At 71.2% G+C, this 115343-nt stretch carries 101 protein-coding genes, 2 tRNA genes and 2 pseudogenes (2 of these 105 running past the window's edge); 78 read left to right on the top strand and 27 right to left on the bottom strand.

The genetic code is table 11. The features are described from left to right. From ACZ7OO_RS13480 to obgE, 6 genes are all read left to right on the top strand, one after another. A protein-coding gene (locus tag ACZ7OO_RS13480; RefSeq protein WP_471504462.1) for a hypothetical protein crosses the window boundary here: on the top strand, nt 1-515 show its 3' portion. The gene continues 331 nt to the left of window position 1, outside the view; 515 of the gene's 846 nt are visible here — the last part of the coding sequence; its start codon lies off the left edge, out of view; it ends in the stop codon at nt 513-515. A gap of 116 nt (nt 516-631) precedes the next feature. Then, nucleotides 632-1396, top strand: a complete 765-nt coding sequence (locus ACZ7OO_RS13475; protein ID WP_471504460.1) for a TIGR03936 family radical SAM-associated protein — start codon at nt 632-634, stop codon at nt 1394-1396. A gap of 276 nt (nt 1397-1672) precedes the next feature. After that, complete coding sequence (locus ACZ7OO_RS13470) at nt 1673-5755, top strand: Rne/Rng family ribonuclease (protein WP_471504458.1); 4083 nt, start codon at nt 1673-1675, stop codon at nt 5753-5755. Nucleotides 5756-5989: 234 nt separating this feature from the next. After that, nucleotides 5990-6310, top strand: coding sequence for a 50S ribosomal protein L21 (rplU, locus tag ACZ7OO_RS13465; protein WP_030217740.1), 321 nt, complete (start codon nt 5990-5992; stop codon nt 6308-6310). 14 nt (nt 6311-6324) lie between these two features. After that, entirely contained in the window at nt 6325-6579 is a 255-nt protein-coding gene (rpmA, locus tag ACZ7OO_RS13460) for a 50S ribosomal protein L27 (protein WP_020940020.1), read from the top strand. A 161-nt stretch (nt 6580-6740) separates the two neighbouring features. Further along, nucleotides 6741-8183: a GTPase ObgE gene (gene obgE, locus ACZ7OO_RS13455; RefSeq protein WP_471504456.1), complete on the top strand. Its 1443-nt coding sequence runs from the start codon at nt 6741-6743 to the stop codon at nt 8181-8183. Between the two features lie 48 nt (nt 8184-8231). On the opposite strand, the gene ACZ7OO_RS13450 is transcribed toward obgE, so the two are convergent. Further along, entirely contained in the window at nt 8232-8372 is a 141-nt protein-coding gene (locus ACZ7OO_RS13450; RefSeq protein WP_471504454.1) for a hypothetical protein, read from the bottom strand. A 72-nt stretch (nt 8373-8444) separates the two neighbouring features. On the opposite strand from ACZ7OO_RS13450, the gene ACZ7OO_RS13445 reads away from it, so the two are divergent. The 5 genes from ACZ7OO_RS13445 (at nt 8445) to ACZ7OO_RS13425 (ending at nt 15810) form a co-directional block, all read left to right on the top strand. Beyond that, entirely contained in the window at nt 8445-8771 is a 327-nt protein-coding gene (locus ACZ7OO_RS13445) for a hypothetical protein (protein WP_471504943.1), read from the top strand. 114 nt (nt 8772-8885) lie between these two features. Then, nucleotides 8886-10118 (top strand): hypothetical protein, encoded by a 1233-nt coding sequence (locus ACZ7OO_RS13440; RefSeq protein ID WP_471504452.1) that lies wholly within the window; start codon nt 8886-8888, stop codon nt 10116-10118. Between the two features lie 339 nt (nt 10119-10457). After that, the gene (locus ACZ7OO_RS13435) at nt 10458-11957 is read left to right on the top strand and encodes a D-ribitol-5-phosphate cytidylyltransferase (RefSeq protein WP_471504450.1); all 1500 of its coding nucleotides are present in this window, start codon (nt 10458-10460) and stop codon (nt 11955-11957) included. Nucleotides 11958-12156: 199 nt separating this feature from the next. Continuing rightward, the gene (locus ACZ7OO_RS13430) at nt 12157-14265 is read left to right on the top strand and encodes a hypothetical protein (RefSeq protein ID WP_471504924.1); all 2109 of its coding nucleotides are present in this window, start codon (nt 12157-12159) and stop codon (nt 14263-14265) included. Nucleotides 14266-14649: 384 nt separating this feature from the next. Continuing rightward, nucleotides 14650-15810: a glycosyltransferase family 2 protein gene (locus ACZ7OO_RS13425; protein WP_471504923.1), complete on the top strand. Its 1161-nt coding sequence runs from the start codon at nt 14650-14652 to the stop codon at nt 15808-15810. A 40-nt stretch (nt 15811-15850) separates the two neighbouring features. On the opposite strand, the gene ACZ7OO_RS13420 is transcribed toward ACZ7OO_RS13425, so the two are convergent. Beyond that, nucleotides 15851-17245, bottom strand: a complete 1395-nt coding sequence (locus ACZ7OO_RS13420) for a polysaccharide pyruvyl transferase family protein (protein ID WP_471504449.1) — start codon at nt 17243-17245, stop codon at nt 15851-15853. 257 nt (nt 17246-17502) lie between these two features. Here ACZ7OO_RS13420 and proB point away from each other — a divergent pair, with 257 nt between their 5' ends. From proB to ACZ7OO_RS13395, 5 genes are all read left to right on the top strand, one after another. Continuing rightward, nucleotides 17503-18609 (top strand): glutamate 5-kinase, encoded by a 1107-nt coding sequence (gene proB / locus ACZ7OO_RS13415; protein ID WP_471504921.1) that lies wholly within the window; start codon nt 17503-17505, stop codon nt 18607-18609. Nucleotides 18610-18735: 126 nt separating this feature from the next. Continuing rightward, nucleotides 18736-19164, top strand: coding sequence for a hypothetical protein (locus ACZ7OO_RS13410; protein ID WP_046733220.1), 429 nt, complete (start codon nt 18736-18738; stop codon nt 19162-19164). An 86-nt stretch (nt 19165-19250) separates the two neighbouring features. Beyond that, nucleotides 19251-20537 carry a glutamate-5-semialdehyde dehydrogenase gene (locus tag ACZ7OO_RS13405; RefSeq protein ID WP_471504447.1) on the top strand — a complete coding sequence of 429 codons (1287 nt, stop codon included), beginning with the start codon at nt 19251-19253 and terminating at the stop codon, nt 20535-20537. Nucleotides 20538-20687: 150 nt separating this feature from the next. Next, complete coding sequence (locus tag ACZ7OO_RS13400; protein ID WP_471504445.1) at nt 20688-21278, top strand: SCO2584 family spore wall biosynthesis protein; 591 nt, start codon at nt 20688-20690, stop codon at nt 21276-21278. 89 nt (nt 21279-21367) lie between these two features. Then, on the top strand, nt 21368-22438 hold the full coding sequence (locus ACZ7OO_RS13395; RefSeq protein WP_471504443.1) for an SCO2583 family membrane protein: 1071 nt from the start codon (nt 21368-21370) through the stop codon (nt 22436-22438). Between the two features lie 10 nt (nt 22439-22448). Here ACZ7OO_RS13395 and ACZ7OO_RS13390 read toward each other — a convergent pair whose 3' ends face one another. Continuing rightward, complete coding sequence (locus ACZ7OO_RS13390; RefSeq protein WP_471504441.1) at nt 22449-23603, bottom strand: M48 family metallopeptidase; 1155 nt, start codon at nt 23601-23603, stop codon at nt 22449-22451. 100 nt (nt 23604-23703) lie between these two features. Here ACZ7OO_RS13390 and ACZ7OO_RS13385 point away from each other — a divergent pair, with 100 nt between their 5' ends. The 7 genes from ACZ7OO_RS13385 (at nt 23704) to ACZ7OO_RS13355 (ending at nt 28116) form a co-directional block, all read left to right on the top strand. Further along, complete coding sequence (locus ACZ7OO_RS13385) at nt 23704-23865, top strand: hypothetical protein (RefSeq protein ID WP_352220513.1); 162 nt, start codon at nt 23704-23706, stop codon at nt 23863-23865. 167 nt (nt 23866-24032) lie between these two features. Next, complete coding sequence (locus tag ACZ7OO_RS13380) at nt 24033-24200, top strand: hypothetical protein (RefSeq protein WP_352220786.1); 168 nt, start codon at nt 24033-24035, stop codon at nt 24198-24200. Between the two features lie 69 nt (nt 24201-24269). Next, the gene (gene nadD / locus ACZ7OO_RS13375; protein WP_471504439.1) at nt 24270-24962 is read left to right on the top strand and encodes a nicotinate-nucleotide adenylyltransferase; all 693 of its coding nucleotides are present in this window, start codon (nt 24270-24272) and stop codon (nt 24960-24962) included. Nucleotides 24963-24978: 16 nt separating this feature from the next. After that, entirely contained in the window at nt 24979-26694 is a 1716-nt protein-coding gene (locus ACZ7OO_RS13370; protein ID WP_471504438.1) for an LCP family protein, read from the top strand. A 104-nt stretch (nt 26695-26798) separates the two neighbouring features. After that, the gene (gene rsfS / locus ACZ7OO_RS13365) at nt 26799-27239 is read left to right on the top strand and encodes a ribosome silencing factor (protein ID WP_471504436.1); all 441 of its coding nucleotides are present in this window, start codon (nt 26799-26801) and stop codon (nt 27237-27239) included. Then, nucleotides 27239-27907: a histidine phosphatase family protein gene (locus ACZ7OO_RS13360; RefSeq protein WP_471504434.1), complete on the top strand. Its 669-nt coding sequence runs from the start codon at nt 27239-27241 to the stop codon at nt 27905-27907. The genes rsfS and ACZ7OO_RS13360 overlap by 1 nt, the downstream gene beginning before the upstream one ends. Before the next feature lie 136 nt (nt 27908-28043). Beyond that, nucleotides 28044-28116 (top strand) — tRNA-Ala (locus ACZ7OO_RS13355). 60 nt (nt 28117-28176) lie between these two features. On the opposite strand, the gene ACZ7OO_RS13350 is transcribed toward ACZ7OO_RS13355, so the two are convergent. Further along, the gene (locus ACZ7OO_RS13350; RefSeq protein ID WP_471504920.1) at nt 28177-29088 is read right to left on the bottom strand and encodes a helix-turn-helix transcriptional regulator; all 912 of its coding nucleotides are present in this window, start codon (nt 29086-29088) and stop codon (nt 28177-28179) included. A gap of 123 nt (nt 29089-29211) precedes the next feature. Between ACZ7OO_RS13350 and ACZ7OO_RS13345 the strand changes: the two genes are divergently transcribed. From ACZ7OO_RS13345 to ACZ7OO_RS13335, 3 genes are all read left to right on the top strand, one after another. After that, on the top strand, nt 29212-30681 hold the full coding sequence (locus tag ACZ7OO_RS13345; protein WP_471504432.1) for an MFS transporter: 1470 nt from the start codon (nt 29212-29214) through the stop codon (nt 30679-30681). Between the two features lie 69 nt (nt 30682-30750). Continuing rightward, on the top strand, nt 30751-30924 hold the full coding sequence (locus ACZ7OO_RS13340; protein WP_107408581.1) for a hypothetical protein: 174 nt from the start codon (nt 30751-30753) through the stop codon (nt 30922-30924). A 3-nt stretch (nt 30925-30927) separates the two neighbouring features. After that, nucleotides 30928-31161, top strand: coding sequence for a hypothetical protein (locus tag ACZ7OO_RS13335; protein ID WP_006136074.1), 234 nt, complete (start codon nt 30928-30930; stop codon nt 31159-31161). Here the strand turns inward: ACZ7OO_RS13335 and ACZ7OO_RS13330 are convergent. Further along, a complete protein-coding gene (locus ACZ7OO_RS13330) occupies nt 31140-32351 on the bottom strand; it encodes a glycosyltransferase 87 family protein (RefSeq protein WP_471504431.1) in 1212 nt (403 codons plus the stop codon). The genes ACZ7OO_RS13335 and ACZ7OO_RS13330 overlap by 22 nt on opposite strands. A gap of 113 nt (nt 32352-32464) precedes the next feature. On the opposite strand from ACZ7OO_RS13330, the gene ACZ7OO_RS13325 reads away from it, so the two are divergent. Continuing rightward, nucleotides 32465-32537 (top strand) — tRNA-Ala (locus ACZ7OO_RS13325). Nucleotides 32538-32727: 190 nt separating this feature from the next. On the opposite strand, the gene ACZ7OO_RS13320 is transcribed toward ACZ7OO_RS13325, so the two are convergent. Next, on the bottom strand, nt 32728-34338 hold the full coding sequence (locus ACZ7OO_RS13320) for an NADH-ubiquinone oxidoreductase-F iron-sulfur binding region domain-containing protein (RefSeq protein WP_351691257.1): 1611 nt from the start codon (nt 34336-34338) through the stop codon (nt 32728-32730). After that, a complete protein-coding gene (locus ACZ7OO_RS13315; RefSeq protein WP_471504429.1) occupies nt 34335-35627 on the bottom strand; it encodes a cytochrome b/b6 domain-containing protein in 1293 nt (430 codons plus the stop codon). Before ACZ7OO_RS13315 ends, ACZ7OO_RS13320 begins: the two co-directional genes overlap by 4 nt. A 426-nt stretch (nt 35628-36053) precedes the next feature. On the opposite strand from ACZ7OO_RS13315, the gene leuS reads away from it, so the two are divergent. From leuS to holA, 9 genes and pseudogenes are all read left to right on the top strand, one after another. Further along, entirely contained in the window at nt 36054-38933 is a 2880-nt protein-coding gene (gene leuS / locus ACZ7OO_RS13310) for a leucine--tRNA ligase (protein ID WP_471504428.1), read from the top strand. 160 nt (nt 38934-39093) lie between these two features. After that, nucleotides 39094-39822: a hypothetical protein gene (locus ACZ7OO_RS13305; RefSeq protein ID WP_471504426.1), complete on the top strand. Its 729-nt coding sequence runs from the start codon at nt 39094-39096 to the stop codon at nt 39820-39822. A 72-nt stretch (nt 39823-39894) separates the two neighbouring features. Then, a complete protein-coding gene (locus ACZ7OO_RS13300; RefSeq protein WP_471504424.1) occupies nt 39895-40740 on the top strand; it encodes a DegV family protein in 846 nt (281 codons plus the stop codon). A gap of 131 nt (nt 40741-40871) precedes the next feature. Beyond that, nucleotides 40872-42014 carry a ComEA family DNA-binding protein gene (locus ACZ7OO_RS13295; protein ID WP_471504423.1) on the top strand — a complete coding sequence of 381 codons (1143 nt, stop codon included), beginning with the start codon at nt 40872-40874 and terminating at the stop codon, nt 42012-42014. Further along, complete coding sequence (locus ACZ7OO_RS13290) at nt 42011-44584, top strand: ComEC/Rec2 family competence protein (protein ID WP_471504421.1); 2574 nt, start codon at nt 42011-42013, stop codon at nt 44582-44584. The genes ACZ7OO_RS13295 and ACZ7OO_RS13290 overlap by 4 nt, the downstream gene beginning before the upstream one ends. Nucleotides 44585-44588: 4 nt before the next feature. After that, entirely contained in the window at nt 44589-45443 is an 855-nt protein-coding gene (locus ACZ7OO_RS13285) for an arylamine N-acetyltransferase family protein (protein WP_471504419.1), read from the top strand. Between the two features lie 62 nt (nt 45444-45505). Beyond that, a pseudogene (locus ACZ7OO_RS13280) lies at nt 45506-46129 on the top strand (YceI family protein); the annotation flags it as partial. Nucleotides 46130-46180: 51 nt separating this feature from the next. Further along, nucleotides 46181-46426 carry a hypothetical protein gene (locus tag ACZ7OO_RS13275; protein WP_471504417.1) on the top strand — a complete coding sequence of 82 codons (246 nt, stop codon included), beginning with the start codon at nt 46181-46183 and terminating at the stop codon, nt 46424-46426. A gap of 114 nt (nt 46427-46540) precedes the next feature. Continuing rightward, complete coding sequence (gene holA, locus ACZ7OO_RS13270) at nt 46541-47530, top strand: DNA polymerase III subunit delta (protein WP_471504415.1); 990 nt, start codon at nt 46541-46543, stop codon at nt 47528-47530. A gap of 224 nt (nt 47531-47754) precedes the next feature. Here the strand turns inward: holA and rpsT are convergent, their stop codons facing one another. Beyond that, nucleotides 47755-48021, bottom strand: a complete 267-nt coding sequence (gene rpsT / locus ACZ7OO_RS13265; RefSeq protein ID WP_133041041.1) for a 30S ribosomal protein S20 — start codon at nt 48019-48021, stop codon at nt 47755-47757. Nucleotides 48022-48242: 221 nt separating this feature from the next. Here rpsT and lepA point away from each other — a divergent pair, with 221 nt between their 5' ends. Both lepA and ACZ7OO_RS13255 read left to right on the top strand, forming a co-directional pair. Then, nucleotides 48243-50117: a translation elongation factor 4 gene (gene lepA / locus ACZ7OO_RS13260; RefSeq protein ID WP_471504413.1), complete on the top strand. Its 1875-nt coding sequence runs from the start codon at nt 48243-48245 to the stop codon at nt 50115-50117. A 273-nt stretch (nt 50118-50390) separates the two neighbouring features. Then, nucleotides 50391-52265: an AMP-dependent synthetase/ligase gene (locus ACZ7OO_RS13255; protein ID WP_471504411.1), complete on the top strand. Its 1875-nt coding sequence runs from the start codon at nt 50391-50393 to the stop codon at nt 52263-52265. Nucleotides 52266-52374: 109 nt separating this feature from the next. Here ACZ7OO_RS13255 and ACZ7OO_RS13250 read toward each other — a convergent pair. Further along, nucleotides 52375-52983 (bottom strand): annotated as a pseudogene (locus ACZ7OO_RS13250) (HAMP domain-containing protein); the annotation flags it as partial. 102 nt (nt 52984-53085) lie between these two features. Between ACZ7OO_RS13250 and ACZ7OO_RS13245 the strand changes: the two are divergent. Further along, a complete protein-coding gene (locus ACZ7OO_RS13245) occupies nt 53086-55053 on the top strand; it encodes a SpoIIE family protein phosphatase (protein ID WP_471504409.1) in 1968 nt (655 codons plus the stop codon). A 40-nt stretch (nt 55054-55093) separates the two neighbouring features. Then, nucleotides 55094-56326, top strand: a complete 1233-nt coding sequence (gene hemW, locus ACZ7OO_RS13240) for a radical SAM family heme chaperone HemW (RefSeq protein ID WP_471504408.1) — start codon at nt 55094-55096, stop codon at nt 56324-56326. Nucleotides 56327-56409: 83 nt separating this feature from the next. Here the strand turns inward: hemW and ACZ7OO_RS13235 are convergent, their stop codons facing one another. Further along, nucleotides 56410-57216 (bottom strand): DUF3097 domain-containing protein, encoded by an 807-nt coding sequence (locus ACZ7OO_RS13235; RefSeq protein ID WP_471504406.1) that lies wholly within the window; start codon nt 57214-57216, stop codon nt 56410-56412. A gap of 34 nt (nt 57217-57250) precedes the next feature. Continuing rightward, nucleotides 57251-57973: an MBL fold metallo-hydrolase gene (locus ACZ7OO_RS13230; RefSeq protein WP_471504405.1), complete on the bottom strand. Its 723-nt coding sequence runs from the start codon at nt 57971-57973 to the stop codon at nt 57251-57253. Between the two features lie 163 nt (nt 57974-58136). Between ACZ7OO_RS13230 and hrcA the strand changes: the two genes are divergently transcribed. From hrcA to ACZ7OO_RS13180, 10 genes are all read left to right on the top strand, one after another. After that, the gene (hrcA, locus tag ACZ7OO_RS13225; protein ID WP_471504403.1) at nt 58137-59153 is read left to right on the top strand and encodes a heat-inducible transcriptional repressor HrcA; all 1017 of its coding nucleotides are present in this window, start codon (nt 58137-58139) and stop codon (nt 59151-59153) included. Further along, on the top strand, nt 59154-60290 hold the full coding sequence (dnaJ, locus tag ACZ7OO_RS13220; RefSeq protein WP_471504401.1) for a molecular chaperone DnaJ: 1137 nt from the start codon (nt 59154-59156) through the stop codon (nt 60288-60290). It abuts the gene before it with no gap. Nucleotides 60291-60396: 106 nt separating this feature from the next. After that, nucleotides 60397-61569 carry a nitronate monooxygenase gene (locus tag ACZ7OO_RS13215; protein WP_471504400.1) on the top strand — a complete coding sequence of 391 codons (1173 nt, stop codon included), beginning with the start codon at nt 60397-60399 and terminating at the stop codon, nt 61567-61569. Continuing rightward, entirely contained in the window at nt 61566-62324 is a 759-nt protein-coding gene (locus ACZ7OO_RS13210; RefSeq protein WP_471504399.1) for a 16S rRNA (uracil(1498)-N(3))-methyltransferase, read from the top strand. The genes ACZ7OO_RS13215 and ACZ7OO_RS13210 overlap by 4 nt, the downstream gene beginning before the upstream one ends. A 29-nt stretch (nt 62325-62353) precedes the next feature. Beyond that, nucleotides 62354-62746, top strand: a complete 393-nt coding sequence (locus ACZ7OO_RS13205; RefSeq protein ID WP_471504397.1) for a VOC family protein — start codon at nt 62354-62356, stop codon at nt 62744-62746. Between the two features lie 174 nt (nt 62747-62920). Then, nucleotides 62921-63436, top strand: a complete 516-nt coding sequence (locus tag ACZ7OO_RS13200) for a hypothetical protein (protein WP_471504918.1) — start codon at nt 62921-62923, stop codon at nt 63434-63436. A gap of 46 nt (nt 63437-63482) precedes the next feature. Further along, the gene (locus ACZ7OO_RS13195) at nt 63483-66716 is read left to right on the top strand and encodes a S41 family peptidase (protein ID WP_471504396.1); all 3234 of its coding nucleotides are present in this window, start codon (nt 63483-63485) and stop codon (nt 66714-66716) included. A gap of 80 nt (nt 66717-66796) precedes the next feature. Continuing rightward, nucleotides 66797-67150, top strand: a complete 354-nt coding sequence (locus ACZ7OO_RS13190) for a histidine triad nucleotide-binding protein (protein ID WP_352218852.1) — start codon at nt 66797-66799, stop codon at nt 67148-67150. Nucleotides 67151-67156: 6 nt separating this feature from the next. Next, complete coding sequence (locus ACZ7OO_RS13185) at nt 67157-68062, top strand: ribonuclease Z (protein WP_471504395.1); 906 nt, start codon at nt 67157-67159, stop codon at nt 68060-68062. 20 nt (nt 68063-68082) lie between these two features. Continuing rightward, nucleotides 68083-69075: an adenosine deaminase gene (locus ACZ7OO_RS13180; protein ID WP_471504393.1), complete on the top strand. Its 993-nt coding sequence runs from the start codon at nt 68083-68085 to the stop codon at nt 69073-69075. 8 nt (nt 69076-69083) lie between these two features. On the opposite strand, the gene ACZ7OO_RS13175 is transcribed toward ACZ7OO_RS13180, so the two are convergent. Both ACZ7OO_RS13175 and ACZ7OO_RS13170 read right to left on the bottom strand, forming a co-directional pair. After that, the gene (locus tag ACZ7OO_RS13175) at nt 69084-70301 is read right to left on the bottom strand and encodes an MFS transporter (RefSeq protein ID WP_471504392.1); all 1218 of its coding nucleotides are present in this window, start codon (nt 70299-70301) and stop codon (nt 69084-69086) included. A 306-nt stretch (nt 70302-70607) separates the two neighbouring features. Further along, on the bottom strand, nt 70608-71384 hold the full coding sequence (locus ACZ7OO_RS13170) for an IclR family transcriptional regulator (protein ID WP_471504391.1): 777 nt from the start codon (nt 71382-71384) through the stop codon (nt 70608-70610). A 108-nt stretch (nt 71385-71492) separates the two neighbouring features. Here ACZ7OO_RS13170 and ACZ7OO_RS13165 point away from each other — a divergent pair, with 108 nt between their 5' ends. The 3 genes from ACZ7OO_RS13165 to ACZ7OO_RS13155 all read left to right on the top strand — a co-directional run bounded on the left by ACZ7OO_RS13165 (nt 71493) and on the right by ACZ7OO_RS13155 (nt 74992). Next, the gene (locus tag ACZ7OO_RS13165) at nt 71493-72434 is read left to right on the top strand and encodes a 5-dehydro-4-deoxyglucarate dehydratase (RefSeq protein ID WP_471504389.1); all 942 of its coding nucleotides are present in this window, start codon (nt 71493-71495) and stop codon (nt 72432-72434) included. Then, nucleotides 72431-73720: a glucarate dehydratase family protein gene (locus tag ACZ7OO_RS13160; RefSeq protein WP_471504388.1), complete on the top strand. Its 1290-nt coding sequence runs from the start codon at nt 72431-72433 to the stop codon at nt 73718-73720. Before ACZ7OO_RS13165 ends, ACZ7OO_RS13160 begins: the two co-directional genes overlap by 4 nt. 96 nt (nt 73721-73816) lie before the next feature. Next, the gene (locus ACZ7OO_RS13155) at nt 73817-74992 is read left to right on the top strand and encodes a carbohydrate kinase family protein (protein ID WP_471504386.1); all 1176 of its coding nucleotides are present in this window, start codon (nt 73817-73819) and stop codon (nt 74990-74992) included. 244 nt (nt 74993-75236) lie between these two features. Here the strand turns inward: ACZ7OO_RS13155 and ACZ7OO_RS13150 are convergent, their stop codons facing one another. Beyond that, the gene (locus ACZ7OO_RS13150; RefSeq protein ID WP_471504385.1) at nt 75237-75926 is read right to left on the bottom strand and encodes an FAD binding domain-containing protein; all 690 of its coding nucleotides are present in this window, start codon (nt 75924-75926) and stop codon (nt 75237-75239) included. 251 nt (nt 75927-76177) lie between these two features. Here ACZ7OO_RS13150 and ACZ7OO_RS13145 point away from each other — a divergent pair, with 251 nt between their 5' ends. From ACZ7OO_RS13145 to ACZ7OO_RS13110, 8 genes are all read left to right on the top strand, one after another. After that, complete coding sequence (locus ACZ7OO_RS13145) at nt 76178-77245, top strand: PhoH family protein (RefSeq protein WP_471504383.1); 1068 nt, start codon at nt 76178-76180, stop codon at nt 77243-77245. Nucleotides 77246-77259: 14 nt separating this feature from the next. Beyond that, nucleotides 77260-77757 (top strand): rRNA maturation RNase YbeY, encoded by a 498-nt coding sequence (gene ybeY, locus ACZ7OO_RS13140; protein WP_351691360.1) that lies wholly within the window; start codon nt 77260-77262, stop codon nt 77755-77757. 18 nt (nt 77758-77775) lie between these two features. Continuing rightward, nucleotides 77776-79077, top strand: a complete 1302-nt coding sequence (locus ACZ7OO_RS13135; protein ID WP_471504382.1) for a hemolysin family protein — start codon at nt 77776-77778, stop codon at nt 79075-79077. Beyond that, entirely contained in the window at nt 79074-79433 is a 360-nt protein-coding gene (locus ACZ7OO_RS13130; RefSeq protein ID WP_471504380.1) for an MmcQ/YjbR family DNA-binding protein, read from the top strand. The genes ACZ7OO_RS13135 and ACZ7OO_RS13130 overlap by 4 nt, the downstream gene beginning before the upstream one ends. A gap of 482 nt (nt 79434-79915) precedes the next feature. Next, nucleotides 79916-80266, top strand: coding sequence for a cytidine deaminase (locus ACZ7OO_RS13125; RefSeq protein WP_471504379.1), 351 nt, complete (start codon nt 79916-79918; stop codon nt 80264-80266). 572 nt (nt 80267-80838) lie between these two features. Next, nucleotides 80839-81306, top strand: coding sequence for a hypothetical protein (locus ACZ7OO_RS13120; RefSeq protein WP_471504378.1), 468 nt, complete (start codon nt 80839-80841; stop codon nt 81304-81306). Nucleotides 81307-81460: 154 nt separating this feature from the next. Beyond that, nucleotides 81461-82795: a beta-xylosidase gene (locus tag ACZ7OO_RS13115; protein WP_471504376.1), complete on the top strand. Its 1335-nt coding sequence runs from the start codon at nt 81461-81463 to the stop codon at nt 82793-82795. A 110-nt stretch (nt 82796-82905) separates the two neighbouring features. Beyond that, nucleotides 82906-83964 carry a DUF916 domain-containing protein gene (locus tag ACZ7OO_RS13110; protein WP_471504374.1) on the top strand — a complete coding sequence of 353 codons (1059 nt, stop codon included), beginning with the start codon at nt 82906-82908 and terminating at the stop codon, nt 83962-83964. Here ACZ7OO_RS13110 and ACZ7OO_RS13105 read toward each other — a convergent pair. Then, a complete protein-coding gene (locus ACZ7OO_RS13105; RefSeq protein WP_471504372.1) occupies nt 83858-84196 on the bottom strand; it encodes a P-II family nitrogen regulator in 339 nt (112 codons plus the stop codon). The genes ACZ7OO_RS13110 and ACZ7OO_RS13105 overlap by 107 nt on opposite strands. Beyond that, a complete protein-coding gene (locus ACZ7OO_RS13100) occupies nt 84193-85503 on the bottom strand; it encodes an ammonium transporter (protein WP_471504371.1) in 1311 nt (436 codons plus the stop codon). The genes ACZ7OO_RS13105 and ACZ7OO_RS13100 overlap by 4 nt, the downstream gene beginning before the upstream one ends. Before the next feature lie 151 nt (nt 85504-85654). Here ACZ7OO_RS13100 and era point away from each other — a divergent pair, with 151 nt between their 5' ends. Further along, nucleotides 85655-86614: a GTPase Era gene (era, locus tag ACZ7OO_RS13095; protein WP_471504369.1), complete on the top strand. Its 960-nt coding sequence runs from the start codon at nt 85655-85657 to the stop codon at nt 86612-86614. Between the two features lie 168 nt (nt 86615-86782). Here the strand turns inward: era and ACZ7OO_RS13090 are convergent, their stop codons facing one another. Further along, a complete protein-coding gene (locus ACZ7OO_RS13090; RefSeq protein WP_471504367.1) occupies nt 86783-87631 on the bottom strand; it encodes a helix-turn-helix transcriptional regulator in 849 nt (282 codons plus the stop codon). 130 nt (nt 87632-87761) lie between these two features. Between ACZ7OO_RS13090 and ACZ7OO_RS13085 the strand changes: the two genes are divergently transcribed. Beyond that, complete coding sequence (locus ACZ7OO_RS13085) at nt 87762-88619, top strand: NAD-dependent epimerase/dehydratase family protein (RefSeq protein WP_471504365.1); 858 nt, start codon at nt 87762-87764, stop codon at nt 88617-88619. Between the two features lie 13 nt (nt 88620-88632). Here the strand turns inward: ACZ7OO_RS13085 and ACZ7OO_RS13080 are convergent, their stop codons facing one another. The 4 genes from ACZ7OO_RS13080 to ACZ7OO_RS13065 all read right to left on the bottom strand — a co-directional run bounded on the left by ACZ7OO_RS13080 (nt 88633) and on the right by ACZ7OO_RS13065 (nt 92644). After that, complete coding sequence (locus ACZ7OO_RS13080) at nt 88633-89886, bottom strand: MFS transporter (RefSeq protein WP_471504364.1); 1254 nt, start codon at nt 89884-89886, stop codon at nt 88633-88635. After that, nucleotides 89883-91223, bottom strand: coding sequence for a GH1 family beta-glucosidase (locus ACZ7OO_RS13075; protein ID WP_471504363.1), 1341 nt, complete (start codon nt 91221-91223; stop codon nt 89883-89885). The genes ACZ7OO_RS13080 and ACZ7OO_RS13075 overlap by 4 nt, the downstream gene beginning before the upstream one ends. A 71-nt stretch (nt 91224-91294) precedes the next feature. Continuing rightward, complete coding sequence (locus tag ACZ7OO_RS13070) at nt 91295-91561, bottom strand: protealysin inhibitor emfourin (protein ID WP_471504361.1); 267 nt, start codon at nt 91559-91561, stop codon at nt 91295-91297. 21 nt (nt 91562-91582) lie between these two features. Next, complete coding sequence (locus ACZ7OO_RS13065; protein ID WP_471504360.1) at nt 91583-92644, bottom strand: M4 family metallopeptidase; 1062 nt, start codon at nt 92642-92644, stop codon at nt 91583-91585. A 373-nt stretch (nt 92645-93017) separates the two neighbouring features. Between ACZ7OO_RS13065 and leuA the strand changes: the two genes are divergently transcribed. From leuA to ACZ7OO_RS13005, 12 genes are all read left to right on the top strand, one after another. Then, on the top strand, nt 93018-94739 hold the full coding sequence (gene leuA / locus ACZ7OO_RS13060; RefSeq protein WP_471504358.1) for a 2-isopropylmalate synthase: 1722 nt from the start codon (nt 93018-93020) through the stop codon (nt 94737-94739). 185 nt (nt 94740-94924) lie between these two features. After that, the gene (locus ACZ7OO_RS13055) at nt 94925-95620 is read left to right on the top strand and encodes a TerB family tellurite resistance protein (protein WP_471504356.1); all 696 of its coding nucleotides are present in this window, start codon (nt 94925-94927) and stop codon (nt 95618-95620) included. A 291-nt stretch (nt 95621-95911) separates the two neighbouring features. Then, the gene (locus ACZ7OO_RS13050; RefSeq protein WP_471504916.1) at nt 95912-97093 is read left to right on the top strand and encodes a sialidase family protein; all 1182 of its coding nucleotides are present in this window, start codon (nt 95912-95914) and stop codon (nt 97091-97093) included. A 272-nt stretch (nt 97094-97365) separates the two neighbouring features. Then, on the top strand, nt 97366-98961 hold the full coding sequence (locus tag ACZ7OO_RS13045) for an ABC transporter substrate-binding protein (RefSeq protein ID WP_471504355.1): 1596 nt from the start codon (nt 97366-97368) through the stop codon (nt 98959-98961). 4 nt (nt 98962-98965) lie between these two features. Continuing rightward, nucleotides 98966-99925, top strand: coding sequence for an ABC transporter permease (locus ACZ7OO_RS13040; RefSeq protein WP_471504353.1), 960 nt, complete (start codon nt 98966-98968; stop codon nt 99923-99925). After that, entirely contained in the window at nt 99922-101967 is a 2046-nt protein-coding gene (locus ACZ7OO_RS13035) for a dipeptide/oligopeptide/nickel ABC transporter permease/ATP-binding protein (protein WP_471504351.1), read from the top strand. The genes ACZ7OO_RS13040 and ACZ7OO_RS13035 overlap by 4 nt, the downstream gene beginning before the upstream one ends. Beyond that, nucleotides 101964-102962: an oligopeptide/dipeptide ABC transporter ATP-binding protein gene (locus ACZ7OO_RS13030; RefSeq protein WP_471504350.1), complete on the top strand. Its 999-nt coding sequence runs from the start codon at nt 101964-101966 to the stop codon at nt 102960-102962. The genes ACZ7OO_RS13035 and ACZ7OO_RS13030 overlap by 4 nt, the downstream gene beginning before the upstream one ends. Next, on the top strand, nt 102962-103888 hold the full coding sequence (locus tag ACZ7OO_RS13025) for a dihydrodipicolinate synthase family protein (RefSeq protein WP_471504349.1): 927 nt from the start codon (nt 102962-102964) through the stop codon (nt 103886-103888). Before ACZ7OO_RS13030 ends, ACZ7OO_RS13025 begins: the two co-directional genes overlap by 1 nt. 497 nt (nt 103889-104385) lie before the next feature. Then, complete coding sequence (locus tag ACZ7OO_RS13020) at nt 104386-104610, top strand: hypothetical protein (protein ID WP_352218895.1); 225 nt, start codon at nt 104386-104388, stop codon at nt 104608-104610. Nucleotides 104611-104659: 49 nt separating this feature from the next. Beyond that, nucleotides 104660-105409, top strand: a complete 750-nt coding sequence (gene recO, locus ACZ7OO_RS13015; RefSeq protein WP_352218820.1) for a DNA repair protein RecO — start codon at nt 104660-104662, stop codon at nt 105407-105409. Nucleotides 105410-105425: 16 nt separating this feature from the next. Beyond that, entirely contained in the window at nt 105426-106265 is an 840-nt protein-coding gene (locus tag ACZ7OO_RS13010) for an isoprenyl transferase (protein WP_471504347.1), read from the top strand. A gap of 729 nt (nt 106266-106994) precedes the next feature. Next, nucleotides 106995-107534, top strand: a complete 540-nt coding sequence (locus ACZ7OO_RS13005; protein WP_471504345.1) for a YcxB family protein — start codon at nt 106995-106997, stop codon at nt 107532-107534. Nucleotide 107535: 1 nt separating this feature from the next. On the opposite strand, the gene ACZ7OO_RS13000 is transcribed toward ACZ7OO_RS13005, so the two are convergent. The 4 genes from ACZ7OO_RS13000 to ACZ7OO_RS12985 all read right to left on the bottom strand — a co-directional run bounded on the left by ACZ7OO_RS13000 (nt 107536) and on the right by ACZ7OO_RS12985 (nt 110654). Next, nucleotides 107536-107958, bottom strand: coding sequence for a Fur family transcriptional regulator (locus ACZ7OO_RS13000; protein ID WP_352218816.1), 423 nt, complete (start codon nt 107956-107958; stop codon nt 107536-107538). 61 nt (nt 107959-108019) lie between these two features. Then, a complete protein-coding gene (locus ACZ7OO_RS12995) occupies nt 108020-108922 on the bottom strand; it encodes a metal ABC transporter permease (RefSeq protein ID WP_471504343.1) in 903 nt (300 codons plus the stop codon). Further along, entirely contained in the window at nt 108922-109686 is a 765-nt protein-coding gene (locus tag ACZ7OO_RS12990; protein ID WP_471504342.1) for a metal ABC transporter ATP-binding protein, read from the bottom strand. The genes ACZ7OO_RS12995 and ACZ7OO_RS12990 overlap by 1 nt, the downstream gene beginning before the upstream one ends. Nucleotides 109687-109697: 11 nt before the next feature. Further along, nucleotides 109698-110654: a metal ABC transporter substrate-binding protein gene (locus tag ACZ7OO_RS12985; protein WP_471504340.1), complete on the bottom strand. Its 957-nt coding sequence runs from the start codon at nt 110652-110654 to the stop codon at nt 109698-109700. A gap of 162 nt (nt 110655-110816) precedes the next feature. Here ACZ7OO_RS12985 and ACZ7OO_RS12980 point away from each other — a divergent pair, with 162 nt between their 5' ends. Further along, nucleotides 110817-112199: a glycine--tRNA ligase gene (locus ACZ7OO_RS12980; RefSeq protein WP_471504338.1), complete on the top strand. Its 1383-nt coding sequence runs from the start codon at nt 110817-110819 to the stop codon at nt 112197-112199. Between the two features lie 95 nt (nt 112200-112294). Here the strand turns inward: ACZ7OO_RS12980 and ACZ7OO_RS12975 are convergent, their stop codons facing one another. Next, nucleotides 112295-113341: a chitinase gene (locus ACZ7OO_RS12975; RefSeq protein WP_471504915.1), complete on the bottom strand. Its 1047-nt coding sequence runs from the start codon at nt 113339-113341 to the stop codon at nt 112295-112297. 162 nt (nt 113342-113503) lie between these two features. On the opposite strand from ACZ7OO_RS12975, the gene ACZ7OO_RS12970 reads away from it, so the two are divergent. Further along, nucleotides 113504-114514 carry an aldo/keto reductase gene (locus tag ACZ7OO_RS12970; RefSeq protein ID WP_471504336.1) on the top strand — a complete coding sequence of 337 codons (1011 nt, stop codon included), beginning with the start codon at nt 113504-113506 and terminating at the stop codon, nt 114512-114514. 26 nt (nt 114515-114540) lie between these two features. After that, complete coding sequence (locus ACZ7OO_RS12965; protein WP_471504334.1) at nt 114541-115137, top strand: TetR/AcrR family transcriptional regulator; 597 nt, start codon at nt 114541-114543, stop codon at nt 115135-115137. On the opposite strand, the gene ACZ7OO_RS12960 is transcribed toward ACZ7OO_RS12965, so the two are convergent. Beyond that, nucleotides 115124-115343 carry the 3' portion of a hypothetical protein gene (locus ACZ7OO_RS12960; RefSeq protein WP_471504333.1) on the bottom strand. 212 nt of this gene lie beyond the right edge of the window, so the window shows 220 of its 432 coding nt (coding positions 213-432); its start codon lies off the right edge, out of view; the stop codon is at nt 115124-115126. The two genes, ACZ7OO_RS12965 and ACZ7OO_RS12960, sit on opposite strands and share 14 nt — an antisense overlap.

Genomic DNA, 115343 nt, shown 5'->3' with positions numbered 1-115343 from the left:
CGCGCGTGCTCACCCCGATCGGCCATGCGGTGGTGTGGCTCCTGACGCCCGTCGCCCAAGCCGTCGCCTGGGTGTTCGAGCAGCTCCTCGGCGCCCTGTACTGGATCGCGCGCGTGCTCCTCGTCCTGCCCGCCGTCGCCCTGTGGCGCTGGGCCCTCACCCCGGTCGGCCATGTCCTCGGCATCGTCCTGAAGGAGATCCGGGACGCCCTCGGTCACGCCTGGCGGGCCGCCGGACACGTCGCACGCGCCGCCGGACGGGTTCTGGGAACCCTCTTCCGGTGGATCTTCCTGGAACCGGTGCGCCGGCTCTACCGGACCGTTCTCACCCCGGTCGGACACGTCGTACGCGACCTCGTGCTGCACCCCGCCGCGCAGGTCGCACGTGCCGCCGGACGGGCCGTCCGCCAGGCCCGCGCCGACCTGCGCCGCGCCCTGTTCGGCGAGCCGGGCCGGCCGGCGGCCGTGGACCGCCGGGAACCCGTAGGCCGCGACACACGTACTCTTGATGGATAGAAGTACACAGCAGCACGGCCCCCGCGGTACGGCTGCTGCTCTCACGAGACGAGAATCGCGAAGGACTGACGACACTGGGCAAGCGACAGCCCGAAGGCCCGCCGCCCGCACCGGCGGTGCAGCGCATCCGACTGCGCTACACCAAGCGCGGCCGCCTCCGGTTCACCAGCCACCGTGACTTCCAGCGCGCCTTCGAGCGTGCGCTGCGCCGCGCCGAGGTGCCGATGGCCTACTCGGCGGGGTTCACCCCGCACCCGAAGGTGTCGTACGCCAATGCCGCACCCACCGGCACGGGCAGCGAGGCCGAGTATCTGGAGATCGCGCTCACCGCGGCCCGCGACCCGGAGCGACTGCGCGTCCTCCTCGACGAGTCCCTGCCCACCGGGCTCGACATCGTCGACGCGGTCGAGGCACGGACGTCCGGACTGGCCGACCGGCTCACCGCCTCCGTGTGGGAGCTGCGGCTGGCCGGCCTGGACCCGGCGGAGGCCGCACAGGCCGTCGCCGCGTTCAACTCGGCCGAGGCCGTCGAGGTCCAGCGCATGACCAAGAACGGCGTACGGACCTTCGACGCCCGCCCCGCGGTCGTACAACTTGAAACGCACAATGAAACGGCTGATAGGCCGAGCGACCAGCCCTGTGCGATACTGCGGCTGGTTGTTCGGCACGTGACGCCTGCCGTACGACCCGACGACGTCCTGTCCGGTCTCCGCGCCGTGGCCGACCTGGCGCCGCCGGTCCCCGCAGCGGTGACCAGGCTGGCGCAGGGGCTGCTCGATGAAGAGACCGGCACGGTGACCGACCCGCTCGCGCCCGACCGCGAGGCAGTGGAGGCCCTCTCGAAGGCCGTACCCGCTGCCGCCGCGACGGCGTCGGCGTAAGGAAGGTCCCGCGAAGGACGTACGTCGCAGCGCCGCCCTCGTACTCGGGAGCCACCTGGGTCGGGCAGCGCACCGACCAGAAGACTTTCGCCAGGCCGTCCGCGACAAGGCGTACGGAACCGGCGAGACAGGACACAGAGAGCTCCTGTGCGGCGTCCGCGCCCCACACGGCGGCACCGCGCATCGCGCGAGCCGTGGACGTCACCGGCGGTCGCTCGAACCGAACGACGCCGGACCAGGCGCGGCGCCCGGGAGCCTGACGGGAGAACCGCCCGCATGCTCGAACCGACCGAGCCCACCGAGGGCTCCGAACTGAACACCCCCAGCGACACCCTGCCGCCGCGCAGGCGTCGCCGTGCCGCGTCCCGCCCCGCGGGACCGCCCGCCGCGACCGAGGCGAGCGAGGCCGTGGCCGAGGTCACCACGCCGGCCATACCGGCCGCCGAGTCGTTCTCGGAGCCCGCAGAGGCTGCCGAGGAGACGGACACGGAAGAGGCCGCGGAGGCCGTGCCCGCAGCGCGTACCCGCCGCCGGGCGACCCGCCGGGCCTCGGCACCCGCCGGTTCCCCGACGGGAGCCGAGGCCGCCGACACCGCCGAGACCGTCCTTCCCGTGACCGCCGCCGAGCCCGCCGAGGCCACGCCCGCGGCCGAGGCCGTCGAGACCGCCGCACAGAGCGACGAGGAGGCCGCACCGCGCCGCACGCGCCGGCGTGCCACGCGACGCGTCTCCACGCCCACCGAGGCGGCCGAGAAGGAAGAGGCCGTCGAGACCTCCGCGGCCACCGAGGCCCCTGAGGTCTCCGAAGCTGCTCCGGTTTCCGAGGCCGCCGCAACCGATGAAGAGACCGTGCCCGCGGCGCGTACCCGCCGTCGGGCGACCCGCCGCGCGTCGGCGCCCGCCGGTAACCCGGTGACGGCCGAGACCGTCGCTCAGACCACCGAAGCCGTGGAAACCGCCGAGGCCGTCAAGGCCGTCGACGAGAGCGGTGAGGCCCCCCCCGCCCCCGAGGCGGAGCCCAGCGCGCCCGCGCCGCGCACCCGGCGCCGTGCCACCCGTCGGGTCGCCGCACCCGCCGGCGCGCCCGAGGCCGCCGCCGAAGCCCCCGCCGCGGCTCAGCCGCAGGCCGCCGAGGTCCCGGCCGTCACCTCCGCCACCGAGGCCCCCGCCGCCGAGGAGCCGCAGACCGAGGCACCGCGGCGCCGGCGCCGGGTCGTGCGACAGGCCGCCATCGGGTTCTCCGAGCCCGCCGCCGCGGCCACGCCCGCCGAGGAGGAGTCGCAGCGCCGCCCCGCCCGGCCCGCCGTGGCCGTGTTCCAGGCGCCCGTGTTCACCGAGCCGAAGTTCCAGACCCCGGAGCGCGCCGCCGCCGAAGCCGCCGCCGTGGCCGCCGGAGCGGAGGAGCCCGAGGAACTCGCCCCGTACCAGCCGGAGCAGGCCGAGCAGGCCGAGACCGGTTCGCGCCGCCGGCGCCGCCGCCGGGGTGCCGCCGAGGAGACCCCGGCCGCCGCACCCGCCGCCGAGGACGAGACCGAGGAGCCGGAGGAGCCCGCCGAGGACATCGAGGACGCCGCCGACGGAGACGGTGAGGACGAGGCCGAGGAAGCCGGTTCCCGCCGCCGTCGCCGCCGCGGTGGCCGTCGCCGCCGCCGCGGTGACGCCGGCGACGGCGAGGGCGCTGACGCCGACAGCGACGAGCTGGCCGCGGAGCAGGCCGAGCAGGACGCCGAGGACACCGCCGAACAGGAGGAAGAGGACGACGAGGACGCCCACGACGAGGCCGGCGGCTCCTCCAGCAGCCGTCGTCGCCGTCGCCGCCGGCGTCGCGCCGGGGACACCTCCGTCGACACCGAGCCCGGCGAGAACGACCCGGAGCGCACGGTCGTCAAGGTCCGCGAGCCCCGCAAGCCGTCCGAGCCGTCCGACGAGGTGCAGTCCATCAAGGGCTCCACACGTCTGGAAGCCAAGAAGCAGCGCCGCCGCGAAGGCCGCGAGCAGGGCCGCAGGCGCGTCCCGATCATCACCGAGGCCGAGTTCCTCGCCCGCCGCGAGGCCGTCGAGCGGGTGATGGTCGTACGCCAGTACGGCGACCGCACCCAGATCGGCGTCCTGGAGGACGGCGTGCTCGTCGAGCACTACGTCAACAAGGAGCAGGCCACCTCGTACGTCGGCAACGTCTACCTGGGCAAGGTCCAGAACGTGCTGCCCTCGATGGAGGCCGCCTTCATCGACATCGGCAAGGGCCGCAACGCCGTCCTGTACGCCGGTGAGGTCAACTTCGAGGCGCTCGGCATGGCCAACGGGCCCCGCCGGATCGAGGCCGCCCTGAAGTCCGGCCAGTCCGTCCTCGTCCAGGTGACGAAGGACCCGATCGGACACAAGGGCGCCCGTCTGACCAGCCAGGTCTCCCTCCCGGGCCGCTACCTCGTGTACGTCCCCGAGGGCTCGATGACCGGCATCAGCCGCAAGCTGCCCGACACCGAGCGGGCCCGGCTGAAGACCATCCTCAAGAAGATCGTCCCCGAGGACGCGGGCGTCATCGTGCGCACCGCCGCCGAGGGCGCGAGCGAGGACGAGCTGCGCCGCGACGTCGAACGGCTCCAGGCGCAGTGGGAGGAGATCCAGAAGAAGTCGAAGAACGGCGGCAGCTCGAACGCGCCGACGCTGCTGTACGGCGAGCCGGACATGACCGTCCGGGTCGTCCGCGACATCTTCAACGAGGACTTCTCCAAGGTCGTCGTCAGCGGTGACGAGGCCTGGGAGACCGTCCACGGCTACGTCTCGCACGTCGCCCCCGACCTCGCGGGCCGGCTGTCGAGGTGGACCTCCGAGGTCGACGTCTTCGCCACCTACCGGATCGACGAGCAGCTCGCCAAGGCCCTGGACCGCAAGGTCTGGCTGCCCAGCGGCGGTTCGCTGGTCATCGACCGGACCGAGGCGATGGTCGTCATCGACGTCAACACCGGCAAGTTCACCGGCCAGGGCGGCAACCTCGAGGAGACGGTCACCAGGAACAACCTGGAGGCGGCCGAGGAGATCGTCCGCCAGCTGCGGCTGCGCGACCTCGGCGGCATCATCGTCATCGACTTCATCGACATGGTCCTGGAGTCCAACCGCGACCTGGTGCTGCGCCGCCTGCTCGAATGCCTCGGACGTGACCGTACGAAGCACCAGGTGGCCGAGGTGACCTCGCTGGGGCTCGTCCAGATGACCCGCAAGCGGGTCGGGCAGGGCCTGCTGGAGTCCTTCTCCGAGACCTGCGTGCACTGCAACGGCCGTGGCGTCATCGTCCACATGGAGCAGCCCAGCTCCGGCGGCGGTGGCGGCGGCAAGCGCAAGAAGCGCGGGCGCGGCGGCGACGGACACGAGCACGACCACGACGTGCACGAGACCCACGCGGCCGTGGCCGACGGGGCCGTCGAGCACGCCGAGGCCGTCCAGGCCGTCGAGACGGCGGCGGAGGTCGCGGCCGAGGCCGCCGGGCCCATCGCGCTGCCCGCCCCCGAGTTCACGCCGGACGAGGAGCTGTACAGCAGCGTCGCGGAGGCGGAGGCCGCGGCCGGCCGCGGCCGTACCCGCCGCCGGGCGAGCCGCCGGGCCTCGGCTCCGGCCGGGGCGCCCAGGGAGCGCGCGGGCCGCAACCGGGCCGCCGAGGCCGAGACGCCGAACGCCCAGGCCGTACCGGCCGCCGTGGAGGCCGGGCGTGAGGTGCTGCCGGAGCCGGCCGCCGAGGCGCACGCCGAGCCGGTCGCCGTGGAGGACCCGGTCGTCCAGGAGGCCCCCGAGGCTCCGGCCGCCGAGGAGACCGCGTCCAAGGGCCGTACCCGTCGCCGTGCCACCCGGAAGGTGTCGGCGCCCGCCGGTTCCCCGGCAGGGGCCGAGACGGCCGTGGTGACCGTCGTCGCCGAGACCGCCCCGGCGGCCGGACCGGTGGCGGAGCCGGTGATGGAGACGGCGGAGGAGCCCGAGGCGGCCGCGTCCGCCGAGAGCGCCGCCCCGGCCCGGCCGCGCCGCCGCGCGGTGCGCAAGGCCACCGCGCCGACCGCGTCGGAGGAGGCCGCCGTCGTGGTCGTACCGTCGGCGGAGGCCGCCGAGCAGCCGCGGACGCCGGTCACCGGTGAGGCTGCCGAGGCCGCCGGTGAGGGCGTCGAGGAGGCCGCTCCGGCCAAGAAGACGGCCCGTAAGACGGCTGCCAAGAAGACCGCCGCGAAGAAGACGGCCGCGAAGAAGACCGCGGCCAAGAAGACGACGGCGAAGAAGACGACGGCCAAGAAGGCGGCCAAGACCGCCAAGACGGCCGCCGCCAAGTCGACGGCGAAGAAGACCAGCACGGTCACCACCGCCTCCGACGAGGGCTGACGCCCGGGTGTGGGGCCTGTCCGGAGTGACCGGCCCCACATCTCCCGGGGCCCGGTTTGACCCCCTCGGCCACCGCCCCGTAACCTTGACCGTCGGCGTGTCCATGAATATGAGGACGTGCCACATCCCCGTAAACCTCTTCCTCCGGAGCACACGGTGTTCCGGAGAGGCCGCCCGCGTGACGGACGGCTGGACTGCGGGGGTGCCGTTCCCGAGCGAGAGAGTGAGATCCGCGTGTACGCCATCGTGCGCAGCGGTGGTCGCCAGCACAAGGTTGCTGTCGGCGACATCGTTGAGGTTGACAAGATTTCCACTGCCAAGGTTGGCGACACGGTCGAGCTCTCGACCCTGCTCGTTGTCGACGGCGAGGCCGTGACCAGCGACCCGTGGGTGCTGGCCGGCATCAAGGTCCAGGCCGAGGTCGTGGACCACCACAAGGGCCAGAAGATCGACATTCTGCGCTACAAGAACAAGACCGGTTACCGGCGTCGCCAGGGCCACCGCCAGCAGTACACGGCGATCAAGGTCACTGAGATCCCCGCGGCTGCGAAGTAAGGGACTGAGGAGAGATGGCACACAAGAAGGGCGCATCGTCCACCCGTAACGGTCGTGACTCCAACGCTCAGCGCCTCGGCGTGAAGCGCTTCGGCGGTCAGGTCGTCAACGCGGGCGAGATCCTGGTCCGCCAGCGCGGCACCCACTTCCACCCCGGTGCCGGCGTCGGCCGTGGCGGCGACGACACGCTGTTCGCGCTGCAGCCGGGTGCGGTGGAGTTCGGTACCCACCGTGGCCGCAAGGTCGTGAACATCGTTCCGGTCGCCTGAGTCCCAAGTCTCGGAGTCTTCAGGTCTTCTGAAGGTTTTATGACTGCACGGCTCAACCGAACGTTTCGCGAGGCGGACCTCACTTCCCGATCGGGAAGGCGGGTCCGCCTTTCGCGTGTTGACATAGGTATCACCCCGTAAGTAACTGGAGGCACCCCACCATGACCACCTTCGTGGACCGCGTCGAGCTGCACGTCGCCGCGGGTAACGGAGGCCACGGCTGTGCCTCCGTTCACCGGGAGAAGTTCAAGCCGCTCGGCGGCCCCGACGGCGGCAACGGCGGCCGGGGCGGCGACGTCATCCTGACCGTCGACCAGTCCGTGACGACTCTCCTCGACTACCACCACTCCCCGCACCGCAAGGCCACCAACGGCAAGCCCGGTGAGGGCGGCAACCGGGCCGGCAAGGACGGACAGGACCTCGTCCTGCCGGTGCCCGACGGCACCGTGGTGCTCGACAAGGCGGGCAACGTCCTCGCCGACCTCGTCGGCCACGGCACCTCGTACATCGCCGCCCAGGGCGGCCGCGGCGGCCTCGGCAACGCGGCCCTCGCCAGCGCCCGCCGCAAGGCCCCCGGCTTCGCCCTGCTCGGCGAGCCCGGAGACCTCCAGGACATCGTCCTGGAGCTGAAGACCGTCGCCGACGTGGCCCTGGTCGGCTACCCCAGCGCCGGCAAGTCCTCGCTGATCTCCGTGCTGTCGGCCGCCAAGCCGAAGATCGCCGACTACCCGTTCACCACCCTCGTTCCCAACCTCGGCGTGGTGACGGCCGGTTCGACCGTCTACACCATCGCCGACGTCCCCGGACTCATCCCCGGCGCCAGCCAGGGCAGGGGCCTCGGCCTGGAGTTCCTGCGGCACGTCGAGCGGTGCAGCGTCCTCGTCCACGTCCTGGACACCGCCACCCTGGAGTCCGAACGCGACCCCGTCTCCGACCTCGACGTCATCGAGGAGGAGCTCAAGCAGTACGGCGGCCTCGACAACCGGCCCCGGATCGTCGTCCTCAACAAGACCGACGTCCCCGACGGCAAGGACCTCGCCGACATGGTCCGCCCCGACCTGGAGGCCCGCGGCTACCGCGTCTTCGAGGTGTCGGCGGTCGCCCACCTCGGCCTGCGTGAGCTGTCGTTCGCGCTCGGCGAGCTGGTCGCCCAGGCCCGCGCCGCCAAGCCCAAGGAGGAGGCGACCCGGATCGTCATCCGGCCCAAGGCCGTGGACGACGCCGGCTTCACCGTCACCCTGGAGGACGACGGCCTCTACCGGGTGCGCGGCGAGAAGCCCGAACGCTGGGTCCGCCAGACCGACTTCACCAACGACGAGGCCGTCGGCTACCTCGCCGACCGCCTCAACCGCCTCGGCGTGGAAGAGGCGTTGATGAAGGCCGGTGCCCGCAGCGGCGACGGCGTCGCCATCGGCCCCGAGGACAACGCCGTCGTCTTCGACTGGGAGCCGTCCATGATGTCCGGTGCCGAGATGCTCGGCCGCCGCGGCGAGGACCACCGCTTCGAGGAACAGCGCCCCGCCGTACAGCGCCGCCGCGACCGCCAGGCGGAGCGCGACGAGTCGCTGCGGGAGTACGGCGACTTCGACCCGTTCGAGGAGTGACGGGGCAGGGGCCTGCGGTACCGCGGAGGCCTGCGGTACCGCGGGTTCTCAGGCCGTCACGGCCGGCTTGAGGACCTCCTCGCACCACTGCCGGAACGCCGTCGGCGTCGTCGGCTCGGCGGTGCGCGGCTCGGCGTTGTCCAGGCCCCTGTTCTTCGCCTCGAACATGTCGACCATTCCCTGTGCCATCCCTCGGTCATCCCGAAGCCGGTCATGCGCTCCTTGAACGCCGCGCCGGTGACCTGCCGGTAGCCGACCTCGGTGCCCAGCACCTCGGAGGCGATCCGGGCCATGTCGTTCGGCGACAGATCCTCGGGACCGAGACAGGCGACCTCGCCGGACCTCGTCCAGGTGCCGTCGAGCAGCAGTCGTACGGCGGTCGCCGCGATGTCCCGGGCAGCCACGGCCGGAGCCTTCAGATCCGGGTCGGCCATCATGAAGAACAGGCCCTGCTCCTTCGACATCCGCCGCGACGGCATCGACGCACGTGTGCGGGTCGTCGACACCGTCGTCAAGCCGCAGGCCACCACGAGCACCTTCGCCACCCTGCGCGTCGAGGCGGACCGACCGGGCGTACAGGTCGTCTGACGAGCGAACCGGACGCGCCGACAGCCAAGTCCGTGTAGCGGGGGCCTGGGACTCATCTGTGTCCCAGGCTTCTCTCAGGTGAACCTAAGGTAAACGTCTTACCTTTCGTTAACCATGGAGACGGACTGCACGAGAGGCGAGGCCCCGGTGAACAACGCCCCGATAGGTTCCATGGGCCCCATCGGTCCCCTTGCCGCACTGCCCGCCGGCACCCGCCTGCTGCACATCGGCCCCCACAAGACCGGCACCACGGCCATCCAGGGCGCACTCTTCGCCGCGAAGGACAGGCTGCCCGAGCACGGCGTGGAGTTCCCGGCGAGCACCCGGCACCCCATGGAGGCCGCCCTCGCCGCCTGCGCCCGGCCCGCCATGATGGGCGACACTGCGCCCACCGAGAAGCACTGGACGCGGCTGCTCAAGCAGGTGGAGGCCACCGGATCCCGGACCTCGGTGATCAGCAGCGAGTTCTTCGCCGACGCCCCCGACGACGAGACTGTCGCCCGCATCGTCGAGCAGCTCGGCGGCGACCGCGTCCATGTCCTCGTCACCCTGCGCCCGATCGCCCGGATCATGCCCTCGCAGTGGCAGCAGTACGTGCAGAACGGGCTGCGCATGGGGTACGAGGACTGGCTGGACCACATGCTCCGCAAGGGCCCCTATGAGAAGCCCAACCCCAGCTTCTGGCGCCGGCACCGGCACGACCGGCTGGTCGAACGCTGGATCGGCGCGGTGGGCTCCGACCGGATCACCGTCGTCGTGGTCGACGACCGGGACCGCGACAGCCTGATGCGCACCTTCGAAACGCTGCTCGGACTGCCCGAGAACCTGCTCCGGCCCGTCCCGGACACGGTGAACCGCTCCCTCACCCTCGCCGAGACCGAAATGCTGCGAAAGCTCAACGTGGAATTCCGCGGCAACGGACTGCCCGACGAGCTCTATTCCAAGCTCGTCCGCAACGGCGCCGTCATGCATATGAAGAACACGTGCAGTCCCACCGCCGAGGACGTGAAGATCTCCACCCCCGACTGGGCCGTCGAGGCCGCCGGCCGCATCGGCGCCGAGATGGTGGAACGCATCGGCACCATGGGCGTCCGCGTCATCGGCGACCCGTCACTGCTCTCCGCCATACCCGAGCAACGTGAACCGGCCGGCGGTCCGGCCGCCGGCGAGCCCCGCATCGCACCGGAGGTCGCCGCCCAGGCACTGTACGGCGCACTCGCCGCGGCGGCCGCGGTACCGGTCCGCCACACCGCCGAGGTGAAGGCCCGCACGGTGCACCAGACGTCGTCGAAGGAACTGGTACGGGTGCTGGGGCACCGGTGTCTGAAGAAGCTGCGGCGGCTGTGAGCGGGTCAGAAGCTGCGGCGGCGGGGAGCGGGTCCTGCGAGTGGACGGCTTGGCTGTGCTAAGTCGTCCTGGCCGCATGGCTTTGCTCTGCCGAGACGTGCCGAGCGTCACGCACAGCAATCGGAATGCCCTGTGTAGTTACTCACAGCAAATTCACGGAACTTGCCCGGACGTCCGACGGGCGACGCCCATCACCAGCGATGCAAGGTGCCGTCGTCGGCGATGCAAGGTGAATGAAAGGTTGCGGGCACGTATGCAGTGGGCGGCACTCACCTTGCACTGCGGTTACCGGAAGTGGGACCATTTCCTGGTTCCCTGATGCCCCAAGGTAGGTCACCTGTGTCCCAGCACATAGCCAAGCCCCGAACCACCGCAGTCATCCTGGCCGGTGGCACCGGTCAGCGGGTGGGTCTGTCGATCCCCAAGCAGTTGCTGAAGATCGCCGGCAAGGCAGTCATCGAGCACACCCTGACCACCTTCGAGAAGGCCGACTCGATCGACGACGTCATCGTCCTGATGGCGCCGGGCTATGTCGCGGACATCGAGAAGATCGTCGCCAAGGCCGGGTTCACAAAGGTCAAGAAGATCATCGAGGGCGGCAACACACGGAACGAGACCACCGAGCGCGCCATCGAGGCGCTCGGCGAGGGCCTGGCCGAGGGCGAGGACCTCAACGTCCTCTTCCACGACGCCGTACGCCCCCTGCTGTCACGGCGCGTCATCGACGACTGCGTGGCAGCGCTGGAGCGCTACCAGGCCGTCGACGTCGCCATCCCGTCCGCCGACACCATCATCGTGACGCGGACACACGGCGAGGACGGCGAGTTCATCACCGAGATCCCGGACCGCTCCCGGCTGCGCCGCGGCCAGACCCCGCAGGCGTTCAAGCTGTCCACGATCAAGCGGGCCTACGAAGTCGCCGACGGCGACCCCAACTTCCAGGCCACCGACGACTGCACCGTCGTGCTCAAGTACCTGCCGGACGTGCCGATCCACGTCGTCGCCGGCGACGAGTACAACATGAAGGTCACTCAGCCCGTCGACGTCTTCATCGCCGACAAGCTCTTCCAGCTCGGCTCCACGGCCGCGCCCGAGCAGAAGGACGAGGACGCCTACCGCGAGCTGCTCACCGGCAAGACCGCGGTGATCTTCGGCGGTTCCTACGGCATCGGCAAGGACATCGCCGAACTCGCCGAGTCCTACGGCGCGAACGTCTACGCGCTGGGCCGCTCCACCACCGGCACCCACGTCGAGAACCCGGAGGAGGTCGACGACGCGCTCTCCAAGGCGTACGCCGAGACCGGCCGGATCGACTACGTCGTCAACACGGCGGGCGTGCTGCGCATCGGCAAACTCGCCGAGACCGACAACGCCACCATCGAGGAGGCGCTGAAGGTCAACTACCTGGCCCCGGTGCAGATCGCCCGCTCCAGCTACAAATACCTCGCCGAGACCAAGGGCCAGCTGCTGCTCTACACCTCCAGCAGCTACACCCGCGGCCGCGCCGAGTACAGCCTCTACTCCTCCACCAAGGCCGCCATGGTGAACCTCACCCAGGCCCTGTCCGACGAGTGGGCCGGCGACGCGATCCGCGTCAACTGCGTCAACCCCGAGCGCACCGCCACCCCGATGCGTACCAAGGCGTTCGGCCAGGAGCCGACGGGCTCGCTGCTCTCCTCCGAGGCCGTCGCCCGCACCTCGCTCGACGTGCTGCTGTCCGAACTCACCGGCCATGTCATCGACGTCCGCCAGCAGGACCCGACGGCGGCCGCCGGCCTGGCCGACGGCTTCGAGCAGGCGCTGGCCAGTGTCCTGGACCGACAGGACGGCGTGGCATAATCGACGTCCATTAGACATCTGTAATTCAGGCCTCTGTGGCTGCGCGTTCGCGGAGCAATCACAGGGGCCTGAACCGTAAAAATCCCCGCTCGACAACCTCTCAGATCGACAACCTCCCAGATTGTCCGCAAGGTCAAATTCAGGCCTTTTTGTCAGCAAAAGGTTCTCCGTGATATCCACCGCTATTCGCGTCGCCCGGGTGGGCAGCGCGGCCGAGCTGGCCGCGGCGGCACTCATGATGCTGGGCTTCCCCGTGCTCATGGTCGCCGCGCTCGTCCCGAGCGTTTACGCCTTCGCGGCCGCGGCCGCCGTCACGTACCTGGCGGACCACTACCTGCACCGCAAGGGCAGCTACCTCGTCAACCGCCTGAGCAAGGTCCGGGCCGGCCTGTCGATCCGCTTCCTGATCCGGCAGCTGCTGCTGATCCTGCTGCTGGCCCGGATGTCACTCTCGAACGACCTGGTCTTCTACGGTGCGATCGCCTGCTTCATCGCCTTCTACGGCCTGCAGGCCCCGCACGGCGCACTGGTCACCCTGATCCGCAATCGCCGCAGGATGCCGGTCGCCACCCGCAACGTCGACCTGAAGTCCCGCATCCGCATCCCGGACGCCCCGCCGCGCGGCCTGCTCGACCGCTCCGCCGAGAAGATGCTCCACCTTGACCTCACGGCCGTCGTCGGCCTGCTGGTCTCGGCGATGACGGACAACGCCGTCGCCGGTTCCGTCGGCATCGGGATCACCCTCGCCCTGGGCAGCCTGTACGTGCTGGTGCTGATGCCGTACGTACGCGGCCGCAAGATCCCGCCGGACCACGACACCGCGCTGGCCGCCGTCGACGACTGGCTGGGCCGGTACAAGCCCGAGACCGTCCTGTACTTCTCCGGTTCCAAGGACTCCGCCTACCAGGTCAACATGTGGCTGGAGACCATGGAACAGCTGGAGTCCCGCCCGCTGGTCCTGCTGCGCGAGCGGGTCATCCTGCAGAACCTCGCCCCGACCACGGTCCCCGTCATCTGCGTGCCCGGCGGTGTGCACCTGATGAACCTGGACCTCTCCACGGTCCGCGTCGCCCTCTACGCGGCCAACGTCGGCAAGAACATCCACCTGCTGCGCGTCCCCACCATGAAGCACGTCTTCATCGGCCACGGCGACAGCGACAAGCTCGCCAGCGTCAACCCGTTCAGCAAGGCCTACGACGAGGTGTGGACCGCCGGCCGCGCGGGCCGCGACCGCTACGCCCTTGCCGACGTCGGTGTCCGCGACGAGGACATCGTCGAGGTCGGCCGCCCGCAGCTGGCCCCCATCCAGAGCCGGCCGGACCTTCCCGCCGGCCCTCGCGACAGGGCCGCCGCCGATGGACGCTGTCCCACCGTCCTCTACGCGCCCACCTGGGAGGGCTGGGACGGCAACCCCGGCAACACCTCCCTCGTACTCGCCGGCGAGAACATCGTGAAGAAGCTGGTCAAGGCCGACCCGCCGGTCCGCGTCCTCTACAAGCCGCACCCCTTCACCGGCACCGTCAGCGCCGCTGCGGCCGCCGCCCACCGGCGCGTCACCGCCCTCGTCGAGAAGGCCGCCGCCCAGCGAGCCGCCGACGCCCGCTTCACCACCGACACGGCCGCCCAGGCGGCGGCGCGGGCCGAGCTGACCCGTATCGAGACCCGCCTGGCCGAGCTGACCGGCACCGGCGACGAGAAGCGCGACGAGGCCGAGGCCAGCCGGGACGACGTCGTCGACCTGAAGAAGTACGAGGAGATCGCCCGGCTGCGCGCCGAGTGGAACGACGCCCACTGGCGTTCTTTCCCCGACCACGAGCACCGGGTCATCACCGGCGCCGAACCGCGCCTGTACGACTGCTTCAACGTCTCCGACGCGATGGTCTCCGACATCTCCAGCGTCGTCTCGGACTTCATCGCGAGCGGCAAGCCGTACGCCGTCACCGACTCCGCCGAAGTCGGCGCGGAGGAGTTCAAGCGGGCGAACACCGCTGTACGCGCCGCCGTGATCCTCTCCAACAGCGCCAAGGAACTGGACGCCCTGCTGGACGCCGTACGCGATCCGTCGGCCGACCCGCTGGCCGGGGACCGGGACGAACTCAAGCGGTATCTGCTGGGCCCGGACGAGCCGACCTCCATCGAGCAGTTCAACGCCGCGGTCGCCGCGCTCGCCCGCAAGGCCGAGACCCGCAACCTGGGCCAGGAGGCCCTGATCGCGGCCGGTGACCCCGAGGCGGCCGAACTCGCCGAACTGCTGCCCGGAGACCCGGTGAAGGCCGCCGGCGAGGCCGAAGGCACCATCACCGGCTGACCGCTCGCACAACCACGCCGAGGGGCTGGGTCCCGGAAGAACTTCCGGGACCCAGCCCCTCGGCCGCGTCCCCGCACTCTCGTCTTCTTAACTTTGCTCAGCCATTCGCGCCGCCTCTTCTACCAGCGCTTCGCGGTCTCCGGTGAGCACCTCTTACCTCACGTCCGTACTATCTCGACGTAACCCGCTGTACACCGCACGGCTGGCTGTTCGTCATGTGAGATGGGCCACGGACAGCTCTCCCTGAGGCAACCGGTTGTGGGAACCGGCCGTCTAAAGCGTTGCGATCGAGGCGACGCAGGGGGAACGCGCCATTGACTAGGGGGAAACGTGACCGTCGTTGCGCAGCCTGATGTGACTGTGATCATCGGGGCGTACGAAGCGATGCCGTATCTCGTCGAATGCCTGGCCTCCGTGGAGCGCCAGACCCTCGACCCGGCACGCCTGGAGGTCATCGCGGTCGACGACGGGTCGACCGACGGCACGGGGGAGTACCTGGAGGAGTTCGCGGCCCGCGCCACCATGCCGGTGACCGTGATCCGGCAGGAGAACTCCGGCGGCCCCAGCGGCCCCCGCAACGTCGGCCTCGCCAAGGCCACCGGCCGGTACGTGTTCTTCCTGGACGCCGACGACCGTCTCGGCCCCGAAGCCCTCGCGCGCATGGTCGCCATGGCCGACAAGAACAACACGGACGTCGTCCTCGGCAAGGTCGAGGGGATCAACCGCAAACCCCCGCGGTCCATGTGGGGCAGAACGCTAGAACGTACCGACGTCTTCTCCTCCAACATCAAGTTCACGCTCAGCGCGCAGAAACTGTTCCGCCGCGCTTTTCTCGAACAGCACGACATGCGTTTCGACGAGTCCCTGTGGACCGGCGAGGACGCGCTGTTCACCATGGAGGCCTATCTGCGCGCCGACGGTGTCTCCGTGGTCGCCGACTACCCCTGCTACTACCTGGTCGGTCGCGAGGACGGCAAACACGTCACCCGGAGCGGCAGCCACACCCTCCGTTTCGACTCGGCACGCGCCCTGATGAACCTGATCGCCGACATGGTCCCGGCCGGACCGCGTCGCGACGCGCTCATGGTCCGGCCGTTCCTGGTCACCCTGCTCCCGCAGTTCGGTCCCAGGTTCCTCAAGGACAGCGACGAAGTACGCCGGAACAAAATGGAACTGGCGAAGCCGCTCGTCGACGCCCACTGGAATCCGGAAATCGCCCGCCGCCTCAGGGTCCACGAACGGCTGCGACTTCACCTGGTCGCCGTACAGCGCCCCGACCTCCTGCTGGACGTCGTCGAGTTCGTGCGCGCCAAGAAACAGGCCGGGGCCGTCCTGGAGAAGCGCGGCACCCGTGTCTACCTCGCCTACCCGCACTTCCGCTCCAGGACGGCCGGCGTCCCCGACTGGGTCTACCTCGCCGAACCCCGAGAGGCCCGCGCGGTCGAGGGCTACCGCGAAGACGCGGCCAACACCTTCCTGCGGCGCGCCCTGCGCAAGCTCCGCAGGTCGCTGCCGGCACGGGAAGTCAAAGCGGTGGCGGCCTGACCGGGCGCGCGGCGCCCGGCCGACTGGGGCCTACCGGGACCTACTGGCCCGCCCTCAGCGCCCGCCGGATCGGCCTGCCCACGGCCCGCCTGGCCCGCCGATAGACCGAGGCCGGCGGCACGGCGGCCGCCTTGGCGCGGGCCCCCGCGCGTGCAAGTTCCTTCTGCAACCTGGCGTTGTCCAGCGACAGTTCGTCGATACGGCTGTGCAGCCAGCCGAACCGCGAGGTGAGCGAGGCGAGGTCTGCCTCGTTCCAGGGGCGGATGCCCGCCGGGAACTCCAGCGCGCGCATCCGCTCCTCGAAGGCCGCACCGCCGTCGCCGTGCGTGAAGGTGTTCTCCAGACCGTTCCTGCCGAGGAACCCGGTGAACCGCTCGAAGCGCTCCCGGTGGCCGCCGACCAGCCCGCCGAAGTCGGCCTCCGCGTAAAGCTTCGCCGGGTCCGCCGCATCGGGGTCCCTGACCGCCCGGTCCAGCCGCAGATGCGGTATCTCGAAGTAACGGCACAGCTCCAGCGTCCGCGAGTCACCGCACAGCACGGTGGCCGGCGTGCCGGCGAGCAGCGCCGCGATGTTGCCGTGGATGCGTGAACCGAAGGAGAAGTCGAAAGAGCGCAGATCGTCGATCCAGGTGACCGGGTCGACGTAGACCCGCACCTTGTCCTCGCGGAACATCGGGTGGTCAGGGTGGGTCGGCATCGCGGTCACCGCGGCGTTCGGGTCCGACAGGTCCCGCCAGTGCAACTGCCGTGCGTCACTGAGGTTCTGGCCGACGAACCGCAGACACGGGTAGCGCTCGTGGGTACGCGTGATGATCCGGTCCAGGCCCTGTGCGCGTACGGCGCTGTGCGAGCCGTTGATCGCGATCCGCGAATCCGGTGTCAACTCCAGTGCCTTCTTGTGCACCGGGAGCCGGTCGCCGTACAGGAACAGCGAAGGACAGCCGATGATCTCGACGTCCTTGAAGCCCATGTTTCTCAGGTACTGCTCGGTGAACTCGCCCCGCACGCCGATCGACGCGCTGCGCTCCAGCACCGCCGCGCAGAACTCCCGCACGGTGGGCTCGATGCGCTTCAGCCGGTCCGGGTTGTAGCCGACCCCGGTCTGCGCACCGACGCCGAGCACGACGACCGGGATTCTCAACTTGGAGATCAGCCGCGTCATCCGCTTCAACGCGCTCTCGAAGGACGGGCGGAAGGCGTTGGCGAGCGGGATGACGAAGGCGTCGTACTCGTCGTTGATGCGCGCGGCGGCGGAGACGTCGGAGGGCATGCCGTTCGAGACGACCTCGGTGTCCGGGGTCTCGAGAATCTTGTGCGCGGCATCGCTGAAGACCAGGTTGCCCGAATTGGTGGCGATGACGTCCCGGTGCAGGGCCTCCTCGACGGTGACGACGTCGTAGGGACTCTTTCCCGACCGGAGGAGGATGCGCTTCACGCTGCGATCTTTAGATGACACAAACTTAAAATTAACTTTAAGTTCGTTTCGATTTCCATGGACAGTCAATACAACCTTTTTGCCATGTGCGGTCCGTCACCACAGGATCACGCGACGCCTCCAGCGGTACCCGTCCGCCGCTGCGTCCGTCGCCGTGTCCGGAGGCTGGACGGGCGGCCGGACGCCCGTCCCGTTCGCGTAGATTGCTGCCACGCGCAGGGAAGTGGGGACAGGACGTGGCAAGGGCAAGGCAGGCCGTGATCGAGGCCCGCAGGATCGTCGTCAAGGTGGGTTCCTCCTCGCTGACCACCGCCTCCGGCGGCCTGGACGCCGACCGGGTCGACGCGCTCGTCGACGTCCTCGCCAAGAGCCGCAGCGGGGGAGAGAGGGAAGTCGTCCTCGTGTCCTCGGGAGCGATCGCCGCCGGACTCGCCCCGCTCGGCCTGCGCCGCCGCCCCAGGGACCTGGCCCGCCAGCAGGCGGCCGCCAGCGTCGGCCAGGGCCTGCTCGTCGCCCGCTACACCGCCTCCTTCGCCCGCTACGGCGTCCGCGTCGGCCAAGTCCTGCTCACTTCCGACGACATGAGTCGCCGCGCCCACCACCGCAACGCCTCCCGCACCCTCGACAAACTCCTCGCGATGGGCGCCCTGCCCGTCGTCAACGAGAACGACACCGTCGCCACCGACGAGATCCGCTTCGGCGACAACGACCGCCTCGCCGCCCTGGTCGCCCACCTCGTCCACGCCGACCTCCTGGTCCTCCTCTCCGACGTCGACGGCGTCTACGACGGCGACCCCAGCAAGCCCGGCACCTCCCGGATAGCGGAAGTGAGGAGCCCGGAGGACCTCGCCGGCGTCGAGATCGGCAGCGCCGGGAAGGCCGGCGTCGGCACCGGCGGCATGGTCACCAAGGTGGAGGCCGCCCGGATCGCCGCCGCCGCGGGCATCCCGGTCGTCCTGACCAGCGCCGTGCACGCCGCGGACGCGCTCTCCGGAGGCGACACCGGCACCTACTTCCACCCCACCGGCAAACGGTCCGCAGACCGCCTCCTGTGGCTTCAGCACGCCTCCACCCCGCAGGGCTCGCTCACCCTGGACGACGGCGCCGTCCATGCCGTCGTCCAGGGCCGCAAGTCGCTGCTGCCCGCCGGCATCGCCGCCGTCGAGGGCGAGTTCGTCGCGGGCGACCCGGTCGAGCTGCGCGACACCGAAGGGCGCGCGGTCGCCCGCGGGCTCGTCAGCTTCGACGCCAAGGAGATCCCCCAGCTGCTCGGGCGTTCGACCAGGGAGCTGGCGCGCGAGCTGGGCCAGGCGTACGAACGCGAGGTCGTACACAGGGACGACCTGGTGATCCTTCACCCGTAAAACGGGCCGTAACGGCGGACCCCGGTGGGGGACGTTCCGTAAAACCGCCACACGAACCCTTGCGGGCTGCTCAACTTTGTCTCAGGGACACGTTGTTCCGCACGAGCACAGCTGAAGGAGGCCGTCGTGAGACGAGTGCGCCCTGGGGCTGCGGCGTCCCGCGGTGCTCTGACGAGCGTCGCGGCCGGGGACACCTACGAGGAGCCGAAGGACCTGCCCCGCCTGTGGCACGTCACCCTCAGCGTCTGCGGTGCCGAGGTCCCCCTGCCGGAACTGCGCCGCGGACTCGAACAACTGGCTCACGACCATCCGTTCCTCCTTACCAGCCGCTACGCCTGCGACCACGCGGAGATCCGCTACTGGGAAGAGGCCCGCGACCTCCACGACGCCGCGGCCGTCGCGCTGCGCCTGTGGGGCGAGCACCGCCAGACCGCCGGCCTGCCGGCCTGGGAGATCGTCGGCCTGGAGGTCATCGACCGGGCCACCTACCACCAGCGGATCGCCGAGGGCTACGGTCCGCCACCGGCGACACCGGTCGGTATCCACCCGTTCTGACGGTGACCGCTATCGCCCCTTTTGATCCCGTCTCGCGGTATGGGATGACACATGAACGGGAGGTCGGCGCGCACTACCCTTCCCCCATGACCACGCTCTCGCCGTACGACGCCATGTCCCCGGTCACCCAGGCCGCCTATCGTGCCAAGGCCGCCGCCGCCGACCTCGCGCCGCTGCCGCGTGCCGTGAAGGACGACGCGCTGCTCGCCATCGCGGACGCCCTGGAGGTCCGTACGAGCGAGATCGTCGAGGCCAATGCCAAGGACGTCGCCAAGGCCCGCGAGAACGGCACCAGCGAGGCCGTCGTCGACCGCCTCACCCTCACCCCCGAGCGGGTCCGTGCCATCGCCTCCGACGTCCGGGACGTCGCGAAGCTGCCCGACCCCGTCGGCGAGGTCGTCCGCGGCTCCACCCTCCCCAACGGCATCGACCTGCGCCAGGTCCGCGTCCCCCTCGGTGTCGTCGGCATCATCTACGAGGCCCGCCCCAACGTCACCGTCGACGCGGCCGCCCTCTGCCTGAAGTCCGGCAACGCCGTCCTGCTGCGCGGCTCCGCCTCCGCCTACGAGTCCAACACCGCCCTCGTCCGCGTCCTGCGCGACGCCGTCGGTGGGGCCGGGCTGCCCGCCGACGCCGTCCAGCTGGTGCCGGGGGAGGGCCGTGAGTCCGTCCACGAGCTGATGCGCGCCCGCGGCCTCGTCGACGTCCTCATCCCGCGCGGCGGCGCATCCCTCATCCAGACCGTCGTCATGGAGTCCAAGGTCCCCGTCATCGAGACCGGCACCGGCAACTGCCATGTCTACGTCGACGCCCACGCCGACATCGACATGGCGATCGACATCCTGATCAACTCCAAGGCGCAGCGGGTCAGCGTCTGCAACGCCGCCGAGACCCTCCTCGTCCACCAGGACATCGCCGCCGAATTCCTGCCGCGGGCCCTGGACGCCCTTGCCGAGGCCGGCGTCACCGTCCACGCCGACGAACGCGTGCTGGCCTGTGCCAAGGGCTCCAAGGCGACCGTCGTCGAGGCCGTCCCGGAGGACTGGGAGACCGAGTACCTGTCGTACGACATCGCCGCCGCCGTCGTCGACTCCCTCGACAGGGCCGTCGAGCACATCCGGCTGTGGACCTCCGGGCACACCGAGGCGATCGTGACCACCTCCCAGCAGGCCGCCCGCCGCTTCACCCAGCTGGTCGACTCCACCACCGTCGCCGTGAACGCCTCCACCCGTTTCACCGACGGCGGCCAGTTCGGCTTCGGCGCCGAGATCGGCATCTCCACCCAGAAGCTGCACGCCCGCGGCCCCATGGGCCTGCCGGAGCTGACCAGCACCAAGTACATCGTCACCGGCGACGGCCACATCCGCCGCTGACACCCGTACGGCCCAACCGCTCCCACCCGACGGCGTGCGGGCACACGGAAGGGCGTGCGGGGGCCCGCACGGGCGTGAGAGGTGTCTCACCGGGCCTATGAATTTCCATACCGTCTGCCCAAATTGACCCCCCAGGTCTACTCTGGATCCGTGCCGGAGGACGTGGGGGGCACGCCGTTCCCTGACGGCTGGGAGCCCGACGACGACCATGACCGCGGGATGTCGGACGAAGAGTTCGACTCCGTGGTCTTCGACGAGGCCTTCGTGAAGGCGGCCGTGATCCACGAGCCGACCGCGGTCGAACGCCTCCTTGCCGCCGCACAGGCCAGAGCCGAGGCCTCCGAGGCCGAGGCCCGCCGTGCCCACGCCAGGGGCGAACGCTACGACGACGTCTTCGGCCCCGACGGCCCCGATTACAGCCACAGTGCCGACCTCGACGACCTGGACGATCCCGACGTTCTCGACGACCGGTACGGCGCCGCGGGGACGTACGGCAAGCACGTCCGCTGGCACCGTCCCGTCGCCTGGCTGCTCGCTCTCGTCATGGGCATCGGCATGGTCGCGCTGGCCTTCGCGGCGGTCTATCGCGGCGGCTCCGGAGGCAGCCGCGACCAGGTGCCCAGGCCTCCCTCCACCGGCCTGGAGCAGGGCACCGCGGCGGCACCCTCCGTGTCCGCCGACTACTCCCAGCCGGCACAGCCCGCCCAGTCGGCGGTCTCCGCGGTCCCGCGCACCCCCTGAGCGGCGATTGCCCGTCCTGGTGAGAACCTGTCAGAAGTTGTCGTGTAGCAGGGCGTTTACCTGAGGCTTCCGAGACCTACTCTGAGAGTATGGGCGGGCCTGCGGACCCACCCGAGGGGACACCCGAGGGCGGCCCCGCGGGTGGAGAGGACGAGTACCGATCCGTCGTCTTCGACGAATCGTTCGTCCGCGCTGCCCGCCTCCAGGAGTCCTCCGCGCGCGAACGCATGGCCGACCACGCGCCCGCCGTACGCCGCCGCCCGCCGCTGCGCCGGGGCCTCACCCGGCAGGCCCTGGTCCTCGTCCTGCTGATTCTCGTCGCCTTCGGCACCGCGATCTACATGGGCGTCCGCCATCCCTACGGCACGCAGGAGGCCCAGCAGGCCGTCGAGCCCCTGCGGATGACCGTCATCCCGCTCGCCCCGCAGGGCAAGGTGCCCGGCGCCGCCGACGCCGAGGCCCTGTTCGCGCACAGCCCCGCCGCGCAGTACGAGGTCGGCGCCGAGGGGATACCGCTGCCGCCGGCGCGCAGCACCGCGCACTTCTCCGACAGCCAGGTCGTCACCGCCCTGACCACGGCCAAGGACTACATCGTCCGCTCCGCGCTCTACCCCGAGGTCCTCGACAGCAGTGAGGTGCGGCCCCCGCGGGTGCTGCTCGACCCCGGGCAGCTCGACCAGTTCGACCAGAGCGTCGACCACCCCACGGCGGACGGCCGGCACGCGCCCACCGGATGGCTGATCCGCTTCGACCCCACCCGCGCCGAACTCGCCGACCCGAGGATCCGGGTCCAGGGCAGCCTGCAGGCCACCGAGAGCGACGCGGCCACCCTCGAGGTCACCGCCGACCACACTCTCGTCTACGCGCTGCGGCCCACCGGCGCCCAGGCCGGCTCCCAGGTCTCCCTCTTCACCGTGCGCCGCGAGCTGACCTTCCGCTTCGACCGGGACGACCTGCGCCTGCACCAGACCCAGCTGGTCGTCTCTTACGTGCAGGCCGGCCCCCTGTCCTGCGCCGAGGACTCCGCCAACCACCTGCATCCGCTGCTGGCAGGTGAGACGGCCAGGTCGGGCGGCCCGGCGGGCACGAACCCGTACGCCACGGACAGCGCCACCGCCCTGTGCGGAACGCTGGCCACCCGGGCCGAACCGAAGGTCTGACGAGCCCTCGCTACTCCTCGTCCCACGGGGGAGCGTCCTGCGCGGGACCGCCCTGGGCAGGACCGTCCTGCGAAGCGTCCTGCGACGGTGTGTCCTTCGCGGAAGCGCCCTTCGGCGGCGGCGCGCTCGTGAACCCCTCGAAGCCGCGCCTGACCCGGCCGCCCAGACCGCCGGCCCCGCCCGCGATGTCCGTGACCAGCTTCATCAGCGGGTCCTTGGAGCTCTTCACATCGCTCGCGTAGCTCGCCGCCGACTCCTTGAACGAGTCGCTGACCGAGGTGTCCTTGTCCCCGTCGCGCCGCGCATAGTGACCGTCCATGATCCGCTGGTAGTCGCGGGACTCCGCCCACTTCTTCAACTCGGCCGCGCGGACCGTGGTGAAGGGGTGCGAGCGCGGCAGCACGTTCAGGATCTTCAGCACCGAGTCGCGCAGATCGCCCCCGGCCTCGTACTCCTCGGCCTGCTGCAAGAACGCGTCCACGTTCATCTCGTGCAGATGGTTGCCGCCCGCGATCTTCATCAGCCCGCGCATCGAAGCCCGCAGATCCTGCCCCACCAGCAGCCCCGCCCGGTCGGCGGACAGCTCCGACTTGCGGAACCACTCCCGCAGCGCCGTCACGATCGCCATGACCGCGAGATTGCCCAGCGGGATCCAGGCGACGCGCAGCGCCAGATTCGTCAGGAACAGCAGGATCGTCCGGTACACCGAGTGCCCGGACAGCGCGTGCCCCACCTCGTGCCCGACGACCGCCCGCATCTCCTCCTCGTCGAGCAGCTCGACGAGGCCGGTGGTGACGACGATGATCGGCTCGTCCAGGCCGATGCACATCGCGTTGGGCTGCGGATCCTGGTTGACGTACATCGGCGGGACCTTCCCCAGGTCCAGGATGTAACAGGCGTCCCGCAGCATGTCGTTCAGGTGTGCGAACTGCTGGTCCGACACCCGGACCGAGTCGGACAGGAACAGCAGTCTCAGGCTCCGCTCCGGAAGCAGCCCGCTGAGCGCCTTGAAGACCGTGTCGAAGCCGCTCAGCCTGCGCAGCGCCACCAGGGCCGAACGGTCGGCCGGATGCTCGTACGCGCGCGAGGAGATCCCCGGGAACCGCCTGCGCTGCCTGCTCGGCACCCGCTCGCGCCCGTTCTGCTCGTGGCCGTCGTCGGACATGTCATCCCCCATGTGCGTGAGTGCCCACTGGTGCCCCCGAAGCAGGGCCCAGCCTAGGCGGAGATACCGTGGACGGGCAGTACAGCCGAAGGAGTGCCTCATGGAGCACAACCCCCAAGCCGCCTGGCTGACCCAAGCCGCGAGCGCCGCCCAGCAACACGGCTCGGGCAACCTGCTCCGGGTCGTTCTGATCGTCATGTTCCTGGGCTGCGCGCTGACCGCCTGGTTCCTGCTGCGCGGGTACAGACAGAAGGACGACTGAGCCGCCGGGATCGTTCCCCGCCCCGTGCGACCGCTGGGTCGGCCCGGAGGAGTTCTTGTGGCCGGGGAGTGGGCCCAACGGAGGAGTCGGCGTGATCGCCGCCGGGCCGCCCGCATACGATGAGCCGACGTCTTTATCCCGTCCACACGCGATAGGTCCTGCCGCAGATGATGAATCTTCACAGCGCCGCTGCCCAGTTGGTCACCCTCGCCGCCGAGGGCGAGGGGCACGGTGGCAACCACAACAGCCTCAACCCGCTCGTCACCGGCGGCAGCGCGTTCATCATCCTGTTGCTCCTGCTGTGGATCACCACCCGTTTCAACCGCGACCGCTGAGCCGGCGGCCGAGCCCGGCAGCCGTCCTCCGGGCGGGGCCCACGGGCCGGGCCGGTAGGGTCTGCACGCATGGGAGAGCAGGACATGCCTACCGGTCCGGCGAATGACGCGGCCGATGCCGCCGAGGACACGGTGACGACCCCCCGGTACACATCGGCGGGCCCCCCGCACACCGGCAAACGCCGCCTCGGCGTCATGGGCGGAACGTTCGACCCGATCCACCACGGGCACCTCGTGGCGGCCAGCGAGGTCGCCGCCCAGTTCCACCTCGACGAGGTGGTGTTCGTGCCCACCGGGCAGCCGTGGCAGAAGACCCACCGCAAGGTCTCACCGGCCGAGGACCGTTATCTGATGACGGTGATCGCGACCGCGGAGAACCCGCAGTTCTCCGTCAGCCGTATCGACATCGACCGCGGCGGACCCACCTACACCGTCGACACTCTGCGCGACCTGCGCGCCCTCAACCCCGACGCCGATCTCTTCTTCATCACCGGCGCCGACGCCCTCGGCCAGATCCTCACCTGGCGCGACTCGGTGGAACTCTTCTCTCTCGCCCACTTCATCGGCTGCACCCGGCCCGGCCACCAGCTGACCGACCGCGGTCTCCCGGAGGGCGGCGTCTCGCTGGTGGAGGTTCCCGCACTCGCCATCTCCTCCACAGACTGCCGTGCGAGAGTCGCCAAGAGCGACCCCATCTGGTACATGGTGCCGGACGGAGTCGTGCGCTACATCGACAAGCGCGAGCTGTACCGCGGCGAGTGAGCCGAGAGGGGCACCGGTGAACGACCGAAACGACGCGGGCTACGGAAGCGACCAGTACGAACTCGTCGGCTACGACGAGTACGGGCAGCCGGTGTACCGCCAGATCCCGTCGCAACCACAGCAGACGTACGACCCCTACGCCGGACAGGGCTACGGGTACGACCCGTACGCCGGAGGCGGCCAGCAGGGCGGCGCGCCGTCCTACGACACCGGACGGCAGGGTCCGCCGTCGTACGACACCGGGCAGCAGGCCCCCGTCCACGACACCGGGCAGCAGCCGGCCACGCCCGCCTACGACCCGTACGGCACCGGCGGCCGACCCGCCTACGACCCCTACGGACAGGCCGCCACCAGCGGCCGGCAGCCACGGGTCGCCGAGCAGACCGCGCACATCCCCCAGCAGGCCGGACCCGTCGAGGAACCCGCCGGTTTCCGGCCCGCCGAGGACGAACGGGACTACCACACCGAGCAGTTCGCGTTCGTCGAGGATCCGGACGGTGACTCCGAGGACGTCATCGACTGGCTGAACTTCACCGAGAACCGCACCGAGCGCCGCGAAGAGGCCAAGCGCCGCGCCCGCAGCCGCATGATCGCCCTGGTCGTCGTCCTCGCCCTGGTCGCCGTCGGCGGCGCCGGCTACCTCTGGTACGCCGGAAAGCTCCCCGGCCTGTCCTCCTCCGCCTCCAAGGGCGGTACGACGACATCCGCGGCCGCCCAGAAACGCGACGTGGTCGTCGTCCACCTGCACAACACCAGCGGCGGCGGCACCTCGACCGCGCTGCTCGTCGACAACGCCACCACCAAGCAGGGCACCACCGTCCTGCTGCCCAACTCGCTCGCCATGACGGACGACGACGGCACCACCACGACCCTCGCCAAGTCCGTCGCCGACGACGGCTCCTCCGGGACCCGCGACCAGCTCAACACCGTCCTCGGCACCAACATCGAGGGCACCTGGCGCCTCGACACCCCCTACCTGCAGAACCTCGTCGAACTCGTCGGCAACATCGACATCGACACCAACGCCGACGTCCCCGACCCGGACGCCAAGAAGAAGGGCGAGGCGCCCCTGGTCCACAAGGGCAAGGCCCAGACCCTCAGCGGCAAGGCCGCCGTCGCCTACGCCACCTACCGCGCCGCGGGCGAGGCCCAGAACGCCCAGCTGGAGCGGTTCGGGCAGGTCATGCAGGGTGTGCTGCGCAAGATGTCCTCCGACTCCTCGGCCGCCACGGTCACCGTGCAGACCCTCGCGCAGATCCTCGACCCCTCTCTGACCGACAAGGACCTCGGAACCTTCCTCGCCAAGCTCGCCGACCTCGCCAAGGGCGGCGACTACAAGACCGCCCTGCTGCCCGTGCAGAGCGACGGCACCCTCAGCGCCCAGACCAGCTCCAGCGTGGTCAAGGACATCCTCGGCGGCACCGCCAAGAGCCCCTCCGCGGACTCCGCGATCCGCGTCTCCGTCCAGAACGCCACCGGCGCCAAGGACAACACCGACAAGGCGCGTGTGGTCCTCGTCAACGGCGGCTACACCTTCCTGGAAGGCGGAACGGCCTCCGGCACCCAGGCCACCTCCAAGGTGCTGTACTCCGACGCCGCCGACAAGGACAACGCCACCGAGGTCGCCAAGACCCTCGGCCTCGGAACCGGCGCCGTGGCCAAGGGCACCGTCGCCTCCGGCGCCGACGTCTCGGTCGTCCTCGGCCAGGACTACAAGCCGTCGTCCTCCTGAGCGGCCACCCCGCCGCACCCCGCGTGACCCGGGAATCACGTGGGGTGCGCCCGGCGGTCCGTGAGACCCTTGAGGTCAAACGACCGCCGACGGAAAGCCACGTAGTGACCGCCACCGACCGTTCCCTCGAGCTCATCACCGCCGCCGCCCAGGCAGCCGCCGACAAGCTCGCCCACGACGTCATCGCCTACGACGTCAGCGACGTCCTGTCGATCACGGACGCCTTCCTGCTGGCCTCCGCGCCCAACGACCGTCAGGTCAAGTCGATCGTCGACGAGGTCGAGGAACGACTCCAGAAGGAACTCGGCGTCAAGCCGGTGCGCCGCGAGGGCGACCGCGAGTCCCGCTGGATCCTGCTCGACTACGTCGACATCGTCGTCCACGTCCAGCACAGCGAGGACCGCGTCTTCTACGCCCTGGAGCGGCTGTGGAAGGACTGCCCCGAGATCGAGCTGCCCGCCGACGCCAAGGCCACCCGCGGCAAGGCCGAGGAGCACGCCCAGCTGCAGGCCGCCGAGGACGCCGAGCCGGGCGGGGAGTGGTGATGAGCGCCACAGGCGAGGTGACCGACCGCAAGGGCCGCGGCCGCCGCATCATCCTGTGGCGGCACGGCCAGACCTCCTGGAACGTCGAACGCCGCTTCCAGGGCTCCACCGACGTCGAGCTCACCGAGACCGGCATCGGCCAGGCCCGCCGCGCCGCCCGCCTGCTCGCCTCCCTGGGTCCCGACGCGATCGTCTCCTCCGACCTGAGGCGGGCCGCCGACACGGCTGCCCAGCTCGCCGACCTCACCGGCCTCGACGTGATCCGCGACGAGGCGCTGCGCGAGACCTACGCGGGCGTGTGGCAGGGCCTCACCCACGAGGAGATCATCGCCCGCCACGGCGACGAGTACACCGCCTGGAAGCGTGGCGAGCCGGTCCGCCGCGGCGGCGGCGAACTGGAGACCGAGGTCGCCGACCGGGCCGCCCCCGTCGTGCTCCGGCACGCCGAGAAACTGCCCGAGGACGGCACCCTCGTGGTCGTCAGCCACGGCGGGACCATCCGCACCACCATCGGCCGCCTCCTCGGTCTGGCCTCCCAGCACTGGGAGAGCCTCGGCGGTCTCACCAACTGCTGCTGGTCCGTGCTCGGCGAAGGCGCCCGCGGCTGGCGGCTCCTGGAACACAACGCGGGCACCCTCCCGGAGCCCGTCCTCGGCGACGACGACTGAGCGCCCCTCTCGGCCGCCGCCCGAGGATCCTCCGACCGCGCCGCCCTCAGCGGGACCCGGATTTCACTTTCCGGCAGGTCGCAGGCTAAAGTTCTTCTTGTTCGCCCCGCCGAGCGGAAAGACGGGAAGAACGCAAGGGGCTATAGCTCAGTTGGTAGAGCGCCTGCATGGCATGCAGGAGGTCAGGAGTTCAATTCTCCTTAGCTCCACAGATCGACACTTCACTCACTGTCGAGTTGTCAATGATCGGTGATGGGAATCCCGTCCTCTCAGAGGGCGGGATTCTTCGTATTCCATTCCTGGACGATCTCGGCGGCCTCCTCGGCCGTCACCGGCCACAGCCGCTGCCGGCGCCTGCGCAGCAACGCCACCTTCTCCCGCGTCCGTTCGTTCTCCGGTGTGTAGACCACGATCCGGGACTCCGGCAGCCCGTCGATCGACAGCGACTGCGAGGTCATCCGCAGCTCTCCCACCGCCTCATGACGGAACGTCTTCACCCGCGGCCCCGGCTGCGTCACCTCGCCGCTCGCCCACAACCGGGCGAAATACGGGCTGGCCTGCGACAGCGCGCGTATGAAGTCCTCCCAGGCCGGCTCACCGACATGTCTGCCATAGCAGGAGCGCAGGGTCGCCACCATCAACGGCAGTTCACGCTCCCGGTGCACCACCGGGCTGGCCTCCTCGGAGACCGTGAACAGCGTCCACAGCACATTCGGCACACCCATCCGGACCGTCTCCGGTATCAGGAACAGGTTCCGGTAGGCGGCGTTGGTCGCCAGCACGTCATAGCGCGAGGTGTAGACGACCGCGGGCAGCGGGCCCAGCGCGTCGATGATTCCCTGCACCTCCACGCCGACCGACCGGGACAGCCCCTCGGGCGCCGCCGCGAACGGCACCTCCGCCAGCCGGTACAGATGCTCCCGCTCCGGCGGATCCAGCATCAGCGTCCGCGCCACCGCGTCCAGTACCTGCGGCGACGCGTTGATCGGCCGGCCCTGCTCCAGCCATGTGTACCAGGTCACCCCCACGCCCGAGAGCTGGGCGACCTCCTCCCGGCGCAGACCCGGAGTGCGCCGCCGCAGCCCCGGCGGCATCCCCACATCGGCCGGTGTCACCCGGGCCCGCCTGCTGCGCAGGAACGCGGCCAGCTCCGGCCTGCGGCGGTGTGCTGTCGTCCCCATCGTCACGTCCCCCGTCGTCACGTCTCCATCGTGGGCGCCGCACCCGCCCCCTGCCAGGTGCTGCCAGTACCAGCATCGGCGGGCTCTCGGCACCCGTACCGGCCCCTCGCCACGCTCGGACGCATGACGACCACACCCCGGACGGGACCAGGTCCCGCACTCGCTCCGAGCCCTGCGAAAAGTGAAGCACCCGGCACTGACAACCGGCCCCGGCTGCTCCTCGCGGTCGTACTCGCGGCCCTGTTCATGGCCGTGCTGGACGTCTTCATCGTGAACGTCGCCGCCCCCACCATCGCTTCCGAACTCCGAGCCTCCGGCTCCGACTTGCAACTGGTCGTCGCCGGCTACGCCATCACCTACTCCGTGCTGCTGATCACAGGCGCCCGCCTCGGCGACCGGCTCGGCCACGGCCGGGTGCACCTGGTTGGGCTCGCACTGTTCACGACGGCCTCGCTGGCCTGCGGCCTGGCCCAGGGGGTCACCGAGCTGATCGTGTTCCGCCTGGTGCAGGGGGCCGGGTCGGCGGTGATGATCCCGCAGGTCCTCAGCATCATCCAGCGCACCTTCACCGGCGAGGCCCGCATCCGGGCACTCGGTGCCTACTCGGCGGTCCTCGCGGTCGGCGCCGCGGCAGGCCAGATCATCGGAGGCGTCCTGGTCAGCGCGGACCTGTTCGGCACCGGCTGGCGGCCGGTGTTCCTCGTCAACGTGCCGGTCGGCGCCGTACTCCTCGTCCTCGGCAGGCGCATCCTGCCGAGGGGTGCCGGATCCGGGCCGGAGCGGGCGCGCGGCCTTGACCTTCCGGGCCTGGTCCTGATGGGGGCCGCCGTGTCGCTGCTGACGGTTCCGCTGGTGCTCGGCCAGGAGGAGGACTGGCCGCTGTGGTCCTGGCTGTCCCTGGCGGCAGCCGTGCTCCTGTTCGCGCTGTTCTGCGGCTACGAGTCCCGGCTCGCCCGGCGCGGCGGTGCCCCGCTCGTCGCACCGCGGGTGCTGCGCCACCCCGGCATGGGCGTGGCCGTCTCCCGCATCCTCGCCGTCATGGCCGTCAACGCCGGATTCCTCTTCACCCTCACCCTGCACGTCCAGCGCGGCCTCGGCTACGGCGCACTGCGCGCCGGCCTCACCTTCGCGCCGACCGCCGTCGTCTTCGGCGCCGTCGCGCTGACCTGGCGCAGGTGGCCCGCCTCCTGGCAGCGGGCGCTGACCCCGGCCGGGTTCGCGCTGACCGCGCTGTCCGTCGCCTGCGTCGGGCTGGCCTTCCGCGGCGGCGGCGACGGGGGCGCGCAGCTCTATGCGGCGTACGCCGGCGTGGGCGCGGGGCTCGCGCTCGCCTTCAGTCCGACACTCACCGGGGCACTCGCAACCGTGCGCCCCGAGGACGCGGCGGACGCCAGCGGCCTCCTGGCGACCGTCACCCAGCTCGGTCAGCTCATAGGCGTCGCCGCATTCGGCACACTGTTCTTGAACCGGCTTGAGTCACTTGGGGCGCCACGGGCGTATACCTCTGCGGAGGCGCTGTCAGCCTGCGCGTGGGCGCTCGCCGCGACGGCGGCCGCGGGTGCCGTGTCCGGACTGGTACTGAGGCGTCGCTGACCGTATTGGTCCGGCCGTGGCAGAATCAAACGGCCGGAAGGGGGCGCGGCCCGACGGGAGGGAGTAGCGATGCCTGCGAGCATCCTTGAGGAGGGCGGCCACCTCCTCGGTGCGGCGTTGATACGGGATACGATCACCCGGCTGCTCTGCCCTTCCTGCGGTTCCGCACATGTGGCCCAAGTGCTGGGTGACAACGGCGGGATCTCCTACGTGTGCACGGCCTGCGGCCACAGCTGGAGCTGATCGATGGGTGCACACAGGCGGAAGTGCGACTGGTGCGGAAGCGGCACCCCGATCGTCCGCGACATGGAGCCGATCAACCCCGACTACCAGTACTGGTGCGAGGAATGCGCTCGGGCGCTGATCATAAAAGGCGACCCGATCGAGACCTACCGTGAGCTGGAGGGCGAGCCGATCTACGGCCGCCTTCTCGAGGAGCACTGCACGCTCAAGCGGTTCTACTCGTTCGTCACGGCCTGAGCGCTGCCCGGCTTCGGCAACGATGTCCGGGCCAGCGCCAGGAACAGCAGCCCGGTGACCGCGTAAAGCGCCGAGAGCGTCAAGTCGACGACGTTCTGGTGCAGTTCGGGCCGTCCGTGCCGGTGCGGCACCCACCAAAGGGCGTACGAGCAGAAGACCAGCAGCGTGCCGGCGGCCGCCGCCCGGTGCCCCCGCGTCCACAGCAGCAGCACCACGGGCACGCACCACACCCAGTGATGCGACCAGGACACCGGGCTGATCAGCAACGCGGTCACCGCGCACCCGGCCACCGCCCAGCCCCGCCGGCCGCGCAACTCCGCCGCGACCGCCACCACGAGCCCCAGGACGGCCGTCAGTGCCGCAGCGGCGGTCCAGAGCGCCCCGGGCTCGGGAGTGTGCAGCAACCGCGCCAGAACGCCGCGCAGGGCCTGATTCGCGGTCTCCTCGGCACGCCCCACCCGCCCCGTGCGGAACACCATCCCGGTCCAGAACCGCCACGAGTCGTACGGCAGGACGGCCGCTGCCAGCAGGGTCGCCCCCGCGAAGGCGGCAGCCGCCCCACGCGCGTGCCGCAGCCACGGCCCCCCGTCCCGGCCCACGCGGCGTGCCATCAGGCCCGTGACGAGCAGGAACACCGCGAACAGGGCCGGCGTCAGCTTGACCGCGGCCGCCAGCCCGATGCCCACCCCCGCCCAGCGGCCCGGACGTTCGGCGGGAGGCCGTGACAGATCCCACAGGACCAGCACGGCCAGCAGCAGATTGACCTGCCCGTAGCGCACGGTCGTCCACACCGGCTCGCACCACACCGCCGCCGCCGCAACCCACAGGACGCCCTCTACGCGCGCGTGCCCGACGAGCCGGAGCGAAAGCGCCACGAACACCACCAGAAGAACGAGGTTCCCGGCAGTCGCCAGCGTCCGCATGGTCGTGACGTCGGGCAGCGTCAGCGGGATGAACAGCAGCGCCGCGAACGGCGGGTAGGTGGACGGCAGATGAGCGGCCGTCGTACGCAGTGCGTAGAGGTCACCGCCCGCGAGGACCGTCGCCCCCTCTGCCCGGTAGACCATCAGGTCGATCATCGACACGTGCGCGGCCCGCTGTGCCACCCAGAACGCCGCGAACGACAAGAGGCACGCCCCCAGGGCAGCCGACACCCGGCGCCGGGTCTCGGAGAACGCGATCACGGTCACGAAGTCCGACACTAGCGTCCGTATCCGCACAGAACGGAAACGATTTGGTGGTGCACCCCGTCGACCGTGTAATGTTGGCGTCGCCGCCGGGGAGACCGGGCGGTGCGAAACGCGGGGCTATAGCTCAGTTGGTAGAGCGCCTGCATGGCATGCAGGAGGTCAGGAGTTCAATTCTCCTTAGCTCCACAGAAGTCGAAGGCGGACCATCCGGATGGATGGTCCGCCTTCGACGTTGTCGGGAAACATTCGGGAACATCGGAAACGGGCGCCGCGAAACTTCTGTCCCGTACAAGGCGGGCCACCCGACCGGGTGGCCCGCCTTGTACGGGTACTTGTCGCGTTGCTGGTGCTGGTGCTGGTGCTGGTGCTGGCGCGATCAGCGGCCGAGGGCCCGGCGGCCGCGGCCCTGCGAGAGAACCGGCAGGTTCTTGGCCGGCGCCTGGGAGCGCGTGTCCTCCTCGAGACGCAGGGCGAGCGCCGGGCAGCGGCGCACCGCGCGCAGCGCCTTGGCCTCCGCGAACCGCGGCACCTTCGCCTGCGCCACCGTCGGGAAACCGTCCGCGCCCAGCTCGAAGACCTCCGGCAGGATGTCCGCGCACAGGCCGTGGCCCCGGCACAGCGTCCAGTCGACGTAGATCTTCTGACGGCTGCCGCTGGTCTCCTCCGGCTCTCCGCCGCCCGGGATGCCGGTCGGGAGCTTGCCGTCCTCGAAGAGCGGCAGAACGCCCTCCACGGGCCGTCCACAGCCGTTCCCGAGGACATGCGCGGCCAGGTCGTCGGTGAACGCCTTGATCGTCGACTCCAGGAACATCGCGGAACCGTCCGGATGCGAGCACGCGCCGCGCCGCTTCACGTTCTTCGCGACCTGCTTGAGCGCCTCCAGGGCGGCCGGTCCGCCGCCGTTGAGGATGTCCTCCATGCCGCGCGCGGCCGCCGGCAGACCGAGGTAGCAGGGACCGCACTGCCCCGCGCTCTCCTCCGCCAGCCACTGGGCGACCCGCAGCGACTCGCCCAGCGGACAGGTGTCCTGCGTGATCGGCAGAATCGCGCCGGCACCCAGCGCACCGCCGACCGCGTCCAGGGAGTTGCGGGACACGATCGCCTCGTTGACCGTGGCCGCGTCGATCCACTTGCCGTGGTAGCCGCCGGTCAGCACACCCTGCGGCACCGGCGGGGCGCCGGCCAGCTGCAGGACGTAGCGCAACGGCACACCTGTGGGAACCTCGATCACCATGGGGCGGGCGACCGCGCCGGAGACCGTCAGCATGACGGTGCCCGGCTCGTCGTACAGGCCGGTGTTGCCGTAACGCTCCGGGCCGATCCGGGCTGCGATCGCCAGCTGTGCGAACGTCTCCGCGTTCGACAGCAGCGTGGGCGCGCCGCCGACACCGTTCTGGGACGCACTGGTCTTGCGGCCGGGCGGGATCGCCGGACCGCCGTCGATCGAGCGGACCAGTGACGCGGCCGCGCCGGTGACCATCCGGACCGGGTTGCGCTGGACGAACGCCTTCAGGGCCGAACGGCGGCCGGTGCTCAGACCGCGTTCGGCGAGCGCCTGCTCCATGGAGCGCTGTGTGGACTCCCGGGTGACCCCCACCACGAGCGTGCGGGCACCCAGCGCCTCGGCGCACAGCAGCGCGCCGTCGAGGATCAAATGCGGGGCGCGGTTGATCAGCACCGTGTCCTTGCGGCAGGCAGGCTCGTCCTCGCTGCCGTTGACGACGACCACCGGCCGTACACCGCGCTTGATCGCCGCTTCGGCGACCGAGCGCAGCTTTTTGTGGAAGGGGAAGCCCGCGCCGCCGCGGCCCTTCAGGTTGATGCGTTCGGAGAGCTGCGCGAGCTGCTCCCCGCCCAGGGGCTCAAGCGGCCCGTGCACCTTGAGATGCATGGGCAGATCGAGTCTTTCGACAAGGTCGAAGCCCGACGTGAGCTGCGGAAGGCCGACCACGCGGACTTCTGGGACGTCGGGCAGGGCCTCGTTCACCTATAGCCTCCGGAAGGCGTGTTCCAAGGTTCGCCCGAACCCGGTGCGTCGAAGGACGCTCCGGGCGCTGGTTCGTTGGCGGGACCGCTGTTGTACGTGTCGTTCGAGTTGTACGTGCCGTAGCGGGCATTCGTCTCACCCGTGTCGTACACATCACGTCCACCCGTTCCATTGGTGCCCGGATTGCCATAGACCGGAATGTTGTATCCGGTGTCCTGGAACGGGTCGTATGCCGACGGCGGTGCCTCGCCGACCGGCGGCGGGGACGGGACCGGCCAGCTGCCCGAGGTGCTGCCGGAGCCGTCCATGCGCGGGATGGCCTCGGTGGCCTGGAGGTCCAGCCGCTCCATGCGCGCGGTCTGGCCGGCCGCGAACGGCGACTGGGGCTGTCCGGGCGTGGAGGTGGCCCGGTAGGCGGCCGCGAAGCCGGAGGCCGGCTCCGGGGCGGGTGTGCCGGACGGGAACAGCGGGTTGGGCTGCGGGGCCGCCCTGTCGGCCCGCGAGGGCCTCGGCTCGCGTTCGCGCCCGCCGTCGTAGCCCGGCAGCCCGGACTCGCCCGCCCGGGCTCGGCTGGCGTCCAGCTCGTCCAGGTCGGGGCGCTCCGAGCTGCCCAGGACGGAGACGAGACGGTCGGCGACCTTGCGCTTGAACGGGCGCGGGGCGGCGCGAAGCGCGAGCGCGGCCATCACGCCGACCAGGCACAGGTCATAGGAGATCATGAAGAACGGCTTCGCCGCGCGGCCCGCGTACAGGCCGTGGATCAGCGCGGCGCACCAGGCCGGGTAGGCCAGCATGTGCATCGCCCGCCAGCGGGCCGCCACCACGGCCGGGGCGGCGAAGTTGCTGCGCAGGGCACCGGTGACACCCACGAAGATCATCAGCAGCCCGGCCAGCGAACCGAGCCCGATCAGGCCGGCGCTTCCGGTGATGCCGAGCGAGAACGGGATGATCGCGGCGATCACCACGGTGTGGTCCAGGGCGATCTTCGTGACGATGTGCACCAGCAGGAACGCGATCGAGGCTACCGCGGTCGTCCGGTGCACCGCCTGGCCGATGATCCGCTGGCGGGTGTTGAGGAAGATGCGGTCCTGTGCGATCAGACCCCAGATCACCGAGCAGCTCAGCGAGACGAGTGACAGCACGCCCGCGCCGAAGTTCAGGAACGACTGGAACTGGCTGCCTCCGGTCAGCACGACCACGGGTATGAGCAACAGGACGACAGCGGACGCCACCCCCCAGGCCGAGCGGCCTGGCTTGGGGAGCGAGCTGTTACTACGACGAGGGTTCATGGGGGCAACTCCGAGCAGTTCGGGAAAGCGGTCCCGGTGCCGCAGCCTAAGTGGCGCCATACCGATCAGTACGAGGTTTGAGTTATTGCGTTGTTATCAAAGGGCAATGCGGGCCTTGCGATGTCCCTTAGCGGTCGTTACGCGAAGTAACTTTTGAACCTGGTTCAACTCTCGTCCCGGTTGTCGCCTTACACGTACGTGTCAACCGCTGATACGTAAGCGCGTCGCAGCTTGCTCAAGGGCTGCGGTACCCTGACGCCATGCGTGCCGTACGCCTTCTGCTTAGCGGGCCGCGCTGATCAGTCCCGACCGCCGGACGAAACGGCGGGTCGGCATCGGCGCGGCGTCCCCTCCTGTGTGAGGGGATTTTTCGTTTCTAGAAAGTCACAGCCGCAGGCAGAGACGATCGATGGAGCTTTGAGGATCATGAGCGAGACGAACCCCGCTGCCGCCGCCACGTCGGCGGAGGCCGCGCCGCACCGCTACACGGCCGCCCTGGCGGCCGAGATCGAGGCACGCTGGCAGGACTTCTGGGACGCCGACGGCACCTATGCGGCGCCGAATCCCACGGGCGACCTGGCCGGCGATCCCGAGCTGGTCGCCAGGCCCAAGAAGTTCATCATGGACATGTTCCCGTATCCGTCGGGGGCGGGACTGCACGTCGGCCACCCCCTGGGCTACATCGCCACCGACGTCTTCGCCCGCTTCCAGCGGATGAACGGCCACAACGTCCTGCACACCCTGGGCTTCGACGCCTTCGGCCTGCCCGCCGAGCAGTACGCCGTGCAGACCGGCACGCACCCGCGTGTGTCCACCGAGGCGAACATCGAGAACATGAAGGCCCAGCTGCGCCGGCTGGGCCTCGGCCACGACAAGCGCCGGTCGTTCGCCACGATCGACCCGGACTACTACAAGTGGACCCAGTGGATCTTCCTGCAGATCTTCAACTCCTGGTACGACGACGAGGCGAAGAAGGCCCGCCCGATCTCCGAGCTGATCGCCCAGTTCGAGTCCGGTGAGCGTGCCGTACCGGGCCACACGCGCGCGTGGAACGAGCTGACCGCAACAGAGCGCGGCGACGTCCTGGGCGAGTTCCGCCTGGCCTACGCCTCCGACGCACCGGTCAACTGGTGCCCCGGGCTGGGCACGGTGCTGGCCAACGAGGAGGTCACCGCCGACGGACGCTCCGAGCGCGGCAACTTCCCGGTCTTCAAGGCCAAGCTGCGCCAGTGGAACATGCGCATCACCGCCTACGCCGACCGGCTGCTGGACGATCTGGACGAGCTGGACTGGCCCGAGGCCATCAAGCTGCAGCAGCGCAACTGGATCGGCCGCAGCGAGGGCGCCCGCGTCGACTTCCCGATCGACGGCGAGAAGATCACCGTCTTCACCACGCGCCCCGACACCCTGTTCGGCGCGACCTACATGGTGCTGGCCCCCGAGCACCCGCTGGTCGACAAGTTCGTCCCGGCCGCCTGGCCCGAGGGCACCCACGACGTGTGGACCGGCGGCCACGCGACGCCGGCCGAGGCCGTGGCCGCGTACCGCGCGCAGGCCGGCGCCAAGTCCGACGTGGAGCGGCAGGCCGAGGCCAAGGACAAGACCGGTGTCTTCACGGGCGCGTACGCGACCAACCCGGTCAACGGCGCCAAGGTCCCGGTGTTCGTCGCCGACTACGTGCTGATGGGCTACGGCACCGGCGCGATCATGGCCGTACCGGCCGGAGACCAGCGCGACTTCGAGTTCGCGCGCGCCTTCGAGCTGCCGATCGTCTGCATCGTCGAGCCGACCGACGACCGCGGCACCGACACGTCGACGTGGGAGAACGCCTTCGCCTCGTACGACGCGAAGATCATCAACTCCTCGAACGACGACATCAAGCTGGACGGTCTGCCGGTCGCCGAGGCCAAGGCCCGCATCACCGAGTGGCTGGCCCGCAAGGGCATCGGCGAGGGCACCGTCAACTTCCGGCTGCGCGACTGGCTGTTCAGCCGCCAGCGCTACTGGGGCGAACCCTTCCCGATCGTCTACGACGAGGACGGCGTCGCCCACGCGCTGCCCGAGTCGATGCTGCCGCTGGAGCTGCCGGAGGTGGAGGACTACTCGCCGCGCACCTTCGACCCGCAGGACGCGGACACCCAGCCCGAGACGCCGCTGTCGCGCAACGAGGAATGGGTCAACGTCACTCTGGACCTGGGCGACGGGCCGAAGAAGTACCGCCGCGAGACCAACACCATGCCCAACTGGGCCGGTTCATGCTGGTACGAGCTGCGCTACCTGGACCCGCACAACGACCGGCAGCTGGTCGACCTGGAGATCGAGCGCTACTGGATGGGCCCGCGCCAGGGCATGCCGCACGGCGGTGTCGACCTGTACGTCGGCGGCGCCGAGCACGCGGTGCTGCACCTGCTGTACGCCCGGTTCTGGTCGAAGGTGCTGTACGACCTGGGCCACGTCTCGTCCGCCGAGCCGTTCCACAAGCTGTTCAACCAGGGCATGATCCAGGCCTACGTCTACCGCGACGGCCGCGGTTTCCCGGTGCCCGCCGCCGAGGTCGAGGAGCAGGACGGCGCCTACTACTACCAGGGCGAGAAGGTCACCCGGCTGCTGGGCAAGATGGGCAAGTCCCTGAAGAACGCGGTGACTCCGGACGAGATCTGCGCCGAGTACGGCGCCGACACGCTGCGCCTGTACGAGATGGCGATGGGGCCGCTGGACGTCTCCCGGCCGTGGGACACGCGCGCGGTCGTCGGCCAGTTCCGGCTGCTGCAGCGGCTGTGGCGCGTCATCGTCGACGAGGCGACCGGTGAGGTAACGGTCACCGACGCCGATGCCGACGAGGAGACGCTGCGTGCCCTGCACAAGGCGATCGACGGCGTCCGCCAGGACCTGGAGGGCCTGCGCTTCAACACCGCCATCGCCAAGATCACCGAGCTGAACAACCACCTGACCAAGGCGGGCGGCGCGGTGCCGCGTACGGTCGCCGAGCCGCTGGTGCTGATGATCGCGCCGCTGGCCCCGCACGTCGCCGAGGAGCTGTGGCGCAAGCTGGGCCACACCGACTCGGTCGTGCACCGTAACTTCCCGGTCGCCGACCCGGACTACGTCGTGGACGAGACGGTGACCTGCGTCGTGCAGATCAAGGGCAAGGTCAAGGCCCGCCTGGAGGTGCCGCCGACGATCTCCGAGGAGGAACTGGAGAAGGTGGCGCTGGCCGACGAGAAGGTCGTCGCGGCGCTGGACGGCGCGGGTATCCGCAAGGTGATCGTCCGCGCGCCGAAGCTGGTGAACATCGTCACGGCGTAACAGCCGCAGGCCGCCTCCGAGTGGTCCCCTACGGGCAGGTTCGGGGTTTTTCTGGAACTCCGGGCCTGCCCTTTGCGTTTACCGTTGAGGAGCGCGGCCACCCATGCCGTGCTCGGAAGCGGTGGTGTGGTCGGGTGGCCGGGAGCGGAGGAGGAGCACCGTGGAAGCAGTGATCGCCGTATTCGCCGTGCTCTTCCTGCTCTTCGTCGCGGGCGGGGCGTATGTCACGTTCAAGGCGGTCGGCGCCGCCAAGCGCAGTGTGGACCGTACGATCACGCAGGCCCGGCGGACGGTCGAGGAGCACACGCTGCGCGCCAAGTCCATGGTCCAGATCGGCCCGGCGGGCGAGATCGCCCAGCTGCGGCTCACCCTGCGCACCTCGATGCGGGCCACCCAGGACGCCCTGCACGCGGGCGCCGGCGACGACGAGTCGCTGAAGGAGTCCCTCGGCCTCTTCCAGCGGCTCAGTGCACACGGGCACGAACTGGACGGCGAGCTCAGGCGCCTGGAGTCCGAGCCGGACCGGGCCACGCTCGCCGCACGGCTGCCCGAGCTGCGCCGGCGTACCGCGCGTATCACCGACTCCGCGGACGCCCTGCGGTGGGCGGCGCGTGACCGGGCCCACCGGTTCGCCGACGACGATCTGGACACCCTGAGCACACAGATCGGCGTCGAGGCGGACGCCCTGCGGCACTGGACCCGTCCTGCACCCGCGCCCGAAACCCCGCCGTGGCCCGAGGCCGCCGCCGGCCAGGGCGACCGCCAGACCTGGCCCGAGGCACCCCGGTCCGCCCCGGACGAGGAACCGGCGCAGCCCGCGATCAGCCCGCCCGGGCGGCGCCAGACCTACCCCTGGCAGAAGAAGCCCCGGCCGGAGAGCACCACTTGATGCGGCCGGTCCTGGTCGGAGCGGGCGGGGGCGGGCTGCCGCCCCTGGGCTACGCCAGGTAACCTCCAGCTCATGTCCCGCCATGTCGCGATCGTCACCGATTCCACGGCCTACCTGCCGCCGCGGACGATGGAGCGCCACGGCATCACCGCGGTGCCGCTGACCGTGGTCCTCGGCGACCGGGCGCTCGAAGAGGGCACCGAGATCTCCACCCGTTCCCTGGCCCAGGCTCTGCAGAAGCGGCGCTCCGTCACCACGTCCCGGCCCAGCCCCGAGGTGTTCGCCGAAACCTACCGCAAGGTCGCCGAGTCCGGTGCCACCGGCATCGTCTCGCTCCACCTGTCCGCCGAACTGTCGGGCACCTACGACGCGGCGGTCGTCGCGGCCCGCGAAGCACCCCTCCCGGTGCGGGTGGTGGACACCGGAATGGTCGCGATGGCGCTCGGATTCTGTGCGCTCGCGGCCGCTGGGGCCGCCGAGGCGGGCGGCACCGCCGACGAGGCCGTCACGGCGGCGGAGAAGCGGGCCGCCGGCACCGCGGCGTACTTCTACGTCGACACCCTCGACTATCTTCGCCGCGGCGGCCGCATCGGCGCGGCCCAGGCCCTGCTGGGCTCCGCACTCGCCGTGAAGCCCCTGCTCCAGCTTGACGGCGGCCGGATCGAACTCCTGGAGAAGGTACGGACGGCGTCCCGGGCCATCGCCCGCCTCGAGGAGCTCACCGCCGAGCGTGCGGGCGGCGCCGAGGTGGACATCGCCGTCCACCATCTCGCCGCCCCCGACCGGGCCGCGGCCCTCGCCGACCGGCTGCGGGCGCGGGTGCCCGGGCTGGCCGACCTGCATGTGAGCGAGGTCGGTGCGGTCATCGGCGCGCACACCGGACCCGGCCTGCTCGGGGCGGTCGTCTCACTGCGGTGACCTGTGGATCCGAGGGCGGCAGCATCGTCATTTTCACTCGTGCGGGTGGCGAAGTTATCCACAACCGGGCCGTGATCCACGGAAGTTGAGCAAGATCATCGCGAATCGGCGGGAAGCCCCATCCTCGTCGCATGGCACTTCGATCACGCTCACACGAGACACATGCGACCAGTGGCCCGGGCCGGGGCCCCACCTCCGACGGCCGCACCCGGCACCGCCGGTCCCCGGTCCGGGACCGTACCCGCCACCGCCCGGCCCCGGCGGACGAACTGCGCCGCCGGGCGGAACTCCTCTTCGGCGAGCGGGGAGTCACCAGGCCGGAGCCGGGACAAGGACCCCCGCACGGGGGAACGGTGACCGGCACCGGTGCGGCGACCGGACTGACCACGGCCACCTCCGGCGTGCGCGCCGCCGCGTCCGGGATGCGTACCGCCGCGGCCGCACTGTCCACGGCGGCGGCCGTGGTGTCCTCGGCTCGCACGCTCACCGGCGAGACCACGGCCCTGCGCGAACCGGCGCTCCCCAAGCTGCGGGCCCGGGTCGGGCTCGCCGTGAGGGAGCGGATGCCGGTATGGCTGCAGACCCGCTGCGGGCTGGAACGCCGGGGCGCGGTCGCGCTCGGGGTGGTCCTCGTCGTGGCCGCTGCCCTGGCTGTGCAGCACTTCTGGACGGGGCGGACCGAGTCGGTGAGCGCGCCGGAGGTGGTGCGCGCCGAGGCGCCGTATGAGAAGAGCGAGGCGGAGAAGGTCCCGGCCGCGGTCACCGGTACCGCCGCGGCGCCCGCCGGGTCCGCGGCGCCCGCCGGGTCCGCGGGGGCCGCCGGGTCCGCGGGGACCGGTGGCGAGATCGTCGTGGACGTCACCGGGAAGGTGCGAGAGCCGGGGGTGCACTCCCTGCCGGCCCGTTCCCGGGTGGCCGACGCGCTGCGGGCAGCGGGCGGGGTGCGGCCAGGAACGGACACCGACGGACTCAACCGGGCCCGTTTCCTGGTGGACGGCGAACAGATCGTCGTCGGGGGCCCCGCCCCACCGGCCGCGACGGGCCAGGCCGTGGGTGGTGCCGCGACGGGCACGGGCCCCGCCGCCCCGGTCTCCCTGAACACGGCGACCGTCGAGCAGCTCGACGCCCTGCCCGGAGTCGGCCCGGTACTGGCCCAGCACATCGTCGACTACCGGACCGAGCACGTCGGTTTCCGCTCGGTCGACGAACTCCGCCAGGTCAAGGGCATCGGCGACCGTCGCTTCTCCGACCTGCGGGATCTGGTGCGGCCATGAACCGTGCGACCGACGGAGCCCCGCCGGGATCCGTGACCGTGCGCCGGGCCGTGCATGCCGGCACGGGCAAGCGGCTCGGGACCGCGCATCCCCGGCAGGACACGTCGTCCGACCTGCGGCTGGTGCCGCCCGCGCTGGCCGCCTGGGCGACGGCGGCGCTGACCCTGGACGCGCCGCCGGGGTGGACGGCCGGGACCGCCGTCGTATGCCTGGTGGCCGGGCTGATCCTGCTGTGGCGGAGCCGGGCGGGCCGCCTGCCCGGGACGGTGACCGGCAACACCCCGGCCCCCCGGCCGACTTGGCGGAACGCCTCCGCCGGCGCCCTGGTTCTCTGCGTCGCCGGGGCCGCCGCCTCCGCGGGGCTGCACGGGGCGGATGTGCGCCGGGGGCCGGTGCCCCGGCTGGCCCGCACCTACGCGACCGTGACCGTCGAGGTGGAGCTCACGGGCGACCCGTGGGTCAGCAGGCCGCGCGTGCAGGGGGACCACGCCACTCCGGTCGCCGTGCTGGTGCGCGGCGAGGTGCGGCGGGTGGAGAGCGGCGACGGGACGGCGGTGACGACGCGTTCACCGGTGCTGATGGCCGTCGACCCGGGGGTGCGGGCACCCGGTGGCGGCGGCCGTGCGCAGTGGCTCGGGCTGCTGCCCACCACACGGCTGCGGGTGAGCGGGCGGCTGGCGCCGGCGACGGCCGGCGGGGACCGGACCGCGGCGATGCTGCGGGTGCGGGAGCGTCCCGCGCCGGTGGTGGTGGGCGAGCCGAGTGGGCCGCAGCGGCTGGCCGGGCGGTTACGGGCCGGGCTGCGGGAGGCGACCGAGGGGCTGCCCGAGGACGCGCGGGCGCTGCTGCCCGGGCTGGTCGTCGGGGACACCTCGCGGATCACGCCCGAACTCGAGGAGGCCTTCGAGGAGACCGACCTCGCGCACACCCTCGCCGTCTCGGGCAGCAACCTCACCATCCTGCTCGCCCTGCTCATCGGACCGCCGGGACTGGCCCAGCAGGTCGAGCGGCGCGGCCTCGCCCCACGCCTCGGCCTGTCGCTGCGATCGACCGCGCTGTCGGCGTCGGCGCTCACCCTCGGATTTGTCGTCGTGTGCCGGCCGGACCCCAGTGTGCTGCGGGCCGCGGCCTGCGGAGCCGTCGCCCTGCTCGCCCTGGCGACCGGCCGTCGCAGGTCCCTGATCCCGGCGCTGGCGACGGCGGTTCTGCTGCTGGTGCTGTACGACCCTTGGCTGGCACGCAGTTACGGCTTCCTGCTGTCCGTCCTGGCCACCGGGGCGCTGCTGGTGCTGGCGCCCGGGTGGAGCGAGGCGCTGCGGCGGCGCGGGGTGCCGGAGCGACTGGCCGAGGGCCTGGCAGCCGCTGCCGCCGCGCAGGCGGTGTGCGCGCCGGTGGTCGCGGTGCTGTCGGCACGGGTGAGTCTGGTGGCGGTGCCGTGCAATCTGCTGGCCGAGATCGCGGTCGCGCCGGCCACGGTGCTGGGGTTCGCGGCGCTCGCGGCCGCCCCGGTGGCCATGCCGCTGGCCAAGGTGCTCGCGTGGTGCGCGAGTTGGCCGGCCGGGTGGATCGCGCAGATCGCCCGGGCCGGGGCCGCGTTGCCGGGCGCGGGCGTGGACTGGCCTGGGAGCTGGGCGGGGGCGCTGATGCTGGCCGGGGTCACGGTGGTCGTCGTACCGCTGGGGCGGCGGTTGCTGCGGCATCCATGGTGGTGCGGGGCGCTCGGGGTGCTGCTCGTGCTGCTGGTGGTACGGCCGGCGCCGCTGACCCGGGTGATCACGGGCTGGCCGCCGCCCGGCTGGCGGCTGGCGATGTGTGACGTCGGGCAGGGCGACGCGACGGTGCTCGCGGCGGGCGCGGGCACGGGCGTGGTGGTGGATGCGGGGCCCGATCCGGCGCTGGTCGACCACTGCCTGCGGGAACTCGGTATCACCCGCGTCCCGCTCCTCGTCCTGACCCACTTTCACGCCGACCATGTCGCGGGGCTACCGGGAGTGCTGCGCGGGCGGACCGTGGCACAGATCGAGACGACCGGGTTCGAGGAACCGGCGGAACAGGCCGGGTTCGTACGGAGGGAGGCGGCCGAGCACCGGATCCCGGTCACGCGTGCCGTCGCCGGGGAGCGGCGCACGACTGGTGGGCTGGACTGGCAGGTGCTGTGGCCGCCCCCGGACCCCGCGCCGGAACCGGACGGCCCGAACGACGCCAGTGTCGCCCTGCTGGTCCGCTCGGCCGGGCTGCGGATGCTGCTGCTCGGAGACCTCGAACCCCTGGCCCAGCAGGAGCTGCTGAGATCACCGATGGCTGCCGAACTGGGGCGGGTGGATGTTCTGAAGGTGGCCCATCACGGGTCCGCGTATCAGGATCCGCAGCTGCTGCGGCTGGTGGCGCCCCGGGTGGCGCTCATCTCGTGCGGGGCGGACAACCCTTACGGGCACCCGGCACCGGACACGGTGGCTCGGCTCCGGGCCGCGGGGGCGGTGGTGCTGCGGACCGACCGGGACGGGGCGCTCGCGGTGACCGGTGGCCGTACGGGAGGGGAGGCGGGGGAGCTGACAGTGGCGCGAGACTGAGGGCATGAACTCGGTGAACACGATGCAGGTCGGCGCCTACCTCCACCGGCTCGGGGCCGCCCGCCCCGCCCGGCCCACGGCGGCGGCGCTGCGTGACCTGCATGTGCGGCATCTGCGGACCGTGCCCTTCGAGAACCTGTCGATCCATCTCGGCGAGGAGATCGTGCTGGAGGAGGAGCGGCTGCTGGACAAGGTGGTGGGGGCGGGCCGGGGTGGATTCTGCTACGAACTCAACGGCGCCTTCTCGGCGTTGCTGACCGCGCTGGGCTTCGAGGTGACCCTGCTGGCGGGGCGGGTGTACGGGGATCAGGGGCGGCTCGGGATCCCGTACGACCATCTCGCGCTGCGCGTCGGGACGGTGGACGGGGGCGAGTGGCTCGCCGACGTGGGGTTCGGGGCGCACAGCCACTGTCCGCTGGTGTTGGAGGAGCGGGGTGAGCAGGCGGATCCTGGCGGCACGTTCCGGATCACCGGGGCCGGGCCGGACGTGGCGGGGGTGCGCGGAGAAACGGGTGGGGTCGCCGGGGACCTGGACGTGCTGCGGGACGGGAAGCCGCAGTACCGGCTGGAGATCCGGCCGCGGGTGCTCGGGGACTTCATGGCCGGGGCGTGGTGGCACAGCACCTCGCCGTCGTCCCACTTCACGCAGTCGCTCGTCTGTTCCCGGGTCACCGGGGAGGGCGGGCGGATCACGCTCAGTGGACGGACGTTGACGGTGACGGCGGCGGACGGGGCGCGTGAGATAAGGGAGTTGGAGCGGGACGAGGAGGTGCTCGGCGTCTACCGGGACCGGTTCGGGATCGAGCTGGACTGTGTGCCGTCTGTGCGAAATCCATGGAACCCTGACCGGAATGGCTAATCCGGGCGTCACGGTAGAACACGTTGCTACCGGTGCGTAGCATGCTGGTCGTGCCTAGTTCCGGCACGCCGTACCGGGCCACCGCGCGGGTCGGTGAGAACTGCCTCGCCTCGCTCGGTGACGTGACCCTCCAGGTCGCCCAGCCGCCCCAGCCGCCGGCACCCGGGGACTGGGAGATCGAGCCGACGCATTCCTCGATCGGCTTCACCGCCCGGCACATCGGACTGGCCTGGATCCACGGGCGGTTCAACTTGTTCGCCGGCGCGGTGCGGATCGCCGAGCCGATGGAGCGGTCCGCCATGCATGTCGTGATCGACGCCGCGACCATCGACACGGGCGTGCGGATGCGGGACGACCATCTGCGGTCGGCGGACTTCCCGGACGTGCTGCGGTTTCCGACGCTGGAGTTCTACAGCCAACGGTTCGTGCACCGGGGCGGCACCAGGTGGGCCGTGACCGGCGCGCTGTCCCTGCACGGCGTGACACGGACGATCACGCTCGACACGGAGTACCTCGGGCTCGGCAACGGCATGGAAGGGGAGGTGCGGGCGGCCTGCCGGGCCACGACCGAACTGCACCGGGACGACTTCACCGTGAGCTGGCAGACGATGCCGGCGCGCGGGATCGCGGTCGTCGGGCCGAGCATCCGCGTCGACCTCGATGTACAGATCGTGCCCAAGGGCTGAGCCGGTCGTCCCGGCTCGTTCCGGCGGGCTGCCGTGCCCGAGAATGGGGCCGTGAGCGATGTGAGACATGTGCTGGTGCTGCCGGACCGGGATGCGGCGGAGGAAGCCGCCGAGGCGCTCGGGGAGCGGTTCGGGACCGGTGAGGAGCCGCGGCTGGTGCGGGACGCGCTGGCGGGGGAGGACGACGCCGAGGACGCACAGTGGCTGGTGCTGCTGAGGGACGAGGCGGGGCGGCTGGACCCGGCGGAGCTGGACGAGTTCGCGGGGGAGTGGGAGGGGTGGCGGGAGGAGCCGTAGCGGGTGCGCTGGGCCGCCGCGTCCACCCGTGCCGCCTTGGCGGTACGACTGCCCGCGGCTGCGCCGGCCGGCAGCGCGGCTGCGTTGTCAGTGGGCCGTGGGATGCTTGGCGTGATGGCAAAGAAGACTGCTGATGACGATCCGCTGGCCCCGTTGACGCTTGCCGTGGGGCAGGAGGAGTTGCTGCTCGACCGTGCCGTGCAGCAGGTGGTGGCCGCCGCCCGGGCCGCCGACGCCGACACGGACGTGCGGGATCTGACCCCGGACCAGTTGCAGCCCGGCACGCTCGCCGAGCTGACCAGCCCGTCGCTCTTCGCGGAGCGCAAGGTCGTGGTCGTACGCAACGCGCAGGATCTGTCCGCCGACACGATCAAGGACGTGAAGGCGTACCTCGGAGCACCCGCCGAGGAGATCACGCTCGTGGTGCTGCACGCGGGCGGCGTCAAGGGCAAGGGGCTGCTGGACGCGGCGCGCAAGGCCGGGGCGCGGGAGGTCGCCTGTCCGAAGATGACCAAGCCGGCGGACCGGCTGGCGTTCGTACGGAGCGAGTTCCGGGCGCTGGGACGGTCCGCCACACCCGAGGCCTGCCAGGCGCTGGTCGACGCCATCGGCAGCGATCTGCGGGAGCTGGCCTCGGCCGTGACCCAGCTCGTCGCGGACGTCGAGGGAACCATCGACGAGGCCGTCGTCGGGCGGTACTACACCGGGCGGGCCGAGGCGTCGAGCTTCACCGTCGCCGACCGGGCCGTGGAAGGGCGTACGGCGGAGGCGCTGGAGGCGCTGCGCTGGTCGCTGGCGACCGGAGTCGCCCCCGTGCTGATCACGAGTGCGCTCGCACAGGGGGTGCGGGCGATCGGGAAGCTGTCCGGGGCGCGGGGCGGGCGGCCCGCCGATCTCGCGCGGGAGCTCGGGATGCCGCCGTGGAAGATCGACCGGGTGCGACAGCAGATGCGGGGCTGGACGCCCGACGGGGTGGCGGTGGCGCTGCGGGCCGTCGCCGAGGCGGACGCGGGGGTCAAGGGCGGCGGGGACGATCCCGAGTACGCCCTGGAGAAGGCTGTCGTGACCATCGCGCAGGCGGCACGGTCGCGCGGGCGGGGCTGACCGGGACACAGGGCAGGCACGCTGACCGGGACACAGGGCAGGCACGCGCGGAAATACCGAAAGCCCCGGCGTCCACCCTGGGGAAGGGTGAGGTGCCGGGGCTTCGGTTCAAGCTGTCGAGCCCGTTCCCGCGTGGCGAACGCAGGCCGCGAACAGGCTCTGGGGGCCGGTCGGGGGCGGATGAGAGAGGGCCCGCCCGGGTCCTTCCGGCGTCAAATCAAGTGTCAGCCCTGGAGGGACGCGACCTTGGAAGCGAGCGCCGACTTCTTGTTGGCGGCCTGGTTCTTGTGGATGACGCCCTTGGAGACGGCCTTGTCGAGCTGACGCGCGGCAGCGCGCTGGTACTCGGTGGCCTTCTCGACGTCACCCGCGGCAGCGGCCTCACGGGCCTTGCGGATCGCTGTCTTCAGGGAGGACTTGACGGCCTTGTTGCGCAGCCGGGCCTTCTCGTTGGTCTTGATCCGCTTGATCTGGGACTTGATGTTCGCCACGAATGAGCCTTTTCAGGTTCTGGTGCGGGGACGTGAAGCTCCCGTACCGATGATTTCTTGAGGTCGTGCCTCGCGCTGAGAGGGCATGAGACACAGCTGCCCAGAGTAGCAGCGGGGCGGGGAACGGCCCAAACCGGTCCTCGGTCCCTCTCCATGGGACCATGGAGACTACGTATCGATCCGACCCGAGGCATAAGGCGCCTCAAGAGACAGGACCCTGCGTGCCCGCGATCCCTAACAATGTGCCCGAGCCGAGCCGTACCGACCCGGCTCTGATCCGCAATTTCTGCATCATCGCGCACATCGACCACGGCAAGTCCACGCTCGCCGACCGGATGCTCCAGCTGACCGGTGTGGTCGAGCAGCGGCAGATGCGTGCTCAGTACCTCGACCGGATGGACATCGAGCGCGAACGCGGCATCACGATCAAGTCCCAGGCGGTGCGTCTGCCCTGGGCCCCCACCGAGGGTCCCGACCAGGGCAGCACGCACATCCTCAACATGATCGACACCCCGGGGCACGTCGACTTCACCTACGAGGTCTCGCGGTCGCTGGCGGCCTGCGAGGGGACCGTCCTCCTCGTCGACGCCGCCCAGGGCATCGAGGCGCAGACCCTCGCCAACCTCTACCTGGCGATGGAGAACGACCTCGCGATCATCCCCGTGCTCAACAAGATCGACCTGCCGGCCGCGCAGCCGGAGAAGTTCGCCGAGGAACTGGCGAACCTGGTCGGCTGCGAGCCGGACGACGTGCTGCGGGTCTCCGCCAAGACCGGTGTCGGCGTCGATGCGCTGCTGAACAAGGTCGTCAAGGAGGTCCCGGCACCGGTCGGCGTCGCCGACGCGCCCGCCCGCGCGATGATCTTCGACTCGGTCTACGACTCCTACCGCGGTGTGGTCACCTACGTCCGTGTCATCGACGGCCAGCTCAACAAGCGCGAGCGCATCAAGATGATGTCGACCGGCGCCACCCACGAGCTGCTGGAGATCGGTACGAACTCGCCCGAGATGCTGGGCGCCGACGGCCTCGGCGTCGGCGAGGTGGGCTATCTGATCACCGGTGTGAAGGACGTCCGGCAGTCCAAGGTCGGCGACACCGTCACCAGCCAGCACAAGGGCGCCACCGAGGCCCTCGGCGGGTACAAGGACCCGAAACCGATGGTCTTCTCCGGTCTGTATCCGCTGGACGGCTCCGACTACCCCGAGCTGCGCGAGGCCCTCGACAAGCTGCAGCTCAACGACGCCGCGCTCGTCTACGAGCCGGAGACCTCCGCCGCCCTCGGCTTCGGCTTCCGCGTGGGCTTCCTCGGCCTGCTGCACCTGGACGTGATCCGGGAGCGGCTGGAGCGCGAGTTCGGGCTCGACCTGATCGCGACGGCCCCGAACGTGGTCTACCGCGTCGTCATGGAGGACGGCAGCGAGCACACGGTCACCAACCCGAGCGAGTTCCCCGAGGGGAAGATCGGCGAGGTGTACGAGCCGGTCGTGCGCGCCACCATCCTCGCGCCCAGCGAGTTCATCGGCTCGATCATGGAGCTGTGCCAGACCCGGCGCGGCACCCTGCTCGGCATGGACTACCTGTCCGAGGACCGCGTCGAGATCCGGTACACACTGCCGCTCGCGGAGATCGTCTTCGACTTCTTCGACCAGTTGAAGTCGAAGACGCGTGGTTACGCGTCGCTGGACTACGAGCCCACCGGCGAGCAGACGTCCAGCCTGGTCAAGGTCGACATCCTGCTGCACGGCGACAAGGTCGACGCCTTCTCGGCGATCACGCACAAGGACGCGGCGTACGCGTACGGGGTGCGACTCGTCGCCAAGCTGCGCGAGCTCATCCCCAGGCAGGCCTTCGAGGTGCCCATCCAGGCCGCCATCGGCTCCCGGGTGATCGCCCGCGAGACCATCCGCGCCATCCGCAAGGACGTGCTCGCCAAGTGCTACGGCGGCGACATCTCCCGTAAGCGCAAGCTGCTGGAGAAGCAGAAGGAAGGCAAGAAGCGGATGAAGATGGTGGGTTCCGTGGAGGTTCCGCAGGAGGCCTTCATCGCCGTCCTCAGCAGTGATGACAGCGCGGGATCGACCAAGAGCAAGAAGTAACCGCGGGTAACAATCGGCCACGGTCGCAAAACGGGTGCAACAGGGGTCCGCCGTACGAAAGTGCGGCGGACCCCTACGCGCGCGTAGCGTCGCTCTGTGTGGACGATGCGGGGAAACAGACAGGCCGAAGCCTCTTACGTACACGCCGGTCGCGGCTTACTCTGATCCCTGCTCGATAGTTACTCGCGAGTTAAACAAGTAGTCCGAACACCATCGTGAGTAAACCCAGCCGCACTGAGCCAGCCGCACCGTCGCGGGCCCCCGGAGGATGTCGTGAGCGACACGCAGACACTGATCGAGAACCGTCCGCCGTCCGTGGCGGCCCTCTTCCTGGAGCGCGTGGCGGCCACACCGGACGCCGAGGCCTACCGTTACCCGGTGCCCGCGGCCTCCGGTCAGGGCCCGGACGAATGGAAGTCGCTGAGCTGGGCGCAGGCGGCCGAGCGGGTCTACGCGATCGCGGCCGGACTCATCGAACTCGGCATCCAGCCCGAGGAGCGGGTCGCCCTGGCCTCGTCCACCCGCGTCGAGTGGATCCTCGCCGACCTCGGCATCCTGTGCGCCGGAGCGGCCACCACGACCGTGTATCCGCAGACCAACGCCGAGGAGTCGGCGTTCATCCTCTCCGACTCCGGCAGCCGGGTGCTCGTCGCGGAGGACGCGGCACAGGTCGCCAAGGCCGTCGCGAAGCGCGCCGAGCTGCCCGAGCTCGCCCAGGTCGTCGTCATCGACCCGGCCGGCGTGGAGACGGGCGACTGGGTCATCACCCTCGCCGAACTGGAGGAGCGCGGCGCCAAGTACCTGGAGAAGCACCCCGAGCTGATCAAGGAGCGGGTCGGCGCGATCACCAAGGACCAGCTCGCCACCCTGATCTACACCTCCGGCACCACCGGCCGCCCCAAGGGTGTGCGGCTGCCGCAGGACAACTGGTCGTACATGGCGAAGGCGATCGCCGCGACCGGGCTGATCAGCGCCGACGACGTGCAGTACCTCTGGCTGCCGCTCGCGCATGTCTTCGGCAAGGTCCTCACCTCCGGGCAGATCGAGGTCGGCCATGTCACCGCCGTCGACGGCCGCGTCGACAAGATCATCGAGAATCTGCCGGTCGTGCAGCCGACGTACATGGCCGCCGTGCCGCGCATCTTCGAGAAGGTCTACAACGGCGTCGCCGCGAAGGCCCGTGCGGGCGGCGCCGCCAAGTACAAGATCTTCCAGTGGGCGGCCGACGTCGCCCGCGAGTACGCCAAGGTCACCCAGGACAACTTCCGCCGCACCGGCGCCGCCACCGTACCCTTCGGGCTGGCCGCCAAGCACAAGGTCGCCGACGGGCTCGTCTACTCCAAGCTGCGGGAAGCCTTCGGCGGCCGGCTGCGGGCCTGTGTCTCCGGGTCGGCCGCGCTGGCACCCGAGATCGGCTACTTCTTCGCCGGTGCCGGTGTGCACATTCTCGAGGGCTACGGACTGACGGAGTCCTCCGCCGCGTCCTTCGTGAACCCCGGCGAGGCCTACCGCACCGGCACGGTCGGCAAGCCGCTGCCCGGCTGCGAGGTGCGGATCGCCGACGACGGGGAGATCCTGCTCCGCGGCCCCGGCATCATGGAGGGCTACCACGGGCTGCCCGAGAAGACGGCGGAGGTCCTGGAGGCCGACGGGTGGTTCCACACCGGTGACATCGGCGAGCTGTCCCCCGACGGCTATCTGCGGATCACCGACCGCAAGAAGGACCTCATCAAGACGTCCGGCGGCAAGTACATCGCGCCCGCCGAGGTCGAGGGACAGTTCAAGGCGGTCTGCCCGTACGTCTCCAACATCCTCGTCCACGGCGGCGACCGGAACTTCTGCACCGCCCTGATCGCCCTCGACGAGGCCGCGATCCTGGAATGGGCCAAGGAGAACGGCCTGGACGGCAGGTCCTACGCCGAGGTGGTGGCCGCGCCGGCGACCGTCGAGATGGTCGACGGCTACGTCAAGCAGCTCAACGAAGGCCTGCAGCGGTGGCAGACCATCAAGAAGTTCCGGCTGCTGCCCCGGGATCTCGATGTGGAGCACGGGGAGATCACGCCGAGCCTCAAGCTGAAGAGGCCGGTTGTGGAGCGGGAGTACAAGCACCTCATCGATGAGATGTACGCGGGGGCGCGCGAAGCGTAGGGGTTTCGTCGTCAGGTGCCGGTGCGTGGGGGCTGCTCGCGCAGTTCGCCACGCACCTTCGGCCGGATCAGCTGCCGTATCTCACCGACTTCGGCCCGCAGCGCCGCCGGTTCACGGCCTCGGTCACGTCCCGCCAGCTGCCGGACGGACGCTGCACCTTGGCCCGGCCGCCGAGGCGCCCCTCGGTGCCGACCTCGCGCGCGACCCGGGTCACCTCGCCGGTGAACAGGGACAGCTGGTCGACCATCTTGTTCACCGCGCGGCCCGGTCCGCGCGGATCGCCCCGCAACCGGCGGCTGCCGTCGTGCAGATCGATCCGTCGGGTGAGATCGCCGCCGGCCACCGCGTCCAGCACGCGCGTGGCGTTCGCCGCCGGGGCGACCAGGGCGTCGAGGACCTGGTTGACGTCGTTGACGCGGGACGTCCAGGCGCCCTGGCCGGGGCCGGCCGACAGCCGTTCGTCCAGTCGGCCGTGGCGCACCAGCTCCCGTTTCACGCGTTGCACTTCGGCGTTGAAGTGAACGCTGCGGTCCATGATCTGGTTGAAGACCGCGGTGAGTTCGGCGACCATCATCCCCTCGCCGGTCTCCGGCACCTTGGTGAAGTCGCCGTCGCGGGCGGCGGTCATGGCGGCGAGCAGAGGGCGCAGTTCGGATGCTCGGAGTTGTTCCGGTTTCTGTCTGTCTTCGAGCACACGCGTAGCACTGTTCTCACTCATGGCGGCCCACTTCGGTAACTCGGTGCTTATGGGCGCGGCCAGTCTGTCACTCTGTCCGCATCGATCTGGATGTATTCGTCCGAACTGCTCGGGGAGCTGGACATGGGGGCCATACCCACGCAACGGGAGACCGTCTCCCGGGGCCGTGCGGCGCCTGCGCACGACGAGGCGCCCGCACACGACGAAGCGCCCGCGCACAAGAGCACGGGCGCGTACGCGCAGGGGCGCGCGACCCTGCCCGGCAGCCCCCTCGCGCCGGGTTCCGCCCGAGCGCTGGTACGTGCCTGCCTCGACGAGTGGACCGACTGCGGGCTGCTGGACCCGGGAGAGCGGGTCGCCGAGGACGCCATGGTCGTCGTCAGTGAACTCGTCACCAACGCCGTCGTGCACGCCGGCACCGACGTCGAGGTCGACTGGTGGCTGGAGGAGGCAGGAGACCAGGCGGCGTTCGTCGTCGAGGTCACCGACCGCCACCCCTCCCGCGCCCCCCGCGACCACCCGGGCGAGACACCGTACGAGACCCCGGAGTACGGGCGCGGACTGCGGCTGGTCGCCTCGCTCGCCGAGTCCTGGGGGGTCACCTACCGCATCGGCGCGAAGACGGTGTGGGCGCGCCTGACCGGTCGCGGCGGCACGCTCCCCGACGAGCAGGAGCTGAAGGTGGCCGAGATCCTCGCGCCCGAGCCTCCCCCGCTCTCGGCCGCGCTCGAACGGGAGTCCCCCCATCGCCCCGACCGGGACCGGGACTGGCTCGGCAGAGGCGCGCTGTCCTTCCTCGCCGAGGCCTCCGACCTGCTCGCCGGGCAGCTCGACGAGAATCTGGTGGCCGCGCTCGCCGGCCAGCTGATCGTGCCGCGGCTCGCCGACTGGTGCGCGGTGTGGCTGGAGGACGAGTCGACCGTACGCGCCGGCGGCTGGGGCGAGGCGGACGGCGTGGGCGGCGTGGGCGGCCCGCGGCTGGCCCGGGTCTGGCACGGCAGCGAGAACCGCATCGAGGAACTGCGCCGCGCCCTGGAGAAGGACCCGCCCCGCGCGCGGGACGGCTTACGGTCCGGGCCCGAGACGTATCCCTGGCCCGGCGAGGTGCTCGGCCCGCAGGGCGCCCACGGCTCGGCGCTCGCCTACCGGCTGATCGCGGGCGGCCGCCCGCTCGGCACGCTCGTGATCGGACGCTCCGGCCAGGCCGGTTTCCCCGACGAGATCACCGGCCTGGTCGAGGACTTCGGCCGCCGGCTCGCCCTCGCCATCGGCGCGGCCCGCCAGTACGCCCGCCAGGCCACCATCAGCGCCGTCCTCCAGCGCGGGCTGCTGCCCGGCGCGGTCGCCGAGATCCCGGGCATGCACAGCGCCCTCGTCTACGAGCCCTGCGACAAGGGCGGCCCCAGCGGCGACTTCTACGACCTCTTCCCGGCCGGCGACGGCCGCTGGTGCTTCGCCGTGGGCGACGTCCAGGGCAAGGGCCCCGAGGCCGCCGTCGTCATCGGCCTGGCCCGGCCCTGGCTGCGTCTGCTCGCCCGTGAGGGGTACCGGGTCGCCGACGTCCTCGACCGGCTGAACCAGCTCCTCCTCGACGACGCCACCGAGGCCGCCGACGCCGCCGCTCGCGCCCTGGTCGCCGCCGGCGGCCGCGCCGTACCGCCCGGCGACGGCCCGCAGACCCGTTTCCTCTCCCTCCTCTACGGCGAACTCACCCCCCTCGAAGGGGGCGGCGTCCGCTGCACCCTCGCCTCCGCGGGGCATCCGCTACCGCTGCTCCTCGGCCCCGACGGCGAGGTCCGCACCGCCGCCCGGCCACAGACCCTGCTGGGGGTCGTGGAGGACGAGACGTACACCAGCGAGACCATCGAGCTCGGGCCCGGCGACAGCCTGCTGTGCGTGACCGACGGGGTCACCGAGCGCCGCTCCGGCTCCCGGCAGTTCGACGACGGCGACGGGCTCGCGCGGGCGCTGGCGGGCTGCGCGGGCCTGAGCGCCGAGCTGATTTCCGAGCGCATCAGACGGCTCGTCCACGAGTTCGGCGGCGGGCCGCCGGAGGACGATCTGGCGCTGCTGGTCCTCCAGGCGGAGTGACCGGCGTCGTACGGGACAGGCGTACGGGACAATGGGGGACATGCCTTCCGCCCTTCCCGACGGCGAGCCGGTCCCCGACGACGGCGCGCTCCCCCCGCACGCGCTGGCCGGTGCCGCCGACCGCCCCCTCGGGTTCTATCTGCACGTCCCCTACTGCGCGACCCGCTGCGGCTACTGCGACTTCAACACCTACACGGCGACCGAGCTGCGCGGCACCGGCGGTGTCCTCGCCTCCCGCGACAACTACGCGGACACGCTGGTCGACGAGGTCCGGCTGGCGCGGAAGGTCCTCGGCGACGATCCGCGCGAGGTCCGTACGGTGTTCGTGGGCGGGGGTACGCCGACGCTGCTGGCCGCCGGTGATCTCGTACGAATGCTGCGCGCGATCCGCGACGAGTTCGGTCTGGCCGCCGACGCGGAGGTCACCACGGAGGCGAACCCTGAGTCCGTCGACCCCGCGTATCTGGCGGCCCTGCGCGAGGGCGGCTTCAACCGGGTCTCCTTCGGCATGCAGAGCGCCCGGCAGCATGTGCTGCGCGTCCTGGACCGCACACACACGCCCGGCCGCCCGGAGGCGTGCGTCGCGGAGGCCCGCGCGGCCGGCTTCGAGCACGTCAACCTCGATCTGATCTACGGCACACCGGGCGAGTCCGACGACGACTGGCGGGCCTCGCTGGACGCCGCCGTCGGCGCCGGGCCGGACCATGTGTCGGCGTATGCGCTGATCGTCGAGGAGGGCACGCAGCTGGCCCGCCGGATCCGCCGGGGCGAGGTCCCGATGACCGACGACGACGTCCACGCGGACCGCTATCTGATCGCCGAGGAGATGCTGTCCGCGGCGGGCTTCGACTGGTACGAGGTGTCCAACTGGGCCACCTCGGAGGCCGCCCGTTGTCTCCACAACGAGCTGTACTGGCGGGGCGCCGACTGGTGGGGCGCGGGACCGGGCGCGCACGCGCACGTGGGCGGTGTGCGCTGGTGGAACGTCAAGCATCCGGGGGCGTACGCGGCGGCGCTGGCGGCGGGACGGTCGCCGGGGGCCGGGCGTGAGGTCCTGACGGACGAGGACCGGCGGGTGGAGCGGATCCTGCTGGAGCTGCGGCTGCGCGAGGGGGTGCCCTTGTCGCTGCTGAAGGAGCAGGGGCTGGCGGCCTCGCGGCGGGCGCTGGGGGAGGGCCTGCTGGAGACCGGCGCGTACGGGCAGGGGCGGGCCGTGCTGACACTGCGGGGGCGGTTGCTGGCGGATGCGGTGGTGCGGGACCTGGTGGACTGAGGGCCGGGCACCCCTGGGGCCCGGCACTGCAGGAGGCACCCCTGTGCCTGGCACCGGGGGAGGCACCCCTGCCTGCGGCTCGGCTACGGAGCCGTCACGAAATCGATCAGTTCCTCCACTCGCCCCAGAAGCTCCGGCTCCAGGTCCCTGTAGGACCCCACCCGCGCCAGGATCGCCTGCCACACCGCGCCCGTGTTGTCCGACGGCCAGCCCAGGGCCCGGCACACGCCCGTCTTCCAGTCCTGGCCGTGCGGGACACGCGGCCATGCCTCGATGCCCACGGCGGCGGGCTTCACCGCCTCCCAGATGTCGATGTACGGGTGGCCGACGACCAGGGCGTGTTCGCCGGTGACCGACTGGGCGATGCGCCACTCCTTCGTGCCGGGGAGCAGGTGGTCCACCAGGACGCCGAGGCGGGCGTCCGGGCCCGGTGCGAATTCGGCCACGATCGACGGCAGGTCGTCCACGCCCCCCAGGTACTCCACGACCACGCCCTCGATGCGCAGGTCGTCGCCCCAGACCTTCTCGACCAGCTCCGCGTCATGGCGGCCCTCGACGTAGATGCGGCCCGCGCGGGCCACGCGCGCGCGTGCGCCGGGGACGGCGACCGAGCCGGACGCGGTGCGGGTGGGGCGTACGGGGGCGGCCGACGTGGGGCGTACCAGGGTGACCACCCGGCCCTCCAGGAGAAAGCCCCGCGGCTCCAGTGGGAAGACGCGGTGTTTGCCGAAGCGGTCCTCCAACGTGACCGTGCCCGCCTCGCAGCGGACAACCGCGCCGCAGAAGCCGGTGCCCGGTTCCTCGACCACCAGGCCGGGTTCGGCGGCCACCTCCGGTGCCGGTTTCGGCTTCTTCCACGGCGGGGTCAGGTCGGCGGAGTACTGGCGCATTCGGATGACGATAGGAGAAGCCGGGGCGGCGTGGTCACGACACGCCGAAGCGGGCGGCCAGGGCGTCGCGCTGCCGTCGTACGAAGGCCGCGTCCACCACCGCTCCGTGACCGGGCACGTACAGGGCGTTCTCGCCGCCGAGGGAGAGGAGCCGGTCCAGGGCGGCCGGCCAGCGGGACGGTACGGCGTCGGGGCCGGCCTGGGGGTCGCCGGACTCCTCCACCAGGTCGCCGCAGAACACCACCTCCGGGTCGCCCGGGACGAGGACGGCGAGGTCGTGGGCAGTGTGGCCGGGGCCCACGTTGGCCAGCAGGGCCTGGCGGCCGTCGCCCAGGTCGAGGGTCCACTCGCCGGAGACCGGATGGTGGGGCAGGGGCAGCGCGTCCGCGGCCTCCTCGGCCTCCGGGGCCGCAAGGCCGTTGCGGATCGCGTCCAGTCGGAGTTCCTCGCGGTCGTGGGCGACAAGGGCGTCCGTGCCGACCGCCGCGTAGATCTCCGCGTCCGCGAACGCCGCGGTGCCGAAGACATGATCGAAGTGGGGGTGGGTGAGCGCGAGATGGGTCACACGGCGTCCGGCCAGCTCCTGCGCCTCGACACGCAACCGCGCGCCCTCCGCCAGGCTCGACCCGGCGTCCACCATCAGGACCGGGCCCGCCCCGAGGACCAGCCCGGCCGTGCAGTCCCAGCCCGGCAGCCGGCACCGGCCGACCCCCTCGGCCACCCGCTCCCAGCCCAGCTCTTCCCAAGTCACCGTCATGCCGCGACGCTAGCCGTAGAACGCCATGGGTACTCACCGACCTTGCCCAGTCAGTACCCGACGGCCGTACACTGGGCCGGGGATGCTGGCACTCGGGCTCGCAGAGTGCCAGGCGAAAGACCCGAAAGGCCGCGGGGACGACTTTCTGGAGGTGTGGCGCTGGATGCTGAGTGAACGCAGGCTTCAGGTATTGCGCGCCATCGTCCAGGACTATGTCGGCACCGAGGAGCCGGTGGGGTCGAAGGCGCTGACCGAGCGCCACAACCTCGGGGTCTCCCCGGCGACCGTGCGTAACGACATGGCCGCCCTGGAGGACGAGGGATACATCGCCCAGCCGCACACCAGCGCCGGGCGGATCCCCACCGACAAGGGCTACCGGCTGTTCGTCGACAAGCTGGCCGGGGTCAAGCCGATGAGCGCGCCCGAGCGGCGGGCCATCCAGAACTTCCTCGACGGCGCCGTCGACCTCGACGACGTCGTGGCGCGGACGGTGCGGCTGCTGGCGCAGCTGACGCGGCAGGTCGCGGTCGTGCAGTATCCGTCGCTGACACGGTCCACCGTGCGGCATGTGGAGCTGCTCTCGCTCGCGCCGGCCCGGCTGATGCTGGTGCTGATCACCGACACCGGGCGGGTCGAGCAGCGGATGGTCGACTGTCCGGCGCCCTTCGGTGAGATGTCCCTGGCGGATCTGCGGGCACGGCTCAACAGCCGGGTCGCGGGCCGCCGGTTCTCGGATGTGCCCCGGCTGGTGGAGGACCTGCCGGACGCCTTCGAGGCCGAGGACCGCGGCACGGTCTCGGCGGTGGTCTCCACCCTGCTGGAGACGCTCGTCGAGGAGAACGAGGAGCGGCTGATGATCGGCGGCACCGCCAATCTCACCCGCTTCGGACATGACTTTCCCCTCATGATCCGGCCCGTCCTGGAGGCGCTGGAGGAGCATGTCGTGCTTCTCAAGCTCATGGGCGAGGCGGGGGATTCGGGCATGACCGTACGCATCGGTCACGAGAACGCCTACGAGGGACTCAACTCAACGTCCGTGGTGTCGGTCGGCTACGGTTCGGGCGGCGAGGCAGTCGCCAAACTCGGCGTGGTCGGACCGACCCGCATGGATTACCCGGGAACGATGGGAGCGGTACGAGCGGTGGCACGGTACGTCGGACAGATCCTGGCGGAGTCGTAAGTGGCCACGGACTACTACGCCGTTCTCGGCGTGCGCCGCGACGCGTCGCAGGAAGAGATCAAGAAGGCCTTCCGCCGGCTCGCGCGCGAGCTGCACCCGGACGTCAACCCTGATCCGAAGACCCAAGAGCGGTTCAAGGAGATCAACGCCGCCTACGAGGTGCTCTCGGACCCGCAGAAGAAGCAGGTCTACGACCTCGGCGGCGACCCGCTCTCGCAGAGCGGCGGCGCGGGTGCGGGCGGCTTCGGGGCCGGTGGTTTCGGGAACTTCTCCGACATCATGGACGCGTTCTTCGGTACCGCGTCGCAGCGCGGGCCGAGGTCCAGGACCCGTCGCGGCCAGGACGCCATGATCCGGATCGAGGTCGAGCTCGACGAGGCGGCCTTCGGTACGACCAAGGACATCCAGGTCGACACGGCGATCGTCTGCAACACCTGCAACGGTGAGGGCGCGGCGCCGGGCACCTCCGCCCAGACGTGTGACATGTGCCGCGGCCGTGGTGAGGTGTCGCAGGTCACCCGGTCCTTCCTGGGCCAGGTCATGACCTCCCGTCCCTGCCCGCAGTGCCAGGGCTTCGGTACGGTCGTGCCGACGCCGTGTCCCGAGTGCGCCGGTGACGGGCGGGTGCGGTCGCGGCGCACGCTGACCGTGAAGATCCCGGCCGGCGTCGACAACGGCACCCGGATCCAGCTCGCCGGCGAGGGCGAGGTCGGGCCGGGCGGCGGTCCCGCCGGTGACCTGTACGTCGAGATCCACGAACTGCCGCACTCGACTTTCCAGCGGCGTGGCGACGATCTGCACTGCACGGTGACCATCCCGATGACGGCGGCGTCGCTCGGTACGAAGGTGCCGCTGGAGACGCTGGACGGGATGGAGGAGGTCGACATCCGTCCCGGCACCCAGTCCGGGCAGTCGATCCCGCTGCACGGGCGCGGTATCACGCATCTGCGCGGCGGCGGCCGGGGCGACCTGATCGTCCACGTCGAGGTGACGACCCCGACCAAGCTCGACCCCGAGCAGGAGCGGCTGCTGCGGGAGCTGGCGAAGCTGCGCGGCGAGGAGCGGCCGACGGGGCAGTTCCAGCCGGGTCAGCAGGGTCTGTTCAGCCGGCTGAAGGACGCGTTCAACGGGCGTTGACGGCTCGCCGGGAAGGAGCCCCGCCCCTTCGGCCCGGAAATATCTGGCATGTGCCAAAGGGACGGCCCGATTCGGTCTTGTTCGGAGGACGTGACAACATGCCGTCATGTCCTCCGCACTGACCGATCTCTTCCCACTTCCGATCGTGCAGGCCCCCATGGCGGGCGGGGTCTCCGTGCCGCAACTCGCCGCCGCCGTGTCCGAGGCGGGCGGGCTGGGGTTCCTGGCCGCCGGGTACAAGACCGCCGACGGGATGTACCAGGAGATCAAGCAGCTGCGGTCGCTGACCGGCCGCCCCTTCGGCGTGAACCTCTTCATGCCCCAGCCGGAATACCCCGGTGCAAGCACCGGCTCCACCGGAGCGGCTAACGCCGCGCCCCCTTCTGGCGCGGTGGAGATCTACGCGCATCAGCTGGCCGGTGAGGCCGCCTGGTACGAGACCGAGCTCGGCGACCCGGACAGCGGCCGGGACGACGGGTACGACGCGAAGCTCGCCGTACTCCTCGACAACCCGGTGGCCGTGGTCTCCTTCCACTTTGGTGTGCCGAGCCGCGAGGCACTGGACGCGCTCCGCCGGGCGGGAACCCGCACCCTCGTCACCGCCACCACCGCCGAGGAGGCCCTCGCCGTCGAGCGGGCCGGTGCCGACGCGGTGATCGCGCAGGGCGTGGAGGCCGGGGGACACCAGGGCACCCACCGGGACGTGCCGGAGAACGACGGCTCAGGGATCGGTCTGCTGTCGCTGGTCGCCCAGATACGCGAGACCGTGAGCATCCCGGTCGTCGCCGCGGGCGGCATCATGCGCGGCAGCCAGATCGCCGCCGCGCTCGCCGCGGGGGCGAGCGCCGCCCAGCTGGGCACCGCCTTCCTGGCCACCCCCGAGTCCGGCGCCGCCGACATCCACAAGCAGGCACTGACCGACCCGCTGTTCACCCGGACCGCGCTGACCCGGGCGTTCTCCGGGCGGCCCGCCCGCGGCCTGGTCAACCGCTTCATGCGCGAGCACGGTCCGTACGCGCCCGCCGCCTACCCGGAGGTCCACCACCTCACTTCCCCGCTGCGCAAGGCCGCCGCCAAGGCCGGGGACGCGCAGGGCATGGCCCTGTGGGCCGGGCAGGGCCACCGGATGGCCCGCCCGCTGCCCGCCGGACAGCTGGTGGAGACCCTCGCGGAGGAACTCGCCACCGCGTCGACAGCGTTGTCGACCAGGGCGCAGACCCGGAACCAGACCCGGACCAAGGCCCAGGGTGACACGGGCGACAGGGGGGACATGCGATGACCGCCCCGGTGTTCGTGCTCGACCCGCTCGTGGTGCCCGACTTCTCCGGTGGCGAGGTCGTCCTGGACGGGCCCGAGGGGCGGCACGCCGTGTCCGTGAAGCGGCTGCAGCCCGGTGAGGACGTCATCCTCACCGACGGGCGCGGACGCTGGAGCGAGGGCGTCGTCAGGGCCGCCGAGGGCAAGGACCGGCTGGTGGTGACGGACCTGGAGAGCGTCGTCGAGGAACCCGAGCCGAGCCCCCGCATCACCGTCGTCCAGGCCCTCCCCAAGGGCGACCGCGGCGAGGTCGCGGTGGAGACCATGACCGAGGTCGGCGTCGACGTGATCGTGCCCTGGCAGGCCGCCCGATGCATCACCCAGTGGAAGGGCGACCGGGGCCTGAAGTCGCTCGCGAAGTGGCGGGCCACCGCCCGCGAGGCCGGCAAGCAGTCCCGCCGGGTGCGCTTCCCGACGGTCGCGGACGCGGCGACCACCAAGCAGGTCGCCGCACTTCTCGCCGAAGCCGACCTGGCCGCCGTACTCCATTCCGACTTCGAGCACGGCAGTGAGCCGCTCGCCGAGGCCCGGTTGCCCGCCGGGGGCGAGATCGTACTGGTCGTCGGGCCCGAAGGGGGCGTCGCCCGGGACGAGGTGGCGCTCTTCGAGGAGGCGGGTGCGAGGGCCTACACCCTGGGGCCTACCGTGATGCGCACATCGACCGCCGGCACCGCGGCCGCGGCCCTGCTGCTGGGCCTCAGCGGCCGCTGGTCCTGACCCTTACGACACCTCAGGGGGAACGCGCCGTGGAACTCGCCCAAGTCCGGCTCCTGGTCTCCGACTTCGCCGCCTGCTACCGCTTCTACGCCGAAGTGCTCGGGCTGAAGCCGCAGTCGGGGGCGAGCGAGGGGCCGTACGAGAAGTTCAGCCCGCACGCCGGGTCCGCGGGGATCGCCCTGCAGGACCGGGCCATGATGGCCGAGGTGCTGGGCGAGCTGGGGGACACGGCGACCGGGCACCGTTCGCTGGTGGTGCTGCGTGTCGACGACCTGGACGGCTACTGCGAGCAGATCGCCGCGCGGGGCGCGGCCCTGGTGCACGGGCCGACGCAGATGGCGGAACGCATGCGCGTCGCCCACCTCAAGGACCCGGAGGGCAACCTGGTGGAACTCCAGGAGTGGCTGCTGCTGCGCACCTGAGGAGGCCGTCGGCCTCCAGGGGGACAACTCCGAACACGTGAGTGGCCGTATGCCCCCTACCGTCACGGACGGGACGGTGGCAGGCTGCCCTCCATGGGGGCATTGAGGCCGATTTGGCGCCGGCCGCACGTGACGCGCCGGCCGCACGTGACGCGCCGGCCGCACGTGACCAGGGTGGCGGCCCTGGCGGGGCTCGCGGTGGTCGCCGTGGGCGGTGTGGTGGGCTGCCGGCCGACCGACCTGAACTCCGCGACCGTCGCGTACACGACCGACCAGACCGCCACCGCCGAGCTGAAACGGCAGCACGTCGACGTCAGCTGGCTCACCTGCACCGGCAACTACGGCTCGTCGGCGACCAAGTCCGGGAAGACGCCCTCGGCCTCCGAGACCACCGTCGTCTCCGTGGACTGCCGGGGCAGGACCAAGGACGGCCGGGACATCACCGTCACCGGCAGGGTCACCAAGGCCGTCAGCGGGGCCTGTGTGCGCGGGAACCTCGTCGCCGAGGTCGGCGGCAAGGAGTGGTTCCGGGTCAAGGGCCTCGGCAACTGCGACGCCACGCCCGGGCCGACGTACAACAACACCTACCGGCCGCCCACCTACGGGCAGCAGCCGGGCCCCACCGTGACCGTGACGAAGACCGTCTGGTGCCAGGGCGACCCCAAGTGCTGGCCGGTACAGGGAAAGTGATCGAAATCGGCCACCGCGAACCCGCCGCGATGCATAGGCTGAGCGGGTGACTCAGGGTGCAGCGACAGGACCGCGGTCCTACCTCCGATTTCCCCATGTCCACGGTGAGCTGGTCGCCTTCACCGCCGAGGACGACGTGTGGCTGGCGCCCCTGGACGGCGGCCGGGCCTGGCGGGTCAGCGCCGACAACGTCCCCGTGACTCTGCCGCGCATCTCGCCCGACGGGACCACGGTCGCCTGGACCTCAACCCGGGACGGCGCCCCGGAGATCCACATCGCCCCCGTCGACGGCGGCACCTCGACCCGCCTGACGTACTGGGGGAGTTCCCGCACCCAGGTGCGCGGCTGGACCGCCGACGGGCAGGTCCTCGCGATCAGCACCTACGGCCAGGCCAGCCTCCGGCGCAGCTGGGCCCGTACCGTCCCGCTCGACGGCGGACCGTCCGCCGTCCTGCCGTACGGCCCGGTCGGCCATGTCGCCTTCGGGCCGAGCACGGTGCTGCTGTCCGCGCCGATGGGCAGAGAGGCGGCCTGGTGGAAGCGGTACCGGGGCGGTACGGCGGGGAAGCTGTGGATCGACAGGGACGTCCACGACGGGGAAGGCGCCGGGGAGTTCGTACGGCTGCACGCGGAGCTGGACGGGAACCTCGAATACCCCGTGTGGGCCGGGGACCGGATCGCTTTCCTCTCCGACCACGAGGGGACGGGCGCGGTCTACTCCTCCCTCGCCGACGGCTCCGATCTGCGCCGGCACACCCCGCTCGACGGCTTCTACGCCCGGCACCTGGCCGGTGACGGTACCCGGGTCGTCTATGCCTCGGCGGGTGAACTCTGGCTCCTTGACGACCTGGAGGGGGCCGAGCCGCGCCGGCTGGACATCCGCCTCGGCGGGGCCCGGGTGGACCGGCAGCCGCGCCCGGTCGACGCGGCCCGCTGGTTCAGCTCCGCCTCGCCCGACCACACCGCGCGCGGCAGCGCCGTCCTGGTGCGCGGCGGCGTGCACTGGGTGACCCACCGGTCGGGCCCCGCCCGCGCCCTCGCCGCCCAGCCCGGGGTGCGTGGCCGGCTGCCCGTCACCTTCCGCGCGGACGCGGAGGAGTGGGTGGTGTGGGTGACGGACGCCGAGGGCGACGACGCCCTGGAGTTCGCCCCCGCCACCGGCCCCGTGCCCGGCTCCACCCCGCGCCGGCTCGCCGCCGGGCAGCTCGGCCGGGTCCTGGACCTCGCCGTCGCCCCCGACGGCGGCCGGGTCGCGGTCGCCGCGCACGACGGACGCCTCCTCCTCGTCGAACGCGAGACGGGAGAAGTGCGCGAGGTCGACCGCAGCGAGGACGGCGACGTCTCCGGGCTGGCGTTCTCGCCCGACTCCGGCTGGCTCGCCTGGTCCCACCCCGGAGCCGGCGGGCTCGCCCAGCTCCGTATCGCCCACACCACCGACCTCACCGTCACCGAGGCGACCCCGCTGCGGTTCCGCGACTACGACCCCGTCTTCACCCGAGACGGCAAGCACCTCGCCTTCCTCTCCACCCGCTCCTTCGACCCGGTCTACGACGAGCACGTCTTCGACCTGGCCTTCGTGGTCGGCGACCGCCCGCACCTGATCACCCTGGCCGCGACCACCCCCTCGCCGTTCGGCCCGCAGCGGCACGGCCGTCCCTTCGAGACCCCCGACAAGGACGAGACCCCGGACGCCGAGGGCACCCCCGCCACCCGAGTCGACCTGGACGGCCTCGCCGACCGGATCGTGCCCTTCCCCGTCGAGGCCGGCCGCTACTCCACCTTGCGCGCCGCCAAGGACGGCGTGCTGTGGCTGCGCCACCCGGTGCGCGGCGTGCTCGGCGCCTCCCGCGCCCACCCCGAGGACCCCGACCCCAAGACCGAGCTGGAGCGCTACGACCTCGCCCAGCAGCGCATCGAGTACCTCGCCTCCGACGCCGACCACTTCGAGGTCAGCGGCGACGGCAAACGCGTCCTGCTGTGGGCCGACGGCAAGCTCAGGGTCGTACCCAGCGACCGCCGCGCCGCCGGCGACGACGACAGCGACACCAACATCACCGTCGACCTGTCCCGGGTACGGCAGACCCTCGACCCGGCCGCCGAGTGGCGGCAGATGTTCGACGAGACCGGCCGCATCATGCGGGACCAGTTCTGGCGGCCGGACCTCGGCGGCGTCGACTGGAACGGCGTCCTCGACCGCTACCGCCCGCTCGTCGACCGCGTCGCCACCCATGACGACCTGGTCGACCTGCTCTGGGAGGTCCAGGGCGAACTCGGCACCTCACACGCCTATGTCACCCCGCGCGGCGGCCACCGCCGCGGCGCCCGCCAGGGCCTCCTCGGCGCCGACATCTCCCGCCACCCGGACGGCAGTTGGCGTATCGACCGGATCCTGCCCGCCGAGACCTCCGACCCCGGCGCCCGCTCCCCGCTCGCCGCACCCGGCGTCGCGGTACGCCCCGGCGACGCGATCGTGGCCGTCGCCGGCCGGCCCGTCCAGCCGGTGACCGGACCCGGCCCCCTGCTCGTCGGCACGGCGGGCAAGGCCGTCGAACTGACCGTGTCCCCGGCGGGCGGCGGCGAGCTCCGCCACCCCGTCGTCGTCCCGGTCGCGGACGAGGAACCGCTGCGCTACCACGCGTGGGTGGCCGACCGGCGGGCCCATGTGCACGAGCTGTCCGAGGGCCGGCTGGGGTATCTCCATGTGCCGGACATGCAGGCACCGGGCTGGGCCCAGATCCACCGCGACCTGACCGTGGAGATGGCCCGCGAGGGCATCGTCGTGGACGTCCGCGAGAACCGGGGCGGCCACACCTCCCAGCTCGTGGTGGAGAAACTGGCCCGGCGGATCGTCGGCTGGGACCTGCCGCGCGGTATGCGCCCGCACAGCTACCCGCAGGACGCGCCCCGGGGCCCGGTGGTCGTCGTCGCGAACGAGTTCTCCGGCTCGGACGGGGACATCGTCAACGCGGCGATCAAGGCGCTGGGGATCGGCCCGGTGATCGGTACCCGCACCTGGGGCGGTGTGATCGGCATCGACAGCCGCTACCGCCTGGTCGACGGCACGCTGGTCACCCAGCCGAAGTACGCGTTCTGGCTGGAGGGCTACGGCTGGGGGGTGGAGAACCACGGCGTGGACCCCGACGTGGAGGTCGTGCAGACACCGCAGGACTGGGGCGCGGGACGGGACCCCCAGCTGGACGAGGCGGTGCGGACAGCGCTGGAGGCTCTGGAGACGGCTCCGGCGAAGACCCCACCGACCTTGCCGACGCTGCCGATGTGAGGAGGGGGCCCGGCCGACGGGGGACCCGCACCCGGCGGCGATACGATGCCTGCGACACCGATCACCGCTGAGGAGACACCATGGCCGGGGAGCCCCGGGAGGACTGCCTGTTCTGCAAGATCGTCGCAGGCCACGTCCCCGCGACGATCGTCCGGGAGACCGACACAACCGTCGCCTTCCGGGACATAAACCCCCAGGCGCCCACCCACGTCCTGGTGATCCCCAAGGTCCACTACAAGGACGCGGCGGAGCTGGCCGAAGGCGAACCCACCATCGCCGCCGACCTACTGCGCGAGGCACAGGCCGTCGCCGACGAGGACAAGCTGGACAGCTACCGCATCGTCTTCAACACCGGCAGCGGCGCCGGCCAGACCGTCTGGCACACCCACGCGCACATCATCGGCGGCCGCGGCCTGCAGTGGCCGCCCGGATAGGTCGCCATGTCCGTCCGTGAACTGGTGGTCCTCGGCACCGCCAGCCAGGTTCCCACCCGGCACCGCAACCACAACGGCTATCTGCTGCGCTGGGACGGCGAGGGCCTCCTCTTCGACCCCGGCGAGGGCACCCAGCGGCAGATGCTGCGGGCCGGCGTCGCCGCGCACGACCTCAACCGGATCTGCGTCACCCACTTCCACGGCGACCACTGCCTCGGTCTCGCCGGGGTCATCCAGCGCATCAACCTCGACAAGGTCCCGCACCCCGTCACCGCGCACTACCCGAAGTCCGGCCGGCGCTTCTTCGACCGGCTCCGGTACGCCACCGCCTACCGCGAGACCGTCGGCATCACCGAGGCCCCGGTGGACGCGGACGGCGACCTCGCCGTCACCCCGTCGTACACGCTTCAGGCCAGGAAGCTGTCCCACCCGGTCGAGTCCTACGGCTACCGGCTCGTCGAGCCCGACGGCCGCCGCATGCTGCCCGAACGGCTCGCCGCGCACGGCATCGAGGGCCCGGACGTCGGCCGCCTCCAGCGCGACGGCGTCCTCGGGGACGTCATCCTCGACCAGGTCAGCGAGGTGCGACGCGGGCAGCGGTTCGCGTTCGTGATGGACACCCGCCTGTGCGACGGCGTGCACGCGCTCGCCGAGGGCTGCGACATGCTCGTCATCGAGTCCACGTTCCTCGACGAGGACGCCGGACTCGCAAAGGAGCACGGGCACCTGACCGCCGGACAGGCGGCGGCCGTCGCGCGGGACGCGGGAGTACGGCACCTCGTGCTCACCCACTTCAGCCAGCGCTACTCCGAACCCGACGACTTCGAGCGGCAGGCGCGGGACGCCGGATACGAGGGAGAGCTGACCGTGGCCCGTGATCTGCTCCGGGTGCCGGTTCCGAAGCGCAGGTGAAACGGCCGTACCATGCTTTGATGCCCCTCCCCAAAGCTGAACTGCACCTCCACATCGAAGGCACCCTGGAACCGGAGCTGGCGTTCCGGCTCGCCGCACGTAACCGCGTCGAGCTGCCGTACGCGGACACCGACGCCCTCCGCGAGGCCTACCGGTTCAAGGACCTCCAGTCCTTCCTGAACCTGTACTACGAGCTCATGACCGTCCTGCGCACCGAGCAGGACTTCGAGGACCTCGCCGACGCCTACCTGGCCCGGGCCGCGGCGCAGGGCGTACGGCACGCCGAGATCTTCTTCGACCCGCAGGCGCACATCGCCCGGGGCGTGCCCATGCGCACGGTCGTCGAGGGGCTGTGGCGGGCACTTGGCAGCAGCGCCGAGGACCACGGGATCTCCACCCGGCTGATCATGTGCTTCCTGCGGGACGAGTCCGCCGACTCGGCGCTGGAGACGCTGGAGGCCGCGCGGCCCCACCTCGACCGGATCACCGGGATCGGGCTGGACTCGGCCGAGGTCGGGCATCCGCCGGCCAAGTTCCGCGAGGTGTACGAGGCCGCCGCCGACCTCGGGCTGCGGCGCGTGGCACACGCCGGTGAGGAGGGGCCGCCCGCCTACATCACCGAGGCGCTGGACGTGCTCGGCGTGGAGCGCGTCGACCACGGGCTGCGCTGCATGGAGGACGCGGACCTGGTCGCCCGTCTGGTGCGGGAGCGGATCCCGCTGACGCTGTGCCCGCTGTCGAACGTGCGGCTCCGGGCGGTCGACGTGCTCGCCGAGCACCCGCTGCCGGCGATGCTCGACGCGGGCCTGCTGTGCACGGTCAACTCCGACGACCCCGCCTACTTCGGCGGTTACGCCGACGACAACTTCCGCGCGGTCGCCGACACCCTGGGCCTGTCCGAGGAGCGGCTGCGGGAGCTGGCCCGCAACTCCTTCCTCGCGTCCTTCCTGGAGGACGACGAGGAACTGCGGGCCCGGTACCTCGCCGAGGTGGACGCCTACGAGTTCGGCTAGGGCAGGCTTCAGGCGGCGACGTCCAGTTGCACCGTCTCCTCGGTGAGCGCCGGGTGGGTCGTGGTGACGGTGGTGGGCCTGCGCCGCAGCGCCACCGCCGTCAGCGGCACCGCGACCGCCAGCAGGCCCACCGCCAGGACCGTCCCCATCGCCGGGAAACCGGCCCGGGCAGCCAGCAGGCTGCCGGTCATCGGGCCGACGGCCGTCCCCAGCGACGACGCCGAGCCGACCAGCACCGCCCAGCGGCCCCGCGGGTCCAGCGAGGCGGCCAGGCCGATGACGTACGACAGGACGACCGGGTAGAGCAGGTTCCAGGCGATCTCGCCGGACGCGAACGTCGTCAGGTCCGTGGCGGACGCGCTGAGAGCGATACAGCCTGCGATCAGTACGGTGCCGAGACCGATCGGCAGGGCCTGCCCGAGCCGTGGACCGAGCGCGCCCGCCCCGACCACGCCCAGCAGACCGGCGCCGAGCGCCACCGCGAAAACCACGCCGACCGTCACCTCGCCGAGATGCGCCTGCGTCAGGCCGATCCGGCCGCTCACGCCCCACAGCGAGTTCTGCGCGGCCGACCAGCACGGCATCGCGGCGGCCAGCAGCAGCCCCGGGCGGAGGTGCGGGAGCCGGGAGCCGGTCGCGGTGCGGGGGAGGGCCGGGGTGGTACGGGGGGACAGCCGGGCGGTGAGCGGCCACACCGCCAGCGCGGTGAGCGCGATCGCGGCGAGGGGCTGCGCATGGCCGGGGCCGAGGTGCGGGACCGTCAGATAGACGGCACCCGCGAGGGCGGAGACGCCGAGCAGGCCGAGGGTGGTGGTGCGGTGCGGGTCCCCCCACGCTCGAACACCCTCGCGCGAGGGGACCCCCATCCCGGCGATGCCGGTGGCGGCGACGGCGGTGACCGTGCCGGAGCCGAAGCCGCCGACGGCCGCGCCGGCCACGACCGCCGGGACGTGGGTGGTGAGGGCGGCGCCGCCGTAGCCGAGGACGGCCAGGAGGAGGCCGGCGCGGGCGAGGGTGCGGGGGCCGATGAGGTCCACGCGCGACGCCAGCAGGAAGCCGGCAGCCGCGGAACTCAGCAGCAGGACACTGCCGATGGCGCCTGCCTGGGTGGCGGAGACGGGGAGCCCCGATTCGAGCCTGCCGACGGTGGTCGGGAGCAGGTACGGGGCGAGATACCCGGCCGTGAAAAGGGCGACGAGGGGCCAGGGGGTGGTGCGGGCGAACACGGGCGTTCCCAGGGCGTGCGAAAGAAGCGACGGAAGAAGGGCGTTGGGCGCAGGCCGTCGACGGACAGGAACGCGCGGGGAACTTGTATCAAGTGGGGGAGGGCGGAAGAAGAGCGGGGGGTGTGATGTGGGTCATGTTGGGTTTTGGGGGCGAGGGGAGGGGTAAAAGCGCCGCGCGCCGTGGGGGTCAGATGCGGTGGCGAGCGCGGGTGAGTGGGGCCTTGTCGCGCTGTTCCTCGCGTCCCTCGGGCCGACTGCCGAGCCGCATGTCGACAGGCGCCCGCCTCTGGAAGAAGACGAGCCCGGTCAGCGCCAGTTGACCGTGCCGCCCGTCGGCGCTGATTCGATGCGGGTTCGGATGTCGTGCATCACCGTGACGATCCGGTCCTCGTGCTCCGCCGTCAGACGTGCCACCGGCACCGAGCAGCTGATCGCGTCCTGGGCCGGGCTGTCGTAGCGCAGGGCGAAGCCGAAGCCGATGATGCCCACGACGCCCTCCTCGCGGTCGATCGAGTAGCCGCGGCCGCGGATCTCGGCGAGGTCGGCGGTGAGGGACTCGCGGGTGGTGTGGGAATTGGGGGTCAGGGGATCGTACGGGCCCTCGGGAAGGTCTTCGGCGGGGCGTTCCGCGAGGAGTGCCTTGCCCAGTGCGCCCGCATGGGCCGGCAGCCGTCGGCCCACCCTGCTGAGGGTGCGCAGGTATTCGTGTGACTCCCGCGTAGCCAGGTACGCCACGTTCCGGCCGTCCAGGCGGCCCAGATGGATCGTCTCGCCCAGCGCCTGCGACGCCTCGTCCAGGTAGGGGCGCACCAGGCGGACGCGCGGGTCTGAGTCCAGGTAGTTCGTGCCGGTCAGCAGGGTGCGGATGCCGACGCCGTAGAGGGAGCCGGTCGTGTCGGTGCGCACCCAGCCCCTTGCGATCAGCGTCCGGAGCAGGGCGTACATCGAGCTGCGCGGGACGCCGAGTTCGTCCGCCAGTTCCTGGAGGCGGGCCGGGCGGTCGCCGCGGGCCGCGAGCAGCTCCAGCAGCTCCACCGTGCGCGCCGCGGACTTCACCTCACGGACGCCTGCTGTCTCGGACATGTGCAGATCGTAAGGGGGCGAGGCGGTGTGCGCCGTTGACGGAGGGTGTTCGCATATCTAGTCTTTGTTTTTATACGTGGATGATGTCTACATGGGGAGATGAATTCGGTGACCGGACAGCCGGAGGGCGTGGTGCGGAGGCTGCGGGACGGAATGACGGGCGGGGTGCTGTCGTTCCCGCTCACCGCCTTTCACGCCGACGGGTCCCTGGACGTGGACGGATTCCGGGAGTACGTCGGCGAGCAGCTGGCCGCCCGGCCCGGTGCCCTCTTCCCGGCCTGCGGGACAGGGGAGTTCTTCTCGCTGGACGAGGACGAGTACCGACAGGTCGTGGCCGTCGCAGTCGAGGAGGCGGGTGGGCGGGTGCCTGTCGTCGCCGGGGTGGGGTACGGCTGGGCGCAGGCCGTGCGGTTCGCCCGTGTCGCCGAGGAGGCCGGGGCCGACGCCCTGCTCGTGCTGCCGCACTACCTCGTCGCCGCCCCGCAGAACGGACTGGTCGCCCAGCTGGAGCAGATCGCGGCCCGGACGTCCCGTCCGCTCATCGCCTACCAGCGCGGGCAGGTCGCCTACACGGCCGACTCGCTGACGCGGATCGCCCGAATCCCCGGCGTCATCGGGCTCAAGGACGGGCACAGCGACCTCGACCGGCTCCAGCGGCTCACCCTCGCCGCCCCGGAGGGCTTCCTCTTCTTCAACGGCGCCGCCACCGCCGAGATCCAGGCCCGCGCCTACGCCACCGTCGGCGTCCCCGCCTACTCCTCCGCCGTGCACGCCTTCGCCCCCGAGATCGCCGACGCCTTCTTCGATGCGCTGGGCGCCGGCGACCACGGCACGGTCGACAAGCTGCTGCGCGACTTCTATGTGCCGTTCGTCGAACTCCGTGACCGCGTCCCCGGATACGCCGTGTCCCTCGTCAAGGCGGCGGCCCGGCTGCGCGGCCGCCCCGTCGGCCCGGTCCGCGCCCCGCTCACCGACCCCTCGGCCGCCGATCTCGCCGACCTCAGGGCCCTGCTGACCGCCGGACTCGACCTCGTAGGAGCCTCCCTGTGAACCTCACGATCACGGACGTCCGCCTCACGCCGATCCTGGTCGCCGACCCGCCGCTGCTGAACACGCAGGGTGTCCACCAGCCGTACACGCCCCGGCTGATCGTGGAGGTGGTGACCGCCGACGGGGTGGTCGGGATCGGCGAGACCTACGGCGACACCAAGTACCTGGAGCTGGCCCGGCCGTTCGCCGAGAAGCTGCGGGGCCGGCCGGCCAGTGATCTGAACGGGCTGTTCACCGTGGCCGACGAGGTCGCCGTGGACGCGGCCCGGGTCTCCGGGCAGGTCGACGTGGGCGGCCTGCGCGGTGTCCAGACCGCCGACAAGCTGCGGCTGTCCGTGGTCTCCGGCTTCGAGGTCGCCTGCCTGGACGCCCTCGGCAAGGCGCTCGGGCTGCCCGTGCACGCCCTGCTCGGCGGGAAGGTGCGCGACTTGGTCGAGTACAGCGCGTACCTGTTCTACAAGTGGGCCGCGCACCCGGAGGGCGTGCCGGCGGAGCCGGACGGCTGGGGGGCCGCGCTCGACCCGGCCGGGGTCGTCGCGCAGGCCCGCCGCTTCACGGAGCGGTACGGCTTCACCTCCTTCAAGCTCAAGGGCGGGGTCTTCCCGCCCGCGGAGGAGATCGCGGCCGTACGGGCGCTGGCGGAGGCGTTCCCCGGACATCCGCTGCGCCTCGACCCCAACGGCGCCTGGTCCGTCGAGACCTCCCTGAAGGTCGCGAAGGAACTCGGGGACGTCCTCGAATATTTGGAGGACCCGGCGCTCGGCACACCGGCCATGGCCGAGGTCGCGGCGGCCACCGACGTGCCGCTCGCGACCAACATGTGCGTGACGACCTTCGGCGAGATCCCGGAGGCGTTCAACCGCGGTGCCGTCCAGGTCGTCCTCTCCGACCACCACTACTGGGGCGGGCTGCGCAACACCCAGCAACTGGCCGCCGTCTGCCGCACCTTCGGCGTCGGCGTCTCCATGCACTCCAACACCCATCTCGGGATCAGCCTGGCCGCGATGACCCAGGTGGCCGCGACCGTCCCGAACCTCCACCACGCCTGCGACTCCCACTACCCCTGGCAGTCCGAGGACGTCCTCACCGAACGGCTCGTCTTCGAGGACGGCCGGGTCACCGTCACCGACGCGCCGGGCCTGGGCGTCGAACTCGACCGGGACCGACTGCGGACGCTGCACCAGCGGTGGCTGGACGACGACGGAACGCTCCGCGACCGCGACGACGCGGCCGCGATGCGGGTGGCCGAGCCGGGGTGGACGACACCAGCCGTGCCGCGCTGGTAGCGACGCTCGTTCAGGCGGTCGTACGGCGAGAGCCGCCGCCGCTGTCACGACATGGTGCAGACTGGCCGGATCCGCACCACGTCCAGGGAGCGCACCGTGACCGCGTCCAACGCGTTCGCCGGAGAGGAACCCGAGTACCTCGACGACGACAGGGGAGCAACAACACCGCACTGCGCGGCGCAGGTCGACCCGCTGGCCGGCCTGCGCACGCCGGACGATCCGCCCTGGGACGTCTACCTCACCGGCACCGTCTTCCTCGACATCATCTTCACCGGCCTGCACTCCGCCCCCGTCCGCGGCACCGAGTCCTGGGCCCGGGGCATGGGATCCAGCCCCGGCGGCATCGCCAACATGGCCACCGCCCTCGCCCGGCTCGGCCTGAAGACCTCCCTCGCGGCGGCCTTCGGCGACGACCACTACGGCGAGTACTGCTGGGACGCCCTCGAACAGGGCGAGGGCATCGACCTCTCCCCGTCGCGGACCGTACGCGGCTGGCACTCGCCGGTCACCGTGTCCATGGCGTACGAAGGCGAGCGGACCATGGTCTCGCACGGCCACGAGCCGCCCGCCGACACCCTGTTCCGGCAGCAGAACGCCCCCGGGCACCCGGCGCACGCGCGTGCCGCCGTCGCCTCCCTCACGCCCGGCAAACGCAACCCCTGGATCGCCAAGGCCGCCGCCGAGGGCACCCGGATCTTCGCCGACGTGGGCTGGGACGAAACCGGCGCGTGGGACCTGGCGGGGCTCGCCGATCTCGAACACTGCGAGGCGTTCCTGCCGAACGCGGAGGAGGCGCGGCGGTACACCGGCGCCGACTGCCCGCGGGCCGCGGCCCATGCCCTCGCCGAGTGCGTTCCGCTCGCCGTCGTCACCCTCGGGGCGGAGGGGGCCTACGCGGTCGACGGGCGGACCGGCGAGTCCGCGGAGGTCCCGGCGATCGCCGTGGAGGCCCTCGACCCGACCGGCGCGGGCGATGTCTTCGTCGCCGGGTTCGTCACCGGCACCCTTGCGGACTGGCCGCTGGCCGACCGCCTCGCCTTCGCGGGCCTCACGGCAGCGCTCTCCGTCCAGGAATTCGGCGGCTCCCTGTCCGCGCCCGGCTGGTCGGAGATCGGGGCGTGGTGGCGGAAGGTCCAGTCGGTGGAGGGCCAGGACCCGGCGGCGCTGCGACGGTACGCGTTTCTGGAGGGGCTGGTGCCGGAGGAGGACCAGGTGAGGCCGTGGCCCCTGCGGAGGGCAGTACCGACGATCGGCTTCGGCCGGACGGCGTGACGATCAAGGGTGCGGGTGCGGGTGCCGGTGCGTGGGGGCTGGGGCGGGGGTTTCGCTTACGGCGCCGGCCCGGTGCCGCTGCGCCCACCCTTCCTCACTCTCGGCTTCGCTCGAGCGGGGGGACCCCCATCGCCCCAGCGGCACGACTGCCCGCAGCTGCGCAGCTGACGCGACCACGGTGCCCGTCAGGGGCGCGGGGAACCGCGCGACCAGCCCCGCTCGGCCGCACCCGCACAACCGGCCGTCACCTACCCCCGAGCACCCCCGCAACCTGCTCCCGCACCAGCTCCCGCCCCGCCGCCGACACCCCCGACAACGCCCCCGCAAGCAGCTCCTCCACCCCGGCCCCGGCCTCCGCGAGACCACTGCTCACCAGGTATCCCTCCCGTACCGCGACCCTCAGTCCACCCTCCGTGTCCACCGCGGCGGCGACAATCGTCGGCACCTCGCCGCCGGCCGGATCCGCCACCTTCGTGTACGCCCCCTTCACCGGCTCCCGCCAGCGCAGCGCCAGCAGCACCGGCGCCTTGGCCGCCAGCTCGGACAGGTCCACTTCGTCCACCCCGTCCGCCGTGAGCACCTGCGCCCTCGCGTCCAGCACGAGCGCCGCCGGCAGCAGATCCCGCAGACTCGACCCGGCGATGTTCCCGCCCACCGTCGCCGTCCGGCGCACCGCCCCCGTGCCGACCCCCTTCGCCGCCTTCCGCAGCACCTCCGGAACCCGGTCGTCCACCTGGTGCAGAAGCACCGCACCCCCCAGCACGCCCTCCCCGATCACCGTCGCCTCCGGCACCTTCCGCAGGGACACCGCCTGTTCCGGGAAGCCGTCCCGCTGCCAGGCGGCCCATACGAGGGTCGCACCGCCGACGGGTATCGCCCCCTCGGCCAGACATTCCCGGGCCTCGGACACCGACGTGGGCAGACGCAGCAGCACGGCTACCTGCTTTCTGGACGGACAGGTGGCGCGGAGCGGACGCGGCCCCCCGACCACGCATGGCAGTGACGGCCCGGATTCTGCCCAGGCCTGCCGGAGCGCATGCAGGGCTCACGGCCGCACCGGGGGCGCCTTTCGCTGTGAAAAGGCCTACGGCGCTGTCAGTCCCGCGTCGTACTCTTGGTATCGCGAGGCCGCCCTCAGCTACGCGGCCCTGAAGAGGAGGAACCGCAGGCCTTAAGCGCCGGCCCATGACTCAGACACCCACAGCTCACACTCCCGCGCAGCAGCAGGCCCGAGCCCAGATCGAGGTTCCCGCCCAGCACCCGATGGTCACCGTGCTGGGATCCGGCGACTCCCTGCTGCGCGTGATCGAGAAGGCCTTCCCGGCGGCCGACATCCATGTCCGGGGCAATGAGATCAGCGCGGTCGGCGATGCCCGTGAGGTCGCCCTCATCCAGCGCATGTTCGACGAGATGATGCTGGTGCTCCGCACCGGGCAGCCGATGACGGAGGACGCAGTGGAACGCTCGATCGCCATGCTGCGGGCGAGCGAGAACGGGGAGGGCCCGGAGGAGACCCCGGCCCAGGTTCTGACACAGAACATCCTGTCCTCGCGCGGCCGCACCATCCGCCCCAAGACCCTCAACCAGAAGCGGTACGTCGACGCGATCGACAAGCACACCATCGTGTTCGGCATCGGACCCGCCGGTACCGGCAAGACCTACCTGGCCATGGCCAAGGCGGTGCAGGCCCTGCAGTCCAAGCAGGTCAACCGCATCATCCTGACCCGGCCGGCGGTCGAGGCGGGCGAGCGGCTCGGCTTCCTGCCGGGCACGCTCTACGAGAAGATCGACCCCTACCTGCGGCCGCTGTACGACGCGCTGCACGACATGCTCGACCCGGACTCGATCCCGCGGCTGATGGCGGCCGGGACGATCGAGGTGGCGCCGCTGGCGTACATGCGTGGCCGTACGCTCAACGACGCCTTCATCATTCTCGACGAGGCCCAGAACACCTCGCCCGAGCAGATGAAGATGTTCCTCACCCGGCTCGGCTTCGAGTCGAAGATCGTGATCACGGGTGACATCACCCAGGTCGACCTGCCCAACGGGACGAAGTCCGGTCTGCGCCAGGTGCAGGACATCCTGGAGGGCGTGGAGGACGTGCACTTCTCCCGGCTCTCGTCCCACGATGTCGTACGGCACAAGCTGGTGGGCCGTATCGTCGACGCGTACGAGCAGTACGACAGCGAGCACGGCACGGAGAACGGCACGCACCAGGGCGGCCGCTCGAAGTCCGGGCACAAGGGGAAGTAGACAAGCACAGCGCCATGTCGATCGACGTCAACAACGAGTCCGGAACCGAGGTCGACGAGCAGGCGATCCTCGACATCGCCCGCTACGCCCTCGCACGGATGCGCATCCACCCGCTCTCCGAGCTCTCGGTGATCGTCGTGGACGCCGACGCCATGGAGCAGCTGCACATCCAGTGGATGGACCTGCCCGGGCCGACCGATGTCATGTCCTTCCCGATGGACGAGCTGCGGCCGCCGTCGAAGGACGAGGACGAGCCGCCGCAGGGGCTGCTCGGCGACATCGTGCTCTGCCCGGAGGTCGCCGCCAAGCAGGGGGCCGAGGCCGACACCCAGCACTCCATGGACGAGGAGCTCCAGCTGCTCACCGTCCATGGAGTGCTGCACCTGCTCGGCTACGACCACGAGGAGCCCGACGAGAAGGCCGAGATGTTCGGTCTGCAGGCGGCCATCGTGGACGGCTGGCGGGGGGAGAAGGGCCTGACCGGCCCCTCGCCGGCGCCGACGGTCTCCTAGCCGGGTGGTCGTCCTCATATGAGTCCGCAGATCGTCGCCGGAGCGATCGCGCTGGTCGTCGTGGCGTGGCTGGCCGCTTGCGCCGAGGCCGGTATCGCCCGCGTCTCCAGCTTCCGCGCCGAGGAGGCCGTGAAGTCCGGGCGGCGCGGCAGCGCCAAGCTCGCCCAGATCGCCGCCGATCCCACCCGCTACCTCAATGTGGCGCTGCTGGTCCGCGTCGCCTGCGAGATGGCCGCCGCGGCCCTGGTCACCTATGCCTGCCTCCAGGCGATCCCGGCCACCTGGGAGGCGCTGCTCGCCGCGATCGGCGTGATGGTGCTCGTGTCGTACGTCGCCGTCGGTGTCTCCCCGCGCACCATCGGCCGCCAGCACCCGCTGAACACGGCGACGGCCGCCGCGTACATCCTGCTGCCGCTGGCCAGGATCATGGGCCCGATCCCGTACCTGCTGATCCTCATCGGCAACGCCCTCACCCCCGGCAAGGGCTTCCGGCGCGGCCCGTTCGCCTCCGAGGCCGAACTGCGCGCCCTGGTCGACCTCGCCGAGAAGGAGTCGCTGATCGAGGACGACGAGCGCCGGATGGTGCACTCGGTCTTCGAGCTCGGCGACACCCTCGTCCGCGAGGTCATGGTCCCGCGCACGGACCTGGTGGTCATCGAGCGGTACAAGACCATCCGCCAGGCCCTCACCCTCGCCCTGCGCTCGGGATTCTCGCGCATCCCCGTCACCGGGGAGAGCGAGGACGACATAGTCGGCATCGTGTATCTCAAGGACCTGGTCCGCAAGACGCACATCAGCCGGGACGCCGAGTCCGACCTGGTCTCCACCGCCATGCGGCCCGCGTTCTTCGTGCCCGACACCAAGAACGCCGGCGACCTGCTGCGCGAGATGCAGAAGGAACGCAACCACGTCGCCGTCGTCATCGACGAGTACGGCGGCACGGCCGGGATCGTCACCATCGAGGACATCCTCGAGGAGATCGTCGGCGAGATCACCGACGAGTACGACCGTGAGCTCCCGCCCGTCACCGACCTCGGCGACGACCGCCACCGGGTCACCGCCCGCCTCGACATCACCGACCTCGGCGAGCTGTACGGCCTGGACGAGTACGACGACGAGGACGTGGAGACCGTCGGCGGACTGCTCGCCAAGGCGCTCGGCCGGGTGCCCATCGCGGGCGCCTCCGCCCAGGTGGAACTCCCCGACGGCCGCAGGCTGGCCCTGACCGCCGAGGCCGCCGCCGGACGCCGGAACAAGATCGTGACGGTGCTGGTGGAGCCGGTGCCGGCGCCCGACGACCCCGAGGACGAGCCCGAGTGACCCCTGACCGGCTCCGCGCCTTCTGCCTCTCCTTCAACGCGGCCGAGGAGGACTTCCCCTTCGGCCCGGACGCCTCGGTCTTCAAGGTGCTGGGCAAGATGTTCGGCCTGAGCCGCCTGGGCGCCCGCCCGTTGACGATCAACCTCAAGTGCAACCCGGAGGACGCGATCCGCCTCCGCACCGACCACGAGGGCCTGATCATCCCCGGCTACCACATGAACAAGCGCCACTGGAACACCGTGACCGTGGACGGTGATCTTCCCGACCGCCTGGTGAAAGACCTGATCGAGGACTCGTACGACCTGGTCGTGGCCGGCCTGCCGAGAGCGGAGCGGCTGCGGCTGGACCGGGCGTGACCCGCTGCGGCGGATCAGTGGGACATGCCGTTCGGCACGGTGGAGTCACTGGGCGCCCATCGACGTGTGCCACTGCCCACGGGACAGGTGGCACACACCATCGGGCGTCATACGGACGCTCGCACCGAGCAACGGCAACGCCCCTTCGGCGTTGAGTCGGTTGCGGATGCGTTCCAGGACTGCCCAGAGCTTTTGCGGGCCGCTCTGGTGAACTTCCGGCGGGTCGATCCACTCGGCGGACGGCCCGCGCCCATAGCGCCACCGTGCACACGATCCGGTCGTACGAGCCGGGTACGTGGTCGGTGGCATCGGCCGTGACCATCTTGGGATGGAAGCCCATGGTCGCCAGCCGCTCGCACGGTGCTCGCGGGCGGGTGCTGCACACGGCCGGCCGGAGTCAGATCGTCCAGAGCCTTGACTGACTCCGTCCGACGGCGGGGCGGGCAGGGAGGCTTCTCCGGGGTGTTCGTATGCTTCGGGGCATGACCGAGAGCAGTGCGCTTGATCCTGAGGACCGCAAGATCGTCACCCTGGCCCGTTCGGCCCGGGCCCGTAACGGGGTGCCCGAGGGGGCGGCCGTGCGGGACTCGACGGGGCGGACGTATGTGGCCGGGACGGTGGAGCTGGCCTCGCTGAAGCTGAGCGCGCTGCGGACGGCGGTGGCGATGGCGGTGGCGTCGGGGGCGGAGTCGCTGGAGGCGGCCGCGGTCGTGAGCGGGGCGGAAGGGGTTGACGCCGGGGACCTGGCCGCGGTGCGGGACCTTGGGGGGCCGGGGACGCCGGTGCTGCTGGCGGGGCCGGACGGAGAGGTACGGCTCACCGTCTCCGCCTAGCTTTCCCGACCGCCCATGCGCCTCGCTCCGCTGCGGAGCGAGGCGTTGGTTGACTCCGTCGGGGGAGGGGGCGGGGTCGGTTGACTCGGGTGGGCGGGGGTGCGTCGACGGGTGCGGCGCCGTCGTGGTCGCTCGCGCAGTTCCGCGCGCCCCTTTCGGGGCGCCTGTGGTCGCGTGCGTTGCGGCGGTGCCCTCGAAAAGCACCCCCGCTGGTGCCACCTGAAGGGGCGCGGGGAACTGCGCGCTCAGCCCCCACGCACCCGCACCCGCCCTCCGGCCAACCCCGCTCCCTCTCGTCCCAGGGGGCGCGGGGAACTGCGCGCTCGGCCCCCGCTCGGCCGTACCGCACCGCTGCCGCCACCACCCCCTCGGCCCCGCGTCGCAGACAGTCGGCCGGAATTCAACTTTGTCGGTCTGTTTCTCTCGCGTATCAATGGGACGTAGGTTCCGACGGACCGTCAGATCTGGGCGGGCGTCAGATCCGGCGCCCCGCGGTGTGACCGCATCCACCCGGACCGGGGTCGCCATCCCCACATGGCATTCCCACGTAACGGGAAGGGAGCCCGATCTCCATGAAACGCTTGACCACCGGTGCGGCACTCGCGGCGGGGGCCCTCGCCGCCACGGCGCTGGCCTTCGCCCCCTCGGCCGCCGCCGTCACCCCGACCACCGCCACCGTCACCGCCAGCTGCGGCATCTTCGGCGGTGGCGCGGCCACCCTCACCGCGACCCAGAGCGGTACCTCGGCCACCCTCACGCTCACCTCCACCGCGATCACCACCCCGCTCGCCCTGTCGGCGAACTCCATCGCCTCCACGCTCACCATGGCCAACTCCACCGGCGGCAACGTCGTCTTCAGCGGCACCGTGAACCCGGCCATGGCCGCCGGCAGCCCCGTCACCGTAGGCCCGCTGCCCGGTACCGTCGCCTCCGGCGACAGCCTCGACTTCCACGGCGGCTCGCTGAAGATGGTCATCTTCGGCGTCACCGTCACCTGTACGTCCAGCGCCGCCCAGTCCCCGGGCCCGTTCGTCTTCTGAGTCCGCTGACGGGTTCGTTCCGGATGCCGCAGAAGCTGATGAACCGTCAGGTTTCTGCGGCATCTCCATTGACTTCTCACGCGCCCTCCACATCAATGGCCCCCTGTCGGCGCAGAGGAGCCGCTGCGCCCGCAACCCTCAGGAGGGGGCATCCATGGGTTCACCCCCAAGATCACGAAGATCCCGACGGTGGCGCTGGATCTCACTGTTCGGGGCGACCGCGCTCGCGGTCACGACGGGGGGCGCGCTGGCCTGTCCGGCCGGTGCCGCCGGGACGAACGTCGACTTCGCCACGCACTGCATCCCGCCCGCCGTCGCGGGCCTCCCGCCGATCGACGGCACCACCACCGCGAGCATCTCGGTGGACGACACCACCCCTAAGGTCGGCGACACGGTCACCGTGACCTACACCGTGGTCACGCCCGCCGCCAACAACCCCACCGCCCTCGCCCTGCCGGCCGACATCATGACGCCGACCGGGAAGGTGACGCTGGGCGGCGCGCAGACCGGGGCCGTCACGGTCACCGGGCCGAAGAAGAACGACCCGGTGCCCGGCCACGGCACCTTCCCGTCGTTCTCCATGACCGGGACCTTCACGGTCACCTCGCCAGGTGCCATCACCCTCTCGCCCGGTGACTACAACATCCACACCAGCTACATCCTGGAGCTGGACACCCCCTGCACGGTCACCAACCCGCCCGCCCCGGTGTCGGAGACCGTCACGGCGACCGACTCGACCCCGGTCAACAACCGTGCCATCAGCCTCGACAAGGCCTCCGGGAACCCCGGTGACAGTGTCACCGTCAGCGGGCAGAACTTCACACCCGGCGCGACCGTCACGCTCGCCGGACGGTCCGGGAGCAGCCAGACCGCGGACACGGCGACCGCGACCGCGGGCTCCGACGGTTCCTTCAGCGCCCCGATCACCGTGAACGACAAGACGACGACCGGGATCGTGGCCTACGAGGGGAGTGCGTGGAGCGACACGTCGGGGGCCGGTCCTGCCGCCTACGCCGTCAACGACACCACGCCCGTGCCGGACGGGAGCCAGAAGCTGACGACCACCGTCAAGGCGGGGACGCTGTCCATGTCCCAGGCCGGGGACTCCGTCGCGCTGTCGGCGGTCGACTTCGGGCAGGGCGGCGCGTCGACCGGCGCGCTGCAGACGGTCACCGTCAAGGACTTCCGTGGCGGACCGGCCGGCTGGTCGCTCACCGGCAAGGTCACCGACTTCACCGGTCCCGGCGCCAAGATCGGCGCCGGGAAGCTCAGCTGGACCCCGTCCTGTGCGACCAAGGCGGGCAGCCCGAGCACCTGTGCGGCCGGTTCCGCGGGCGCCGTCGGCGGTTCCGGAGCGACCCTCGCGTCGACCCCGGACTCCACCGTCACCGGCGGTGAGTTCACGGTCGGCGCCGGACTCTCCCTGGACGTACCGGCGTTCACCCCTCCGGGGTCGTACTCCGGAGTCCTCACCCTGACGCTCACCTGAGCCAACTCCCCTGTGGCGACCGGGCTTTCGTCCATGAAGGTCTTTCACCGAAGGCCTTCAGGAAAGACCCGGTCGCCACCCGAACCGCTTCCGACCGGGGGTCCGCACCCATGCGTCGCGTCAAGCCGTACGCCCTCCTCCTGAGCCTGCTCCTCGGACTCCTCTGCACGGCAACTCCCGCGCACGCCGCCGACAACGGCAGCTGGTCCGTCTACCCGGTCGCCTCCAAGATCGCGGCGCGGCCGTACTTCTATCTCTCCCTCGACCCCGGGCAGACGATCACCGACAAGGTGGCCGTCGCCAACAAGACCGGCCAACCGCTCACCTTCCGGCTGTACGCGGCCGACGCCTACAACACCGCGCGCGACGGCGGGTTCGCCGTCCGGACGTTGAAGGAGCGGATGCGGGGGGTGGGGGCCTGGGCGAGGATCGCGAAGACGCGGGTCACCGTGCCACCGCACAGGACGGTCGCCGTTCCCTTCACCCTGCGGGTGCCCCAGGGCGCCGAACCCGGTGACCATCCCGGGGCGATCGTGGCGCTGGACGAACGAGTCGATCCGGGGGCGGGCGCCCTCGCACTCGGTGTGCAGCGGGCCGTCGGCGCCCGGGTCTATCTGCGGGTGAGCGGGCCGACGCTCCCGGCCGTCGCCGTCGAGAACGTGCACCTCACCCACCACCAGCCGCTGATGCCCGGCCTCGGAGACAGCACGGCGACCGTCTCCTACACCCTGCACAACACGGGGAACGTGACGTTGAACCCCAAGGTGCGGCTGCGGGCCGAGGGGCTCTTCGGCCGTACGCTGCTCGCCCGCGACCTCACCCGGATCCCCTCCGAGCTGCTGCCGGGGGAGCGCGTGCGGCTCACCGCGCCCTGGCGCGACGCGCCCCAACTCGACTGGGGGGACCTGACGTTGACGGCCAGTGCGACCGGCACCAAGGAGTCGGCGAGTACGTCGTTCCTCGCGCTGCCATGGCTGGTGGTGGGGCTGGCCTTCGCCGCCGGGGTGGCGGGCGGTGTGCTGTTCGCCCGTGCGCGCCGGGGCCGCGGTCTGCCGCGGCTGCTCAGAGGGCGTCGGGGCCGCGTTCGCCCGTCCGCACCCGTACGACCGTCTCCACCGGCACCGCCCACACCTTCCCGTCCCCGATCTTCCCCGTCCGCGCGGCCCTGACGATCGCCTCGATAGCCGGCTCGGAGTCGGCGTCCTCGACGACGACCTCGATACGGACCTTGGGGACCAGGTCGACCTGGTACTCGGCACCGCGGTACACCTCGGTGTGGCCGCGCTGCCGGCCGTACCCGCTGGCCTCGGTCACGGTCAGGCCGTGCACCCCGATCTCATGGAGGGCGGACTTCACCGCCTCGAGACGGTAGGGCTTGACGATCGCGGTGATGAGCTTCATGGGTGGGTCTTGACCTTCTGGGCGGAGGGGAGGACGGACGCGCCGACCGGGGCGCCATGGCCGAGGACCCCGTGATCGTAAGCGGTCTCGGCGTGCACCGTAAGGTCCAGTCCGGTGTACTCCTGCTCCTCGCTCGCCCGGAAGCCCAGCGTCCTGTCCAGCAGCCTGCCGAGGCCGTACGTCACCGCGAACGCGTACGCCGCCACGGCCACGACCGCCACCGCCTGCCTGCCGAGCTGGGCGAGGCCGCCGCCGTAGAGGAGGCCCTCGGCGCCGCCGGTCATGGCCTTCTCCGCGAACAGGCCGATGAGGAGGGTGCCGATGACACCGCCGACCAGGTGGACGCCGACGACGTCGAGCGAGTCGTCGTAGTTCAGCCTGAACTTCCAGGAGACCGCGTACGAGCAGACCACGCCCGCGGCGAGCCCGATGACCAGCGCGCCGAGCAGCGAGACCGAGCCGCAGGACGGGGTGATGGCGACCAGGCCGGCGACGGCGCCGGAGGCGGCGCCCAGGGTGGTCGGGTGGCCGTCGCGCTTCTGCTCGACGAAGAGCCAGCCCAGCAGGCCCGTGCAGCCGGCGGCCATGGTATTGAGGAAGGCGGCGGCCGCGAGACCGTTGGCGCCGAGCGCGCTGCCCGCGTTGAAGCCGAACCAGCCGAACCAGAGCAGACCGGCGCCCAGGATCACCATCGGGAGGTTGTGCGGACGCATCGCGTCCTTCTTGAAGCCGAGCCGCGGGCCGAGGACCAGGCAGAGCGCCAGCCCGGAGGCGCCGGAGGTGATCTCGACGGGCAGGCCGCCCGCGAAGTCCAGGGCGCCGAGGCCGTGCAGGATCCAGCCACCCGGGCCCCACACCCAGTGCGCCACCGGAACGTATACGAGCAGCGCCCACACCGGCACGAACACCAGCCACGCCCCGAACTTCGCCCGGTCCGCGACCGCACCGCTGATCAGCGCAGCCGTGATGATCGCGAAGGTGAGCTGGAAGGTGGCGAAGAGGAGAGTGGGGACCGTGCCCTGGACGCTGTCCGGGCCGAGCCCGTGCATCCCGGCGTGCTCGAGTCCGCCGACGAGCCCCGCCCCGGCGTCCGAGCCGAAGGCCAGCGAGTAGCCGCCCGCCAGCCACACCACCGTCACCAGCGCGATCGACACGAAGCTCATCATCAGCATGTTGAGGACGCTCTTCGTACGGACCATGCCCCCGTAGAACAGGGCCAGGCCCGGGGTCATCAGCAGGACCAGGGCGGTGGCGGCGAGCAGCCAGGCGGTGTCGCCGGTGTCGGCGTGCGCGGCGGCGAGGATCACGGGCGTCTCCAACGTCGTGGGGGCTCGTCAGAGGTTCACCGGAACGCGTTTCCGGTCGCATACGGCTGTGTTTCCGTGACGTTTCGTTGCCTCGGGGTTACCGAAATCTCACGGTGCGGCGGGGTGTCGTGGATCAGGGAGAATGGGGGTCATGAGCGTTCGCAGCCAGTCAACCGAGCCGTCGGAATCGTCGGAGGCCGTCCACCGGGCGGGCTTCGCCTGTTTCGTCGGGCGCCCCAACGCGGGCAAGTCCACCCTCACGAACGCTCTGGTCGGGCAGAAGGTGGCGATCACCGCGAACCAGCCGCAGACCACGCGGCACACCGTACGCGGCATCGTGCACCGGCCGGACGCCCAGCTGATCCTGGTCGACACCCCCGGCCTGCACAAGCCGCGCACCCTGCTCGGCGAGCGCCTCAACGACGTGGTCCGCACCACCTGGGCCGAGGTCGACGTGATCGGCTTCTGCCTGCCGGCGAACGAGAAGCTCGGCCCCGGTGACCGCTTCATCGCCAAGGAGCTGGCCGGGATCCGCAAGACCCCGAAGATCGCGATCGTCACCAAGACCGACCTGGTCGACTCCAAGACCCTCGCCGAGCAGCTCATCGCCATCGACCAGCTGGGCAAGGAGCTGGGCTTCGAATGGGCGGAGATCGTGCCGGTGTCGGCGGTCGGTGACAAGCAGGTGAGCCTGCTGGCCGACCTGATCGTGCCGCTGCTGCCGGAGGGGCCGGCCCTCTATCCGGAGGGCGACCTCACGGACGAGCCCGAGCAGGTCATGATCGCGGAACTCATCCGCGAGGCCGCGCTCGAAGGCGTCCGCGACGAGCTGCCGCACTCCATCGCCGTCGTGGTCGAGGAGATGCTCCCCCGCCCGGACCGCCCCGCCGACAAGCCTCTTCTCGACATCCACGCCAACCTCTTCATCGAACGCCCCAGCCAGAAGGGCATCATCATCGGCCCCCAGGGCAAGCGCCTGAAGGAGGTCGGCATCAAGAGCCGCAAGCAGATCGAGGCGCTGCTCGGCACCCCGGTCTTCCTCGACCTGCACGTGAAGGTCGCGAAGGACTGGCAGCGGGACCCGAAGCAGTTGCGGCGGCTGGGGTTCTGAGGGGGCGGGGCGCGCCGGCCGCGCGGCGGCAGCCGCATGGTGATGCAGCCTCGACCTGCACGTGAAGGTCGCGAAGGACTGGCAGCGGGACCCGAAGCAGCTGCGGCGGCTGGGGTTCTGAGGGGGCGGGGGGCTGCGCCGGGGCGTCCGGGAAAGGTACCTGGTGGGTCAACTGCGGGTCGGGGTCATGTCCTGCAGGCCCACCACCCGTAGCAGTCGCAGGCGTTCGTGGGACTCCGTGCCCGGGCGGGCCGTGTGGACGACGAGTTGCTGGTGGGTGTCGGCGTTGAGGAGGACCTCGCAGTCCAGTTCCAGGAGGCCGACCGTGGGGTGCAGGAAGCGCTTGGTGGTCGCGCGCCGTACCGACACCTCGTGTTCGGCCCAGAGGCGGGCGAACTCGTCGCTGCCTGCGAGGAGTTCGGCGACGAGGGCGGCGGGGACCGGGTCGGTGGGGCGGGCCGCGGCCACCGCCCGGAGGTTGGCGACGTGGTCCCGGGTGTGCGCCGGGCGGTCCTCCAGCGGGAACAGGTCGCGGGTCGCCGGGTCGAGGAAGTAGCGGCGCAGCAGGTTGCGTTCGCGCGGCGGGCGGGCCAGGACGTCACCGCTCAGCGCCCGCGACAGCGCGTTCTGGGCCAGGACCTCGCCGTAGTCGGTCGCAACCAGCGCCGGGGTGTCGTGCAGTCGGTCCAGGACCAGCAGCAGACCCGGGCGGACGTGCGTGGAGGCCGCCTCCCGGCGTGGGGGTTCCTCGCCGGCCAGGTGGAACAGGTGGTCGCGTTCGTCCTCCGTCAGGCGCAGCGCGCGGGCGAGTGCCGTCAGCATCTGGCGGGACGGGCGTGGGCCCCGGGACTGTTCGAGGCGCGTGTAGTAGTCGGCCGACATGCCTGCCAGCGACGCCACCTCCTCGCGGCGCAGGCCCGAGGTGCGGCGCCGGGCACCGGGGGTCAGGCCCACGTCGGCGGGGTCCAGGCGGGTGCGGGCGCGGCGCAGGAAGTCGGCCAGTTCGGGGCGGTTCACCCCTCCAGGGTGGCCCGGGCCGCCCGGCTTATCCAGGGACTGCCGGTCCCCTGATCGGGAGGTCTCTCCCGGCCCTCTCCGAGGAGGCCGAGGCTGGTGGCACCAGAGCGAAGGAACGAAGGAGAAGACCGTGATCACTCTTGTCACCGGTACGACCGGGCAGGTCGGACGGCGGTTCGTGCCGCGGCTGCTCACCCAGACCCGGCCGGGGGAGGGGGTACGGGTGCTGGTGCGGGACGCGGCCCGTGGGGAGCCGTTCGCCGAGCTGGGCGCCGAGGTCGTCGTCGGCGACCTGCGGGACGAGGAGGCGCTCGGCAAGGCCGTCGCCGGGGCGGACGCGGTCGTGAACGTCGCGGCCTCTTTCCGCGGAGTACCCGACGAGGAGGCCTGGGCCGTCAACCGGGACGCGGCGGTGGCCCTGGGGCGGGCCGCGGTGTCCGCCGGCGTACGACGGTTCGTGCAGGTCAGCACCGGGCTCGTGTACGGCACCGGGCGCGGCCGCCCGCTGACCGAGGACGACGAGAGCCGGCCCGGCGGTGAGATGTGGGGCGCCTACCCGGAGGCCAAGGCGGTCGCCGAGCGTGAGCTGCTCGCGCTGGAGGGCGGCATGGAGGTGCGGATCGGGCGGCTGCCCTTCGTCTACGGCGAAGGAGACCCCCACCTCGTCAACGTCCTGCGCTGGTCCGCGAACTGGGCGCCCACCCAGCGGCTCCAGATGGGCCACCACGCCGATGTCGCGCAGGGGCTGATGCGTCTGCTGTACGCACCGGCGGTGAACGGTCCGGTCCACAACATCGCCGACGACGCCCCCGTCACGACCGTGGAGCTGTACCAGCTCAACGGCGTCGAGGTGCCCGCGGACCTGCACACCCGCACCGACCGCGACCCCTGGTTCGGGATCATGTCGACGCAGAAGATCCGCCGGGACCTCGGCTTCCGGCCGATCTACCCGAGCGTCTGGGCCGCCCGGGACGCCGGCGCCCTCTAGCCGACTCGATGCCCTAGTCGACGCCCCTGATCCGCCCCACCAGCCCCGCCCCCGCCAGCCCGATCACCGCCGCCGCCAGGTAGAGCACCCGGTAGCCGCCCAGGTAGGTCACGATCGGCGCGGCGAGGGCGGGCGCCGCGACCTGGGGCAGGGCGTTGGCCACGTTGATGACGCCGAGGTCCTTGCCACGGTCCAGGGCCTTCGGCAGGACGTCCGTCATCAGGGCGAAGTCGACCGAGGTGAACACACCGAAGCCGATGCCCAGGAAGGCCGCCGCGACGATCGCCCCCGGCCAGGTCTGCCACGCCGACAGCAGCGCCGTCGCCGCCGCCATCAGCATGCCCGACCAGACCACGAACGGCTTGCGCCGGCCCACCCGGTCCGACCAGACCCCGCCGACCACGACCGTCGCCATCAGCGTCAGCCCGTTCACCGCCGTCAGGATCAGTACGCCCTGGTCGGGGTCGTGGTAGTGGAGGCGGTCGCGCAGGTAGTACAGCAAGTACAGCAGCACCAGCGCGTTGCTCAGGTTGATCAGGAAGCGGGTCAGCCAGGCCCAGCCGAGGTCGGGATGGCGGCGCGGGCTCAGCCAGAAGCCGGCCAAAAAGCCCCGCCGGGACCAGGCCGGCCGGTCCTCCGGCGCCAGCCGCAGATCCGGGTGGCGGAGCACGTACGGCAGCACGCCGACCGCCGTGAACACCGCGCACGCCGCATAGCCCGCCCCAATGCCCCCGGCGGCCGTCGCCAGCCCCGTGCCGCCGACCACCCCGAGGATCTGCGCCGCCCCCAGCCAGCCGCCCACCGAACCCCGCTGGCGCCGCGGCACCCGGTCCGGCACCGCGGCCGTCACCGCCGCGAACGCCGCGTTCAGCGTCAGCTGGACCAGACACCAGCCCAGCATCATCGTCCACATGCCACCGGCGACCGCGAGGAGCAGCAGCGACAGCGCCCCGCCCGCCGTGCCGGCGACGATCCACGGCGTACGGCGGCCCCAGCGGGACGTCGTACGGTCCGACAGCGCGCCGAAGACCGGGTTCGCCGCCAGCGACACCACCGCGCCGACGCCCGTCACCCACGCCAGCATCGTCTCCTTCGACATCCCGGAGCCGGGCGCGAAGTCCTTGGCCTGGGAGGCGAGGAGAATCTGGAGGGGGCCGTACCAGCCCACCCAGATCGCTCCGTTGGCGAGGGAGAGCGCCGACGTCCAGCCGCGGCCGACCTTCTCGGCCGGTTCCGCCAGGGCGGCCGGCGACCGCGTCGTCGTCATCTCTGTGCCCGGCGTCTCTGCGCCCGGAGCAGGTCCCGGAACCAGCCGTACGACGACTTCGGCGTCCGCGCCTGGGTGTCGTAGTCCACGTGGACCAGGCCGAAGCGGCGCGCGTACCCCTCCGCCCACTCGAAGTTGTCCAGCAGCGACCAGACGAAGTAGCCGCGCACGTCCACCCCGGCCTCGACCGCCCGGTGCAGCGCGCGGATGTGGCCGTCGAGGTAGGCGATGCGGTCCTGGTCGTCGACGCCCTCGTAAGAGCAGCCGTTCTCGGTGATGACGATCGGCGGGAGCCGGTCGCCGTAGCGGTCCCGGAAGCCGGTGAGGAGTTCCGTCAGGCCCTCCGGGACCACCGGCCAGCCGAAGTCCGTCACCGGGACGTCCTCGATGTCCTGGACGGAGAAGGGGAGTTCGGCGGGGAGGGTGAGTCCGCCGAACTCGATCTCGGCGCCCTGCGGGGCGGCCACCTTCGTCGGGGCGTAGTAGTTGACGCCGTACCAGTCGAGCGGCTCGGCGATCACCTTCAGGTCCGCGGCGACATCGCCCGGCATCAGGTCGCCCATGCCCTCCGGGTACTCGCCCAGCAGGACCGGCTCCGCGAACAGGCGGTTGAGGAGGAGGTCGTAGAAGCCGGCCGCCTCCAGGTCCGGCTGCTCCTGGGAGGCCGGCCAGGTGGGGCCATGGGAGTTGGCGATGCCGATGTCGGCGGCGCCGGCCGCGCGCAGTGCCCGTACGGCCAGACCGTGGGCGAGGAGCTGGTGGTGGGCGGCCGGGAGCGCGTCGAACATCAGCTGCTCGCCGGGGGCGTGGGCGCCCAGGGCATGGCCGAACAGGGTGTGCTCGGCGGGCTCGTTGAGAGTGATCCACTTCTGCACCCGGTCGCCGAGCCGGTCCGCGACCGTCGAGACGTGGTCGGCGAAGCGCGCGGCGGTGTCCCGGTCCAGCCAGCCGCCCTTCTCTTGGAGGGCTACCGGCAGGTCCCAGTGGAAGAGGGTCGGGATTGGCCGTACGCCCGCCGCGCACAGTTCGTCCACCAGCCGGTCGTAGAAGTCCAGGCCGCCCTCGGAGCGCACCCTCGGCCAGGAGACCGAGAAGCGGTACGCGTCCACGCCGAGGCCGGCCAGCAGGGCCACGTCCTCGCGGTAGCGGTGGTAGTGGTCGCAGGCCACCGCCGCCGTCGAGCCGTCCTTGACACGGCCCGGCTCGGCCGAGAACACGTCCCACACGGAGGGCTCGCGCTCGTCGGCCGCGCCCTCGATCTGGTGGGCCGAGGTCGACACACCCCAGAGGAAGCCGTCGGGGAACCGGGGTATCGGATGGACCGCGTCAGTCGCCATGGCCGGGATCATCCTTACCACCGGTAACGGAAGTCAACGTCCGGACGTGAACTACCCTTTACCGGAGCCGTTTAGGCGCCCTCCTTCAACACCCGTGAGATCAGCTCGCGTTGCTCGGACGTCAGCTGCGGATCGGCCGCGTACACCGTCCGCCCGTCCACCGTGATCCGGTACGCGAACCCGTCCGGCACCCCGGGCGGCGGCGTGCCCCGGCCGGCCGCGAGCGCGTGCTCGGCCAGGGCCTGCCACTCGTGGGCGTCCGGCCGCCCCGAGGTGTCCACCTCGGCCCTCCGCTCGATGCCCGCGAACCCGCCCGTACGCCTCACCTGAATACGCATGGGTCCCTGTGTAGTACGGGGTCAGCCGGTCTGCACACCCACCTGGGCCCACGCCTTGAGGACCGCCTCGATCTCCTCGCCCTCCTCGAAGCGGGCCTTGGCCGCCGCCACGGTGAGCTTCGCGAAGTCCGTGAAGCGGGCGTCCGACCGCAGTTCGCCGCCGGTGAGCACGTCGTACCAGATCCGCCCGGCCCGCTCCCAGGCGTTGCCGCCGAGGGCGGTGGCGAGGAGGTAGAAGGCGTGGTTGGGGATGCCGGAGTTGATGTGGACGCCGCCGTTGTCCCGGTTGGTCCTCACGTACTCCGCCATGGTCGCGGGCTGCGGGTCCTTGCCGAGACGGGGGTCGTCGTACGCCGTGCCCGGGGCCTTCATCGAGCGCAGGGCCACGCCGTGCACGCCCGGGGCGAGCAGGCCCTCGCCGATCAGCCAGTCCGCCTGGTCGGCGGTGTGGCCGAGGGAGTGCTGCTTGATGAGCGAGCCGAAGACATCCGAGACCGACTCGTTGAGGGCGCCGGACTGGCCGTAGTACTCCAGGTTGGCGGTGTACTGGGTGACGCCGTGGGTGAGCTCGTGCCCGATGACGTCGACGGAGCTGGTGAAGTCGGTGAAGATCTGCCCGTCGCCGTCGCCGAACACCATCTGCTCGCCGTTCCAGAAGGCGTTGTCGTAGTCGACGTCGTAGTGCACGGTCGCGTCGAGCGGCAGCCCCTCGCCGTCGATGGAGTCCCGCTCGTACGCCTTCAGGTACAGGTCGAAGGTGGCGCCGAGGCCGGCGTAGGCGCGGTTGACACCGGCGTCCTGGCCGGGCTCGGAGCCCTCGTCGCGGACCTTGGTGCCGGGCAGGTCGGTGCCGTGCCCGGCGTCGTAGATCGTGCGGTGCGGGGTGCCGGTGGCGGCGGCGGCCGGGGCGACGGCGCCGCGGACCGTGGTGATCCGGCGGCGGGTGCGCTGCGCGGCGTCCTGCTGCAGGGTGCGCAGGGCGGCGTCGGCGAGCGGCCGGTCCTCGTGGGTGGCGAGGTGGTCGAGGATATGCGGCGGCACGATCGTGCAGAAGACGGGCCTGTAGCCCCCGTTGGTCGTCATGGACCGCACGATTGCACCGTGTTAGCGCTGTGTCACTAGGTGCAACCATGATTGGTGAAATATGGGGATGCTTTCGCCGTGGGTGGTTGCGCTGTGCTACGGCCTGCGGACCGGTGGGGGCTTGTCGCGCCCACGCGGCGGAGCCGCATATCGGCACAGTCCCGCGCCCCCGGAGGGGCGCCTCAGTCCCGCATGCTGATACGGAGCCGCCTGTCCGGCGAGGCTCGGCTAGTCTGCTGTGCATCATGCGTTTCGGGCTGCTTCTTCTTAGCTGCCGCGGCGAGGGCCTGTAGTCCAGGTCGACTCCCTCCCCGCGGAGCTTCGCGTTGCGTCGTCGGCCGTCCTTCCGGACATCCTGAGGAGCCCCGCAGACATGGCGAACCGCCAGCAGCCCACCACCATGCCGATCCACAAGTACGGCCGCTACGAGCAGGTCGACATCCCGGACCGCACCTGGCCCCAGCAGCGCATCACCGCCGCTCCCCGCTGGCTCTCCACCGACCTGCGCGACGGCAACCAGTCCCTGATCGACCCGATGTCGCCCGAGCGCAAGCGCCGGATGTTCGACCAGCTGGTCAAGATGGGCTACAAGGAGATCGAGGTCGGTTTCCCCGCCTCCGGCCAGACCGACTTCGACTTCGTGCGCTCGATCATCGAGGAAGAGGGCGCGATCCCGGACGACGTCACGATCTCCGTGCTGACCCAGGCCCGCGAGGACCTGATCGAGCGGACCGTGGAGTCCCTCAAGGGCGCCAGGCGGGCCACCGTCCACCTGTACAACGCCACCGCGCCGGTCTTCCGCCGGGTCGTCTTCCGCGGCTCCAAGGACGACATCAAGCAGATCGCCGTCGACGGCACCCGCCTGGTGATGGAGTACGCCGAGAAGCTGCTGGGCCCGGAGACCGAGTTCGGCTACCAGTACTCGCCGGAGATCTTCACCGACACCGAGCTGGACTTCGCGCTGGAGGTCTGCGAGGCGGTCATGGACGTCTACCAGCCGGGTCCGGGCCGCGAGATCATCCTCAACCTGCCCGCCACCGTGGAGCGTTCGACGCCGTCCACGCACGCGGACCGCTTCGAGTGGATGCACCGCAACCTCTCCCGCCGTGAGCACGTCGTGCTGTCCGTCCACCCGCACAACGACCGCGGGACGGCCGTCGCCGCCGCCGAGCTGGCGCTGATGGCCGGCGCCGACCGCGTCGAGGGCTGTCTGTTCGGGCAGGGCGAGCGCACCGGCAACGTCGACCTGGTCACCCTGGGCATGAACCTGTTCTCGCAGGGCGTCGACCCGCAGATCGACTTCTCCGACATCGACGAGATCCGTCGTACGTGGGAGTACTGCAACCAGATGGAGGTCCACCCGCGCCACCCGTACGTGGGCGACCTGGTCTACACGTCCTTCTCCGGCTCCCACCAGGACGCCATCAAGAAGGGCTTCGACGCCATGGAGGCCGACGCGGCCGCGAAGGGCGTCACCGTCGACGACATCGAGTGGGCCGTGCCGTACCTGCCGATCGACCCGAAGGACGTCGGCCGCTCCTACGAGGCCGTCATCCGGGTCAACTCGCAGTCCGGCAAGGGCGGTATCGCCTACGTCCTGAAGAACGACCACAAGCTGGACCTGCCGCGCCGGATGCAGATCGAGTTCTCGAAGCTCATCCAGGCCAAGACGGACGCCGAGGGCGGCGAGATCACCGGCGCCGACATCTGGGGGGTCTTCCAGGACGAGTACCTGCCGAACCCGGAGAACCCCTGGGGCCGTATCCAGGTGCGGACGGGGCAGTCGACCACCGACACCGACGGGGTGGACACCCTCACCGTCGAGGCCACCGTCGACGGCGAGGACACCGTCCTGACCGGCTCCGGCAACGGCCCGATCTCCGCGTTCTTCGACGCGCTGCAGGGGCTGGGTATCGACGTACGCCTCCTGGACTACCAGGAGCACACGATGAGCGAGGGCGCCTCCTCCCAGGCCGCCTCCTACATCGAATGCGCGATCGACGACAAGGTTCTGTGGGGCATCGGCATCGACGCGAACACGACGCGTGCGTCGCTGAAGGCGGTCGTCTCCGCCGTCAACCGCGCGACGCGATAATCGCTCTGACCGGCGGCTTAAGGGCCCTGATCGCGATGTACTGCGATCAGGGCCCCGTCGTATACCGGCCATTCCGCCGTGGAGATCACGGAAAGGTCTCGTACGCGGTACTGACTCCACCTCCCCGATGTGGCTAACATCACGCCAGCGGTGGCGATGTTGCCACGGCGTTAAGGAGGTGCGACGTGCTGCCAGTACGGGGACGAGACGGCCGAACCGCCAGGCCTGCCCGCATCCTGGGCACCCGCACCGCATGGACACCCGTCGGAGACGGCGAGTTCTTCTGCCCCGGCTGCGGAGGCGACCGCAACTACCAGCGGCTGACCGGCCGCCGCCGCTTCACCCTGCTCGGCGTGCCCGTGCTGCCGCGCGGCACCACCGGGCCGGTCGTGGAGTGCGCCGCCTGCCGTCACCACTACGGCACCGACGTCCTCGACCACCCCACCACCTCCCGCTTCTCCGCGATGCTCCGTGACGCCGTGCACACCGTCGCCCTCGCCGTCCTCGCGGCGGGCGGCACCTGTGCCCGTACGTCCCTGGAGACGGCCGCGGCCACCGTCCGCGCGGCCGGTTTCGAGGACGTCACGGAGGAACAGCTGAGCGCGCTCGTGGATGCGCTCGCCGCCGACACCGGCCGGATGTTCGAGCAGCCGTGCGGGGCGAGCCTCGCGATAGAGCTGCACGAGGCCCTCGACCCGCTGGCCCCGCACCTCGCCCCCGCCGGCCGCGAGTCCCTGCTCCTCCAGGCCGCCCGGATCGCGCTCGCCGACGGCCCCTACACCAACGCCGAACGCGAGGCCCTCGGCACGGTCGGCGCGGCTCTGACCATCTGCGCCGACGACGTGACCCGCCTGCTGGCGGCGGCCCGCACACCTTCCTGAGCCGCCCGCCGGGCGCGCCTGCATACCCTCCTGGGCTGCCTGCCGGGCGTGCCTGTACACCCTCCTGGGCTGCCTGCCGGGCGGGCCTGCACACCCTCCTGGGCTGCCTGCCGGGCGGGCCTGCACACCCTCCTGGGCCGCCCGCCGGGCACGGCCCGCGCCCCCTCCTTCGCCCCCCGCCGGACCGGTAGGGAGCTGACGGAGTGCCAAAGCGCGTGACCCGTTTGGGTGTTGTGAGTGTGCGGCGGAGGCGGTCGGGAGGAACATGGGAGGGTGAGCCATGTGTCTCCTGTGACCCGCGTGAGCCGGATCTCCCTCGCCGCCGCCCTGCTTGTGGGGGCGTTCACGGTCGAACCCAGGGCCTGGGCGGCCACCTGCGAGTCCTCCGTGCCGTATGTCTCCGGCGAGGGCGGCTATCCCCAGTACCGCATCCCGGCCGTCGTCCGCACCGGGCGCGGCACCCTGCTCGCCTTCGCCGAGGGCCGGCAGTCCACCAGAGGCGACAGCGGTGACATCGACGTCGTGCTGAGACGCTCCTCCGACGGAGGCTGCACCTGGGGCCGGCTCCAGGTGGTGGCCGACGGCAAGGGAAACACCCGGGGCAACCCGGCGCCCGTCGTCGACCCGCGCACCGGCGACATCGTCCTGGTGACCTCCTACAACGACGGCGCGGTGAGCGAGGCGCAGATCATGCGCGGCCAGGTCACCAAGGAGCAGAGCCGCCGGGTGTTCGTGCAGCGCAGCCGGAGCGACGGCCGGTCCTTCACCGCCCCGCGGGAGATCACGGCCCAGGTGAAACTTTCCGGCTGGCGCTGGTACGCCACCGGTCCCGGCCATGCCGTCGCCCTCACCGAGGGACCGCACCGCGGTCGCCTGGTCGTCGCCGCCGACCACTCCGGCGGCCCGCGCCCCGGCTCCTCCGACACCGGCCGGGAGGCCAGGTACTACGGCGGCCACGCGATCTACAGCGACGACGGCGGCCGCAGCTGGCACCTCGGCTTCGTCGACGACTCCTACACCGGCCACGACAACGTCAACGAGACGACCGCCGCCCAGCTCCCCGACGGCCGCCTCTACTTCAACGCCCGCAACCAGAACGGCACCAGCCTCGGCCACCGCGTCAACGCCTGGTCGAGCGACGGCGCGGAGACGCTGGACGCGGACTTCACCATCCAGCCGACCCTGCGCCGGGTCCCGGTGGTCGAGGGCTCGGTCCTCCAACTCCACGGCGTGCGTGCCCCCTTGCTCTTCTCGGCCCCCTCGATCCCGACGGCCCGCCAGCTGATGGCCCTGTGGACCAGTGCGGACGAGGGCATCACCTTCGACAAGATCCTCACCCTGTCCGGCCGGAAGGCGGCCTACTCGGACCTGGTCCAGGTGGACAAGAGCACGGTGGGGGTGCTGTACGAGACGGGGACGAGGACGGCGTACGAGACGATCGAGTTCCGGCGGGTCGCGGCGCCCCGGGAGTGAACCGGGCAACCGAATCGGTCCGGGCGGTGGAGAACGTGTGGCTCGACGGCGCCGCGGGGGCCGCCGGCCGACCGCTCCCGAACAGCCCGTCCGGCGCAGGTCGCCTCCCCGGTGGTCGGCGCCGACTGCCGCCTCTTCGCACCGCCATTGGTCCGACCTCTGACGGTTTACGCCATTCGCGCGCCCCGCCTTGACCACCCCCAAAGCCCCTTTTATGGTCGCGCTTACACATGACGTCCGACGTCTCCGTTTTCCCCCACGCTGGAGGCACCGTGCGCGACGAGGCGACCCACGGCCGCAGGACGTTCCTGAAACACGTGGGCGCACTGGGCGCGGCCGCCTCGCTGACGGCCTGTGGGCCCAAGTCCACCATCGACCTCGGCGGCAGCGGCTCCGACCGCACCCTCACGGCCGTGATCGGGTACGGCAACGACGGCAGCTGGGACCCGACCCAGACCGCGTCCGCGTTCGCGATGGCCGCCAACAACCACATCTACGAGGGCCTCGCCGACACCGATCCGATCACCCGCGCCCCCTACCCGGCGCTGGCGACCCGGCTGCCCGCCGACCCGGACGCCACCACGTGGCGGTTCACCCTGCGCCCGGGCGCCACCTTCCACGACGGCAGACCGGTCACCGCCGACGACGTGGTCTTCGTCTTCGACCGGATTCTCGAGCCGGGCACCCAGACCCTCGTGAAGGGCTTCTTCGTGAGCTGGCTGAAGGAGGCCCGGAAGATCGACACCCGGACCGTCGACCTGGTCCTCAGGTTCCCCTTCCCGGACGGGATCGCCCGCCTCACCCTCGCCAAGATCATGCCGGAGCACGTGTTCTCCCGGCCCGGCGCCTGGGACGACGCGATCAAGGGACTGGCGGTGGGCACGGGACCGTACCGGCAGACCGGGCACCACCCGAAGTCGAACACCACCTTCGCCGCCTACGACCGCTACAACGGCCCGCGCAAGCCCGCCTTCCGGCGGATGAACTGGCTGACGATCGTCGACGCGGCCTCCCGCGTGGCCAGGATCTCCGGTGTCGGCGCGGGCGCGCAGATCTCCGACAACATCCCTTACGCCAACATCACCCGCCTCGAACAGGGCGGACTGTCGGTCGGCGGCGGCGCCGGGATGAACAACCTGTTCCTGATGTTCAACACACGGCACAAGCCCTTCGACGACGTCCGGGTCCGCCAGGCCCTGCACCACGCCATCGACAAGGCGAAGATCATCGAGGTCGCCCTCAAGGGCCACGGAAAACCGGCGAGTTCGTTCCTGAACGAGACCAACCCCGCCTACCGCAGGGCGAAGACGGTCTACGACTACGACCCCGACAAGGCGAAGGCACTGCTGGCGGCGGCCGGCGTCAGCGGGCTGGAAATCAACATCCTCGCCGTCAACGTGAGCTGGGTCGTCGACTGCCTGCCCACCATCAAGTCGTCCTGGGACGCGATCGGCGTCGCCACGACCCTGTCCCCGCAGGAGACCACGGCCGTGTTCACCAAGATGGACCAGAAACAGGACTACCAGGTCGTCGCCGCCGTCTCGAACCCGAACCAGTTCGGCCTCGACGCCGACCTGATCATGCACTACAACTACGGTCCCGAGAACCTCTGGATGGGCTACGCCCGATGGGCCGACAACGCTGTCGCGAAACGGCTCTTCAAGGACATGAACGCGGCCACCCGCGAACCGGACCCGGACAAGAAGAAGACGATGATCCAGGACTACATCGACGTCGTCGCCGAACAGGCCGTCCTCTACCCGGTCGTCCACAACGAGCTGATCACCGCCTGGGACCCGCGCAGGCTCACCGGCATAAGGGCCCAGCCCTACCCGGGCATCAACGTCCTGACGGCCAAGTGGGTCTGACGGCATGAACGCCGTCCTGCGCATCCTGCTGCGCCGAGTCGCCCTGCTGGTGCCGCTGCTGCTCGGCATCGCCCTGTTCGTGTTCCTGGTGATGCGCTTCTCCGACGTCGACCCGGCGTCCGCGTTCTTCCAGGGCGCCAACCCCACCCCGCGCCAACTCCACGACTTCCGGGAGCGCAACGGCCTCCTCGACCCGCTCCCCGTCCGCTACGTCCACTTCGTCGGCGACCTGTTCCAGGGCGACCTCGGCACCAGCGCCCTCACCCGCACCCCGGTCCTCGACCAGGTCGCCACCGCCCTGCCCCTCACCCTCCAGCTGACCTTCCTCGGCCTCGGTATCGCCGTCGTCCTGGCACTGGCCGGTGGCGTCACGGCGGCCATCTACCGCGACCGCTGGCCGGACCAGGTCATCCGGGTGCTCTCGCTCGTCGGCGTCGCCGCCCCCGCGTTCTGGCTGGCGCTGCTGATGATCCAGTACCTGGCGGTCGACCGCGGCTGGTTCCCGTCCGGCGGTTACATCAACCCGGAGGACTCCGTCACCGGCTGGCTGAAGACCATGACCCTGCCCGCCCTCGCGCTCTCCCTCCCGGTCGCCGCCCAGCTCACCCGGATCGTCCGCACCTCGGTGGTCGAGGAACTCGACCGGGACTACGTCCGCACGGCCATCGGCAGCGGCCTGCCACCCCATGTCGTGGTCGGCCGCAACGTCCTGCGCAACGCGCTGGTCAACCCCCTGACCGTGCTCGGCCTGCGCGTCGGCTACCTCCTCGGCGGCGCCGTCGTCATCGAGACGATCTTCGCCCTGCCCGGCATGGGCAAGCTGATGATCGACGCCGTGCAGAACGGCGACCCGGCCGTCGTCCAGGGCGTGGTCCTCACCACCGCGACCGGCTTCGTCGTCGTCAACCTCGTCATCGACGTCCTCTATCTGCTGGTCAACCCCCGTCTGAGGGAGGCGGCATGACGACCTTCAACCGCGCGGCCCTCACCACCGCCCTCGCCCGTCCCGGCGTACGACTGCGCAGACTGTCGCCGCTGTCCAGGGCGGCCCTCGCCTTCCTGGCCGTGGTCGTCCTGGTGGCGGTGTTCGCGCCCCTCCTCGCCCCCGCCGACCCCCTCGCCCAGCAGGCCCCCACCGACGGCACCGGGCACCCCTCCGCCGGTCACTGGATGGGCCAGGACAGCCTCGGCCGGGACATCCTCAGCCGGCTGATGTACGGCGCCCGCTGGTCCCTCGCCATCGGCCTCGGCGCGACCGGCCTCGCCCTGGTCGCCGGGGCGCTGCTCGGCGCGCTCGCGGCCACCTCCCGCAAGGGCGTCGACGAGACGCTGATGCGCTGCCTGGACGTGGTGATGGCGTTCCCGGGCATCGCCCTGGCCGCCGTCCTGGTCGCCGTCTTCGGCGGCGGCATCACCGTCCTGATCTGCGCGATCGCCTTCCTCTTCACCCCACCCGTGGCCCGCGTGGTGCGGGCCAACGTCCTCGACCAGTACGGCGAGGACTACGTCACCGCGGAACGCGTGATCGGCGCCCGCACCCCCCACATCGTGCTCCGCCATGTGGCCGTCAACTGCGCCGCCCCCGTCCTGGTCTTCTGCACGGTCCAGGTCGCCGAGGCCATCGTCTTCGAGGCGTCCCTGTCCTTCATCGGCGCGGGCGTCCGGCCCCCCGACCCGTCCTGGGGCAGCGTCATCGCGGACGGCAAGAACATGGTCCTGACGGGAGGCTGGTGGGCGACCCTCTTCCCCGGCCTGCTGATCCTGCTCACCGTCCTCTCCCTGAACATCCTCTCCGAGGGCGTCTCGGACGCGTGGGCATCACCGGCACCGAGGGAGACGGAGACGGACCCGGCGGATCCCGTCGAGACGCCCGAGCCGGGCGAGATCCTGGAGCTGCCCGGCCTGACGGAGGCGGGGGAGCGGCTCCGCTCCCGGGCCCGGCCCCTCCCGCCACAGGAGGGCCAACCGGTGCTGTCGGTGAAGAACCTCGCCATCGGCTTCGCCTACCGCCACCAGGGCGTGAACATCGTGGACGGCATCGGCTTCGACATCTACCCGGGTGAAGTCCTGGGCCTGGTGGGGGAGTCGGGCTGCGGAAAGTCCCTGACGGCCCTGACAGTCATGGGCCTGCAGCCGAAGACGGCCAGGGTGACGGGCGAGATTCTTTTCAGCCGACGGGACGGGAGCGCCCCGTCAGGGGCGCGGGGCCGTACTGAACATGCGGCTACCGCCGCGCGGGCGCGATCAACCCCCACAAACCCGCAGCCGCCCGTGGACCTCACCACCCCCCACCGCCGCCTCCTGGGCCACGAAATCGCGATGGTCCATCAGGACGCCCTCTCCTCCCTGAACCCGGGGATGACCATCCAGGCCCAGCTCAAGCAACTGACACGACGCGGCGGCACCCGGACCCCGGCCGAACTCCTCACCCTCGTCGGCCTCGACCCCACCCGAACCCTCCGCAGCCACCCCCACGAACTCTCCGGCGGCCAACGCCAACGCGTCCTGATCGCCATGGCCCTCTCCCGGGACCCCCGCCTGATCATCGCCGACGAACCGACCACCGCCCTCGACGTCACCGTCCAGGCCCAGGTGATGGAACTCCTCCTCCGCCTCCGCGAGGAACTCGGCTTCGCGCTGATCCTCGTCTCGCACGACCTGGCCCTCGTCGCGGACGTCACCGACCGGGTGGTGGTGATGTACGGCGGACAGATCGTCGAGACCGGCGTCACCGCGGAGCTGGTCGCCGCCCCGACCCACCACTACACGCGCGGCCTGCTCGGCAGCGTGCTGTCCCTGGAGTCCGGGGCCGAACGGCTCACCCAGATCAGGGGCGTGGTGCCGTCCCCGGCCGACTTCCCGGCGGGCTGCCGCTTCGCGGACCGCTGCCCGGCGGCGAGCGAGGTCTGCCGTACGACGGCGCCGGACCTGGCCGGCTCGCGCACCCACACCGCGGCCTGCCACCACCCGGCCGTCGACCTGGCGAGCAAGGAGGCGGTGACATGAGCGCGGTGGAGCTGTCCGGCGTCCATGTGGTCCACCGGGCCCGCGGCGGCGGCGTGTTCGGCCGGGACCGGGTGTACGCGCTGACCGGCGCCGACTTCACCGTGGCGCCCGGCGAGACGGTCGGGGTGGTCGGCGAGTCGGGGTGCGGGAAGTCGACGCTGGCGAAGGTGCTGGTCGGCATCCAGCGGCCGACCTCCGGCACGGTCACCTTCCACGGCCGCGACCTGTGGTCGATGGCCCCGGCCGAACGCCGGTCGGCCGTCGGCGCGAGCACCGGCATGATCTTCCAGGACCCGTCGACGTCCCTCAACCGGCGCCTGCCCGTCCGCCGTATCCTCCGCGACCCGCTGGACGTCCACCAGCGCGGCACCCGGGCCGAACGGGAGGAGCGGGTACGGGAGCTGATGGGCCTGGTCGGCCTGCCCCGGGCCCTCGCCGAGGCCCTGCCCGGCCAGCTCTCCGGCGGACAGCGCCAGCGAGTCGCGATCGCCCGCGCCCTCGCCCTGGACCCCGACCTGGTGGTGGCGGACGAACCGACGAGCGCGCTGGACGTCTCGGTCCGCGCCCAGATCCTCAACCTCCTCCTCGACCTGCGCGAACGCCTCGCCCTTGCCATGGTCTTCGTCTCCCACGACATCCAGACGGTACGGCGGATGAGCGACCGGGTGATCACCATGTACCTGGGCCGGATCGTCGAGGAGACCCCGGCCGCCGAGGTCACCGAGCACGCCCGGCACCCGTACACCCGGGCCCTGTTCTCGGCCACCCCCGGCCTGCTGCACCCGATGGACCCCATCCCGCTGACCGGTCCGGTGCCCTCGGCCACCCGCCCGCCGTCCGGCTGCCCGTTCCGCACCCGCTGCTGGAAGGCGGACGACGAGTGTGCCGTCCGCATGCCTGACTTCACGGCCGCGTCACGCGAGGGTCACCGCTACCGCTGTCACCATCCTGTGAAGGAGGACCAGCCGAGCCACAGCCTGCCCAGGGAGCCCTGATGACCCTGCCCACCCCGCTGACCGGTGTCGTACCGCCCGTCTGCACCCCTCTGACACCGGACCGCGAGGTGGACGTCCCCTCCCTGCGCAGGCTTGTCGACCATCTGGTCGCGGCCGGGGTGGACGGCCTGTTCGTGCTGGGCTCGACGTCGGAGGTCGCGTATCTGACGGACCGGCAGCGCAGGCTGGTCACGGAGACGGTGGTGACGCATACGGCCGGGCGGCTACCGGTCCTGGCCGGGGTGATCGACATGACGACACCCCGCGTCCTGGACCACGTCGCGTCCGTCACCTCCGCCGGCGCGGAGGCGATCGTCGTCACCGCCCCCTTCTACACCCGCACCCACCCCGCCGAGACCGCCCGCCACTTCCGCCTGATCGCCGACCGGTCCCCGGTCCCGGTCATCGCCTACGACATCCCGTCGGCCGTCCACACCAAACTCCCCGCCGGTCTGGTGCTTGAGCTGGCCGCCGACCGTGTCCTGGCCGGGCTGAAGGACTCCAGCGGCGACCTGGCGGGCTTCCGCGAGGTCGTCACGGGCTCCCGGGGCCTGCCCGGCTTCAGCGCCCTGACCGGATCGGAACTGCTCGTCGACGCGGCCCTCGCGCTGGGCGCCGACGGCGCGGTACCCGGCCTCGCCAACGTCGACCCGGACGGTTACGTCCGCCTCCACCGGCTCTGCCGGGCCGGTGACTGGGAGCGGGCGCGGGCCGAACAGGAGCGGCTGTGCGGGCTGTTCGCGATGGTCCGGATCGGCGACGAGCGCCGGATGGGCGGCAGCTCGGCGGCGCTGGGCGCGTTCAAGGCGGCGCTGCGTCTGCGCGGGGTCATCGCGTCCCCGGTCACGGCGGAGCCGCAGGTTCCGTTGTCGGAGGCGGAGACCGAGTGCGTGGGCAAGCACCTCGCGGCGGCCGGCCTGCTGTGAGCCGGCACCGCCGACGCGGCCAGGGGAGGCCGACGGCCCCGGATGTGCAGGGTGCAGGAGGCGGAAGCCCAGGCTCGGCAGGCTGTCGCCGCCCGCGAAGCGGCCGCCGGGGCGCAGCCCCCGGCAGACCTCGGCGAACAGCCGGTCCTGGGACGCCGTCGCCGAGGCCCGCCCGGCCGGCGCCCACGGCGGCGGTTCCTCCTTCGTCAGCCGGGTGGCTGTTGTCGCCCTCGCGGGTCTGGGGATCCCGGTCGGCCGGGGACGCCGTGATGCGCAGTGCCCTACGTCCGCCGGACCGAGCCGGCCACGGTCGCCGTCACCCCGCTCGAGCGAAGCCAGGAGTGGGGGAGGCGGCTGATGCAGTGCGCGCTGCCCTCCCGCTTCCCGGCCCCGCCGGGCACCGCGGGGCCGGGACAGTCTCCGGCCGAGTCTAGACACGCAGCGCCACCTCAGTGATGCGAAGCGTGAAATTCCCGGGGGCGGGGGAGCCAGGTGAGGTGAACGCGAAGAACCTCCCTCTCGGCTCCTGCGCCGTCGACACCCGTACCGGACGGCTGGGCATCGTCATGGGGCACGAAGGCCCTTATGTGCAGCTGCGGCCGTACGGGGGAGGGCGTGAGTGGGACGCACACCCGGACGCCGTACGGATCGCGACCCAGGCGGAACGGCTCAGCGCGGCCACCGCCCACGCCAACGCCCGCAGCCGCGGCGAGGTGCCTTGAAGGTTCCGGTCCGGACCGGTCCCCTGCCTCGGCAGGGCAGAATGGGCCCATGAGCCTGTTCCGCGACGACGGCATCGTGCTGCGCACCCAGAAGCTGGGTGAGGCGGACCGGATCATCACCTTGCTCACGCGCGGACACGGCCGGGTGCGGGCGGTCGCTCGTGGGGTGCGGCGGACCAAGTCGAAGTTCGGGGCGCGTCTTGAGCCGTTCTCCCATGTCGACGTGCAGTTCTTCGCGCGGGGGAGCGAGCTGGTCGGGCGCGGGCTGCCGCTGTGCACCCAGAGCGAGACCATCGCGCCGTACGGCGGCGGGATCGTCACCGACTACGCGCGGTACACCGCCGGGACGGCCATGCTGGAGACCGCCGAGCGGTTCACGGACCACGAGGGGGAGCCCGCGGTGCAGCAGTATCTGCTGCTCGTGGGGGCACTCAGGACGCTCGCCCGGGGCGAGCACGCACCCCACCTCGTCCTCGACGCCTTCCTGCTGCGCTCCCTCGCCGTCAACGGCTACGCGCCCAGCTTCGACTCCTGCGCCAGGTGCGGGATGTCCGGCCCGAACCGTTTCTTCTCGGTGGCCTCCGGCGGCAGCGTCTGCGTGGACTGCCGGGTACCGGGCAGCGTCGTACCCTCGCCGCAGACCCTGGTTCTCCTCGGCGCGCTGCTTACGGGAGACTGGGAGACGGCGGACGCGGCCGAGGCACGGCACGTCCGGGAGGGCAGCGGGCTGGTGTCCGCCTATCTGCACTGGCACCTGGAGCGGGGGCTGCGCTCGCTCAGGTATGTAGAGAAGAGCTAGAGGAGACGAGAAGCACATGGTCGTACGCGGGATCCTGGGGAGCCGGCGCCGCGGGTACAGGACGCCGGAGCCGCACCCGTCCGGTGCCCGTCCGCCGAAGCTCCCGGGGGAGCTGGTCCCGAACCATGTGGCCATCGTGATGGACGGCAACGGCCGCTGGGCGAAGGAGCGCGGGCTGCCGCGCACCGAAGGGCACAAGGTCGGCGCCGAGCGCGTCCTGGACGTGCTCCAGGGCTCGATCGAGATCGGCGTCCGGAACATCTCCCTGTACGCCTTCTCCACCGAGAACTGGAAGCGCTCGCCCGAAGAGGTCCGCTTCCTGATGAACTTCAACCGCGACTTCATCCGCAGGACCCGCGACCAGCTCGACGAACTCGGTATCCGGGTGCGCTGGGCGGGCCGGATGCCCCGGCTGTGGAAGTCGGTCGCCAAGGAGCTCCAGGTCGCCCAGGAGCAGACCAAGGGCAACGACCTGCTCACCCTGTACTTCTGCATGAACTACGGCGGCCGGGCCGAGATCGCCGACGCGGTGCAGTCGATCGCCGAGGAGGTCAAGGCGGGCCGGCTCGACCCGTCGAAGATCAGCGAGAAGACCATCCAGAAGCACATGTACTACGGGGACATGCCGGACGTGGACATGTTCCTGCGCCCCAGCGGCGAGCAGCGCACCTCCAACTTCCTGCTCTGGCAGAGCGCTTACGCCGAGATGGTCTACCAGGACGTCCTGTGGCCCGACTTCGACCGCCGTGACCTGTGGCGGGCGTGCGTCGAATTCGCCTCCCGGGACCGGCGGTTCGGCGGTGCCATCCCCAACGAGGAGCTGCTGGCCATGGAGGGCGACCAGTCCGGCGACTGACGGCCACCCGCCGTTCACGGGAGCCGTCCAGGATGCGGGGGACCATGCCTGACCACCCCTCGGTCTCCCGCCTCTGGAACGGTCGCCACCGACGGCCAGGACGGCGACACGATCCTCGCACTGTGGAGCCACGCCCGGGCCGACGGTGAACTCACCCCGCTCGGCAAGAAGTTCGGCCCGGACGTGCAGGCCCTCGAAGCGGCCGTGAACGCCGTCGGGTACGGCAACCTCAGCGGCCGCGGCAAGGACGAACTCCGCGCCACCGCGGTGCGCCTGGAGAAGCGCCTGCCCGCCCTCTTCTCCTCGATCGCCGAGAACGGCGAGAAGACCGACGTCGTCAGCTCGGGCCAGGGCCGCGCGGTGGACAGCGGTACGGTCTTCTCCACCGCCCTCACCGACGCCGACCCGGCGCTGAAGGCCTCGCTCGGCACCGCCCGGGCCGACAAGGACCTGCTCTACCGGGCAGCGAGAAGCCGCGACGCCGGACAGGACCTACACCTACGCCGACAACCCCTGGCGCGGCGCCGACGTCGCCTCCCTGGCCTCCAACATCCAGTGGGACGTCTACCGGAAGGGCGACGACTACCTGGTCAGGATGCTCTACAACGAGAAGGAAGTCGCCTTCAAGGCCGGCTGGAAGCCGATCTCGAAGGGCAGCGAGTTCTACGACCTCGACGAGCTGGAGAAGTGCTTCGACCGGAGCTGACCGGCACCGCTACGATCCGCCCCATGGTCATGGACATGAACGTGGGGCGGAATGCCGCGCCAGACACGGTGGAGTTGGAGTTCGCGCCGACGGCGAGGGACTTCACCGCGGTATGGAGACAGCGCCGGCGGTTCAGCAAGGGCGGCCGGCGGGAGTACTGGATGATCGTCGTGGCGTCCCTGGTGGCCGCCCTGCAAGCCGTCCTGCTGGTGACCGGGCGGCAGGCCAACGTGGGTCTGCTGGCCGGGCTGGTCGCCTTCGTGGCCCTGTTGCTGGCCATCCCATGGCTGACGGGACGGGCTCTGCAGCGCATGGCCGCACGCAACGGCGTCTTCCGGACGGTCGTCACGGCGTCCGGGGTGACGGTGACAACCGACCACACCTCGACCACCATCGACTGGGCGGCGCAGCCCCGCTACAGCGAGACTGCCGAACTCTTCATCACGTTCAGCGACACCAAGGGCGGGCTCGCGTTCACGCTGCTGCCCAAACGGGGTCTCAAGGACCCGGCCGACGCGGACCGGCTGCGTGCGCTCCTCGACCGGCACCTCACGCGCGGGTAGCTCAGCAGCTCCCCGCGGTCCCGGCGCAGTCCGCGCACGTGCCGAAGATCTCCACCGTGTGGGCCACGTTGACGTAGCCGTGTTCCGCGGCGATCGCCTCCGCCCACTTCTCGACGGCCGGTCCCTCCACCTCCACCGCCTTGCCGCAGACCCTGCAGACCAGGTGGTGATGGTGCTCCCCCGTGGAGCACCGCCGGTACACCGACTCGCCGTCGGACGTGCGCAGGACGTCCACCTCGCCGGCGTCGGCGAGGGACTGGAGGGTTCGGTACACCGTGGTGAGGCCCACCGAGTCGCCCTTGTGCTTGAGCATGTCGTGCAGTTCCTGCGCGCTGCGGAACTCGTCGACCTCGTCCAGGGCGGCCGCCACGGCTGCCCGCTGGCGGGTCGAGCGGCCCTTCACGGGCGGTCCAGCGGTCGTCACCGGTTGTCTCCTCACATCACTGCTTCTGCCGGGCCATTGTGCCAGCCCGATGTGTGCGCGGTCAGACGCCGACTTCGTCGGCCGTCTTCAGGCCGGCCGGAATCGTGCACTCCGCCGGGTCCCCGGCGGGCCGCCGGGCGGCCGCAGCGCGGGCGCGTCGCCGGGCCAGCGGTGTGGCCAGCGCGCTCAGCACGATGAACGCGGCGATCGTCAGCAGCACGATCGTCGCGCCCGGCGGAACGTACTGGTAGTACGAGGTGATCGTGCCCCCGATCGTCACGGTCACACCGATCGCGACGGCGATCGCGAACGTGGCCGCGAAGCTGCGGCTCAGCTGCTGGGCCGCGGCCACCGGGACCACCATCAGCGCCGACACCAGCAGCAGGCCCACCACGCGCATCGCGACGGTCACCGTGACCGCCGCCGTGATCGCCGTCAGCAGGTTCAGCGCCCGCACCGGCAGGCCCGTCACCCGCGCGAACTCCTCGTCCTGGCTCACCGCGAACAGCTGCCGGCGCAGGCCGAGGGTGACCAGGAGGACGAAGGCGGCGAGTACGCAGATCGCGGTCACGTCCGACTCCGACACCGTCGACAGCGAGCCGAAGAGGTACGACATCAGATTGGCGTTGGAGCCGCCCGGCGCGAGGTTGATCAGCATCACCCCGCCGGCCATACCGCCGTAGAAGAGCATCGCGAGGGCGATGTCGCCGCGGGTCCTGCCGTACCAGCGGATCAGCTCCATCAGGACGGCGCCGAGGACCGACACCGCCGTCGCCATCCAGACGGGGGAGGTGGAGAGCAGGAAGCCGAGGCCGACGCCCGTCATGGCCACGTGGCCGATGCCGTCGCCCATCAGGGCCTGGCGGCGCTGGACCAGGTAGATGCCGATGGCGGGGGCGGTGAGGCCGACCAGGACGGCGGCGAGCAGGGCCCGCTGCATGAAGGCGTAGTTCAGGAAGTCCATCAGCTCAGCAGTCCCGTGCGGATCGGCGCGTGCTCGTGGGGGTGGACGTGGTCGTGGCCGGGGAGGGCATGCTGGCCCACGGCCCGCGGCGGCGGGCCGTCGTGCAGGACGCAGCCGTCACGCAGGACGACCGCGCGGTCGATCAGCGGCTCCAGCGGGCCCAGTTCGTGCAGGACCAGCAGGACCGTGGTGCCCTGCTCGACCTGCTCGCGCAGGGTCCGCGCGAGGATCTCCTGGCTGGCCAGGTCGACGCCCGCCATCGGCTCGTCCATGATCAGCAGTTCGGGCCGGGCGACCAGGGCGCGGGCGATCAGCACCCGCTGGTGCTGGCCGCCGGAGAGCGCCTCGACGTTGTCCCTGGCCCGGTCCGCCATCCCGACCAGGCCGAGCGCGTCCCGTACGGCCTGGTGGTCGGCCTTGCGGAAGAGGCCGAAGCGGGTGCGGGAGAGGCGGCCGGCGGAGACGACCTCGGTGACTGTGGCGGGGACACCGCCCGCGGCGGTGGTGCGCTGCGGCACGTAGCCGATCCGGGACCAGTCGCGGAAGGTGCGCCGCGGGCTGCCGAACAGGGTGATCTCGCCGCCGCTGACCGGCACCTGGCCGATGATCGTGCGGATCGCGGTCGACTTGCCGGAGCCGTTGGCGCCGAGCAGCGCGACGACCTCACCGCGGTGCACGGTGAGGTCGATGCCCCGCAGGACGGGGCGCGAGCCCAGCTCGGCGGTGACACCGCGCAGGGATATGACGGGCTCGCCGGTGGTCATCTCGTCTCCGCTCACTTGGCGCCCAGGGCCGTCCGGAGGGCCTTGAGGTTGGCTTCCTGGACCGCGAAGTAGTCCTTGCCGCGGGACTTTGCGGTGATGCCCTCGATCGGGTCGAGGACGTCCGTCCTCAGCCCGGCGTCGGCGGCGATGGTCTTCGCGGTCTTGTCGCTGACGAGCGTCTCGTAGAACACGGTGGTGACGCCGTCGGCCCTGGCCATCGTCTCCAGGTCCTTCACCCGGGCCGCGCTCGGCTCCGACTCCGGATCGAGGCCGTTGATGGCCTCCTCGGTCAGGCCGTAGCGCTCGGCGAGGTAGCCGAAGGCCGCGTGGGTGGTGATGAAGACCTTGGACCTCGTGTTCGCCAGGCCTTCCTTGAACCGGGTGTCGAGGGCGTCCAGCTTCTTGACCAGGGCCGCGGTGTTCTTCCGGTAGTCGGCCGCATGGTCCGGGTCGGCCTTCTCGAAGGCCTTGCCGACCCCCTCGGCGACCTGGGCGTAGCGCACCGGGTCCAGCCAGATGTGCGGGTCGAGGCCGGACAGCTCCTCGTTCTTGGAGGTGTCGTGCGTGGCCGCGTGGCCGCCGACCTCGTTGCCGTGATTCTCCAGCGTGGTCAGGGAGGCCGCGTCGATCTTCGTCCCGACCGACGACTGGGCGACCGCGTCGTCGACGGAGGGCTGGAGGTTCTTCAGGTAGAGGACCGCGTCGGACTTCTCGATCCCGATGATCTGCTTGGGGCTGATCTCCAGGTCGTGCGGTTCCTGGCCGGGCGATGTGAGACTGGTGACGTGGACGTGGCTGCCGCCGATCCGGTCGGCGAGGAAGGCCATCGGGTAGAAGGACGCGACGACGTCGAACTTGCCGGTCTGGGCCGCCGTGGCGTCGCCGCCGCAGGCAGAGAGAGTCGCTATGCCGAGGGCGGTGACGGTGGTCGCGGCGACCGTGGGTATGAGGCGTCGTCGTACGTTCATGAGACTCATTTTCAACAAATATGGAAACCGTTGTCAAGAAGCCTGGGTGGGAGGCCGGTAAGGGGCACGGATTTGGTCGAGGGGGAGTCCCCGCCGGTAACCTGAAGCATTAGCTCTGAAGCGTCTCGCTTCCTCGCCCGTCGTCGTAATGAAGAGAGCACCGTGGCCGCCGACAAGATCGACACCATCGTCAGCCTGAGCAAGCGCCGTGGCTTCGTATTCCCCTGCAGTGAGATCTACGGCGGACAGCGTGCCGCCTGGGACTACGGGCCGCTGGGTGTCGAGCTCAAGGAGAACCTGAAGCGCCAGTGGTGGCGCTACATGGTGACGTCGCGCGAGGACGTGGTCGGTATCGACTCGTCCGTCATCCTGGCCCCGGAGGTCTGGGTGGCCTCCGGTCATGTCGCCACCTTCACGGACCCGCTGACCGAGTGCACCGCCTGCCACAAGCGGTTCCGCGCCGACCACCTGGAGGAGGCCTACGAGGCCAAGCACGGCCGCCTCCCGGAGAACGGCCTGGCGGACGTCAACTGCCCCAACTGCGGCAACAAGGGCCAGTTCACCGAGCCCAAGCAGTTCTCCGGTCTGCTCTCCACCCACCTCGGCCCGACGCAGGACAGCGGCTCGGTCGCCTATCTGCGCCCGGAGACCGCGCAGGGCATCTTCACCAACTTCGCCCAGGTACAGACCACTTCGCGCCGCAAGCCGCCGTTCGGCATCGCGCAGATGGGCAAGTCCTTCCGCAACGAGATCACGCCCGGCAACTTCATCTTCCGCACCCGCGAGTTCGAGCAGATGGAGATGGAGTTCTTCGTCAAGCCGGGCGAGGACGAGAAGTGGCAGGAGTACTGGATGGAGCAGCGCTGGAACTGGTACACCGGCCTGGGCCTGCGTGAAGAGAACATGCGGTGGTACGAGCACCCGAAGGAGAAGCTCTCCCACTACTCCAAGCGCACCGCCGACATCGAGTACCGCTTCCAGTTCGGCGGCAACGAGTGGGGCGAGCTGGAGGGTGTCGCCAACCGCACCGACTACGACCTGGGCGCCCACTCCAAGGCCTCCGGCCAGGACCTCTCCTACTTCGACCAGGAGGCCGGGGAGCGCTGGACGCCGTACGTCATCGAGCCGGCGGCCGGTGTCGGGCGCGCGATGCTCGCGTTCCTCCTTGACGCCTACGTCGAGGACGAGGCGCCGAACGCCAAGGGCAAGCTGGAGAAGCGCACGGTGCTCCGCCTGGACCACCGGCTGGCCCCGGTGAAGGTCGCGGTCCTGCCGCTGTCCCGCAACCCCGAGCTGTCCCCGAAGGCCAAGGGTCTCGCCGCCTCCCTGCGGCAGAACTGGAACATCGAGTTCGACGACGCCGGCGCCATCGGCCGCCGCTACCGCCGCCAGGACGAGATCGGCACGCCGTACTGCGTGACCGTCGACTTCGACACGCTCGAGGACAACGCCGTGACGGTCCGTGAGCGTGACTCGATGAAGCAGGAGCGGATCTCCCTGGACCAGATCGAGGGCTACCTCGCGGGCCGCCTGCTGGGCGCCTAGGGTCCGCCCGACCCGGGGGCCGGCTGCCTCGGGGTCCAAACGCCACTACGCCGGACGAGCCGACAGGGCTCGTCCGGCGTCGCGCGTCTTGCGGGTCAACGCCGCTGAAGCGCCTTCACGTTGTCGCCGAACGTCCAGTTCTTCGAGCCGTCCCAGTTGATCGACCAGGTCATCAGACCCTTGAGGGACGTGCCGTAGTGGTTCCAGGCCTGCGCGACCAGGCTCGGTGACATGTAGCCGCCGCCCGCTCCCGACTGCGCGGGCAGCCCCGGGACCTGCTTGTCGTACGGCACCCTGATCGTCGTACCCTGCACGACCAGGCCCTTGTTGAGGCAGTCCGTCTGGGCGGTGAAGCCGGCGACCGTGCCCGCCGAGTAGGAGTCGCCGGAGCAGCCGTACATGCTGCCGTTGTAGTACTGCATGTCGAGCCACCACAGCCGGCCGTTGTCGGCGTACTTCTTGACGATCGGCAGATAGGCGCCCCAGATCGAGCCGTAGGTGATGCTGCCTCCGGTGACGTACGCCGTCTCCGGGGCCATCGTCAGGCCGAAGCCCGCCGGCATCTGGGCGAGGATCCCGTCGATGATGCGGACCAGGTTGGCCTGCGAGGTGGAGAGCTGGGTGATCGATCCGCTGCCCACCAGGCCGGTCTCGATGTCGATGTCGATGCCGTCGAAGTTGTACTTCTTCAGGATCGGGACGATCGTCGCGACGAACCTGTCGGCCACGGTGGACGAGCTCAGGTCGATGCCGGCCGCCGCGCCGCCGATCGACAGCAGGATGGTCTGCCCTGCCGCCTTCGCCGCGCACATCTCCGCGGGCGTCGCCACCTTCACGCCCGCGTCCATGCCGTCCTCCCACAGCGCGGTGCCGTCCGAGCGGATGACGGGGAAGGCCGCGTTGATCACGTTGTAGCCGTGGGCGGCGATCCGGGAGTCGGTGATCGGGGTCCAGCCGAAGGGTGGGTGGACGCCGTTGGCGGAGCCGTCCCAGTTCTCCCAGTAGCCCTGCAGGACCTTTCCGGCGGGCCTCGACTTCACCGCGCAGGTGTCGGCGGCGGAGGCGGGGGCGGCGGCGGGGAGCTGGGTGAGCGCGGCGGTCGCCAGGGCGGCGGCGAGCAGGCTGAGGGCGCGGCGGAACATACGGATCCTCCCGGTGGGGGTGCGGCGAGGTGTCGTAGCCATGACAGTGCGCGTGGTCCAGACCTCTCGTCAATAGGTCTGGACCAGAAACGGGCCGAGTCGGCGGTGGGGTATGGAATAACAGATATTGAAATCTGTCAGCTGTCATGTCAGGGTGGTCTTATGACGATGAAAACCCGAACCCTCGGATCCACCGGCCCCCAGGTCTCCGCCCTCGGCCTCGGCTGCATGGGCATGTCCGCCCTCTACGGCGAAGCCGACCGCGCCGAGTCGATCGCCACCGTCCACGCCGCCCTCGAAGCCGGTGTGACCCTCCTCGACACCGGCGACTTCTATGCCATGGGCCACAACGAGATGCTGGTCGGCGAGGCCCTGCGCACCGCCCCCACCGCCCTGCGTGAACAGGCGCTGACCAGCGTCAAGTTCGGCGCCCTGCGTGACCCGGCCGGCGGCTGGAACGCCTACGACGGCCGTCCGAACGCGGTCAAGAACTTCGCCGCGTACTCCCTCCAGCGCCTCGGCGTCGACCACATCGACGTCTACCGGATCGCCCGCGTCGACCCCGACGTGCCGATCGAGGAGACGGTCGGCGCCATCGCGGAACTGGTCGAGCAGGGATACGTCCGGCACATCGGCCTCAGCGAGGCGTCCGCGGACAACATCCGCCGGGCCGCCGCCACCGCGCCGATCTCCGACCTGCAGATCGAGTACGCGATCATCACCCGCGACATCGAGCGGGAGATCCTGCCCACCACCCGTGAGCTGGGCATCGGCATCACCGCCTACGGCGTGCTCTCCCGGGGCCTGATCTCCGGCCACTTCACCCGCGACCGGCAGCTCGCCGCGCACGACTTCCGCTCCTTCTCGCCCCGCTTCCAGGGCGACAACCTCCGGCACAACCTGGACCTCGTCGAGGCCCTGCGCAAGATCGCCGGGGACAAGGGCGTGACGGTCGCGCAGATCGCCATCGCCTGGGTGCTCGCCCGTGGCGAGGACATCGTGCCGCTCGTCGGCGCCCGCACCCGCGAGCGGCTCGGCGAGTCCCTCGGCGCGCTGGACGTCACCCTGGACGCGGCCGACCTGGCGGCGATCGAGGAGGCCGTACCGGCGGACGCGGCGGCGGGCACCCGCTACCCGGCCGCGCAGATGTCCCACCTCGGCACCGAGCACTGACGACGGCTTTGGGTACCGTCTAGGCCATGACAGCCACGTCCCCGCCCCCGACCCTCACCGCCGAGCGCATCCTCGAGGCGACCGAGGAGGTGCTGCGCCGGCACGGCCCGGCCAAGGCCACCGTGGTGGACGTGGCCCGCGCGCTCGGCGTCAGCCACGGCAGTGTCTACCGGCACTTCCGGACCAAGGCGGCGCTGCGGGAGGCGGTGACCAAGCGGTGGCTGGACCGCACCTCGATGGTCCTGTCCGTCATCGTGGCCGAGGACCGCGCCCCGCGGGAGCGGCTGCGCGACTGGCTGTGGGCGCTCTTCGACGCCAAGCGCCGTAAGTCGGGCGACGACCCGGAGTTGTTCGCCACCTACATGGTGCTGGTCGACGAGAACGGCCCGGCGGTCACCGAGCACATAGACGACCTGACCGGGCAGCTCGCCGAGATCCTCCGGGACGGGGTCGGCACGGGAGCCTTCACCGTGTCCGACCCCGCCGCGGCGGCCCGGGTCGTCTTCCAGGCCACCGGCCGCTTCCACGACCCGGGCTACGCACGCGAGTGGGTGCGGCCGGAGGTCGAGGCGGACTTCGCCTCGATGGTGGACCTGCTGCTGCGCGGCCTCAGTTCACCTTGACCGTCACGGTCGGGGAGTAGACCTTCTTGCCGACCGCCGCGATCCGCAGATGCTGGGTGCCCTTGGTGTTGAGCTTCGCGGTCAGCGAGTAGGCGCTGCCGTTCTTGACCTTGACGCTCGCTTTGAGCGCGGTCCACTTGCCGTTGTTCTCGTGCTGGAGGACCAGCGGCGAGCCGATCTTCAGGCCCTCGGTGCGACCGGTGAAG

Source organism: Streptomyces sp. NPDC111744 (genome assembly GCF_055634995.1).
Note: the sequence above shows the minus strand (reverse complement) of the source record. Positions and strands in the feature narration are given on the sequence as shown.

Bases quoted from the DNA above. Each gene is read 5' to 3' on its own strand.
- ACZ7OO_RS13470 (WP_471504458.1), top strand. From the start codon at position 1,673: ATGCTCGAACCGACCGAGCCCACCGAGGGCTCCGAACTGAACACCCCC.
- rpmA (WP_020940020.1), top strand. From the start codon at position 6,325: ATGGCACACAAGAAGGGCGCATCGTCCACCCGTAACGGTCGTGACTCC.
- obgE (WP_471504456.1), top strand. From the start codon at position 6,741: ATGACCACCTTCGTGGACCGCGTCGAGCTGCACGTCGCCGCGGGTAAC.
- ACZ7OO_RS13450 (WP_471504454.1), bottom strand. From the start codon at position 8,372: ATGGCACAGGGAATGGTCGACATGTTCGAGGCGAAGAACAGGGGCCTG.
- ACZ7OO_RS13440 (WP_471504452.1), top strand. From the start codon at position 8,886: ATGGAGACGGACTGCACGAGAGGCGAGGCCCCGGTGAACAACGCCCCG.
- ACZ7OO_RS13425 (WP_471504923.1), top strand. From the start codon at position 14,650: ATGCCGTATCTCGTCGAATGCCTGGCCTCCGTGGAGCGCCAGACCCTC.
- ACZ7OO_RS13405 (WP_471504447.1), top strand. From the start codon at position 19,251: ATGACCACGCTCTCGCCGTACGACGCCATGTCCCCGGTCACCCAGGCC.
- ACZ7OO_RS13395 (WP_471504443.1), top strand. From the start codon at position 21,368: ATGGGCGGGCCTGCGGACCCACCCGAGGGGACACCCGAGGGCGGCCCC.
- ACZ7OO_RS13390 (WP_471504441.1), bottom strand. From the start codon at position 23,603: ATGTCCGACGACGGCCACGAGCAGAACGGGCGCGAGCGGGTGCCGAGC.
- ACZ7OO_RS13385 (WP_352220513.1), top strand. From the start codon at position 23,704: ATGGAGCACAACCCCCAAGCCGCCTGGCTGACCCAAGCCGCGAGCGCC.
- ACZ7OO_RS13380 (WP_352220786.1), top strand. From the start codon at position 24,033: ATGATGAATCTTCACAGCGCCGCTGCCCAGTTGGTCACCCTCGCCGCC.
- nadD (WP_471504439.1), top strand. From the start codon at position 24,270: ATGGGAGAGCAGGACATGCCTACCGGTCCGGCGAATGACGCGGCCGAT.
- ACZ7OO_RS13360 (WP_471504434.1), top strand. From the start codon at position 27,239: ATGAGCGCCACAGGCGAGGTGACCGACCGCAAGGGCCGCGGCCGCCGC.
- ACZ7OO_RS13350 (WP_471504920.1), bottom strand. From the start codon at position 29,088: ATGGGGACGACAGCACACCGCCGCAGGCCGGAGCTGGCCGCGTTCCTG.
- ACZ7OO_RS13345 (WP_471504432.1), top strand. From the start codon at position 29,212: ATGACGACCACACCCCGGACGGGACCAGGTCCCGCACTCGCTCCGAGC.
- ACZ7OO_RS13340 (WP_107408581.1), top strand. From the start codon at position 30,751: ATGCCTGCGAGCATCCTTGAGGAGGGCGGCCACCTCCTCGGTGCGGCG.
- ACZ7OO_RS13335 (WP_006136074.1), top strand. From the start codon at position 30,928: ATGGGTGCACACAGGCGGAAGTGCGACTGGTGCGGAAGCGGCACCCCG.
- ACZ7OO_RS13315 (WP_471504429.1), bottom strand. From the start codon at position 35,627: ATGAACCCTCGTCGTAGTAACAGCTCGCTCCCCAAGCCAGGCCGCTCG.
- leuS (WP_471504428.1), top strand. From the start codon at position 36,054: ATGAGCGAGACGAACCCCGCTGCCGCCGCCACGTCGGCGGAGGCCGCG.
- ACZ7OO_RS13300 (WP_471504424.1), top strand. From the start codon at position 39,895: ATGTCCCGCCATGTCGCGATCGTCACCGATTCCACGGCCTACCTGCCG.
- ACZ7OO_RS13295 (WP_471504423.1), top strand. From the start codon at position 40,872: ATGGCACTTCGATCACGCTCACACGAGACACATGCGACCAGTGGCCCG.
- ACZ7OO_RS13290 (WP_471504421.1), top strand. From the start codon at position 42,011: ATGAACCGTGCGACCGACGGAGCCCCGCCGGGATCCGTGACCGTGCGC.
- ACZ7OO_RS13285 (WP_471504419.1), top strand. From the start codon at position 44,589: ATGAACTCGGTGAACACGATGCAGGTCGGCGCCTACCTCCACCGGCTC.
- holA (WP_471504415.1), top strand. From the start codon at position 46,541: ATGGCAAAGAAGACTGCTGATGACGATCCGCTGGCCCCGTTGACGCTT.
- ACZ7OO_RS13245 (WP_471504409.1), top strand. From the start codon at position 53,086: ATGGGGGCCATACCCACGCAACGGGAGACCGTCTCCCGGGGCCGTGCG.
- hemW (WP_471504408.1), top strand. From the start codon at position 55,094: ATGCCTTCCGCCCTTCCCGACGGCGAGCCGGTCCCCGACGACGGCGCG.
- ACZ7OO_RS13235 (WP_471504406.1), bottom strand. From the start codon at position 57,216: ATGCGCCAGTACTCCGCCGACCTGACCCCGCCGTGGAAGAAGCCGAAA.
- ACZ7OO_RS13230 (WP_471504405.1), bottom strand. From the start codon at position 57,973: ATGACGGTGACTTGGGAAGAGCTGGGCTGGGAGCGGGTGGCCGAGGGG.
- hrcA (WP_471504403.1), top strand. From the start codon at position 58,137: ATGCTGAGTGAACGCAGGCTTCAGGTATTGCGCGCCATCGTCCAGGAC.
- ACZ7OO_RS13215 (WP_471504400.1), top strand. From the start codon at position 60,397: ATGTCCTCCGCACTGACCGATCTCTTCCCACTTCCGATCGTGCAGGCC.
- ACZ7OO_RS13210 (WP_471504399.1), top strand. From the start codon at position 61,566: ATGACCGCCCCGGTGTTCGTGCTCGACCCGCTCGTGGTGCCCGACTTC.
- ACZ7OO_RS13190 (WP_352218852.1), top strand. From the start codon at position 66,797: ATGGCCGGGGAGCCCCGGGAGGACTGCCTGTTCTGCAAGATCGTCGCA.
- ACZ7OO_RS13185 (WP_471504395.1), top strand. From the start codon at position 67,157: ATGTCCGTCCGTGAACTGGTGGTCCTCGGCACCGCCAGCCAGGTTCCC.
- ACZ7OO_RS13180 (WP_471504393.1), top strand. From the start codon at position 68,083: ATGCCCCTCCCCAAAGCTGAACTGCACCTCCACATCGAAGGCACCCTG.
- ACZ7OO_RS13170 (WP_471504391.1), bottom strand. From the start codon at position 71,384: ATGTCCGAGACAGCAGGCGTCCGTGAGGTGAAGTCCGCGGCGCGCACG.
- ACZ7OO_RS13145 (WP_471504383.1), top strand. From the start codon at position 76,178: ATGACTCAGACACCCACAGCTCACACTCCCGCGCAGCAGCAGGCCCGA.
- ybeY (WP_351691360.1), top strand. From the start codon at position 77,260: ATGTCGATCGACGTCAACAACGAGTCCGGAACCGAGGTCGACGAGCAG.
- ACZ7OO_RS13135 (WP_471504382.1), top strand. From the start codon at position 77,776: ATGAGTCCGCAGATCGTCGCCGGAGCGATCGCGCTGGTCGTCGTGGCG.
- ACZ7OO_RS13125 (WP_471504379.1), top strand. From the start codon at position 79,916: ATGACCGAGAGCAGTGCGCTTGATCCTGAGGACCGCAAGATCGTCACC.
- ACZ7OO_RS13120 (WP_471504378.1), top strand. From the start codon at position 80,839: ATGAAACGCTTGACCACCGGTGCGGCACTCGCGGCGGGGGCCCTCGCC.
- ACZ7OO_RS13115 (WP_471504376.1), top strand. From the start codon at position 81,461: ATGGGTTCACCCCCAAGATCACGAAGATCCCGACGGTGGCGCTGGATC.
- ACZ7OO_RS13110 (WP_471504374.1), top strand. From the start codon at position 82,906: ATGCGTCGCGTCAAGCCGTACGCCCTCCTCCTGAGCCTGCTCCTCGGA.
- ACZ7OO_RS13105 (WP_471504372.1), bottom strand. From the start codon at position 84,196: ATGAAGCTCATCACCGCGATCGTCAAGCCCTACCGTCTCGAGGCGGTG.
- era (WP_471504369.1), top strand. From the start codon at position 85,655: ATGAGCGTTCGCAGCCAGTCAACCGAGCCGTCGGAATCGTCGGAGGCC.
- ACZ7OO_RS13080 (WP_471504364.1), bottom strand. From the start codon at position 89,886: ATGACGACGACGCGGTCGCCGGCCGCCCTGGCGGAACCGGCCGAGAAG.
- ACZ7OO_RS13075 (WP_471504363.1), bottom strand. From the start codon at position 91,223: ATGGCGACTGACGCGGTCCATCCGATACCCCGGTTCCCCGACGGCTTC.
- ACZ7OO_RS13070 (WP_471504361.1), bottom strand. From the start codon at position 91,561: ATGCGTATTCAGGTGAGGCGTACGGGCGGGTTCGCGGGCATCGAGCGG.
- ACZ7OO_RS13065 (WP_471504360.1), bottom strand. From the start codon at position 92,644: ATGACGACCAACGGGGGCTACAGGCCCGTCTTCTGCACGATCGTGCCG.
- leuA (WP_471504358.1), top strand. From the start codon at position 93,018: ATGGCGAACCGCCAGCAGCCCACCACCATGCCGATCCACAAGTACGGC.
- ACZ7OO_RS13040 (WP_471504353.1), top strand. From the start codon at position 98,966: ATGAACGCCGTCCTGCGCATCCTGCTGCGCCGAGTCGCCCTGCTGGTG.
- ACZ7OO_RS13035 (WP_471504351.1), top strand. From the start codon at position 99,922: ATGACGACCTTCAACCGCGCGGCCCTCACCACCGCCCTCGCCCGTCCC.
- ACZ7OO_RS13030 (WP_471504350.1), top strand. From the start codon at position 101,964: ATGAGCGCGGTGGAGCTGTCCGGCGTCCATGTGGTCCACCGGGCCCGC.
- ACZ7OO_RS13025 (WP_471504349.1), top strand. From the start codon at position 102,962: ATGACCCTGCCCACCCCGCTGACCGGTGTCGTACCGCCCGTCTGCACC.
- recO (WP_352218820.1), top strand. From the start codon at position 104,660: ATGAGCCTGTTCCGCGACGACGGCATCGTGCTGCGCACCCAGAAGCTG.
- ACZ7OO_RS13010 (WP_471504347.1), top strand. From the start codon at position 105,426: ATGGTCGTACGCGGGATCCTGGGGAGCCGGCGCCGCGGGTACAGGACG.
- ACZ7OO_RS13005 (WP_471504345.1), top strand. From the start codon at position 106,995: ATGGTCATGGACATGAACGTGGGGCGGAATGCCGCGCCAGACACGGTG.
- ACZ7OO_RS12995 (WP_471504343.1), bottom strand. From the start codon at position 108,922: ATGGACTTCCTGAACTACGCCTTCATGCAGCGGGCCCTGCTCGCCGCC.
- ACZ7OO_RS12990 (WP_471504342.1), bottom strand. From the start codon at position 109,686: ATGACCACCGGCGAGCCCGTCATATCCCTGCGCGGTGTCACCGCCGAG.
- ACZ7OO_RS12985 (WP_471504340.1), bottom strand. From the start codon at position 110,654: ATGAACGTACGACGACGCCTCATACCCACGGTCGCCGCGACCACCGTC.
- ACZ7OO_RS12975 (WP_471504915.1), bottom strand. From the start codon at position 113,341: ATGTTCCGCCGCGCCCTCAGCCTGCTCGCCGCCGCCCTGGCGACCGCC.
- ACZ7OO_RS12970 (WP_471504336.1), top strand. From the start codon at position 113,504: ATGACGATGAAAACCCGAACCCTCGGATCCACCGGCCCCCAGGTCTCC.
- ACZ7OO_RS12965 (WP_471504334.1), top strand. From the start codon at position 114,541: ATGACAGCCACGTCCCCGCCCCCGACCCTCACCGCCGAGCGCATCCTC.